This window comes from Nocardia sp. Root136 (assembly GCF_001427185.1).
Classification (GTDB): domain Bacteria; phylum Actinomycetota; class Actinomycetes; order Mycobacteriales; family Mycobacteriaceae; genus Nocardia; species Nocardia salmonicida.
Genome location: NZ_LMFE01000007.1, coordinates 688183 through 800275 on the forward strand (window position 1 = coordinate 688183; position 112093 = coordinate 800275).

The window sequence follows — 112093 nt, forward strand, 5'->3', positions numbered from 1 at the left end:
CAGCGTGCTGAGTAAACCTCGCATCCTCGATCACGTGTGGCGCTACGACTTCGGTGGCGAGGTGGGCGTGGTGGAGACCTACGTGTCGTATCTGCGCAAGAAGGTCGACACCGGCGAGCAGCGGTTGATCCACACGCTGCGCGGTGTCGGCTATGTGATGCGTGAGCCCACGCGGTGAGCAGACTCCCCCTGCGGGTGACGCTGGTGCTGATGCTGGTCGCGCTGGCCGGATTCGGTTTGGTCGCTTCGAGTTTCGTGGTGACCAAGGCGATGGAGACCTCGCTGCAGAACCGCACCGACCAGCAGTTGCAGGACGCGGCGATGGAATGGGAGCGGCGGGTGGGGCTGCCCGTGCCCAATCTGCCCCCGCCCTCCTCAGAGGCCGGACAGCCGCCCGGGCGCTACTTCGTGACGGCCGAGAGCACCGACGGCACCCGAAACGTACGCCTCGACAATGTCTTCGGCACCGACGCCCAGCCCGACCTGCCCGATCCGCCTGCGCTGCAACCGGTTACGGTCGGCTCGTCGGACGACTCGGGCGATCAGTGGCGGGTGCTCACGGTCAACGGTCATCGCGCCACGGCGACGGTCGCGTGGCCGCTGACCGAGAACATCGAAACGGTGCGCAAGCTCGTTGTGCTGCAACTGATCGTCGGCGCGATCGTGCTGCTCGCGCTGGCCGTCGCGGCCTATTTCGTGGTGCGCGGCAGTCTGCGACCGCTGCACCGGGTCGAAGCGACAGCGGCGGCGATCGCGGGTGGTGAGCTGCATCATCGAATCCCGGTGCACGGCAATGTCACCGAGGTCGATCGACTGTCACAGTCGCTGAACAGCATGCTGACCCAGATCCAGCAGGCGTTCGCCGCCACCGAGGCCTCCGAGACCGCCGCGCGTGATTCCGAGGCGAAGATGCGCCGTTTCGTCGCCGACGCCAGCCACGAACTGCGCACCCCGCTCACCACGATTCGCGGCTTCGCCGAGCTGTACCGCCAGGGCGCGACCACCGACCCGGCGATGTTCATGAACCGCATCGAACACGAGGCACAGCGCATGGGCCTACTGGTCGAAGACCTGCTCATGCTGGCCCGGCTCGACGCCCAGCGCCCCGTGGAACTGAGTCCGGTGGACCTGCTGGCGATGGCGGGCGACGCCGTCCACAGCGCCCGCGCGGTCGAAGCCGCCGCGGGACAACACCGTCCGATCACCCTCGACATCGCCGCGGGCACCGGCACCCTGGAAGTCCTCGGCGACGAACACCGCCTCCGCCAGGTCCTCACCAACCTCCTCGACAACGCCCGCAGCCACACCCCTGACGGCACCTCGATCGCCGTCCGCCTGACCCCCGCGGCCGACGAGGTCCAGCTCGAGGTCGTCGACACCGGCCCCGGGCTCACCGCCGAGGAAGCAGACCACGTTTTCGAACGTTTCTACCGCGCGGACATCTCCCGCACCCGCCGTGGCGACAACCGCAGCGGCAGCGGGCTCGGCCTTTCCATCGTGGCCGCGCTCGTCGCGGCGCACGGCGGCACAGTGCGCGTCGAATCCACGCCGGGCGGCGGAGCGACTTTCCTCGTGCGCCTACCGCGCGGCGCGTAGGTCAGACCGGCGTGACCTGGGAGACCAGCCAGCGGTTGTCTGCCTTGTCCAGCGATACCCGCACGCGACTGCCCGAGGTGGCGCCCTCCGGTGAGTCCTTGCTGGTGGTCAGCTGGTTCAGGTAGAGCAGGACGACGGCCTTCTCGGGGTCGGCGGAGACAACGCCCTCGGCCTGGGTGGTGGCCTTGACGGTGAGCTGCTTCTCCTTGGCGCCCGGCGCGATAGCCTGCTCGATCAGTTTCAGGTATTCGGCCCGGAACGATTCGGTGAGATTGTCGGCGGCCCTCGGCAGTTCGGTGTCGACGGTCGCGGGCTCATAGGTGAACATCGCGCTCACCGTCCGGCTCGCGGTGCTCATCGCGTCGGTACGCGCCTGCTCGGTCTTGTCCTGCTGCCACAACTGATACCCACTGACACCGAGGACAATGGCCGCGATCAAACCAGCCGCCGCGAGGGCTCCGAAGACGATCTTGATTCGCTTGCTCATCCCACGAACTCCACTTTCGACACGGTCATCCCGGAATCGCCCTTCGACACCGTGATCCGGAATCGGTACTGCCGCGACTGCGGTTCGGCCGAACCGGTATTACTCACCATCTGCTTGGCGGCGACCAGGACCTTCGCCGAATTCTCGTCGACGGACTCGATGCCCGACTCGACGACCTCGCCGGTGGAGACCACCTTGGCCTGCTTCACCACATCCATGAACGGATCGACGCGACCGTCGAACTCGTTCTTGAACTCCCCCGAGGCCACCGACAGGATCCGGTCGATGTCCTCCTTGGCGGAGTCGGCGCGAATGGTGGTCAGGTTGATGACCGCCTGCCGCGCGGTCTGGGTGTACTGCGCGCGCAGATCCTCATCCTGGCTCCCCGACCGGGCGGCGAACGCGGCGAACCCGGCACCGACGACCAGCGCCAACACCAGCACCGCCGCGGCGGCGAGCCCGATGATCTGCCCGAGCCGCGTCAGCTTCGCGTCTTCTTCGTCGAGCTCGGCCGAATCATCGCCGGCCACCTCGTCCACCACCGCGGCCTTCGTCAACTCGACGGGAGCCGCGACTACTGTGGCTTCCTCGGCCGCGGCCACCTTCGCATCGGCCACCTCGGCCGATTCAACCGCCCCCGCGTCGACTGTCACGTCGACGACCTGCACATCCTCCACCGGCGGACCCGCCGACCTGGCTGCCCGCCGACGCGGGCGGCCGTTGTTGCTCTCACTCATCTCTGCTGCTCCTCCAACATCGCCTGCCAGCTGGCCGGGACAGTGCCCGAGCCATCGGAGGCGATATCACCTTGGCGGTACATGCGTCCGTCCGGGCCAAGATAGCTGCCCGTGGACGGATCATAGGGGCGCGCGGCGGCGGGGGTGACTTCGCCGGTGGACGCGCCGGTGGGGGCCGAGGCCGGGGCTACCGGCTGCGGCGCGCCGAACGGCGGGTTCGTGCCCAGCGGCACGTACCCCGTCCGGCACAGTTCGGGAGTGGGCGCCCGGACGCCGGGATACTCCATGCACGGACTGTTGCGAATACCGCGCACTTCGATCGGAGAATCCTGAGCTACCTTGCAGTACAGCCCTTCCGGAGTGTCGATCGGGCTGAAGTCACTAGGCTCACGCCACTGATCGGGGGGCAGGAAGCCGGTGGTGCAGGCGGGCGGGTCGTGGACCACGGTCATGAAGTCGACCATCGCGCCGTACTTGGTGGGTCCGCGCAGGACCGTCCGCAATGCCGCGATCAACGGCGGAAAAACGACCAGAAGTTGTTCGAGGCCGGCGTGATACGTCACCCCGACCTGGCCGAGACTCACCAGATTGCTCGCCAGCAGCGGCAGCGTCGGACGCAGACTCTGGAACTGCTCGGTCACCTTTTGCATCGCGGAAGGGCTGTTGTTCAACAGGTTTCGCAAGGTCGGGTCGGACTCACGGAGCTGATCGGTGAGAGTCGCGAGATCTGTTGTCCAGGAACGAATATTGGCATCGGACTGGATCTGGGTGTCCAGCAGCGGGCCGATCTGATCGAGCAGTTTCTTCGTCGGTTCCACATCGGTTTCGGCCTGCTGCACCAGCAGCGCCGCCGAGTCGATGAACCGCTGCAGGTCAGGACCTGCGCCGTTGAACGCCAGGAACGCCTCGTCGATCACCTGGCGCAGCCGGGTATCGGCGACGGTCGAGAGCAGCTTGTCGGTCTGATCGAGCAGCGAGCCGACGTCCTGAGGCAGCTTGGTGCGCTGCACCGGGATCACCGAACCGTCGCGCAGATCGCCCGAGGTGGAATTCGGTTCCGGCACCAGGTCGACGTACTGCTCGCCGATCGCCGAAACACTGCGCACCCAGGCGGTCGAGTCCGACGGCACCTTGTAATCGCTGTCGATCGACAGGTCCGCCTCGACCCCCGCCGTGGTGAGCCGCACCGCCTCGACCTTGCCGATATTGGTGCCGCGGTAGGAGACATTGGCGGTCGGATACAGCCCGCCGGTGGCGGCGAGCTGGACCGTCACGCCGTAGCGGCCGATCCCGAACATCGCGGGAAGCTGGATGTATGTCCCGCCCATCACGACGAGACCGATCACGGTGAGTACCGCGAAGATCGCGAGCTGAACGTGGACGAACCTGGTGAGTTTCATCGTCCCGCCCCTTCCTGGCCGGGCAGCGGCACGGTGATTCCGGGGATGGCGGGCAGGCCGGGAATGGACGGCAATCCGGGCAGGGTGGGCGTCGGTGCCGCACTGGGGGCGGGCGCCTGCGGGAGCTTGGTCGGATCGCCCGCGTCGGTGGCCGTCGTCGGCGCGAAAGTACCGAGCACACCCTCGACACCACCGAAGCGTCCGCCGAGCGGAGTACCGGTGAGCCAGTTGCTGTCCAAGCGCTTACCGGTCAGATCGAAGGTGATGTAGAGGTTGAGGTAGTCGCCCTTGATCGCGTTGCCGATGTTCTTGATCGGGAACGGGAAGGAGGGAATGATGCCCATCGCGTCGACGAGGTTGGTGCCGGTGTTCGCCAGCGTCTCCAGCACCGGGCCGAGGCTGGCCAGGTTGGCCTTCAGATCGTCACCACTGGTCTGGATGATCCGCTCGGTGACATCGCTGAGCTCACCCAGCGCGGTGACCGCCCTGGTGATGTTGGCGGTGCGATCGGCGAGCGCGGTCAGTGCCGGGTGGATCTCGTCGATCGCGCGGGCCAGCACGTCCTTCTGGTCGGCGAATTTGCCCGCCAACCGGTCGAGGCCCTCCATCGCGGCGATGATGTTGCCGGTCTGCCTGTCCAGGCCGGTGGTCAGCTCGTTGAGCTGCGGCAGCAGGTCGGCGATCTCGGCCTCGCGACCGTTGAGCGCCGCGTTCATCTCCCTGGTGATGGTCTCGAGCTGGGCGATGCCGCCGCCGTTGAGCACGACCGACAGCGAAGACAGCACCTGCTCGGTGGTCGGGTAGGCCCCGGCCCGCTCCAGCGGGATCACGTCGTTGTTTCGCAGCTGACCTTGAGCGGGTGTATTGGTAGGCGCGGACAGCTCGACGTGATTACTGCCGAGGAGGCTGGTCTGCCCGATCTTGGCGATCGCGTTGGCGGGCAGTTTCACCTCGGGATTCAGCGACACCGTGACCAGCGCGTGCCAGCCCTCGACGTCGATCCCGGTGACATTGCCGACCTCGACGTCGTCCACGCGCACCGGCGAATTCCGGGTCAGCGTGGTGACATTGGGCATCTGGATCCGCACCGTGTACGAACCGGGGCCTCTGCCCTCGGAGCCGGGCATGGGTAGCGAGTTCAGTCCGTCCCATTGACAGCCGGTAGCGCCGAGCGTCACAGCGACGCCCACCGCCAGCCCGGCGAGCATGCGTTGGGGCGTCATCGTTGTCCTCCTGGAACCGCGAGTCCGGCAAGACCGTTCGGCACGGTGATCGGAGCCGTCGCCGGGGCCCCCGGCGCGGACGGCACCTCCGCGGCCAAACTCGGCGGGCTGTACGTCAACTGGCCGGGCAGCGCCTGTGTGCCGCCGACCGGGTTGAGCATGAGCGGCACATAGTTCATCGACAGCGAACTGATCACCGGAGCGATGAATTCCGCGCACAGATCCGCCGAGCGGTCCGAGTCGTTGTGCTCGAGCGCGCGGATGGAACCGCAGAGGAAGGTCAGCGGGCTGGACGTATTGTTCAGCGACACAGAGCCGCTGAGCGAGCCCTGGGCCGGCTTGTAGATCTGGTAGAAGTTCACCAGCGCGGTCGGCGCGGAATGCAGCAGCCGTTCGATCTCCGGCCGCTTGTCGACCAGCGTCTGGGTGACATCAGCGAGCCGCTCGACACTGTCGGTGAGCTCGGCGCCACTGCCTTCGAGGAAGCGCTTCACATCGGCGAGCGCCACATCCAGACTGTCCAGTCCTGCACCCAGCTCCTCCGACGCACCGGCGAGTACCGAGGCCACCGAGGCAAGGCGGCCACCGAACTGCACGATCTGCTCGTTGCTCGCCGAGATCACCTCGACGAACTTCTGCAGGTTACGGATGGTGCCGAAGAGGTCGGTTCGCCCGTCGGACAGCGTATTCAGCGTCGCCGACAGTTCGCGCAGGGTGTCACGGAACTTCTGGCCGTTGCCGTCGAGGTTGTTCGCGGCAGTGTCGACGAAACGCCCGAACGAGCCCTGCTCGTCATCGCCGACCGGCCCGAGAGCGGTTGCGAGATTGGACAGTTCGGCTTTGATGTCGTCCCACTCCACCGGGACCGCGGTGCGCTCGATCGGGATCTGCGCGCCGTCGACCATCTTCGGGCCACCGTCGTAGGCGGGTGCGAGCTGGATGAACCTGGCCGACACCAGCGAGGGTGCGATCAGCACGGCGCGGGCGTCGGCGGGCAGGTCGATGCCGCGGTCGACGGACATCCGCACCTGTACCCGGCCCTCGCCGGGCTCGATCGAGTCGATCTTGCCGATCTTGACTCCGAGCATCCGCACCTCGTCGCCCGCGTACAGGCCGGTGGTGGAGGTGAAGGCGGCGGTGATCTTGGTCTTGCCGATGCCGAGGGTGGTGTAGACCCCGACCGCGACCAACGCGACGATCACCACCACGGCGACCGCGAGCGTCCAACGCGGCACGCCACGGACTTTCGATGCGATGGTCATCGCGGCGGATCCTCCTCGGTCGGCTGGATGCTCGGCGTCCTCGGATGCGTGAAGATGTCGATCAGGTCCTGCGGCAGGTGCTCGGGCCAGACCAGCGCGTCCACCAGGGGACGCAACTCGGTACTCGTCGCGTTCACCACGTAGGCGTTGAACCACGGACCGTTGCCGACCTGCTCGCCAAGCGCCGAGGCGTAGGGGCCGATGCCCTCGAGCGCTTCGGTCAGGTTCTGCTTGTTGCGCTGCAACAGGCCGAGCACCGAATTGAGCCGGTCCAGTGTCGGTTTCATCTGCGCCTCGTTGTCGGCGACCAGCCCGGAGAGCTGTTTGGCGACCGAGTCGACGTAGACGATGAGCTGGTTGATGGCGGCACGGCGGTTGTCGAGTTCGCCGAGCAGGTTGTTGCCGTCGAGCAGGAGCGCGTTGAGCTGCGAACTACGGTCGGCCAGCACCTTGGTGACGTTCTGGGCCCGGCCGAGCAGATCGGTGAGCGCCTGGTCGCGCGTATTGATGCTGCGCGAGAGCGCGGTGACGCCGTCGAGGGCGTTGCGCAGTGGGCCCGGTGTATCGGCGAAGGCGGCCGAGAGCACATCCAGGGTCTGGTCGACCTGATCCATGTCGAGATCGCGGACGGTCGCGCCGAGGTCGCTGAGCGCCTCGTTGAGCGAGTACGGCGAGGTGGTCCGGTCGAGCGGGATGGTGTCGGAGGTACGCAGCGCGCCCTGTCCGGTCGGCACCACATCCAGGGACTTGCGACCGAGGACTGTGTTGGTCTTGATCGCGGCGGATGTCTTCTGGCCCAGCACGATCGACTCGTCGAGGGTGAACTTCACCAGCACCTTGGGACCGTCGAGCGACACCTGGTCGACTTCGCCGGACCGCACGCCTGCCACATGCACCGGGTCGCCCGGCACCAGCCCGCCCGCGTCGACGAAGAACGCGGTGAAGGTCGCGCCGGAGCGGATGAACGGCAGCTTGTTGTACTGCAGAGTGGCGAGCGAGATCGTCACCACCAGCACGATGCCGACGATGCCGACGATGACCGCCGACGACTTCTTCTCACTCATTGGGCGTACACCTTCCGGTCGCCTGCAGGCCCGGCATGTGCACTTCCATCGGCTGGCCGTTCGGGCCGTCGACGACGAGGTTGGTGCCGCAGATGTAGAGCTGCAGGAACGAACCGTAGGCGCCGACGCGAACGAGTTGCTTGTAGGTCTGCGGCAGCTTCTCGAGCACCCATTCGAGGTGGTCGGAGCCGTTGTCGAGGTTGGTAGCCAGCCTGCCGGTCTGCTCGATCGTGTTGCGCAGGTCGGGGCGGGCGGTGGTGAGCAAGTCGTTGAGTTCCTTTGTCGCACCGGCGATCCGCGGCAGCGCGGCACCGATCGGATCGCGCTCGGCGGCCAATCCGCTGACCAGGCGCTGTAATTCGTCGATCGTGGTGGCGAACTGCTCGTCGCGATCGTCGATGGTGGCCAGCACCGTGTTCAGGTTGTCGATCACGCTGCCGATCAGCGCATCACGGTCGGCGAGGGTCTTGGCGAAGCTGCCACCGCTGTTGAGCAGCGAGACCAGCGTGCCGCCCTGACCCTGGAAGATCTGCAGCAGCGCCGAGGTCAGGTCGTTGACCTGGCCCGGATCGAGGCCACGCAGCAGCGGCTTGAAACCGCCGAGCAGCAGGTCCAGATCCAGTGCGGGCGTGGTCTGCTCCTTACCGATGGTGGCGCCGTCCGGCAGTCGACGCGCCGAGCCCGGCCCCTCCATCAGTTCCAGATACCGGTCACCGACCAGGTTCTCGTACTTGATCGCCAGTCGGGTGCTGGAGAGCAGCGAGTACTTGGTGTCCACGTCGAACTCGACGTGCGCGAGATCATCGGAGCCGACCTTCACCGAGGTCACCGAGCCCACCGGCACACCGGCGATCCGCACCTTCGACCCGGGCAACATGCCCGAAGAGTTGGTGAACACCGCCTTGTAGCCGTTCTCGCTGGAGAACCGTGCCTGACTCAGCACGATCGCCAAGCCGGCGAACACCAGCGTCATCACCACGGTGAAGATCGCGAGCTTGACTGTCGTCGCCGTGTTTTTCACCGTGTCACTCCCGGCAGCCCTTCCAGCAAGAGCTGGAAAATCTTTGGCGCCTTGTCGTTCAATGCGAGCGGCGCGGTTGTTGGTGTGTACGGCCCGCCCTCACTGGTATCGGTCACCACATAGTTCGAGTGACTGTCCGGCGCGCGGGTGACAACGCCCTCACAATGCGGTCCGCCGGTGGCGTTCACCTTGGGCAGGTCCTTGGGGTAGGTGTAGGGCTTGGAGCCGGGCATGAGCGAGGCGTTCATGCCGACGCCGGGCAGGATACCGCCGAATACTTCCTCGGCCAACGGCATCAGCGGGCCGAGGCCATCGATGATGCAGCTCAGCGCAGGCGCGTATTCGAACAGCAGGCTGGTCGTCGGCCGCAGCAGGTCGAGCGCGGTGACAAGGTTGGCTTCGTTCTCCCGCAGCACCGAACCGGTGGTATCCGACAGTCCGATCACGTTCACCAGCACATTGTCGAGCTCGGCTTGCAACTCCGACAGCGTCTTCGCGGTGACCGTGGCGTTGTCCACGGTGCGCAGCAGCGCGCCGGAGGCATCGGCGTAGATATCGGTCACCTGGGCTGTCTTGTCCAGATCCTGTTGCAGCGTGGGCAGATAGGGGTTGAGCTCGCGCAGGTAGCGATCCGATCGGACGAGCAGGTCGCCGAACTTGTCGCCACGACCCTGCAGTGCGGTGCCGAGCGCGGTCAGCGTGGCGTTGAGCTTCTCCGGTTCCACCTGGGCGAGCACATCGGACAGGTGCTGGAACAGCGTGTTGAACTCCACCGTCACCGATGTCGCCGCGACCGTACTGCCGGGCTTCAGCGAACTCGACGACGGCTGTTCGGGGACAACGAAGTTCACGTACTTGGCGCCGAACACCGTGGTCGAGCGAATGTCGACGCCCGCGTTCGACGGCACCAGCTTCAGCTGTTCGGGGTCGACCTCGAGCAGGATCTGCGCGCCGTCGTCGCGCAGGTTGATCTCGGCGACCCGGCCGATCTCGACGCCGCGCACCTTCACCTTGGCGTCGGGGTCGAGCACAAGGCCCGAGCGTGGAGCGTCGACCAGCACCTTGGCGGTGGTGGTGAACGCGCCTTGGAAGAGGGCGAACGCGAAGACCGCGAGCCCGACGAGCAAGCCGACCATCGTGAGCGCGGCGAGCTTTCGCCCGAGCCCGCCCTGCAATGCGGCAGCGAACCGTGAAGTGTCCATCACGCTATCCCGAGAGGTGGAAGTTGCCGGAGGTGCCGTAGATCGCCAGCGAGATCAGCAGCGTCACTGTGACGACGGCGATCAGCGACGACCGCACCGCGTTACCGACCGCGATGCCGACGCCGACCGGACCACCCGCGGCGTGGAAACCGTAGTAGGTGTGGATGAGCATTACGGCCAGTGCCATCACGATCGCCTGCGCGAACGACCACAGGATGTCGCTCGGGATGAGGAAGGTCGAGAAGTAGTGGTCGTAGACGCCTGCCGACTGCCCGTAGATCACGACGGTGGCGAACCGGCTGGCGATGAACGAGGCGATCACCGCGAGTGCGTAGAGCGGCACGATCGCGATCATGCCCGCCAGCACCCTGGTTCCGACCAGGAACGGAATCGGCCGAATAGCCATCGATTCCAGCGCGTCGATCTCCTCGGCCACACGCATCGCGCCCAGCTGCGCGGTCGCGCCGGCGCCGATCGTGGCGGCCAGGCCGATGCCGGAGATCACCGGTGCCGCGATGCGCACATTGATGAGGGCGGCGAAGAAGCCGGTCAGGGCCTCGACACCGATATTGCCGAGCGAGCTGTAGCCCTGCACCGCGATGGTGCCGCCCGCCATGAGGGTCAGGAAGCCGACGATCACCACGGTGCCGCCGATCACGGCCAAAGCGCCACTGCCCATGCTGATCTCGGCGATGAGGCGGATGGTCTCGGTGCGGTAGTGCACCAGCGCGCGCGGCACCGAGCCGAGCGCCTTGATGTAGAAGATGGCCTGATCGCCCAGGGAATCCACCGATTTCGACATTCGGTCGAAACGGCGGACCGTGCGCGGGAACTTGCTGCGAACTATGAATGCCATCGTGGTCACCGCACCGTGAATTTCAGGCCGATCGCGGTGACAACGACATTCACCACGAACAGCGCCATGAACGCGAATACCACTGTTTGGTTCACCGCGTCACCGACGCTCTTGGGTCCGCCTTTGACCTGGAGCCCGAGATAACAGGCGACCATTCCGGCGATCAGGCCGAACAGGCCCGCCTTGATTTCGGAGATGATCAGCTCGGACAGATTCGTCAGCAGCGGAATCCCGTTGACGAACGCGCCGGGGTTCACGCCCTGGAGGAAGACCGAGAACACGAAGCCGCCGGCGATGCCGATGGTGCACACCAGGCTGTTGAGCATCAGCGCCACGAACATCGAGGCGAACACGCGCGGCACGACCAGCCGGCTGACCGGGTCGATGCCGAGCACCTTCATCGCGTCGATCTCTTCGCGAATCGTGCGTGCGCCGAGGTCGGCGCAGATCGCGGTGGCGCCCGCGCCCGCCACGATCAGCACCGTGACGATCGGCCCTACCTGGGTGACGGCGCCGAACGCGGCGGCCGCGCCACTGAGGTCGGCGGCGCCGATCTCGCGCAACAGGATGTTGAGCGTGAAGACCACCAGCACCGTGAACGGGATGGCGACCAACAGCGTCGGCACGATCGAGACGCGAGCCACGAACCAGGCCTGGTCGACGAATTCACGCCATTGGAATGGCTTGCGGACGGTGGCACGTGCCACTTCCGCGCCGAGTTCGAAGAATCCGCCGACCGCCCGCAACGGGACAGCAAGGAGGTTTGTCATACCGAATCCTCCTCTTTCGACGGGCGGACCGATTTGTCCGCGTACCCGTACTTCACCGCCACCCCGATCTGAAGACTGCCCAAAGACTAGAACATGTTCCTGCTAATGTCTGCCATTTTCGTAGACTCAGAACAGGACTTTTTGCCGTAAATCGCCGTTAAAACTGAAACGGATACTTATTAAAATCCGCGAACCTCCTGTGAGCCGTCACACACTCCGACGCTCATGTCTACCAACACCTGGACCGGTGATCAACACGACAGGCGTGACAAAACGGACGGAGTGCGTGGCGGGCCAACATCGGGCAAACCGCCAACCGGGCGTCTCAGCCCAGATCGCGGAGGTCGCGCGCCGAAAACGTGTGATCCGCGGGGCGCTCTGCGAAATAGCCACCGAGGGTGGCGGCGAGGTCGGCCTCGGACCATTCGGCGCCCTCGGCATCGAAGCGCTGCTCGACCGTCGGCGCCGCCATCAGCGCCACCATCGGTCCGTAGACGACGAACACCTGGCCGTTCACCGCGTCGGCGGCGGGCGAGGAAAGGTAGGCCACGAGCTTGGCTACGTGCTCGGGCGCCAGCGGGTCGACCGAGCCTTCGGGCGCGTCGGCGAAGACCGCCTCGGTCATCGCGGTCCTGGCCCGGGGGCAGATCGCGTTGGCACGCACGCCGTACCTGGACAGCACGCGCGACGCGGTCAGCGTGAGGGCGGTGATGCCCGCCTTGGCCGCACCGTAGTTCGCCTGGCCTTCCGGTCCGAGCAGGCCCGCCTCCGAGGAGGTGTTGACCAGCCGGCCGTAGACCGGCGCGCCCGCCGCCTTGGACGCCGCGCGCCAGTAGGCGGCCGCGTTGCGGGTGAGCAGGAAGTGTCCGCGCAGGTGCACCGCGATCACCGCGTCCCAGTCCTCGTCGGACATGTTGAACAGCATGCGGTCACGGGTGATGCCCGCGTTGTTGACGACGATGTCGAGCCCGCCCAGCGATTCCTGCGCGGTCGAGACGAGCGCGTCGGCCGTCGAGCGCTCGGCGATGGAGCCACCGACGAATTCCGCCTTGCCACCGAGCTCGCGGATGGCGGCGATGGTCTCGGCCGCCGCGTCCTCGGTCAGGTCATTGACGACCACCGCCGCACCGGCCGACGCCAGCGCGAGAGCTTCGGCCCTGCCGAGCCCCGCGCCCGCACCGGTCACGATGGCGACCCGGCCCTCCAATGAAATCTGCGTCACACTCATTCGGCCGACTCTAGAACGTGTTCCACCATCCGACAAGAGGCGATCACGCCAACCTCAGCGCAGCCTTGGGGCACTGCGCCACGGCCTCCTCCGCGTCGGCGAGACGATCGGGCGCGACATCGCCCTCGGCGACGGTCAACATGTCGTCGTCATCAAGTTCGAACATGTCAGGGGCGATTCCTACACAGACGCCGTTCGCTTCACACCGGTCGAAATCGACGATGATCTTCATGAGAACTTCCTTCCACACGGTCTTCGCGACACTAACCCAGACAGCCCGGTCCCCGAAGCGGAACAGGCGCCGAATCACCATCAATACTGGAACATGTTCCAGTTCATATGCAATGATCGGTTTCGGCGGGGCTCATACCCTGCGCCCCGCCACCCGCCCTTTCAGCTCGACACCGAGGTAGGAAGCATGCGCGTCGCGTATACGCCGCAGCAGGAAGAATTGCGCGCCGAGCTGCGCGAATATTTCGCGAAGCTGATGACACCGGAACGTCGCGCGGCGCTGAGCATGACCACCGGCGAATACGGCTCCGGCAACGTCTACCGCGAGGTCGTGCGCGAGATGGGCCGCGACGGCTGGCTCACGCTGAGCTGGCCCAAGGAGTACGGCGGCCAGGACCGCACCACGATGGATCAGCTGATCTTCGTCGAGGAGGCGGCCATCGCGGGTGCGCCCGTCCCGTTCCTCACGCTCAACTCGGTCGCGCCGACCATCATGCAGTACGGCACCGAGGAGCAGAAGAAGTTCTTCCTGCCCAAGATCGCCTCGGGTGAGCTGCACTTCGCCATCGGCTACTCCGAACCGGGCGCAGGCACCGACCTGGCCTCGCTGCGGACCGCCGCGGTGCGCGACGGCGACGACTTCGTGATCAACGGCCAGAAGATGTGGACCAGCCTCATCGCCTACGCCGACTACATCTGGCTCGCCGTGCGCACCGATCCGACGGCCAAGAAGCACAAGGGCATCACGATGCTCATCGTGCCGACCGACGTCGACGGGTTCTCCTGGACGCCGGTGCACACGATGGCGGGCCCCGACACCAGCGCCACCTACTACCAGGACGTACGGGTGCCCGTCTCATCGGTGGTCGGTCCGGAGAACGGCGGCTGGTCGCTGATCACCAACCAGCTCAATCACGAGCGCGTCGCCCTCACCTCGGCGGGTCCGCTGAGCCTCGCGGTCGCGCAGACCGTCGAGTGGGCCAAGGAAACCACCCTGTCCAACGGCAGGCGCGTGATCGACCAGGAATGGGCCCGGCTCAACCTGGCCAGGGTGCACGCCAAGGTCGAATACCTCAAGCTGCTGAACTGGGAGATCGCCAGCCGCGCCGACCTGGGCGGCGAGGCGGCGCCGAAGCCGTGGGACGCGTCCGCGTGCAAGGTCTACGGCACCGAGCTGGCCACCGAGGCCTACCGACTGCTGATGGAAGTCGTCGGCCCCCACGCCTACCTGCGCCAGGACTCCCCCGGCGCCGCCCTGCTCGGCCGGCTCGAGCGGATGCACCGCGCCGCACTGATTCTCACCTTCGGCGGCGGCACCAACGAGGTGCAGCGCGACATCATCGCCATGACCGCCCTGCGCCAGCCCGCATCCGCCCGCTGATCCCGAAAGCCGGTATCTCCCATGGATTTCACTCCTACCGAAGCCCAGACCGATCTCGCCAGGCTGACCGGCGAGGTCTGCGCCAAGCTCGTCACCGCCGATCGGCTGCGTGAACTCGACACCGCCGCCCGCTTCGACGAGCAGCTCTGGAAGTCGCTCGCCGAGACCGGCGTGCTGGCCGCCGCGCTACCGGAAGCACTGGGCGGCAGCGATTTCGGCATGCTCGAGCAGACCGCGATCCTGCGGGAACTCGGCCGCGTCGTCGCCGCGGTGCCCTACCTGTGGTCAATCGTCCTCGGCGCCGGCGCGCTGGCGAAGTTCGGCGATGCCGACCAGCAGCAGCTGGCCGCGCGGGCAGGCGCGGGCGAGATCGTGCTGACCGCGGCGCTCGCCGAGGAACTGCGTGCCACCACCGACGCACCGGGAATCGTCGCCGAGGCCGCCGGTGCCGGGTGGACGCTGACCGGCACCGCCACCACCGTCGCCTACGCCGACCGCGCCGAACGAATCCTGGTGCCCGCCATCACCTCCACTGGTGTCGGCGTCTTCGTGGTCGATCCGGAGCACGCGTCGGTCACCCGCACCGCCCAGCAGGTCGTCGACCTGAGCCCCGAGTTCGCCGTGGAGCTCGCTGTCACGCCGGCCGAACTGCTCGGCACCATCGAGGCCGGTGCCGACATCCTCACCTGGCTGCGCGAATCCGCCTGGCTCGGGCTGTCGGCCCTGCAACTCGGCATCCTGGAGCGCGCGCTCGAGCTGACCGCCGAGCACACCCGCACCCGCGAACAGTTCGGCAAGCCGATCGGCTCGTTCCAGTCGGTCGCCCAGCGCCTGTCCGACGCCTATATCGACATCGGCGGCCTGCGCCTCACGGTCACCCAGGCCGCCTGGCGCCTCTCGGAGGACCTCCCCGCCGCCGAGGCCATCCACATCGCCAAGTTCTGGGCGGCCGAGGCCGGACACAAGGTCGCCCACACCGTCGTCCACATCCACGGCGGCCTCGGCATCGACCGCGACCACATCACCCACAACTACTTCACCGCCGCCAAGCACAACGAATTCGCGCTCGGCGGAGCGACTCCCCACCTCCTCGCCCTCGGCGCGGAACTGGCGAACTAACCCTTTGCCGACAGTTCGTACGAACTGTCGGCAAAGACGTACAATTCAGGGCATGACTGCAGCTCCCTCGCCCGAGAACTGGGAGCTCCCGGTAAGTGAAGCCAGGGAGCGCCTAGCCGAAGTGATTGCGGCTGCCGAAGGCGGCACCGTCGTGCACCTGACCCGTCATGGCCGCCGCGTAGCGGCCGTGGTGCCGGATTCGATGGCCGAGACCGCAAACAGTCAAGTCCGCGCACTATCGCGACAATTCGCCGAGCGTCATAGGAGCCTGCTCGACAGGCTCGCCGAGTGAGCGAAGCGGAGATCTACTACCTCACGGTCGCCGACCTGCGAGCAATCGCCGAGGATGTGGCAGGGCCGTACGTCGTACGCGACGCGGGACTGCTCGCCTCGGCGGCCGCGCGCCCGGCAACCACAGTGTTCGGCACCGACGCCTACCCAGGCATCTGGGAGAAGTCCGCAGCGCTCCTGCATTCGATCGCAGCCAACGATCCACTCGTCGACGGCAACAAGCGCCTTGCGATCGCCGGCGCGATCGTCTTCCTGGCCTACAACGGCATCGATACGAGCTCTCTCGACGAAGACCTCACCTACAACCTCATGATCGACGTCGCCAGTGGCGCAGTGGTCGATGTTCCCGAGATCGCATCCCGTCTCGCTACCGCATTGAAGCACTGACCACCGGCTCTCACTGACTCTTGCGCTGCAGGCCGGCCGTGCCTCACATGGCGTCGCAAAGGTACCGATGCATTGCTGCCTACCGATGGAGATCCAACTCCGAAGTCAGGTAGCGCTGCAGGGTGGGTGCGAGGTCGGTGACCATCTGCTGTGACGTGAGCGCGACTACCGGCGGCAGCCGCAGGACGTACCGACACAGGGCCAGGCCCAAGAGTTGAGTGACGATAAGCGCTGCGCGGCGGGGGGCGTCGGTGGGGGTGCCGAAGCGGAGGACGGCGGGCAGGACCTGGTCGGCGAAGATCTCGCGGAATCGGGCCGCTACCGCATCGTCGGTGATCGAGGAGCGGAGCAGGATCAACAGGACCGTGTTGTCGTTGCCCTCCCAGATCTCGAGGAAGCGGCGGATCATCAACTCGCCCATGGTGTTCGGATCGGCGGCGCTCAGGTCGGGGAGGTCCAGGTCGATCTGGGCGGCGGCGGCGAAGAGGCCGTCTTTGCTGCCGAAATAGCGCATCACCATCGAGGGGTCGATCTCGGCGTCGGCGGCGATCGCGCGGATCGTGGCCTTGGCGTAGCCGTCGGCGGCGAAGCGGGCACGGGCGGCCTCGAGGATGGCGGCCTTCGTCGCGTCGGAACGACGGGTGGGAATCTCCTGGTCAGGCATGTCAACGATTGTATGCCAACAACTGTTGACTTTCATTCGCGAGCAGGTCTACCGTTATGCCTACAAGCGTTGGCAAACAAGCGTTGACCAGGAGTCGAAATGCCCGCCACCTCACTGCCCGAAGCCACCTCCGTCGTCATCGTCGGCGCGGGCCCCGCCGGGCTCACCGCCGCGATCGTGCTCGCCGAAGCCGGCGTCGACCATGTGCTCATCGATCGACTCGGCCAGGGCGCCAACACTTCTCGGGCCGCGGTGGTGCATGCCAGGACGCTCGAGGTGCTCGACGGGCTCGGCATCGCGAGCGCACTCGCCGAACGCGGAATCGAGGTGCCGACCTTCAAGCTGCACGACGGCGCGAAGACGTTGGCCACCATCGAATTCGGCGATCTCCCCACCGAGTTCCCGTACACGCTGATGGTGCCGCAGGACGTCACCGAGCAGGTGCTCCTCGACCGGCTGCACGAACTGGGCGGCGTGGTGCACCGACCACTCACCGTCACCAAGGTCACCGAGGAGAACGGCAGCGTCACTGTCGAATACGTCGACGAGGACGACCAGCGCGGCGAGATCGAGGCCGACTATGTCATCGGCGCCGACGGCATGCACAGTGTCGTGCGCGAGCAGGTGGGCATCGGCTTCACCGGAGACACCTACCCGGCCTCCTTCATCCTGGCCGACGTCCACATGAGCTGGCCTGCTCCACGTTCGGAAGTGTCGCTGCACCTCTCCCCCGAAGGCGTCACCGTGGTCGCACCACTCCCCGACGAGGCGAAGAACCGCTACCGCGTCGTCGCCACCGTCGACCAGGCACCGGAACACCCCACCCTCGACGACATCCAGTCACTACTCGACACCCGGGGCCCCGCAGGCGAGATCCGTGTGGACGAGGTCCTGTGGAGCTCCCGCTTCCGCGTCCACCACCGCGTAGCCGACCACTACCGCGCGGGCCGCGTCCTCCTCGCGGGCGACGCCGCCCACGTCCACAGCCCGGCAGGCGGCCAGGGCATGAACACCGGCATCCAGGACGCGGCCCTGCTCGGCACCCTCCTGGCGAAAGTCATCACAGGCGAACCGGATTCGATTCTCGACACCTACGAAACCATCCGCAGACCGATCGCCCTCGAAGTCGTAGCATTCACCGACCGTATGACCACAATGGCGACCCTGCGGTCGACCCCCGCTCGCACCGCGCGCAACACCGCCTTCCGCCTCCTCACCCGCATCCCCGCGGTTCGCGGCAAGCTGGCCTACCAACTGTCCGAACTCGGCAACCGCTGACGGCGCGCACACGTCGCCCCGCCCGGCGGACTGCCGAACGGGGCGACGAACCGAGTAAGCGATAACCGACCGCGCACAAGGGTGCAGGCCGATCAGGAACCCAGGCGGATCAGGAGGCGGAATCGGAGTTCGCGCGTTTCAACGCCGATTTCGATTCGTCGATCGGCGTGTTCTGCGCTGCAGACAGCCACCATTTCCCCTCGCGTTCCACCAGCACATACAGTGCGACCTCGGAGAATCCACCGGGATCGACGGCTTGCCTGCGGATCTGGGTGACGATCAACCCCGGAGCCGGACTGGTGGCGACCACGACCTCGAAACGGGAGGCCGGTGCGGGTGAATTCGCCGGCTGCATCATGCCGCGATGGATGGCATTGATCTGGCTGTGACCGATGACCAGGGCACCGAAAGGGGTGCCCCACAACACATCCGCGGCGAACGAGTTGTCGTAGAGATCGGCGTCGCCGGTCTCGAGAGCCCGCTGCAATTCGCCGGCGAGTTCGGCGGCCACGGCCTGCGTGGTCGGGTCGGCGGTCGGGTCGTTCAGGTTCGGTCGCATGGCTTCCTCCGCGTCTCGTTGGTGACCACAGCCTGCGCCCTCAACCACCATTGAGGTCTAGGCCATTGTGACCGAGGCGACGTTCCGCGCGACAGCGACAGCATTCGCGAACCTGGCCGCCGGTGCGCGATTCCGCGCCGACGGCCAGGCTTTACAACTGGTACAGCGATCTACCGGCCGCTTTAGACCGAGCCCGCCTCAGCGTGCTCGTCGGCAGGGCGCTCATCCGTCTGCGACTTGGCCCAGCGGTAGTCCGGCTTGCCCGCGGGCGAGCGCTTGATCTCGTCGACGAACCACAGGCTGCGTGGCTGCTTGTACGACGCGATCTCCTGCGCCAGTACCGGTTTCAGGTCGGCCAGGGTGGGGCGGTTCTCACCGCGACACTGGACGACGGCGACGACTCGTTGGCCCCAGCGGGCGTCCTCGACACCGACCACCAGCGCGTCGAAGATGTCGGGGTGCGCCTTGAGGGCGCCCTCCACCTCTTCGGGGTAGATCTTCTCGCCACCGCTGTTGATGCTCACCGAACCGCGGCCGAGCATGGTGACCGAGCCGTCCTCCTCGACGCGCGCGTAGTCACCGGGGATCGCGAAGCGGACCCCGTTGAACTCCTTGAACGTCGCGGCCGACTTGACCTCGTCCTTGTAGTAGCCGAGCGGGATGTGCCCGCTGCGCGCCAGCAGGCCGACGACACCGGAACCCGGCTCCACCGGATTGCCTTCCTCGTCGAGTACCTGGGTGGCCGCGTCGATCTTCACCCGAGGGCCACCGGTGTGGGTGGCGCCCTTGGCGACCAGGGAGAGCCCGCCGAAGCCGGTCTCCGAGGAGCCGATGGAGTCGGAGATCATCCGGTTGGGCAGCACCTCGAGGAACTTGTCCTTGAGCGAGGGCGAGAACAGCGCCGCGCTGCTGGCCAGCACATACAGGGTCGAAAGATCGTAGGGCTCACCGGTTTCCGGGTTGCCTTCGGCGAGCGCGTCGAGCATCGGGCGGGCCATCGCGTCACCGGTGATGAAGATCAGGTTGATGCCGTGTTTGTCGACGGCCTGCCAGACACCGTGCCCGCTGAACTCCGGGATCATCACGGCCTTGCCGCCGCCGAACAGGCTGTGGAAGGTGGCCCACTGCGAGCCGCCATGGATCATCGGCGGGATCGGGAAGCGCACCATCTGCGGGTTCTCCGCGCCGATCTTGGCCAGCTCCCATTCGTCCTTGGTGTACTCGCCGGTGACGAAGTTGATGCCCGCGCCGAGCACCCGCCAGACGTCCTCGTGCCGCCACATCACGCCCTTGGGCAGCCCTGTGGTGCCGCCGGTGTAGAGCATGTAGATGTCGTCGGGCGAGCGCTCCTCGAAGTCACGTTCACCCGACGAACCGGCCAACGCCGCTTCGTACTCCACGGTGTCCGCGCCGGTGGGGCCCTCGGTGCCGTCGTCGACGACGATCACCGTCTTCAGGGCGGGCACCTTGTCCCGCACCGCCGCCACCTTGTCGGTGTAGCGGCGCTCGTGGATCAGCGCCACCATGTCGGAGTTGTCGAAGATGTGCAGTAACTCGTTCTCGACATAGCGGAAGTTGACATTGATCATCACCGCCCGCGCCTTGAAGACGGCCACCATCGCTTCGACGGCCTCGACGGTGTTCCTGGAATAGATTCCGACTTTGTCGCCGGGACGCACACCCTGTTCCAGCAGGTAGTGGGCCAGCTTGTTGGCCCGCTCCTCTAGTTCGGCGTAGGTCGACTCTCGATGTTCGCCGACCAGCACGATCCGGTCGGGCATCAAGTCGACGGCATGTTCGACGAGATCGGCTATGTTGTAGCTCACAAGGACAAAAATAGAACGTGTTACTGTTTCTGACAAGACTCAACTTGTCAGGAGTACGAAAATGGCCCACTGCCTGGTCGAGAAACGCGACCATGTCCTCATCGTCACCATGAACCGCCCCGAGGCGCGCAACGCCCTCTCCGGCGAGATGATGGCGATCATGCGCGACGCCTGGGACCAGGTGGACAGCGATCCCGACATCCGCGTCGCGATCCTCACCGGTGCAGGCGGGGCCTTCTGCGCTGGGATGGATCTGAAGGCGATGAGCTCGCAGCATCCTGGGGACACCGCCTCCAGCGGCAGCTGGGACCCGGCCTACCTCCCCGCACTGCTGAAGGGGCGGCGACTGGCCAAGCCGCTGATCGCGGCGGTCGAGGGCCCTGCCATTGCCGGTGGCACCGAGATCCTGCAGGGCACCGATCTGCGCGTGGCTGGGGAAAGCGCCAAGTTCGGCGTCTCCGAGGCCCGTTGGGGCCTGTTCCCGCTGGGTGGTTCCGCGGTGCGGCTGGCCCGGCAGATCCCGTACACGGTGGCCGCTGATCTGCTGCTGACCGGTCGGCACATCACCGCTGCCGAGGCCAAGGACATCGGCCTGATCGGCCATGTGGTCCCCGACGGAACCGCCCTCGACAAGGCCTTGGCGCTGGCAGGCCAGATCGCCGACAACGGCCCGCTCGCCGTCCAGGCGATGCTGCGCACCCTGCGCGAAACCGAGGCCATGCCGGAGAACGAGGCGTTCCCCATCGAGGCGAAGATCGGCATCGAGGTGTTCCGATCAGCCGACGCCAAGGAAGGCCCGCGAGCCTTCGCCGAGAAGCGCAAGCCGAACTTCACCGGTTCCTGATCCGCCATGACCGCACTCCCAGCTCCGCACGACCCGACCCCGAGGAGGGTCCGCCGCGCAGCGGCGTAGCGGCCCGGCCGCGAGTCAGCCGCCGTTGCGTCCGCGGCGCAGCCGCCAGCAACGGTGGCTGACTCGCGGCCCTCAGGGGCCGCGCTCGAGCGCGCCAGCGCTCCGAAAACCCTGCTTACGCGCCCGGGTAGTCCATGTAGAACGGCTCCCACTGGTGGCCGTCGGGGTCGATGAAGGTGCGACCGTGCATGCCGACCTGGGCCTCCTGGGCCCTCTTGTCGTCATTGGTCTCCTCGGTGCCGCCCGCCGCGACGGCCGCGTCGGTGAGCACGTCGACCTCGGCGGCGCTCCCCAGCGACAGGGCGTACGCGGCGCCGATCTGGCCGGTGGTGTTCGCGATCGGGCGCTTGCTGAACGTGGTGAAGAAGTCCTTGGTCAGCAGCATCAGGCAGATGTTGTCGTCGACGACGATGCAGGCCGCGTTCTGATCGGTGAAGTCCTCGTTCACCTTCCAGCCGAGCGCCTCGTAGAACCCCTTGGAACGGTCGAGGTCGGCGACGGGGAGGTTGATGAAGATCATCTTGTTGCTCATGGGATCAGCCTTTCGGGGCGTCGTTGCGGTCTCGAACATGTAGACGTGGCGGTCGACGCGGATTCATCGCATCCGGGTGAAGTTCGCGAAATCGCGATAGTCCGTTTTCGGCCCTGTCGACTGTCGGACCCCTGTGGCATCGTGAAACCATGAGCGACGCCACAACCGCCACCACCGGGCCTGATCCCGCTGTACTCGCCGAATTCGAGACGCATCGGCGCGAGTTGTGCGCCTACGCCTATCGCATGCTCGGCTCCTCGTTCGAGGCCGAGGACGCGGTGCAGGAAACCTTCACCCGAGCCTGGCGCTCCTACGATTCCTTCGAGGGTCGCGCGAGTCTGCGCTCATGGCTGTACAAGATCGCCACCAATATCTGTCTGGACATGCTCGACCGTCCACAGAGCCGCGCCAGACCGATGGACCTCAACGGGCCGGGCCGCCCGGATTCGCCGCTGCCCATGCCACAGCCCGATTACGTATGGATCGAGCCGATTCCGAACGCGCTCGCCTTCGGCGCCGACCCGGCCGACCACGCCTCCACCAGAGACACCCTGCGCCTCGCCTTCGTCGCGGCCTGCCAGCACCTGCCCGCCACTCAGCGCGCGATCCTGATCATGCGCGAGGTGCTGCGTTTCTCGGCGGGTGAGACCGCCGAAGCGCTGATGATGTCGCCCGCGTCGGTGAACAGCGCGCTACAGCGGGCCAGGGCCACCATGTCGAAGGTGCAGCCCACCGTGACCGACAGTTTCGACGAGACCGATCCCGATCAGCGCAAACTGATCGACGATTTCGTCACCGCGTTCGAGGCCTACGACATGGACGCGCTCACCACGCTACTCAAAGCCGATGTGGCGCTGTCGATGCCGCCGTTCGATCTCTGGATCTCGGGCCCGGAGAACGTGGCCGCGTTCATGCTCAGTACGGGCAGCGCGTGCCGCGATTCGCGGATGGTGCCGCTGGTCGGCGCCAACGGCTCGCCCGCCTTCGGCCATTACAAGCCGAGCGAGGAGCCCGGCGTCTGGGTGCCGTGGTCGATCACGGTGCTCGAGCTGGAGGGCAACACCATCGCCGGCCTCAACTTCTTCCTCGACACCCAGCGCCTGTTCCCACTCTTCGGGCTCGAGCCGGAGTGGCGCGAGCCCGTCTGAGCGAGAACGGTTTTCACAGCAGGCGGCGCTTGTACAGCTTTCCGTTGGGATCGCGGGGCAGCTCCGCACGGTATTCCACCGTGCGGGGCAGCTTGTACTTCGCGAGCTGACCGGCGGCGAATTCCAGGATGTCGGCGCTGAGTTCGTCGCTGCCCTCGGTTCCGGGCACCGGCTGCACGAACGCCTTCACCTGCTGACCCCAATCCGGGTCGGGCACACCGAGTACCGCCACATCGGCGATCTTCGGGTGGCTCATCAGCACGCCCTCGATCTCGGCCGGGTAGATGTTCACCCCGCCCGAGAGAATCAGGTCCGAACGCCGATCACAGAGGAACAGGTAGCCGTCCTCATCGAAGTAGCCGATGTCGCCGACGGTGAACATCTCACCGACGCGCGACTCCTCGGTCTTCTCCTTGGCCTTGTGGTATTCGAAGCTGGACGCGCCCATCTTCATGTAGATCAGGCCCTCTTTGCCCGCGGGCAGTTCGGTGCCGTCCTGCTCGTCGAGCACCTTCACCACCGACCACGGCCACGCCTTGCCCACCGAGCCCGGCTTTTCCAGCCACTCGGCGCCGGTGATCACCGTGCCGCCGCCCTCGGTCGCGGCGTAGTACTCGGTGACGACCGGTCCCCACCACTCGAGCATGCGCCGCTTGGTGTCGGGCGGGCACGGCGCCGCACCGTGGATCATGCTGCGCAGCGAGGACATGTCGTAGCGGGCCCGCACCTCGTCGGGCAGTGCCAGCAGCCGGTTGAACTGCGTGGGGACCATGTGACTGTGGGTGACCTTGTACTTCTCGATCAGCGCGAGCATGCCCTCGGCATCCCAGCGATCCATCAGTACGAGCTTGTGCCCCATCTGGATCGAGATCGTCGAATTGTTCAGCACAGCCGTGTGATAGAGCGGCGAGCCACAGATGTGCACGTGATCGTCGTAGGGACCGAGGCCGAACAGGCTGAAGTAGGCCTGGTTCGCCGCGGGAACGACATCGGGATCCGCGCCGGTCAGCGGGCGGCGAACGCCCTTGGGCCGACCGGTGGTGCCCGAGGTGTAGAGCATCGGCGCGCCGATGGACCGCTCGTCCGGACGACCGGTGTCGGCGGCACCGAGCCACGACACCGGCCGGAACCCGGCGATCGTGCCCGCCGAGAAGCGGGCTTCGGTGGAGAGTTCCGCGAGGTCGGCCGCTTCGGCCGCGGTGTCGGCGAACCTTTCGCTGGCCAGGAACGCCGATGCCTCGCTGTCGCCGAGGATGTAGGCGATCTCCGGCGCGGTGAGGTGCCAGTTCACCGCGACGATGTAGAAACCGGCCTGGTAGGCGGCGAAGTACGCGGCGATCGCCTCGACCCCGTTGTGCAGCATGCTGACCACGACGTCGCCGGTGCGCAATCCGATGCCGCGTAGTCCGTTGGCGTAGCGGTTGGCGAGGGTGGCCAATTCTCGATAGCTGATCTCCCTACCGTCCGGGTCGACGAGGGCGATCCGTTCAGGATCGGCCTCGGCGATATTCCACAGTCCGAGGACTTCCGTTGTCTGCTGGCTGCTCACCCTTCGAATTTAGAACGTGTTCTACATGGTGACAAGGGGTTGGAGCCGACGCATTTGTTCGGCATCCGACACCGAGACAAGCATCATCGTCACGCCCGCGTCCTCCCATTCCTTCAGCCGGGTGCGCACGTGGGCCTCGTCGCCGAAGATCGCGGTGTCGGTGATCAGCTCGTCGGGCACCGCCGCGGCGGCCTCGGCCTTGCGTCCCGCCTGGAACAGCGCGGAGATCTCGTCGACCTCGGCGCCGTAGCCCATCCGCTTGTACACCTGGGCGTGGAAGTTCAGCTCGGGAGCGCCCATGCCGCCGATGTAGAGCGCGCTCACCCAGCGCATCCGCTCGATCTCGGCCGCCGGATCGTCGGTGATCACCACCTGCGCGCTGGCCGCGATCTCGAAATCGGCCCGCGAACGGCGCGCGCCCGCACGCGCGAAGCCCTCGTCGAGCCACTCGTTGTACATGCCCGCCAGGCGCGGGGCGTAGTAGATCGCCAACCAGCCATCGGCGATCTCGGCGGTCTGGGCGACGTTCTTCGGACCCTCCGCGCCCAGCCAGATGGGCAGATCAGCGCGCAGCGGGTGCACGATCGGCTTGAGCGGTTTGCCGAGCCCGGTGGCGCCTGGACCCCCGTACGGGAGGCCGTAGTGCTTGCCCTCCGAGGTCACCGGCGCCTCGCGGGCCAGCACCTTGCGCACAATGTCGACGTACTCACGCGTGCGCTTCAGCGGCTGGGCGAACGGCTGCCCGTACCAGCCCTCCACCACCTGAGGGCCGGAGACGCCGAGGCCGAGGATGGCCCGGCCGCCGCTGAGGTGGTCCAGCGTGAGCGCGTGCATCGCGGCCGCCGCGGGAGTGCGGGCCGACATCTGCGCCACCGATGTACCGAGGCGCACCCGCTCGGTGGACGACCCCCACCAGGCCAGCGGAGTGAAGGCGTCCGAGCCCCAGGACTCAGCCGCGAACACCGCGTCGAACCCCGATTCCTCGGCCGCGATCACCAGTTCGCCGGCGTTGACAGGCGGCTGCGCGCCCCAGTATCCGAGTTGAAGTCCGAATTTCATGATCGGCGCCCTTTCGGCGAATCCTTGCGAGCAGAATAAGAACCTGTTCTACTCGATATCGTGACCCAGGGGAATACCGCAGTGGAAGTATTGAGTGCACCCCTTCGGGTGCGATTCGACTACACCAGGTCCGTCGGACCCATCATCGGCGCATTTCTGACCGGACTGCGCGAACGCCGGATACTCGGCGCTCGCGGCAGCGACGGCCGGATACTCGTGCCACCGCCCGAATACGATCCACTCACCAGCGCGCCGGTAGGCGAGCTGGTCGAGGTCGCGGCAACGGGCACCGTCACGTCCTGGACGTGGGTGTCGGAGCCATTGCCCGGCCAGCCGTTCGACCGCCCGTTCGCCTGGGCGCTGATCCAGCTCGACGGCGCCGACACAGCTCTGCTGCATGCCCTCGACGTTACCGACCCCGGCCAGCTCAGCACGGGAATGCGGGTCAGTGCCCGCTGGGCCGACGAGCGCACCGGCCGCATCCAGGACATCGCCTGCTTCGCGCCGGGCGAGACCACCCAGACCGCGATCTCCGCCGAAGACACCGAAGCTCTGGTCACCATGCTGACCACTCCCGTAGACCTGAACTACAAGCACACCGCCTCCCCGCAGGAGAGCATCTACCTGCGCGGCCTCGCCGAGGGCAAGCTCATCGGCGGCCGGTCCGAGGCGGGCGGGCGGGTCTATTTCCCGCCGCGCGGCGCCAATCCGACCGACGGCACCCCGACCAACGACCTGGTCGAGCTGCCGGACAAGGGCATCGTCACCACCTTCTGCATCGTCAACGTGCCGTTCCTCGGCCAGCGGATCAAGCCGCCGTATGTGGCCGCCTACATCCTGCTCGACGGCGCCGACATTCCGTTCCTGCACCTGGTGCTCGGCTGCGAGGCCAGCGAGGTGCGGATGGGAATGCGGGTCGAGGCGGTGTGGAAACCCCGTGAGGAGTGGGGTCACACGATGGCCAATATCGACCACTTCCAGCCCAGCGGTGAGCCCGATGCACCGTACGAGTCCTTCCAGAACCACCTCTAGAGAGGCGACGGTGACCATTCCCGAAATCGCGGTGGTGGGGTTCGCCCACGCACCGCATGTGCCGGAGACCTTCGGCACGACCAATGGCGTCGAGATGCTCGTGCCGTGCTTCCAGCAGCTCTACGCGACCCTCGGCATCACCAAGACCGACATCGACTTCTGGTGCTCCGGCTCCTCGGATTACATGGCGGGTCGTGCCTTTTCGTTCATCTCCGCGGTCGACGCGATCGGCGCGGTGCCGCCGATCAACGAATCGCACGTGGAGATGGACGCGGCATGGGCCCTCTACGAGGCGTGGGTGAAACTGCGTTCCGGCCAGGCCGAGACGGCGCTCGTGTACGGCTTCGGCAAGGCCTCGGCGGGTAATCTGCATCAGGTTCTGACCATGCAGCTCGACCCGTATCTGGTCGCGCCGCTGTGGCCGGACGCCGTGTCGGTCGCCGGGTTGCAGGCGCGAGCCGGGCTCGATTCCGGCCGGTGGACCGAGCAGGAGATGGCCGCTGTCGCCGGCGGTGACATCGAATCCTTGCTTTCCGCGCCGTATGTGGCCGATCCGCTGCGCGCCCACGACATCGCGCCGATCACCGACGGCGCCGCCGCGATCGTGCTCGCGGTCGGCGACCGGGCCAGGGAACTGTGCGAGCGCCCGGCGTGGATCACCGGAATCGCGCACAACATCGACGCCCAGGCGCTCGGTGGCCGCGACCTGACCCGCTCCCCCTCCACCACCAGGGCCGCCGCGGTGGCGACCGGCGGCAACACCACCTTCGACCTCGCCGAACTGCACGCGCCGTTCAGCCACCAGCAGCTGATCCTGGCCGAGGCGATCGGTCTGCCCGCGGGCACGCCGGTGAATACCTCCGGTGGCGCGCTCGCCGCCAACCCGATGTTCTCGGCCGGACTGGAACGGATCGGGTGTGCCGCCGAGGCCATCATCTCCGGCACTGCCAACCGGACCCTCGCTCATGCGACCAGCGGCCCTGCGCTGCAGCAGAACCTGGTCGCCGTTCTCGAATCGGAGGCACGATGAGCTTCCCCGCGGCGGTGCTCGGCACCGGCCAAACTCATCACGTGACAAAACGTACGGACGTGTCCATGGCGGGCATGTGCCGTGAGGCCATCGATCGCGCACTCGATGACGCGGGCCTGACCATTGCCGATATCGACGCCGTCGTCGTCGGCAAGGCGCCCGATATGTTCGAGGGCGTCATGATGCCCGAGCTGTATCTCGCCGAGGCACTCGGCGCGGCGGGCAAACCGCTGCTGCGCGTGCACACCGCCGGTTCGGTCGGCGGCTCCACCGGCGTCGTCGCAGCGAACCTCGTACAGGCCGGCGTGCACAAACGCGTGCTCGCCATCGCCTGGGAGAAGCAGTCCGAGTCGAATGCCATGTGGGCGTTGTCGATTCCGGTGCCGTTCACCATGCCGGTCGGCGCGGGCGCGGGCGGCTACTTCGCTCCGCACGTGCGCTCCTACATCCGTCGCTCGAACGCGCCACTGCACATCGGCGCGATGGTGGCGGTGAAGGATCGGCGCAACGGCGCGAAGAACCCGCTCGCGCACCTGCATCAGCCCGACATCACCCTCGATTCGGTCCTGGCATCCCAAATGCTCTGGGACCCGATCCGTTTCGATGAGACCTGCCCGTCCTCCGACGGCGCGTGCGCGCTGGTGATCGGCGATGCCGAGGCCGCGGCGGTGGTCGAAGCCGAAGGCAAGAAAGTGGCCTGGGTCCACGCGACCGCGATGCGCACCGAGCCGACCACCTTCTCCGGTCGCGACCAGGTGAACCCACAGGCGGGCCGGGACGCGGCCGCCGCCCTGTGGAAGTCGGCCGGGATCACCGATCCCCTGGAAGAGATCGATGTCGCCGAGATCTATGTGCCGTTCTCCTGGTTCGAGCCGATGTGGCTCGAGAACCTCGGCTTCGCCGCCGAGGGCGACGGCTGGAAACTCACCGACAAGGGCGAGACGGAAATCGGCGGACGCCTGCCGGTGAATCCCTCGGGCGGCGTTCTCTCGTCCAACCCGATCGGCGCCTCGGGCCTGATCCGATTCGCCGAAGCCGCCAAGCAGGTGATGGGACGCGCAGGCGATTACCAGGTGTCGAACGCGCGCAAGGCACTCGGCCACGCGTACGGCGGTGGCTCCCAGTACTTCTCGATGTGGGTCGTGGGAAGCGAGCCGCCGGCATGAAGTTCACCGTCGGTATCGCACTGAGTCCGCTGGAACAGCTCGCGGAGCTGGCCAAGACGGCCGAGGAATGCGGGTTCACCTCCATCGGCCTGCCCGACTCGCTGTTCTATATGAAGTCGCAGGCCGCCGACTACCCGTACACCCCGGACGGCAGCCGCTTCTGGGGCCCGGAGACTCCCTGGGTCGACCCGCTGATCGCCGCGGCGACGATGGCCGCGGTGACCACGAAGCTGCGGTTCTACACCAACGTCCTCAAGCTCGGCTCGCGCAATCCGCTCCTGCTGGCTCGCCAGGTCGGCTCGATCGCCAATCTGTCGGGCAACCGCTTCGGCTTCGGCGTAGGAATCGGCTGGGCGCCTGAGGAATTCGAGTGGTGCGGCGTTCCGTACGCCCGCCGCGGCGCGAGGGTCGACGAGATGATCGAGGTCATCCGGCTCGTCCTCGACGGCGGCATGGTCGAATTCCACGGCGAGTTCTTCGATTTCGACGAGCTGCAGATGAGTCCGGCGCCGAGCGAGCGGGTGCCGTTCTACATCGGCGGGCACACCGGTCCGGCGCTGCGCCGGGCCGCCCGCATCGGTGACGGCTGGACCTCGGCGATGATGAAGTTCGACGACCTCGTCACCACCATCGGCACGCTGGGCGACCTGCGTGCCGAATACGGCAGGTCCGAGGAGCCGTTCGAGATCCAGGCCGTCTGCATCGACAAGTTCGGTCGCGACGGCTATCAGGATCTGGCCGACGCGGGCGTCACCGACAACATCGTGGTGCCCTGGCTGGCCGACGGTATCGGGTTCGACGGCGAGCTGGCAGCCAAGCAGGACTCGATGCGCAAGTTCGCCGAGAAGTACATCGCCGACCCCATCATCGCGAAGGTAGCGCCATGACCGAGACCGTAGTCGAGAATTCCGCCCGCGCCGCGGGCCTGGCATCCCAGGCCGCTGTCCGGGCCAAGGATCGGGCCGCCTGGGTCGCGCTGTTCGCCGAGGACGGCATCGTCGAAGACCCCGTCGGCCCTTCGGGTTTCGACCCCGAAGGCGTGGGCCACCGCGGCCACGAGGCCATCGGCGCATTCTGGGACAAAGCCATCGCCCTCACCGAATCCATCGAATTTCGCTTCGAGGACTCCTTCGCGTGCGGCAATGAAATCGCCTTCACCGGCCTGATCCGCACCACCATGGCGGGCCATGTCATCGATGCCGAAGGTGTGTTCACCTACAAGGTTCGCGCCGACGGAAAGATCACCGCTTTGCGCGCCTTCTGGGAAGTGGACCGCGCGGTCGCGACCACGCGCCCCGTATAGCAGCAAACACGAGAACAGCCCGGGACCTTTCGGTCCCGGGCTGTTCTCGCTGTGACGACTCAGTGCGCGACGGGGCAACCGGCGGGCTTGTAATCGACCGGCAGCTCCTTGATCCCATTGAGCCAACCCGAACGCAGACGTTTCGGATCACCGATTTGCGTGATATCGGGCAGATGATCAGCAATCGCGTTGAAGATCAGGTCCACCTCGAGCCGAGCCAGGTTCGCCCCGACGCAGAAGTGGGCGCCGGTGCCACCGAAGGACAGGTGCTGGTTGTCGGCGCGGGTGATGTCGAACGTCTCCGGATTCTCGAAGACGTCCTCGTCGAAGTTGGCCGAGCGGTACAGCATCACCAGCCGCTGCCCCTTCTTGATCTGCACGCCGCCGAGTTCGGTGTCCTCGAGCGCGGTGCGCTGGAAGGAGGTCACCGGGGTCGCCCAGCGGATGATCTCGTCCGCCGCGGTGGCCGGGCGCTCCTTCTTGAACAACTCCCACTGGTCGGGGTTCTCCATGAAGGCGATCATGCCGTGGGTGATGGCGTTGCGGGTCGTCTCGTTGCCCGCGACGGCCAGGACGATCACGAAGAAGCCGAACTCCTCCGGCGTGAGGTGCTCGCCGTCGACGTCGGCCTCGATCAGCGTGGTCACCAGATCGTCGGCCGGACAGGCCTTCCTGGCCTCGGCCATCTGGTAGGCGTAGCCGAGGATCTCCATCGACGCGGCGACCGGATCGGCGGTGCTGTCTGGATCGTCGTAGCTGGTCATGTCGTTGGACCAGTCGAAGACCTTCATCCGGTCCTCCTGCGGCACACCGATCAGTTCGGCGATCGCCTGCAGCGGCAGCTCACATGCCACCTGCGTGACGAAGTCACCGCTGCCGGACTCGAGCGCTCGCTTCACGATGCCTTCGGCACGGGCCGAGAGTTCGGCGCGCAGACCGTTGATCGCGCGCGGGGTGAAGCCCTTGGCGATCAGCTTGCGCAGCTTGGTGTGCTCGGGGGCGTCCTTGTTCAACAGGACGAAGCGCTGCAGTTCGATCTGTTCGCGCTGGATGTCGTCGTTGAAGCGCGGGATCGCGGTGTTCTCGAAGGTCGAGAACACATCGCTGCGGCGCGACACCTCTTTGACATCGGCGTGCTTACTCACCACCCAGAAGCCGTCGTCATGGAACCCGCCCACCTCGGGCGACTGTTCGTTCCACCAGACCGGGGCCGTACGACGCAGCTCGGCAAACTCCTCGGCCGGAATCCGCTCGGCGTAGATGGCCGGGTCGGTAACGTCGAACCCGTCCGGCAGGTTCGGCCGGGCACCCGTCACAGGGCCGGCGTGTTCGGTGCTCGGATCTACCACCAGATGTCTCCTTCGACAAACTGAAACACGTTCTACAATCATTCAAGCACAGGGGTTGCCGCGACGGAAGAACCTCGCGGTTTTACCCTGGACTCAAGATCAGAACCTGTTGCAGTTATGAGGGAGATTCAGATGGGCACACCCGTGATCGTCGAAGCCGTGCGCACTCCGATCGGCAAACGGCGAGGGCAGCTTTCCGGACTGCACGCGGCCGAACTACTCGGCCTGGCCCAGCGCGGACTACTCGACCGGGCGGGCCTGGACCCCGCCGAGGTCGAGCAGGTGATCGGCGGCTGCGTCACCCAGGCGGGCGAGCAGTCCAACAACGTCACCCGCGTCGCCTGGCTGCACGCGGGCCTGCCGTGGCAGACCGGCGCGACCACGATCGACGCCCAGTGCGGTTCGGCCCAGCAGGCCAACCACCTCATCGCGGGCCTCATCGCCACCGGCGCTATCGACGTGGGCGTCGCGTGCGGCGTCGAGGCGATGAGCCGGGTGCCGCTGGGCGCCAATGTGGGCACCGAGGCAGGTACCCGACGGCCCGCGTCGTGGTCGATCGATCTGCCCGACCAGTTCGGCGCCGCCGAGCGCATCGCCCGCAGGCGCGGGATCACCCGCTCCGATATCGACCGATTCGGCTTGCGCTCACAGCAATTGGCAGCCAAGGCGTGGGCCGAGGGCCGCTACGACCGCGAAGTGCTGCCGATCTCGGCACCGGTACTCGACGGCGAAGGCGTGGCCACCGGGGAGAAGGTGGAGGTTGTCCGCGACCAGGGTCTGCGCGCCACCACCATCGAGGGGCTGTCCGCGCTGAAACCGGTCGTGGCCGACGGCATCCACACCGCGGGCACCTCGTCACAGATCTCCGACGGCGCCGCCGCGGTGCTGCTGATGGACGAAACCGTCGCGCGCCGAAAGGGTTTGCGCCCGCGCGCCCGGATCCATACCCAGGTTCTCGTCGGCGCCGAACCGGAGTTCCATCTCGACGGTCCGGTTCAGGCGTGCACCCGCCTACTCGAGCGTTCGGGAATGACGATTGGCGATATCGATCTATTCGAGATCAACGAAGCATTCGCGTCGGTCGTACTTTCGTGGGCTGCCGTACATCAACCTGACATGGACCGTGTAAATGTCAACGGCGGCGCGATCGCAATCGGGCATCCTGTCGGCTCTACCGGCTCCCGCTTGATCACAACCGCGTTACACGAACTCGAACGCACAGGTCAGGGCACCGCCATGGTGCTCATGTGCGCCGGCGGCGCACTGGCGACCGGGACCATCATCGAACGCCTGTAGACTGACCGATACCGAAACCGGGCGCCCAGGTTGAACATTCATCCCAGGGCGCCCGGAACGTGTCGTACGCCACAAAGTCACGGGGGCAGGGGGATGATGAGATGTCAGCTATCTTTGGGTTATTGCGCGGTGAGGGCTGAAGAGCCCCGCGACGGGCACGAACCCGGGCCCCCCTGCGCTCCGTAAGAGTCGTTGGCCTGACCCGCAAACGCGTCCGCCGCCGCCCCTGCACGCAGGTGAGCGTCGGAAATCGTCGAGAAATCCTGAATCAGGCGTAGGTTTTCAGTTACTGAGCCGCTAATATCAATGATACGTATCCGAGATAACGACTGTTAGTACAGTGAAGGGAATTGGGCGGCTCACAATGGCTGATTTCGCGGCGCGGCTGAACAAGCTGTTCGAAACCGTGCATCCCCCGGGGCGCAAGCCGCATACCAACGCAGAGGTTGCGGCTGCGCTGACTGCCTCCGGGCATCCGATCTCGAAGCCGTATCTCTCGCAGTTGCGGTCGGGACAACGAACGAATCCGTCCGACGAGACGGTGGCCGCCCTGGCGAAGTTCTTCAAGGTCAAGCCTGACTACTTCTTCAACGATATCTACGCGGCCAAGATCGATCACGACCTGGAGCTGCTCGCGCAGCTGCAGGGTTACGGACTTCGTCGACTGTCGAGTAGGGCATTCGATCTGTCCGAAGAATCACAAAATCTGCTCACATCGATGGCGGAGAAGTTGCGGGCCAGCGAAGGCTTGCCCGAAATTCCTCCGGACGGAACAGAATAGGATCTACGCAACCGGTCGGCCTGACGCACCTGATGGTGTCCTGGGTACGGCCGTAAAAACGTCGGATACGCAGACAACGGGCCTGAGACGGTGGGAAATCACCAGCTCAGGCCCGTTTTCTGCGTTGCGCGGTCAGCTCGACGCAGCGGCGTTCTGCGGTGCCGACTTCGCGGCCGACACCGCGCTCTCGTACTGATTCGCGAGCGCGAGCACCCAGCCACGGGGGCTGATGCCGGGCGGCGGTGCGATCCAGCGAGCGTCGACGAACAAGTCCCCCAACGGATTTCGCGCCCACTCGGCCACCACCGCGGCCCGCTTCGGCACCGAGTTCGGCGGCTCGCCGGCCGCCGGGATGACGATGCCGCTGCCCGAGAGCAGATACAGCGCGTCCATCACCTGAGCCACGTGATCGGAAGCCTTCAGCTGTGCCGAGGTGGCGTTCTGCTCGGGCGCGACCACCTCGGGGAACCGACCCACCATCAGCTGGTGCAGCGGCCGGATCCGGCGCAGCAGGACCTTGGCCCGCCACCAGAGCTCGATCACGATCGACACGGCACCGAGCGCGATCAGCAGCGCGGCGATCTCCCACGCGACCCAGCCCCACAGCGGTTCGTCGGGCGGCGTCGGCGCGGCATCCTGCAGCGCGCGGCCCACATTGGCCACGGCGAGCACCGCGACCAGCGCGGTGCCCGTGATGTAGACGGCGATGCCGCGACCGAGGATGGTCCAGTCCAGGTTGCGCAGACCGGTGGTCACGATGAACACCGCGCCGAGCGCGACCGCGACCCAGCCGAAGGTGAACGACCACGCCAGGGTGATCGCGATCGCCACCGCGCCGATGCCGTACACGATCATCGCGACCTGGCGCAGGTTGCGCCGCGAGACCACCGGCCACGCGGCCGAGGCCACCACCGAGGTGGCCGTGGTGAACAGGATCCAGGCCGAGATGACGATGCCGGTGGACAGCCAGCCGCTGTGCACCCCACCCTTCATCAGGTTGTCGATGGCGACGGCCATCTCCGGAATGGCGGCGGTGACCGCGAGCGCCACGGCGGCGACCGCGACGACGATGGCCACGCGGGCGGTCGTCGCGGGCTTCACCAGCACGCGACCCACTCGCGCACCCGCGGCAACCCAGACCAGCAGGGCTGTCAACCAGAGTGTCATCCGAGCGCCTCATCGAATCGAAGGACCGAGACGCCTGCGCCCCGGTTGCTGAATACGCGAAGTCGCGTCATGAGCATCGCCGCGAAGGTCTCGGCTTCCCATTCGGCGAGGTCGTCGGCGCCGTCGTCGACGATCTGCGCGTGGGCGCGCTGGCTGAGCATGTAGGCGATCAGGTCGTCGCTGACTTCGAGGGTCGTCTCCACCGCGGGCGCGCCCTCGTGGTCGAAGACGATGTGGCCGAGTTCGTGCGCGAGGGTGTGATCGCGACTAGGGAGGGCGTCGGCGAGCACGATGATGTCGCGTTCGGGATAGAACCGGCGCTGACCGCACACGCCAGGGCCCAGGTTCGCGCTGGTGATCTCGATTTCGCGTTGCCGCTCCAGCGAGATGGCGTGGACCACCTCGTCGAGGGTGGTGGCGTCGAAGTCGGCGGCGACCGCGCACACCGCGTCGACGGCGGCGGCGACGCGGCGATAGGACCGGGAGGTGCTCTGGGTCTTGCTCTTACTCATCGAAGATCCCCTCACGACCTCGGTCCGAAGAACTCGGCACGCGCCGCGTTCACCCGCGCTTGGGCTGCCGCGGCACCTTGGAAACTCACTGCGCCCGAACCGGTCGCGGCCAGGGTCAGCGCGATCAGGCCGCCGATCACCGACAGCAGCTCGGGTTCGGGCAGGGCGCTGTTGTCACTGGTCGGCTTGAACTCGTGGTTCGGCTTGGCCGCCGGCGCCGGTGCGGCCGCGGCGGGCGGAGCTGCGGGGGCCTGCGCCGCAGGTGGCACGGCTGCAGGAACAGGCACTGCCACAGCGATATTCGGAGCACCGGGGACGGCCGGTGCGGCGGGGATCGTGATCGATGGCAGAGCCGGTGCGGCCGGGACCGAGGGGATCGGGATCAGGAGCAGCAGCAGTGGCGAGGCCGAACCGACTGCCGCCGAACCGACCGCGGCCGAACCGACTGCGGCAGAACCCGCGCCGGCGGAACCTACCCCCGCAGAACCTACTGCGGCGGAACCGACTGCGGCAGAACCTGTTCCGAGAACGGCCGAGCCCGCGCCGAGTGCGGCCGAACCGGTGCCCGCGGCGGCCGAGCCGACCGCGGCCGAACCCGTACCGAGAACCGCTGCCGCACCTGCCGAGCCGGTGCCGAGAACCGCTGCCGCGCCGGCCGAGCCGGTGCCGAGGATGGCGGCCGCGCCTGCGGAGCCCGTGCCGAGTACTACGCCCAAGCCCGCCGACCCGGTACCGAGCAGCACGCCGAGCCCGGCCGAACCGGTGCCGAGGACAACGCCCGCGGCCGCCGAGCCCGTGCCTGCCGCAGCGGAGCCGACGGCGGCCGAGCCGGAAAGTGGGCCCGCGACTTCCTTCCTGGGGAGATCATCGCTCGATTGGCCGGGGATGGTGAGGGGGGCCCATTCGCCGTCGTCCGCGACCGAGGCGCCTGACTGCGGGTTGCCGTTCCCCTGCCCACTGCTTCCGGTGTCGGGCGCCTGCGGCGCAGGTGTGGGCGGTTTTTCCGGGGCGGCCATCGCGACAGCGGGCCCTAAGAGCGCACAGCCGGCCAGGACACTCGCAGCGGCAAACACGCGCAACATGCGACCAATGGCCATGCGCTAGATCATCCCCTTAGTTATTCAGCGCAGCATTAACCCCCGGTCGCGACACATTCCGGGATCGACGAACAGTAGCCCATAGTAAACCCAGGGCCTCAGCCCCGCAGAAGAGAGCAAGAGTCGTCCAGCCCCCTGGACGTGTGTGACATGCCATAGCCGCAGGCCGGGGACTTTTCCCCGGCCTGACGCCTCAAAGTTAGCTATGCGCCGTAAACCGGCTCCGGCGGAGTGCTCTTCTCGATCAGTTCCTTGACGACCGGACCCAGCTCGGCGGGGTTCCAGCGAGCGCCGCGATCGACCGGAGTGCCATGGAGCCAGCCCTGCGCCAGCGCGACCTTTCCGCCCTCTACCTCGAACATCCGGCCGGTCACCCCGGCGGATTCGGCGCTGCCGAGCCACACCACCAGCGGCGAGACGTTCTCCGGAGCCATCGCGTCGAAGCCTGCGTCGGGAGCGGACATGGTGTCGGCGAAGACCGTCTCGGTCATCCGGGTGCGGGCGGCGGGGGCGATGGCGTTCACGGTCACGCCGTACCGGCCGAATTCGGCCGACGCGGTCAGTGTGAGACCCGCGATGCCCGCCTTGGCCGCGCCGTAGTTGCCCTGGCCGACACTGCCCTGCAGACCGGCGCCGGAGCTGGTGTTGATCACGCGGGCGTCCACCGGACGGCCCGCCTTCGACTCGGCCCGCCAGTACTCGGCCGCGTGCCGCATGGTGGCGAAGTGGCCCTTGAGGTGCACGCGAACCACCGCGTCCCACTCGTCCTCGCCGAGGTTCACCAGCATGCGGTCGCGCACGAAGCCGGCGTTGTTGACCAGCACGTCGAGCCCGCCGAACGTGTCGACGGCCTGGCGAATCAGGCGGCGAGCGCCTTCCCAGTCGGCGACGTCGTCGTAGTTGGCGACGGCCTCGCCACCGGCGGCGACGATCTCGTCGACAACCTGCTGAGCGGGGGTTTCCGTGGTCGCGGCGCCGTCCAGCGCGGTGCCGACATCGTTGACCACCACGCGGGCGCCTGCTGCTGCGAAAGCCAGGGCGTGGGCGCGGCCGATTCCTCTTCCGGCGCCGGTCACGATTACCGTGCGGCCGGCGCACATTGACTGGTCGTCCATATTGCACTCCTGTGTTTATCGGCGGCTGGCGCCGCGGGATTTTCGGCCCTGTGGGCCTCACATCCGAAGGGCGATACTGCGCCTTCGGCGTTCCGTCTCGCCCTTCGGATGCGAGGCGGCCGAAAATCGTGGTGGTTGGGTTGGGCGGGTGGCGTTGGTTGCGGCAGGTGGGGGACGTTCAGTCGCTAGACGAGGTGACTGCTGAGGGTTCGCATCGGCGGCTAGTTGTTCGCGTTGGCGGCGTCGAGGAAGGCGGGGCGTTCGCCGCCGCCGTGGACGAGCAGGGCGGCGCCGGTGATGTGGGCGGCCAGCGGTGAGGCCAGGAAGAGGGCGGCGTTGCCGACGTCGGCGGGGCTGGCGAGGCGGCCGAGGGGGACAGTTTTCGCGACGGCGGCCACGCCGTCGGCGTCGCCGTAGTGCAGGTGGCTGAGTTCGGTCTCCACCGGGCCGACGACGACGGAGTTGAGCCGGACCTTCGGAGCCCACTCGACTGCCAGCGAGGTGACCAGATTGTCCAGGCCCGCCTTGGCCGCACCGTAGGCGGCGGTGCCCGGCGAGGGCCGGTGCCCGCTGACGCTGGTGATCATCACGATCGAGCCGCCCGCGTCCTGCTTCTGCATCAGCGCGTTGGCCTGTTGGGAGATCAGCAGGGGCGCGAGCAGATTCAGCTCCACGATCTTGGCGTGGAATTTGGGGCTCGCGGCCTCGGCCATCGCGAACGGGGCGCCACCGGCGTTGTTCACCACATGGTCGACCCTGCCGTACCTCGCGAGGATCTCGGCGAACATGGCGGCGACCGCGTCGGCGTCACGCACATCGCAGGTGAGGTGTTCGGCGCTGCGGCCGCCTGCCGTAATCGGTTCGTCGGCCGGTCTGCGCGCGCAGGTCAGCACCGTCGCGCCCGCGGCGAGGAAGGCCCGGCTGATTCCGGCGCCGACGCCGCGTACGCCGCCCGTCACCAGAACGATCTGCTCGGAAAGGTCGATTTCTACAGCCACCGTGTTAACCTACCAAGCAATTGCTTGCTTTGTCTCGGGTTCGCCGGGGCGCGCACGAGGAGACATCGCGATGGGGATTAACCGTCACACCGAAGCCGACGGGGTAGAGGTCGTCACAGTCGACTATCCGCCGGTCAACGCCCTGCCCTCGGATGGCTGGTTCGCACTGGCCGACGCCGTGAGGGCAGCGGGCCGCAATCAGGAGACCCGGGTGGTCGTCCTGCGCGCGGAAGGCCGCGGGTTCAACGCGGGCGTCGACATCAAGGAGATGAACGCCGACGTCGGCCATACCGCGCTGATCCGCGCCAACCACGGCTGCTTCGACGCCTTCGCCGCGGTCTACGACTGCGAGGTGCCCGTGGTCACCGCGGTGAACGGCTTCTGCCTCGGCGGCGGCATCGGCCTGGTCGGCAACTCCGATGTCATCGTCGCCTCCGACGATGCCACCTTCGGGCTGCCCGAAGTGGACCGTGGCGCGCTCGGCGCCGCCACGCATCTGTCTCGGCTGGTCCCCCAGCACCTGATGCGCACCATGTTCTACACCGCGGGCAAACTCACCGCCCAGCAGCTGCACCACTTCGGCTCCGTGTACAAGGTGGTGCCGCGCGCCGAACTCGACGCCGCCGCGATGGACGTCGCCAAGAACATCGCGAACAAGGACGGCCGGGTGATCCGGGCCGCCAAACGCGCACTCAACGGCATCGACGTGCAGGACGTACACCGTTCCTACCGCTACGAACAGGGCTTCACGATGGAGCTCAACCTCGCCGGGGTCGCCGACGAGATCAGGGCGCGCTTCGACGACGATCTCGCCGCGCAGAAGAAGGAGAGCTGAAAGCCATGCGCGACAAGAGAATGACCCTCGACGAGGTGGTCGGTGAGCTGCGCAGCGGCATGACCATCGGGATCGGCGGCTGGGGTTCGCGGCGCAAGCCGATGGCGCTGGTGCGCGCGCTGCTGCGCTCCGATGTCACCGACCTGACCGTGGTCACCTATGGCGGCCCCGACCTCGGCCTGCTCTGTTCGGCGGGCAAGGTCCGCAAGGCGTACTACGGGTTCGTATCGCTGGATTCGGCGCCGTTCTACGACCCGTGGTTCGCGAAGGCGCGCACCGAGGGCGCGATCACCGTGCGCGAGATGGACGAGGGGATGGTGAAGTGCGGGCTGCAAGCGGCCGCGGCACGACTGCCGTTCCTGCCGATCCGGGCCGGGCTCGGATCCGCCGTGCTCGACTTCTGGGAGGGCGAGCTGAAGACCGTCGCATCGCCGTATCCCGCCGCCGACGGTCGCGTCGAGACCCTGGTCGCGATGCCCGCGTTGAATCTCGACGCGTCGTTCGTGCACCTGGATCTGGCCGACAAGCACGGCAACGCCGCCTACACGGGCGTCGACCCGTACTTCGACGATCTGTACTGCCTGGCGGCGGAGCGTCGCTATGTCTCGGTGGATCGCATCGTCGAGACCGAGGAACTGGTGAAAGCCGTTCCGCAGCAGTCGATCATCCTCAACCGCATGCTGGTCGACGGTGTAGTCGAGTCGCCCGGTGGCGCGCACTTCACCTTCTCCGGCAGCTACGGGCGTGACGAGAAGTTTCAGAAGCACTATGTCGCCGCCGCGAAGACGCCGGAGTCGTGGGCCGAGTTCAAGGCTCGCTACCTGGATGTCTCCGAAGAGGAATACCAGTCCGCCGTGGCCGCGTTCGCCGAGGAGCAGAAATGATGACAGCATCGCAGAGCGATTCCGTGAGGGGCGGCGGTCGGGTGACGGGCGGGCCAATTACTCGTGCTGAGGTCTGCGTCGTCGCCGCCGCGGAGATCTTCCGCGGGGCCGGTGAGATCATGGCCAGTCCGATGTCGACGGTCACCACCATCGGCGCCCGGCTGGCCCGGCTCACCTTCGAACCCGACCTGCTGCTCTCCGACGGCGAGGCGCTGTTCTTCGCCGAGGTACCGGCGATCGGCGCCAAAGCCCCTGTCGAGGGCTGGATTCCGTTCTCGCGGGTGTTCGACGTTGTCGCCTCGGGCCGTCGCCATGTGGTGATGGGCGCCAACCAGATCGACCGGTTCGGCAACCAGAACCTGTCCGCCTTCGGACCGCTCCAGCAGCCGTCCCGGCAGATGTTCGGCGTTCGTGGCGCACCGGGCAACACCATCAACCACGCGACCAGCTACTTCGTGCCGAGGCACAACAATCGGGTGTTCGTCGACAAGGTCGACATCATCTCCGGAATCGGTTACGACCGCATCGATCCCGAGAATCCGGCCTACCGCTTCCATCACCTGCACCGCGTGGTGACCAACCTGGGCGTGTTCGACTTCAACGGCCCCGACCACACCTTGCGCGCGCTGTCGCTGCATCCGGGCGTGAGCGCGGCCGAGGTCGCCGAGAACACCTCCTTCGAGGTAGCCGAGCTGGGCGAAGCGGGCGAGACCAGGCTGCCGACCGAGGAAGAGCTGCGGATCATCCGAACCGTGCTCGATCCCAAGGGTTTCCGGGAGAAGGAAGTAGCGGCATGAGCGCGCGCTTGCGGACTCCGCTGACCGAGCTGGTCGGCATCGAGCACCCGATCGTGCAGACCGGCATGGGCTGGGTCGCCGGTCCACGGCTGGTCGCGGCCACCGCCAACGCGGGCGGACTCGGCATTCTCGCCTCGGCGACGATGACTTTCGAGGAGCTCGAGGCAGCGGTCGCCAAGACCAAGTCGCTCACCGACAAGCCCTTCGGCGTGAACATCCGCGCCGACGCCACCGACGCTCCCGAACGCATCGAACTGCTCATCCGTGAGCAGGTGCGGGTCGCGTCGTTCGCGCTGGCGCCGAAGAAGGAACTCATCGCTCGGCTCAAAGATGCCGGTGTCGTGGTCGTTCCGTCGATCGGCGCGGCCAAGCACGCGGTGAAGGTGGCCTCATGGGGCGCCGACGCCGTAATCGTGCAGGGCGGCGAAGGTGGCGGGCACACCGGCCCGGTCGCCACCACCCTGCTGCTGCCGTCGGTGCTCGACGCCGTCGACATCCCGGTGATCGCGGCGGGCGGCTTCTTCGACGGTCGCGGTCTGGCTGCCGCGCTGTCCTACGGCGCGGCGGGCGTCGCGATGGGCACCCGCTTCCTGCTCACCCAGGAGAGCACCGTCCCCGAGGCGGTGAAGCAGGAGTACCTGGCCCGCGGTCTGCAGGACACGGTCGTGTCGGTGAAGGTCGACGGAATGCCGCACCGGATGCTCAACACCGAGCTGGTCGAGAAGCTGGAACACTCCGGCGGCTGGCGCGGGCTGTCAGCCGCGGTGAGCAACGCCGCCAAGTTCAAGAGCATGACCGGGATGAAGTGGTCGACGCTGATGCGCGACGGTCTGGCCATGCGAAAGACCAAGGACCTCAGCTGGTCTCAGGTCGTGATGGCGGCGAACTCGGCGATGTTGACCAAGGCCGGTCTCGTCGAGGGTCGCACCGACGCGGGGGTGCTGCCCGCGGGCCAGGTCACCGGCATCATCGACAGCTTGCCGACCGTGGCGGAACTGGTCGAACAGATCGTCGCCGACGCGGTGGCCCGGATCGCCGCGGTGAGCGCGTTGACCAGCGAGCCCGCCGCCGAAGCGCGCTGACCGATCGAAGCTCGCCCCCGACTCGACGGCCTGGAGCGTCCGTCGAGTTCGCCGGGTGATCAGAGCGCCGGACCAGGTGCGACGCCCACAAGGCGCGCCCGGGTCCGGCGCTTTTCGCTGTTGTCCGCGACGCCCCCGGTGAAAACTATCGCAGTGCGACCTCGACGCGGTTGTCGTGGAAGACCGCGCCGCCGTAGTCCGAATCACGTTCGGCGATGGTGGCATTCACGGTCGCGCCGCCGGTGAACTTGGCCCAGCGGCCTTTGGTCGTGCCCGCGACACCCGGCCGGACCCGGTCCGAGACCTCGGCGACCGCCTCGAAGGAACCGCGGGAGTTGGACACGATCACCGCGGCGCCATCGGCGATACCGCGTGCGGCGGCGTCGTCGGGGTGCAGCGTGATGCTGGATTCACCGGCGCGACGTCGCAATTCGGGGTTGGAGCCGAAGGTGGTGTTCAGGAAGTAGTGCGAGGCGGCGGAGATCAGCACCAGGCCGGCGCCGGGGTCGGTGGGCGGGGTGTAGGCCGGTAGCGCGTCGTGACCGTCCAGTTCGGCTCTGGCGGAGACGAACTGGAGCTTTCCCGCGGGAACCGGGCCTGCCTGTACCTTCAGGAATCCGTCGGCCCTGAGACGTTCGAGGTCGTGGCCTTTCAGCAGTTGTCCGGCGAGTTCTTCGTCGGAGTCGTAGAGCGCGGGCTCGGTGAGACCGAAGCGCCGCGCTAGTCGACGGAAAGTCTCTGTGGTGGAGAGGCATTCGCCGGGCGGCTCCACGGCCGGTTCGTTCCAGATCAGATAGAGGTGCCCGTAACCGGCGAGCACGTCGAGATGTTCGGGCTGCATCGTGGCGGGCAGGACGATGTCGGCATAGTCGACGGTGTCGGTTCCGAAGTGCTCGAGGACCACGGTGAACAGGTCTTCGCGGGACAGGCCCTCGATCACGCGCCGCTGATCGGGATTCGAGCCGACCGGATTCGCCCCGATCACGAACAGCGCCTTGACCGGCGGACCATCGGTCTCGAGCAGGGCTTCGCCGAGCCGGGTCATCGACAGGGTGCGGACCGGTCGCGGCAGCAGGTCATCGCGGCGCAGTGCGGCCTCGTCGAGGCGGAAGTGCCCACTCGTCGAATAGTGCAGTCCCCCACCGGGGATCGCCCAGTCGCCGGTGACGCCGGGCAGGCAGCCGAGCACCCGCAGCGCCATACCGCCGCCCGCGTGTCGCTGCATACCTTGCGAGGCGCGGATGGCGGTCGGCCTGGTGCGGGCGATCCGCGCACCGAGCGCGACGATCTGTTCTGCCCGCAGGCCGGTGATCGCGGCGACGCGTTCGGGCGTGTATTCCTCGATACGGTCGCGGAATTCGGGCCAGCCCTCGGTGTGCTCGGCGATGAACTCGGTGTCCTGCGCGCCCAGCGACACCACCACGTGCAGCAGCCCGAGGGCCAGCGCCGCGTCGGTGCCGGGCAACGGGGCGAGGTGTTCGTCGCAGCGCTCGGAGGTCTTGGTGCGGACGGGGTCGATGGAGACCAGATAGGCGCCGCTGTCCTGGATGAACTTCCACAGGTGGTGCCCGGAACTGAGCGGATTGGTGCCCCACAGCAGGATCAGCTTCGACTTCGCGAAGTCCTCGGGGTCCATGCCGCCCGAGGTGCCGAGGGTGTAGCGAAGGCCCGCGCCGCCCGCGACCGAGCAGATGGTCGGCGCGTGGTGCGACGCGCCGAGCAGGTTGAACATCCTGCGCCCCGGAAAGCCTTCCAGCCCTTGGATATAGCCCAGGCTGCCGGTGCCGTGGAACGGCCAGACCGCCTCACCACCGAATTCGTCGATGATCCCGGTGACCCGCGTGGCGATCTCGTCGAGCGCGGTGTCCCAGCTGATCCGCTCGAACCGCCCCGACCCCTTCGGCCCGACCCGGCGCATCGGATACCTGAGCCGATCCGGCGCGCCGACCTGCTCGAGATAGCGGTTCACCTTCACGCACAGCGCACCGCGCGTGACCGGGTGTTCCTTGTTCCCACGTAGCCCCGTGGCGACCCCGTCCTCGACGGTCACCACCCACGAGCACGCGTCGGGGCAGTCGAGCGGGCATGCACCGAGCACCTTCACCAGGCCATCATAGGTGGGATGAATCACCCCCGCCGAGACCGGACGTGCCCGCCACGCTGCGGCGCTGGGATGTGGCGACCCACTGGTGGTGAACGAAGAGTGGCCCCCGGCGAAATATGCCGAGGACCACCACTTTTCGTAGTGCGGAGCTACTTCTTGTCGGCGTCCAGACGCTCGATGATCGTCACGTTGGCCGTGCCGCCACCTTCACAGATGGTGAGCAGGCCGTAGCGGCCGTTCACGCGCTCGAGCTCGTTGAGCAGTGTGGCGAACAGCTTGGCGCCGGTCGCGCCGAGCGGGTGGCCGAGCGCGATGGCGCCACCGTTGACGTTCACCTTCGCCGGATCGGCGCCGATCTCCTTGATCCAGGCCAGCACCACCGGGGCGAAGGCCTCGTTGATCTCGATGACGTCGATGTCGTCGATGGTCAGGCCGGTCTTCTCCAGCGCCCACTGGGTGGCCGGGATCGGTGCGCTGAGCATGAAGATCGGGTCGGCGCCGCGCGCGCTGACGTGGTGGATGCGGGCACGCGGGGTCAGTCCGTATTCCTTGACCGCCCATTCGGAGGCGAGCAGGGTGGCGCTGGCGCCGTCGGAGATCTGACTGGCGACCGCCGCGGTGAGCGGGCTGCCCTCCGACAGCGGCTGCAGCGTCGCCATCTTCTCCAGGCTGGTCTCGCGCGGACCCTGATCGACGGTGAAGTCGCCGACCGGCACGATCTCGTTGTCGAAGCGGCCCTCGGTGATGGCGGCCTTGGCGCGCTGATGACTCTGCAGCGCCCAGCGCTCCATGTCCTCGCGGCTGATGCCCCACTTCTCGGCGATCATCTCCGCACCCTTGAACTGGGAGACCTCACCGGTGCCGTAGCGCGAGTCCCAGCCCTTCGCGCCGATGAACGAGGATTCGAAGCCGTACGGCTTGCCCGCGATCATGGCGGCGCCGATCGGGATGGCGCTCATGTTCTGCACGCCGCCTGCCACGATGACCTCGGCGGTGCCGCTCATGATGGCCTGCGCGCCGAAGTTGATCGCCTGCTGGCTGGAACCGCACTGCCGGTCGACGGTGACGCCGGGCACCTCTTCGGGGTAGCCGGCGACCAGCCACATGGTGCGGCCGATATTGCCCGCCTGCGGACCGAGATTGTCGACACAGCCCACGATCACGTCGTCGACGACGGCCGGGTCGATGCCGGTGCGTTCGACCAGGCCACGCAGCGCGGCGGCGCCGAGATCGGCGGAGTGCACCTCGGCCAGCGCGCCACCGCGCTTGCCGACAGCGGTACGTACCGCATCGATCACATAGGCCTCCCGTAGCGGGGTGTAGGGGCGGCGCTCGGCGGATGCGGTCATATTGGAACTCCTATTTCGCGGTGCCCTCGGGCACGGTCAGCCCGTCGAGCACGATGGTGAGATATTGCTGAGCAAGGGTTTGCACGGTGATCGGGCCGCCGGGGGTGTACCAGCGCACCGCGACCCACACGGTGTCGCGCAGGAAGCGGAAGGCCAGTTCCACATCGAGTTCGGCACGGAAGCTGCCGTCGGCGACGCCGGCGGCGAGCACGCGGTGCCACAGCTCGCGGAACTCGGTGTTGAAGTCGCGGATGTAACCGAAGCGCTCGACATCGCGCAGGTTCTTGGCCTCCGCCTGGTAGATCGCGACGGCGGCGTGATGCCGGTCGAACGACTCGTAGGAGGCGATCACCAAGGACTCCAACGTGTCTCGCGAGCTCAGGCCGGCGGCCGCGATCTCGCGGTAGCGGCCGAACAGGTCGTCGAGGAAGCCGCGCAGGATCTCGTCGACCATCGATTCCTTGGAATCGAAGTGGTGGTAGAGACTGCCGGAGAGGATGCCCGCCGAGTCTGCGATGTCGCGCACCGTGGTGGCACGCAGTCCACGTTCGGCGAACAGGTCGGCGGCGAGACCGAGCAGTTCAGCGCGGCGGGTGCGTTTCACGGTGTCGGGTGCGGTCACACCCGTCATCGTACAACCAAGCACTTGCTTGGTTCAGGGTTACCCGCCACGGCGATCATGCGCGCTGACTGCTCACCGAGACAACCTCGCCGGTCAGATACGAGGTGTAGTCACTGGCCAGCATGGCGATCGTCGCCGCTACTTCCCACGGTTCGGCGGCGCGACCGAAGGCCTCGCGCTCGCTGAGCGAGTCGAGCAACTCGGCCGAGCTCACCTTGTCCAGGAACGGATGACGGGCGATGCTCGGCGCGACGGCATTGATCCGCACGCCGAATTCGGCGCCTTCGACCGCGCTGCACCTGGTCAGCGCCATCACGCCCGCTTTCGCGGCCGCGTAGTGCGCCTGGCCGTGCTGGGCACGCCAGCCCAGCACCGAGGCATTGTTGACGATCACGCCGCCGTGGCCCGCGCCACGGAAGTAGCCGAGAGCGGCCCGGGTGCAACGGAACGTGCCGGTGAGGGTGATGTCGAGAACCTGGTCCCACTGCTCGTCGGTCATGTCGACCACCGGGGTCTCACCGCCGAGGCCGGCGTTGTTGACCATGATGTCGATCCGGCCGAGTTCCGCTGCGGCCGCGCTGATCAGCTGGTTGACCTGCCCGGTGGCGCGGACGTCGCACACCACGGCGCCGACCGTGCGCTCCGGGAAATCCTTCGAGAGCAGCTCGGCGGTTTCGGTCAACCGCCGTTCGTGCCAATCGGAGACGACGACATCGGCGCCTTCCTGGAGAAGCCTGCGCGCGGTGGACGAACCGATACCGGTGCCCGCCGCCGCGGTGATCACGGCCTTGCGGCCGGTCAGCAGGCCGTGCCCGGGGATCGGCGCCGGAGCGACCGACAGCGGGGAATTCTGCTCGGTCACGGGCGCGCCTCTCGCGGCAGACCGAGCACCCGCTCGGCGATGATGTTGCGCTGCACTTCGTTCGAACCTCCATAGATCGTGTCGGCGCGGCTGAACAGGTACAGCCGCTGCCATGCGGTCATGTCGTCGGGGCCGGTGAGCAGGCCCACCGCGCCTTGCACGGCCATCGCCAGTTCACCGAGGTCGCGATGCCAGTTGGCCCACAACAACTTCGATACGGAGGCTCCGCCCGCGTCGTCGTGGTCCTCGCTCATGGTGCGCAGCGCGTGCGCGCGCAGCACCCGCAGTCCCACCCAGGCGCGATCGAGGCGATCGGCGATCAGCGGGTCGTCGGCGGCGCCGGTGCGCCGGGCCAGGTCTTCGATGTCGGAGAGTTCACGCGCGAAGCGGATCTGCTGGCCGAGGGTGGAGATGCCGCGCTCGAACGTGAGCGTGCCCATCGCGATTCGCCAGCCGTCGCCCGGCGCGCCGACCACCAGGTCCGCGTCGGTGACGGCATCGTCGAAGAAGACCTCGTTGAATTCGGAGGTGCCGGTGAGCTGTTCGATCGGCCGCACTTCGATGCCCGGCTGGTTCATCGGGACCAGCAGATAGGACAGGCCCTTGTGACGGCTCGAGCCGCGCTCGGTGCGGGCGATGACGAAGCACCAGTCGGCGACGTGCGCGAGCGAGGTCCAGATCTTCTGGCCGTTGATCACCCACTTGTCGCCGTCGAGGCGCGCGGTCGTCGCGACGGCGGCCAGGTCGGAACCGGCGCCGGGCTCGGAATAGCCCTGGCACCACAGTTCGCCGACCGAGCGCACGCCCGGCAGGAAGCGCTTCTTCTGTTCATCGGTGCCGAAGGCGAGCACGGTGGGGCCGAGCAGTTCCTCGCCCACATGCGAGACCCGAGCGGGCGCGTCGGCCTTGGCGTATTCCTCGTGGAAGATCACCTGCTGACGCACGCTCGCGCCGCGACCGCCGTATTCGACCGGCCAGCCGAGACAGGTCCAGCCCGCCGCGGCGAGGTGTCGGTCCCACGCCAATCGCTCTTCGAAGAATTCGTGCTCGCGGCCGGGTCCACCGGTGCCGCGCAGGTCAGCGAACTCGCCCGAAAGATTCTCGGCGAGCCAATCGCGTATTTCCGCGCGAAACTCCGCGTCGGAAGTCGCGGTATCGGAATCTGAGGTCTGGATCACGCCCACCTCGGTAGGATAACCTACCAAGCACTTGCTTTGTTAGCTGCTTCGGAAGAACAGCGAACCGCACAACGGTGAGGACCCCGTGACACCCCCTGCACAAACCACTCCGCAGGCGCTGCGACACATCGCAGCGGCGCATCCGCACGAGCCTGCCCTGATCGACGGCGCGATCCGCCTGGACTGGACCGAGCTGCTCGACCAGGTCCGGGTGGCCGCCCGCGCCCTGATCGCCCGTGGCATCTCCCCTGGCGACCGGGTCGCGATGTGGGCGCCGAACACCTATCACTGGGTGATCGCCGCCCTGGCCGCGCATTCCGTCGGGGCCGCGCTGGTGCCGCTGAACACCCGGTACGTGGCGGCCGAGGCCGTCGATGTGCTGGCCCGCGTCGATGCGAAGGCCCTGTTCGTCGCCGGTCCTTTCCTCGGTCGCGATCGAGCGACGGAACTGGCGGCGGCGGCACCGGAACTGGGCATCGGGACCGTCGTCGTGATCCCGATCGGCGACGAACCGGCCCGCGCCGCGGGAGCGCCCATACCCACGACCGTGACGTGGGACGAGTTGCTCGAACAGGCCGCGACCGTGTCCGAAGCGGTCGGCGAGGAGCGGGCCGACCAGGTCTCCCCCGACGACATCTCCGACATCCTGTTCACCTCCGGCACCACCGGCCGCAGCAAGGGCACGCTCGTCGCCCACCGGCAGGCCCTGGATGTGGTGCGCGGGTGGGTCGAGTGCTCGACTCTGCGCGTGGGCGACCGCTACCTGGTGATCCCGCCGTTCTTCCACAACTTCGGTTACAAGGCGGGCATTCTCGCGTGCCTGGTCACCGGGGCCACGATCGTGCCGCAGGCCACCTTCGACGTGCCCGCCGCACTGGCGCTCATCGAGTCCGAGCAGATCACCGTGCTCACCGGTCCGCCGACGATCTACCAGACCATCCTCGAGCATCCACAGCGCGCCGACCGTGCGCTGACCTCGCTGCGGGTAGCGGTGACCGGCGCGGCGACCGTGCCGGTGGTCCTGATCGAGCGGATGCGCGACGACCTCGCCTTCGAGGTGGTCATTACCGCCTACGGCCTGTCCGAGACGGCCGGTTTCGGCACCATGTGCCGCCCCGAGGACGACGCCGCCACCATCGCCAACACCTGCGGACGCCCGATCGCGGGCTTCGAGCTGCGCCTGTCCGACGCCGGTGAGGTGCTGCTGCGCGGACCGAACGTGATGCTCGGCTACCTCGACGACCCCGAGGCCACCGCCGAGGCCATCGACGCCGAGGGCTGGCTGCACACCGGTGACATCGGCATCGTCGACGAGCGCGGCTACCTGAAGATCACCGATCGGCTCAAGGACATGTACATCACCGGCGGATTCAACGTCTATCCCGCCGAGATCGAACAGACCCTGGCCAGGCTCGACGGTGTCGCCGAGTCCGCGGTGATCGGCGTGCCCGACGAGCGGATGGGCGAGGTCGGCAAGGCCGTCGTGGTCCGCAGGGCCGGATCCACGCTGACCGCCGACGAGGTGATCGCCTTCGCCGCGGGTCAGTTGGCGAATTTCAAAGTGCCAAGGCTCGTCGAGTTCCGCGACCAGCTGCCCTACAGCGCCGCGGGCAAGGTGCTCAAGCGTGAGCTACGTGAGGAGAAGTCGTGAGTCCCGAAACCGAGGCCGAGGTCGTCACCTATGAGGTGCGTGGACCGGTCGCCGTCGTCACCATGAACCGGCCCGACTTCCGCAACGCGCAGAACTCGAAAATGACCTACGCCCTCGATGCCGCCTTCGTGCGGGCCGTCGAGGATCCCGAGGTCAAGGTGATCGTGTTGGCGGGCAACGGGAAACACTTCAGCGCCGGGCACGACATCGGCACGCCGGGTCGCGACCACGATGTCCACTACGAGAACAAGGCCGCGCTGTGGTGGGACCACCTCGACCGCCCCGGCGGCGATCAGCGGTTCGCGCGCGAGTCCGAGGTGTATCTCGGCATGTGCAGGCGCTGGCGGGAAATCCCCAAGCCGATGGTGGCGATGGTGCAGGGCGCGTGCATCGCGGGCGGGCTCATGCTGGCCTGGGTGTGCGATCTGATCGTCTGCTCCGACGACGCGTTCTTCTCCGATCCGGTGGTCCGGATGGGCATTCCGGGCGTGGAGTACTTCGCGCATCCGTGGGTGATGGGTCCGCGCGCGGCCAAGGAGTTCCTGTTCACCGGTGACCGGTTCGGGGCGGCGCAGGCCAAGGAGTGGGGCATGGTCAACCGGGTCGTGCCGCGCGACGAGCTCGAGGCCGAGGTGATGGGCCTGGCCGAGAAGATCTCCGCCATGCCGCAATTCGGGCTCGCGCTCACCAAGAAAGCTGTCAACCAGGCCGAGGATCTGATGGGCATGCGCTCCGGCATGGACTCTGTCTTCGGCCTGCACCATTTCGCACACGCGCACAATGCCGAGGTCGGCGCCGATTCGCTCGGCGGGATGAACGCCCGCTCGATGAAGGGCGCCGCCACCTCCGCCGAACAGAACGGGACGAAGTAAGTGGATCTCGAGATCGACCCGGCTGCCCGGGAATTCCAGCTGGAGGTGCGCGAGTTCCTCGCCGCCAATGTTCCCGCCGAACCATTGCCGTCGATGGACACGGCGGAAGGCTTTACCGCGCACCGGGAATGGGAGGCGAAGCTGGCGCAGGCGCGGCTGTCCGCCGTCTCGTGGCCGCGCGAGTTCGGCGGGCGTGACGCGTCGATCCTGGAATGGGTGCTGTTCGAGCAGGAGTACTACGCCGCCGGCGCACCGGGGCGAGTCGCGCAGAACGGCATCTTCCTGCTCGCGCCGACCCTGTTCGAGCACGGCACCCCCGAACAGCTCGCGCGGATCCTGCGGCGCATGGCCCGTGGTGACGACATCTGGGCGCAGGCCTGGTCGGAGCCGGAGTCGGGCAGCGACCTCGCGAGCCTGCGCTCGACCGCTCGACGCACCGAAGGCGGCTGGCTGCTCAACGGCCAGAAGACCTGGAGTTCGCGTGCGTCCTTCGCCGATTGGGCGTTCGGCCTGTTCCGCAGCGATCCCGAGGCCCAGCGCCACCACGGACTCACCTACGTGATGTTCCCGCTCACCGCCGAAGGCGTGAGCGTGCGCCCGATCCCCCAGCTCGACGGCGAACCCGGCTTCGCCGAGATCTTCCTCGACGATGTCTTCGTGCCCGACCACGATGTGATCGGCGGGGTGAACGAGGGCTGGCGCGTTGCGATGGCGACCTCGTCGAACGAACGCGGCCTCTCGCTGCGCAGCCCGGGGCGGTTCAGCGCCACCGCGCAGCGGCTCATCGAGCTGTGGCGCGAGACTGCCGACCCGAGCGATACCGCGGCCAGGAACTCGGTGGTCGACGCCTGGCTCGGCGCCGAGTCCTACCGGCTGCACACTTTCGGCACCGTCACTCGCCTCACCGACGGCGGCCAACTCGGCGCGGAATCGTCGATCACCAAGGTGTACTGGTCCGAACTCGACATCGCCATGCACGAGACGGCGCTCGACCTGCTCGGCACGGCCGCCGAGCAACGCAGCAGCTGGACCGATGGCTATCTGTTCTCGCTCTCGGGCCCGATCTACGCGGGCACCAACGAGATCCAGCGCAACATCATCGCCGAGCGCATCCTCGGCCTGCCCCGCGAGAGCAAGCGATGAACGTGCATTTCTACTCAGGAGGCCTGCGATGAGATTCGCGCTCAGTACCGAACAGCTCGACTTCGCCGCCGAGCTGCGCAAGATCCTCGAGGCAGGCCAGGCGCCCGCCGCGGTGCGTGCCTGGGCGGACGGTGACCCCGCCAAGGGCCGCGCGCTGCTGCGGCAGATCGCCGAGATGGGCGTCTTCGGCTTGATCGTCGACGAGAAGTACGACGGGGCGGACGCGACCACAGTCGATCTCGTCGTCGCGCTGATCGAACTGGGTCGTGGCGCTGTCCCCGGCCCGGTGATCGAGTCGGCTGCCGTTATTCCGGCTCTGCTGCAACGCCTTCCGGACGACGCTTCGGCGCAGCGGTGGTTGCCCGCGCTCGCGAGCGGCGACGCGCTCGGCACCGTCACCTTCGAGCCGCAGCGCGGCATCGCTCTCGACGCCGATATCGCCGAGCCGGTGCTCGTCGCCACCGACGGTCGACTGACGCTCGGCCTCCCGTCCAGCTCCGGCGGGGATGCGGCAACGGAGCCGGTGACCTCGATCGACCCCGCCCGCAAGCTGTTTCGCGTCACGGTCGACGAACTGATCGCCGAGGGTCCCGAGGCAGAAGCCGCCATCGACTACGCCTTCGACATCGGCGTTCTCGCCTGTGCCGCGCAGCTCCTCGGCGCGGGCCGCTCGATTCTCGAGCAGACCACCTCGTACGCGAAGCAGCGCAAGCAGTTCGGTCGCGCTATCGGTGAATTCCAGGCAGTGAAGCAGCAACTCGCCGATGTGTTGATCGCCTTGGATCTGGCCGAGCCGCTGGTGTACCGCGCGGCGCTCACCCTGGATTCCGCCGACCGCGCTCGCGATGTCTCGGCAGCCCTGGTGACCTGCGGCGACGCTGCTCATCGCGCAGCGCGCGCCGGGCTCCAAGTGCACGGTGCCATCGGCTACACCGCGGAGTTCGACCTGTCGTTGTGGCTCACCAAGGTCGCCGCCCTGCGCACTGCCTGGGGCACAGCCGATTTCCATCGGGGCAGGATCGCCGACGCCCTACGCGCCGCCGAACCCGCTGCCGCCACGAGCTGAGACCGCGATGCCACCGCCGACCCAGGCCGCACACCGCGCCATCACCGAGCCTTACGAGGAACTCCATGTCATCGAATGAACTACTCGAATTCCGGACCTCCGTGCGGGCCCTGCTCGGCAAGCACGCGACGTCGGCCGCGCTGCGTACCGCGATGGACACCGACCTCGGGTACGACCCGAAGTTGTGGCGAATGCTGTGCGAGCAGGTCGGTGTGGCCGCGCTCGCGGTGCCGGAGGAGTGGGGTGGCGCGGGGGCAGGCCTCGTCGAATCACTCATGGTGGTCGGCGAGTTGGGACGGACGCTGAGTGGGGTGCCGATGCTCGGTTCGGCGGTGCTCGGGGTGCAGGCGATCTTGCTGGCCGACGACGAACCATCCTGCGCCCGACTCTTGCCCGATCTGGCCGACGGGTCGCGCACGGCGGCCCTGTGCTGGGCCGATGCCAACGGCTGGGATTCGCTCGGCGTCGTCGTGACCGAGGGGAAGCTCAGCGGCGCGGCCCATTACGTGCTGCACGGGGCGCAGGCCGACCTGCTGTTGGTACTGACCGACGACGGGCTGTTCGAGACGACAGCCGACGCTCCCGGCGTTGTCATCACCGCGACCCCCGCGCTCGACCCCACGCGCAAGCTCGCCACCATCACCTTCACCGATGCCCCCGCCACCCGGATCGGCACCGGCGACCCCGCGACGCTGCGCCGCCGGTTGCGCGAAATCGCCTGGGCGGCGCTGGCTGCCGAGCAGGTCGGGGCGGCAAGGCACTGCCTCGAGATGACGGTCGAGTACACGGCATCGCGCGTGCAGTTCGGACGCCCGATCGGCAGCTTCCAGGCGCTCAAGCACCGGATGGCCGATATGTACGTGCTGGTCGAGTCGGCCGAATCGGCGGCGCTGGCCGCTGCCCAGGCAGTCGCCGAGAACAGCTCGTCGGCCGCTGAGGATGCCTGGGTCGCACGCAAACACTGCACCGAGACCTTCTCCACGGTGGCGGCCGAGACCATCCAGCTGCACGGCGGCATCGCCATCACCTGGGAGCACGACGCCCACCTCTACTTCAAGCGGGCCCATGCCACCGCCGAGCTGTTCGGCACCGGCAAGCGCCCGGTCGCGGCCTAACCGACATTCCCCGAAAGCCCTGGCCGCAGTCCCGCGGCCAGGGCTTTCGGCATGCTGTGCGCCATTTCACCGGCCCGGGGGTCGAATCCGCACTGGATTTAGATAGTTAGCTTATGTAATATTAAATCCCGTGAAGCAGACACCGCAGCCATCCGCGGACGACATCGTGGTCGACCTGTTGGTCACTGCTGGTCGGCTCACCCGACTGGCCGGGGCGATCAGCAACGACGATCTGCCCCGCGCGGCCCTGCGGGCCCTGGCCGTGCTCGACGAGCACGGCGGTCTGCGGGTGAGCGATTTCGCTCGGATCGACAGATGCTCCCAACCGGCGGCAACGGCGCTGATCGGTCGACTCGTCACCGACGGATTCGCCACCCGCACCAAGGACCCGCGCGATTCCCGGGCAGCGCTCGTCGAGCTCACCCCGGCCGGCCGGTCCCGACTCACCGAGGCCAGACGCGCGTTCGCCGCCGCCATGGCGCCCGGACTCGCCGATTTCGACCTCGACCGGCTGATCCGTCTCGATACCGATATGAACGACCTGCTGACAGCCCTCCGCTCGGTTGCCCGCGGTCATCAGTGAAGCAACAGGAGCGCCAGTGAGCATCCCCCAGTTGACTCGCGACAACACTGCCGCAGCCACTTCCCCATCCGGCCAGCCCAAGGCTGTCTGGGCCGTCGCCTTCGCGAGCGTGATCGCGTTCATGGGTATCGGCCTCGTGGATCCCATTCTCAAGCCGATCGGCGAACAGCTGAACGCGACGCCGTCCCAGGTGTCGCTGCTGTTCACCAGCTACATGGCCGTGACCGGTGTCGCCATGTTGGTCACCGGCGTGATCTCGAGCCGCTTCGGCGCGAAGAAGACGTTGCTGTCCGGGCTGGCGATCATCATCGTGTTCGCCGCGCTGGCCGGCCTGTCCGGCAGCATCGGCGAGATCATCGGTTTCCGCGCGGGCTGGGGCCTCGGCAACGCCCTGTTCATCGCGACGGCGCTGGCCACCATTGTCGGCGCGGCCACCGGCGGCGTCGCCAAGGCGATCATCCTCTACGAGGCCGCGCTCGGCATCGGCATCGCGACCGGCCCGCTGCTGGGCGGCGTGCTCGGTGGCATCAGCTGGCGTGGACCGTTCTTCGGAGTGTCGGTGCTGATGGCCGTCGCCTTCATCGCGATCATCGTGCTGCTGCCCGAGATGCCGAAACCGGCGCATCCGACCTCGATCACCGCGCCGTTCAAGGCATTGCGGCACAAGGGATTGCTGACCGTCAGCATCACCGCGCTGCTCTACAACTTCGGCTTCTTCACCCTGCTCGCGTTCACCCCGTTCCCGCTGGACATGGGCACCTACGCGATCGGCTTCATCTTCTGCGGCTGGGGCATCCTGCTCGCCCTGTCCTCGGTGTTCCTCGCCCCGAAACTGCAGGCGCGCTTCGGTTCGCTGCCGATGATGGCCCTGTCGCTGGCCCTGTTCGCGATCGATCTGGCCGTGATGGGGATGTTCACCGAGCACAAGATCGTGCTGATCGTCGGCGTCGTGATCGCCGGCGCTTTCCTCGGCGTGAACAACACGCTGATCACCGAGGCCGTGATGATCTCGGCGCCGGTCGAGCGCTCGACCGCGTCGGCGGCCTACAGCTTCGTGCGATTCGGTGGCGGCGCGGCGGCGCCGTGGGTGGCGGGCAAGCTCGGTGAGCACAATATGTCGCTGCCGTTCTGGCTCGGCGCGGCATTCACCGCCGCCGCGGTCGCGGTGCTGTTCCTCGGGCGCGGCGCGCTGGCCCACATCGACGATCACGACCCGGCCCCGCACTCCGTCGAGGAGGCACAGGCCATCACCGTCGGCGATTGACGGTGTTTGCTGGAGCGCTTGCGCGCTCGAGTTCGCGGCCCCTCCGGTCCCGTCGATCAGGCACCGTTGCTTGCTCCTTCGTCGCCTACGCAACGGCACCTGATCGACGGGACGGCCGCCCCTCCCTAGGGGTCGGGGTTCGGGTTCGAATTCAGGTAGCGTCGGTGCATGACCGAGGACCGGCGTGGACTTGTCAAGGTTGAGACCGGACAGAAGCGAGTACGGGTCTATCTGCGCGGGAAGCTGGTGGCCGACACTTTGCGGCCGCTGCTGGTCTGGGAAGTCCCGTATTACCCGACCTACTACGTGCCGCTCACCGACGTGCGCGCCGACCTGGACCCGAACGGGATCACCGAGCACTCCCCCAGCCGCGGCGACGCGACCGGATACGACGTGGCGGTCGAGGGCATGCGGGCCGAGGGTGCGGCGCTGCGCTACCTCGACTCACCGCTCACGGAACTGAAAGACGCTGTGCGACTGGATATCGCCGCGTTCGATTGGTTCGAGGAAGACGAGCAGGTGTTCGTCCATCCCCGCGATCCGTATTCGCGCGTGGACATCCTCGGCAGCTCGCGACACGTGCGGGTGGAGATCGACGGGGTCACCGTGGCGGACTCGCACTCGCCGCGCATTCTGTTCGAAACCGGTTTGCCCGCACGGTATTACCTGCCGCTGACCGATGTCCGGATGGATCTGCTGACCGCGTCCGACACCCACACCAGCTGCCCGTACAAGGGCACCGCGGACTACTGGAATGTCCGGGTCGGCGACACCGAGCACCCGGACGTCGTCTGGATCTATCGCACGCCGCTGCCGGAGAGCCAGAAGGTGGCCGGGTTGGCGTGCTTCTACAACGAGAAAGTCGACATCTACCTGGACGGTGTGCGACAGGATCGCCCGCGCACACCGTTCAGCTGACTATTCGCCGACCTCGAGGACGCCCTCATCGACCGCCCACTTGATCGACTTCTCCAGTGACGGGCACGATTCCGGCCGACCCGGCCGCGCACCGTGCGCGGTCAACTGCGCGAAGATCGGGCAGTGCGCGTCGGGCCGGTCGGTCCACTGCACCGAGGTCTGGTGCGCGCTCGCCTTGCGCACCAGCACCTGCGCCGAACACGTCTGGCACCGCAGTGGCGTCATGCCCGAGTCGAGGTAGTGCTGTTTGTCGACCACGGTTTGCGCCTGCACTGCGGCCCGTCGCACGGGCTGATCAGCGAAATCGGGTGCCTTGGCCCAGGTCGGAGCGGGCCGCGACGGATCGCCGGACCTTTGCGGCTCGCCCGACCTGGAACTCATCACACGCCCGCTTCCTCGGACTCGGCCTTGCGGCGCAGGTTCTCCGCCACCTCGGCCTCCCACGCCTGATTCGCCTTGGTCGTATCGACCTCGAATTCGAAGCGCTGGGTCATCTTCTCGGTGACGTCGGCGACGTCGACGTAGAACTGGTCGTACCAACGGCGCAGCTGGTAGACCGGGCCGTCCTCCTCGCAGAGCAGCGGGTTCTCGACCTTGGACTTGTGCTTCCAGATCTCCACGTCCTGCAGGAAGCCGTCGCCGAAGAACTTGGCCATCGTGTCGGCCAGCTTCTTCGCGGCCTCGTCGGGCAGACCCTTGGGCTTCTCGACGCTCAGGCCCCACTGCAGCACGAACGAATCCTGGCTGACCGGGTAGTGGCAGTTGATCAGCTGGACCTTGATCTCGTACCCGCTGTAGATGTTCACCAGCGGATTGATCATGTAGGACGGTCCGAAGTAGGACGCCTCCGACTTCAGCAGCGTGTCACCGCCGTGCTTGGCGGCCATGCCGACGTCGGGACGACCCTTGGTCTCCAGGAACTGCGTCGCCACATGCCCTTCGAAGACGTTCTTGAAGAACGTCGGGAAGGCGTAGTGGATGTAGAAGAAGTGCGCCATGTCCACGACGTTGTCGATGATCTCGCGGCAGTTGGCGCCCTCGATCAGCAACGAGTCCCACGTCCAGTCGGTCCAGCCGCTGTTGTGGGTCTCGGTCGAATTGCCCTGTTCGTCGGTGTACGGACCCTCGATATACGGGATCGTAACCTCCGAGGGCGGTTCGTTGCCCTCGTGATCGTGCCAGATGTAGAGCTGACCGTTGCGCTCGAGCGTGGTCCACTTCCTGGTGCGGGCCAGCGGCGGAACGCGGCGCGCGTACGGAATCGCGGTGCACTTTCCGCTCGCGCCCCAGCGCCAGTCGTGGAACGGGCAGGCGATGTCGTCGCCCTTCACCGTGCCCATGCTCAGATCGCCGCCCATATGCCTGCAGTAGGCATCGAGCACGCGGATCTGGTCGTCGGTATCGGTCCACACGACGAGCTTGGTACCGAAGATCTCGACCGCGTGCGGTTTGCCGTCGCGGAACGTCGCCGCGAGACCGACACAATGCCAGCCGCGTGCGAACCTCGTCGGCGGTGCACCGACGTCGAGTTCCCTCACCTTGGGGTTGATCGCCATCCCGAACCCTCCTCGTTCACTAGAACACGTTACAAAACTGAGCCACTTCACGCTAGTTATCCAGCGAACTTCTCTGTTGACTCCTGTTATATCCGAGGTAGGGCGATCTTCTCGACAGAAACGAGAACCTGTTCTAATCTCAGAGACGAATAGAACCGGTTGTCGATCCGACACAGGCAGGAGCGGGCTCCGAAATGACGCAAGAAGTGACCGAACGGGTCGAGGCACTGCTGCCGACGCTGCGTGAGCGCGCGCAGGAGGCCGAGGACCTGCGCCGCATCCCCGAAGAATCCATGAAGGCGCTGCAGGAGACCGGTTTCTTCCGGCTGCTCCAGCCCAAGCAGTGGGGCGGCCACGCCGCCGATCCGGTGGTCTTCTACGACACCGTGCGCAAGATCGCCAGCGCGTGCGGCTCCACCGGCTGGGTCGCGGGCATCATCGGCGTGCACAACTGGCACCTCGCGCTGTTCGATCAGCAGGCCCAGCAGGACGTCTGGGGCGAGGACACCGATGTGCGCATCTCGTCGTCGTACGCGCCGATGGGTGCGGGACAGGCCGTCGACGGTGGCTACATCGTGCGCGGCTCGTGGGCCTGGTCCTCGGGTTCCGATCACGCCACCTGGGCGGTCCTCGGCGGTCCGGTGATCAAGAACGGCAAGCCGGTCGACTTCGGCAGCTTCCTGATCCCCCGCTCGGACTACCGCATCGATGACGTCTGGAACGTCGTCGGTCTGCGTGGCACCGGCTCCAACACCGTGGTCGTCGAGGATGTCTTCGTCCCGTCGCACCGCTTCCTGAGCTTCCGCGCCATGAGCGAGGGCCGCGCGCCCGGCCTCGAACAGAACACCGACCCCGTCTTCAAGATGCCGTGGGGCACCATCCACCCCACCACCATCTCCACGCCGATCGTCGGCATGGGCTACGGCGCCTACGAGGCGCACGTCGAGCACCAGGGCAAGCGCGTGCGCGCGGCCTACGCCGGCGAGAACGCCAAGGACGATCCGTTCGCCAAGGTGCGCGTCGCCGAGGCGGCCAGCGACATCGACGCCGCGTGGCGTCAGCTCTCGGGCAATGTCGCCGAGGAGTACGCACTGCTGCTGGCGGGCGAGGAAGTGCCGTTCGATCTGCGCGTGCGCGCCCGGCGCGACCAGGTGCGTTCCACCGGCCGCGTGATCGCCTCGATCGACAAGCTCTTCGAGTCCTCCGGCGCGACCGCGCTCGCCAACGGCACCCCGCTGCAGCGCTTCTGGCGTGACGCGCACGCCGGACGGGTGCACGCGGCCAACGATCCCGAGCGCGCCTACGTCATGTACGGCACGCACGAGTTCGGGCTGCCCGTCACCGACGCCATGGTGTAGCCGATGACCCAGACCGCTGAACTGACCTACGAATCGACCTCACGCTTCGCGCAGGTCACCCCCGATCTGAAGCTGCACTACCACGAAGCCGGGGTGGGCAACGGGCCGACGATCGTGCTGCTGCACGGTGGTGGACCCGGCGCCTCGGCGTGGTCGAACTTCGCCCGCAACATCCCGGTACTGGCCGAGCACTATCACGTGATCGCGCCCGATCAGCCGGGTTACGGCAAGTCCGACAAGCCGATCGACCACCCGCAGTACTTCGTGCACAGCTCCAACGCACTGCTCGCGCTGCTCGATCACCTGGAGATCACCGACCGGGTGCACCTGCTCGGCAACTCCCTCGGCGGCGGCGCCTCGGTGCGGTTCGCGCTCGACCACCCCACCCGCGCGGGCAAGCTCGTGCTGATGGGTCCGGGCGGATTGAGCACCAACCTGTTCGCGCCCGACCCCACCGAGGGCGTGAAGCTGCTCTCGCGGTTCACCTACGAACCGACCAGGGACAACCTGGAGAAGTTCCTGCGGATCATGGTCTTCGACCAGTCCCTGGTGACCGAGGAGCTCATCGACGAGCGGTTCGCGCTCGCCAACACCCCCGAATCGCTGGCCGCGATGAAGGCGATGGGCAAGTCCTTCGCCGGCGCCGACTTCGAGAAGGGCATGCTGTGGCGTGACGCGTACAAGCTGCGTCAGCCGGTGCTGTTGATCTGGGGTCGCGAAGATCGGGTGAACCCCCTCGACGGCGCGCTCGTAGCCACCAAGGTGATCCCGCGCGTCCAGCTGCACGTGTTCGGTGGCTGCGGGCACTGGGCACAGCTGGAGAAGTTCGACGAGTTCAACCGGCTCACGGTCGATTTCCTCGGGGAGAAGTAATGAGCATTCGCGCCCTGGGCTACATGCGCATCGAGGCCACCGACATGGCGGCCTGGCGCGAGTACGGCCTCAAGGTTCTCGGCATGATGGAGGGCACCGGGCTGAATCCCGACGCGCTCTATCTGCGCATGGACGATTTCGCCGCGCGACTGGTGATCGTTCCCGGCGAGCAGGACCGGCTGCTGGTCTCGGGCTGGGAGGTCACCGACGCGCCCGGTCTGCAGCAGCTGCGCGAGACCCTGAGCAAGGCCGGGGTCGCCTTCACCGAGGGCACCAAGGAAGAGCTGGGTGAGCGCCGCGTCGAGGGCATGATCCGGTTCCAGGATCCGTCCGGGAACACCCTCGAGGCGTTCTACGGCGCGCAGTACCTGGGCCGCCGCTTCGTGAGCCCCTACGGCCACAAGTTCGTCACCGCCGAGCAGGGTCTGGGCCACGTGGTGCTGACCTGCACCGACGATGCCGCGGCGCAGGCGTTCTACCAGGACATCCTCGGCTTCCGGCTGCGCGACTCCATGCGCCTGCCGCCGCAGATGGTGGGCCGTCCCGCCGACGGCGACCCGGCCTGGCTGCGGTTCTACGGCTGCAACCCGCGCCACCACGCGCTGGCGTTCCTGCCGCTGCCGAATCCGACCGGCATCGTGCACCTCATGGTCGAGGTGGAGAACTCCGACGACGTCGGCCTCTGCCTGGACCGCGCCATCCGCAAGAAGGTGAAGATGTCGGCCACGCTCGGTCGGCACATCAACGACAAGATGCTGTCCTTCTACATGAAGACTCCCGGCGGATTCGACATCGAATTCGGTTGTGAAGGACTGGAAGTCGACGACCATGAATGGATTGCCCGCGAATCGACCGCGGTCAGCCTGTGGGGTCACGATTTCACTGTCGGATTTCGGCAGCAATAGGAAACGGCGGCGAAGGACATGACTGAACAGAGACCGGCTATCGACGGCCGGCAGTTCCGCACTGTGCTGGGACAGTTCTGCACCGGCATCACCGTCATCACCGCGCTCGATCCGGACGGTGCGCCCATCGGGTTCGCCTGCCAGTCCTTCGCCGCGCTCTCCCTCGACCCGCCCCTTGTACTGTTCTGCCCCACCAAGGGGTCGCGGTCGTGGGCGGCGATCGAGGCGGCGGGCAGGTTCTGCGTGAACGTGCTCTCCGAGGAACAGCAGCCCACGTGCGCGCGTTTCGGCTCGCGGGAGACCGACAAGTTCGCCGGCGTCGCCTGGCACACCTCCGAACTCGGCGTTCCGGTGATCGATGATTCGCTGGCCACCATCGAATGCACGGTCGACTCCGTCGTCGACGGCGGCGACCACTACATCGTGATCGGCCGGGTCCACGCGCTCGCGGAATCGGCCACCACCGGCGGTCGTCCGCTGCTGTTCTACCGCGGCCAGTACACCGGCATCGAGCCGGACAAGACCACTCCCGCCCCTTGGCGTGCGGACCTGGACCACTTCCTCACCACCACCAGTCTCGACACCTGGTTGTGAGCTCAACGGGCGCTGCCGCACACAAAGTGCGGCAGCGCCCGTTTTTCTGTTTTTAAGTGCTCATTCATTGAGCACTTTGCCTCGGATGATGGTTCTATGACCATCGAATACCTCATCTGCACGGACGCGAACGCTTGGGAAGCGTGGCTGTCGGCCCACCACTCGTCCGCAGGTGAGGTCTGGGTGCGAATCGCGAAGAAGGGCGCACCCGAGCCCTCGGTGACGATCAGCGAAACCCTGGACGGCGCGCTCTGCTACGGCTGGATCGACAGCCATCGCCGCAGCCTCGACGCCCATCACTACCTGCAGCGATACTCGCCGCGTCGAGCACGGAGCCCTTGGTCGCAGGTCAACGTCGCCAAGGCCGAAGCCCTCATCGCCGCGGGGCGGATGCGGTCGGCCGGGTTCGCGGCCATCGAATCGGCTTGCGCCGACGGCCGCATCGCCCAAGCGATCACCGCGCTCGAAAAATGATCACCAGGCCACCGGAGTTCTCACGCTCCGGCGACCTGGTGATCAGTGGTCCAGATCAGGCGATACGCAAGACGACGTCGCTGAGGACGGGAGCGTCGTCTCGTTCGACCACGGTGACGACCGCGATCAACTGGTCGCCCTCGCGCCACACCTTGGTGCGCAGGGTCTCGCCCGGGTAGAGCACGCCGGCGAACTTGGCCCGGAAACCGCCGACCCGACCCGCGTCACTGTCGAGCAGGGCGTCGGTGAGGGCTTTGCAGACGGTGCCGTAGGTGGACAGGCCGTGCAGGATCGGGGCGGGAAAGCCTGCGCCACGAGCGAATTCGGGATCCGAGTGCAGCGGGTTGCGGTCGCCGGAGAGGCGGTACAGCAGGGCCTGCTGCGGCAAGGTCGGGGTGAGCAGTTCCGCGTCGGGGGCCCGATCCGGCAGTTCGGTGCGGGTGCTCGGGCCGCGCTCGCCGCCGAAGCCGCCCTCGCCCTTGGCGAAGATGGAGGACCGCACGGTCCACAGCGGTTCACCGTCGGACCCGGTGACGGTGTGCTCCTGCACGATCACCGCGTTGGCGCCCTTGTCCCAGATCTCGGCGATCCGGCCGACCGAAACCGCCTTGCCGGTGGCGGGAATCGGCTTGTGCACCTCCACTTCCTGGTGACCGTGCACGACCTTGGCCAGGTCGATCTCGATCCCGGGGAAGCTCACTCGCGGCGGCTCGGTTTCACCGAGGGTCGGCGCCACCGTCGCGAACGTCGGCAGCACCTGGGGTGCGCGATCGTCGAGGTAGGCCAGCTCGGCCGGGTCGGTCGGACGCGCCCCGGCGCCGAGGCCCAGGTGATAGAGCTGCACGTCGGTGGGCGTCCAACTGAACTCGCGCGCAGGCAGTGTCGCGCCGAGCGCGGTCGCTAGATCAATGGGCATCGGTTACTCCTGCATGTCTGCTGAACAGTGTGAATGGCTCGTTCGGGGCACTGCGGAGGTGGCATGAGCGCGCACTCGATCGCACGAACACGCCACCTCCGATCATGCGTCGGCCTCGTCCGCCGGCTCGGTCGCCGACACGTCGAGGACCGCCAGATAGCCGATCGTGATCGTCGGGCTGACGCTCATGCGTTCGTCTTCGCGGATTCGGCCGTCTTCCTGGCGACGATGTCGAGCACCGCCAGGTAGGCGAAGGTGATCGCGGGGCCGATGGTGGCGCCGGGGCCCGCGTAGGTGTGGCCCATCACCGGCGAACTGGTGTTGCCCGCGGCGTAGAGGCCGTCGATGACGGAATCGTCTTCGCGCAGTACACGTGCGGCGGTATCGGTGACGAGTCCGCCCTTGGTGCCGAGGTCGCCGGGCACCATCTTCGCCGCGTAGAACGGGCCCTGCGACAGTTCGGCCAGGCACGGGTTCGGCTTCACGGTCGGGTCGCCGTAGTAGCGGTCGTAGTGGCTGTTGCCGCGACCGAAGTCCTCGTCCTTGCCCGCGGCGGCGAAGCCGTTGAACCGCTCGATCGTCGAGGTCAGGTTGTCGACGGGCACGCCGATGCGCTCGGCCAGCTCCTGGATCGTGTCGGCCTTGACGATGTAGTCGTTCTCCATCCAGCGCGACGGAAAGCGCTGGCCCGGTTGCAGGCCCGCGAAGATGTAGCGGTTGCGGTAGCGCTGGTCGAACACCAGCCAGGACGGCACGTTCTCGCCGGGACCCGCGCCCTGGCCGTACTCACCGCCGTACATGGTGTGCACCGCCTCGACGTAGGGCGCCGACTCGTTGCCGAACCGCTCCCCCCGGTCGTTGACCATGATGGTGCCGGGCAGATTGCGCTCGGCCAGCGCGAACCAGGGCTTGCCGCCCTTGAAGATCGTCGGACCCCACCAGGCGTCCTCCATGAAACCGACCGTCGCACCCGCTGCCATACCCGCGACGATGCCATCGCCGGTGTTGGCCGCGGCACCGGTTGTCCACTCAGTGGTTATCGGCTGACGCTGGTACTTGGCCCGCATGTCGGCATTGTGTTCGAACCCGCCTGCGCCGAGCACCACGCCGTAGCGCGCGGTGAAGGTGACCGGTTCGCCGTCGACGGTGGCCTTGACCCCGGTGACCTTGCCGTCGGTGACCACCAGATCGGTGAGCGGGGTGTTGAGCAGCACCGGCACGCCCGCGTCGAGCAGGCCCTTGCGCATGGCGGCGATGATGGCCTGCCCCATGCCGAGCAGATGCTTGCCGGTCCACTTGGCCAGGTAGGTGCGCGCGCCGACGCGCAGCGCCCGCATCGCGCCCTTGGGATGACGGCGGATCAGGTTGAGCCGCACGAAGTCGGCCTGCATGACGACCACGTTCAGCGGCGCCTTGGCGTAGGGCGGTTCCAGGTTGACCAGTTCCGCGCCGAGCACCTTGCCGTTGAACGGCGTCGGTTCGCACGAACGCCCCTGACCGAGGCCGCCTGGGGCCTCGGGGTAGTAGTCGGAGTAGCCGGGAACCCACTTCATCTTCAGCGGGGTGTGGTCGAGGACGAAGTCGAACGCCTCGGCGCCGCGATCGAGGTAGGTATCGATCTTCTCGGCGGGCACCACGTCGCCGATGATGCTGTGCAGGTAGGTGCGCGCGTCCTCGCGGTCGTCGGGGCGGCCCGCGGCGAGCAACGCCTTGTTGCCCGGAATCCAGACGCCACCACCGGATCGGGCCGTCGACCCACCGTAGTGCGCGGCCTTCTCCAGCAGCACAACGCTCAGTCCCTTGTGCGCCGCCGCGAGGGCGGCGGTCATCCCGGCGGCGCCGCTACCGACGACCACGACATCGTATTCCCGATCACTCATGTAGAACACGTTATAGAAGGGTCCGGTCGTTGGACAGATAAAAATAGAACTCAGTAGAACATGTTGCAGAAATCACCAGATGTAGCGTTGTATTGTCAGGTGAACGGCTGATGCTGGACTGGAAAACCGGTTACAGTTTTGACGTCTAGATCCTTCCGACCGTGCTGCCAAGGAGGTCCGCGTGCTGCCTGACGCGGTACGAACCCATCTCGCCGACGAACTGGCCCGCGCCGAAGACGAGCGTGTCGCCGTGTTGCCGCTCGTCGACCGGTTCCCCGATATCGATGTGGTCGACGCCTACGAGATCCAGCTGCTCAACATCCAGCGGCGGCTCCGGTCCGGCGCGAAGGTCGTCGGGCACAAGGTGGGGCTGTCGTCGAAGGCGATGCAGGAGATGATGGGCGTCGACGAGCCCGATTACGGTCACCTGCTCGCCGACATGGAGGTCTACGAGGACGTCCCCGTCGACACCTCGAAGTTCCTGCTGCCGCGCGTGGAGGTCGAGGTCGGATTCGTGCTCGGCGCCGACCTGCCCGGCGAGGACTGCACCGAGGCCGACGTGCTGGCCGCGACCGTCGCGTACGCGCCCTCGATCGAACTCATCGACTCGCGCATCAACGACTGGAAGATCGGCCTGACCGACACCATCGCCGACAACGCCTCCTCGGCCGGATGGGTGCTCGGCAAAGAACGCGTCGCACCCGGCGACATCGACATCAAGGCAATCGACGCCGTGCTCACCCGCAACGGCGAGGTCATCGCCGAGGGCCGCAGCGACGCGGTGCTGGGCGATCCGGTGATCGCCGTCGCGTGGCTGGCGCGCAAGGTCGCGACCTTCGGGGTGCGGTTGAAGAAGGGCGACATCGTGCTACCCGGTTCCTGCACCCGCGCCATCGACGCCCGCCCCGGTGACGACTTCCTCGCCGAGTTCACCGGACTCGGTTCCGTCCGTTTGCGTTTCAGCTGAACCAGACTTCCTAGGAGAACACCGTGACCAGCAAAGTCACCGCCGCGATCGTGGGGTCCGGCAACATCAGCACCGATCTGCTCTACAAGCTGCTGCGCTCGGACAAGATCGAGCCGCGCTGGATGATCGGCATCGACCCGGATTCGGAGGGGCTGAAGCGGGCACGCGGGCTGGGTCTGGAAACCTCCGCCGAGGGCGCGGACTGGCTGCTCGCCCTCGACGAGAAGCCGGATCTGCTGTTCGAGGCCACCTCCGCCTACGTGCACCGCGCGTACGCGCCGAAATACGAGGCCGCGGGTATCCGCGCCGTAGACCTCACCCCGGCCGCCGTCGGCCCGGCCGTGATCCCCCCGGTGAATCTGGATTCGCTGCGGGACGCGGCGAACGTCAACATGATCACCTGCGGTGGCCAGGCCACGATTCCGATGGTCAACGCGGTCTCGCGGGTTGTCCCGGTGTCCTACGCCGAGATCGTGGCCTCGGTGTCCTCGGTGTCGGCCGGTCCGGGTACGCGCGCGAACATCGACGAGTTCACCAAGACCACCTCCAAGGGTGTGGAGACCATCGGCGGCGCCGAACGCGGTAAGGCCATCATCATCCTGAACCCGGCCGAGCCGCCGATGATCATGCGCGACACCATCTTCTGCGCCATCCCCGAGGATGCCGATCGCGACGCGATCTCGGAGTCGATCTTCCGGATGGAGAAGTCCATTCAGGAGTACGTGCCCGGCTACCGGCTGCTCAACGACCCGCAGTTCGACGAACCGTCGCTGGTGTCCGGCGGCTTGGCGAAGGTGTCGATCTTCGTCGAGGTCGAGGGTGCGGGCGACTTCCTGCCGCCGTACGCGGGCAACCTCGACATCATGACCGCCGCCGCCACCCGCGTGGGTGACGTGCTGGCCGACCAGATCATCTCGGCTCGGGTGTAAGGAGTTTCGACCATGAGCAATATCCTCAAGCCCTTCTCGGGCGAACTCGATGTGCGTGTCACCGACACCTCGCTGCGTGACGGCTCGCACCACAAGCGTCACCAGTTCACCGTGGCCGAGGTGCGCGATATCGTTGCTGCCCTTGATGGTTCGGGTGTCCCGGTCATCGAGGTGACGCACGGTGACGGCCTGGCCGGTTCCTCGTTCAACTACGGTTTCTCGAAAACCCCGGAGCAGGAACTGATCAAGGCTGCCGCGGAAACCGCCAAGCAGGCCAAGATCGCCTTCCTCATGCTGCCCGGCGTCGGCGTCAAGGAAGACATCAAGATCTCCCAGGACAACGGCGCGTCCATCTGCCGGATCGCCACCCACTGCACCGAAGCCGACGTCTCCATCCAGCACTTCGGCTACGCCCGCGACCTCGGCCTCGAAACCGTCGGCTTCCTCATGATGGCCCACTCCACCACGCCGGAGAACCTGGCCGCGCAGGCCCGCATCATGGCCGACGCGGGCTGCCAGTGCGTCTACGTCGTCGATTCCGCGGGCGCGCTCGTCCTCGAGCAGGTCTCCGACCGCGTCTCGGCCCTGGTCGCCGAACTCGGCGACGACGCCCAGGTCGGCTTCCACGGCCACGAGAACCTCGGCCTCGCCGTGGCGAACTCGGTCTACGCCGTGCGCGCGGGCGCCACCCAGATCGACGGCTCGGCTCGCCGCTTCGGCGCGGGCGCGGGCAATCTGCCGGTCGAAGCCTTCATCGGCGTCTGCGACAAGCTCGGTATCAAGACCGGCGTCGACTTCTTCGCCGTCACCGACGCCGCCGAGGACGTGGTTCGCCCGGCGATGCCGTCGGAATGCCTGCTCGACCGTCAGGCGCTGATGATGGGCTACGCGGGTGTCTATTCCAGCTTCCTGCGCCATGCCGAACGCCAGGCCGAACGCTACGGTGTCTCCGCCGCCGAAATGCTCGTCCGCGCAGGCAAGCGCAAGCTCGTCGGCGGCCAGGAAGACCAGCTCATCGATATCGCCCTGGAACTCCAGCGCGAAGCTTCGGTTACCGCCTCGGCCTGATGCGGACCCTCCTGACGGCGTGACCCCCGGGTCACGCCGTTCGGCGTTGCAGGCCCACAACGTTTTTCACCGCGTGAGCGCACCGGCGGCAAGATAGTCGTCGCCGCCGACGAAGTACGTGTGGCCGTCGGCGACCGCTTCGGTGCCTGCCCGAACGATCACGCGCGCGAAGTCCTCGACGGTGGGCAACGGGCCTGCCGCGCGGCGGGACTCGACACTGCCCGGATCGCGCCGTTCCAGCAGGCGGACGATGATCGTCCCGTCGATCATGTCGCCGGACACCACCGTGAAACCGACTCCGCGCTCCCGGAATTCGGGGATCAGCGCTCGTAGCGCATCCTCGCCTGCCCGCTTGCTGCGCGCTATCGGCGTGTAACCCGGTGGCACATCGTCGTTCTCGTGGATGAAGTGCGCCTGATGGCTGGTGACGAACACGATCCGGCCACCCTCCGGCATCAGCGGCAGCATCGCCGTGGCCAGGTTCACCTGCGCGTCCCGGTTGAGCCGGAGGGCGTACCCGGGATCGGCATCCCGTTCGAGCCCGCCGGATGCGTTGAGCACCAGGGTGTCCAGCCGCCCGAAGGTCCGGCCGACCTCCGCGACCATCGTCTCGACAGCCGCCGGATCGGAGACATCGGCGCCGAGCACCGAAGCGCTCCCACCCGTGGCCACGATCGCGTCCACGACGTCCTGGGCCCGCTTGCGCTTCTCCCGAAAGTTCACGACGACATGCGCCCCCGCCGCGCCGAACTGCGCCGCCGCCTCCGCCCCGATCCCCCGCGAAGCCCCGGTGACCAGCACGATCCGCTGATCCCGCCGCACTGTCGAATCCATCGTCGATCTCCTCGTCCATCCCCGACCGGCCATCATGCTTCTGATTCAGAAGCAACTATCGTGCTTCTGAATGAGAAGCGCAACCGGCGACGAGCCCTCGCAAGCGATCCTGGCCGCGATCGACCTACTCGGCCAGCGCTGGATGCTGCGCGTGATCTGGGAACTGGAGCCCGGCCCCCTCGGCTTCCTCGACATCCGCCGACGCATGGGCAATTGCTCGTCGAGCATGCTCTCGGACCGACTCCAGCAGCTCCAGTCCGCGGCACTGATCCGCAAGAACGGCCAACGCGGCGCCTACGAACTCACCACCGAGGGCGCCCTCCTCGCCGAATCCCTGCAACCCCTATGGGACTGGTCCGAGAACCGGACGTCCTCCGGCGACGGCAACGGCCGAATCCCGTGGCGTCCCGACCGTTAGTCCACTGATCGCAAAAACCGCTGGACAGCGGCGATATAACTGGCTGATGAGCGAGGATACGGCGACATTGTTCTGCGATACCGGCATGGCTGCCCGGATCGAGCGGATGGAGACCGATGCCATCTCCGGCGGGGTGAGCACGGGGCTTCGTCGGGGGAAGGCGGAGTTCACCGGGTTCGCTCACGAGATCGCCGGTGGCGCGGCATGTTTCGCGGGGCCCGGATCCCCGCTGAACAAGGTGGTCGGAGTCGGCTTCGCCGGGGTGCCGACGGTGGCGCAGTGGGAGGCGGTCGAACAGGCTTATACCGAGGTGGGGGCACCGGTCCAGGTGGAACTGGCGCATCTCGCCGACCCACGGATCGGGGCCGACCTGACCGCTCGTGGGTATCGGTTGGCCTCGTTCGAGAACGTGCTCGGTCTGCGTCCGCGGGGACGCGCCTGGCCGACATCGCGGTCGGTCGAGGTGCGTCGCGATGACGAGAACGGGTTCGATACCTGGCTCGATACCGTCGTCGGCGGCTTCGCCCACCCCGACGACGGTCTACCCACCCACGAAGAGTTCCCCCGCGACATCCTCGCCGCTGTCATCCGAGACCTCGCCGCCACCGGCGACACTCACCGCTACCTCGCCTACCGAGACGGCATTCCGGCCGGCGGCGCCAGCCTCCGCATGTCCGACGGCATCGCCGCGCTCGCCGGGGCGGCGACCCTGCCCGAGCACCGTCGACAAGGCGTCCAGACAGCGTTGCTCTCGACCCGCCTCGGCGCCGCGGCCGCGGCCGACTGCGACCTCGCGGTCGTCACCACCGAGCCGGGATCGAAATCCCAGAAGAACTCCCAGGCCCAAGGCTTCGCGCTGCTCTACACCCGAGCGGTGCTTGTCAAAGACCCCGCTTGAGGCCCGAGTCCTCCTCGACGCGGATCTCTTCGACGGTCGGCCCCTTGGCCGACAGGCCGCTCACCAGCAGGGCGTAGATCGCGACGATGAGGATGGGCGCGGCCAAGGGGGCCCAGATCAGTTGGACGGGGACCCAGGCCGCGGTAGCCGCGGCGATCGTGAACAGAACCGCGCCGCCGACCGAGGGGATGGTGGTGGGGACCACTCCTTCGGGGGCGTGCAGGACGGCGGCGTTCAGCAAGTAGGTGGTCGCGACCAAACCTGTTGCCGCCGAGGCTATGACGCCGACATCGGAGACGGCCAGCGCGGCGATGGTGATCAGCACCGCGCCGACCGAGGCCGGGCGCCACCACCAGCTCGCGATGATCAGCGCCAGCGCGGGCACGCCGGCGACGGGGTTGATCAGCGCGACCGCGGCGACCAGCAGCAGGCCGGCCAGGAGGGCAAGGAATCTCGTCATCGGCGTACCCGTACTGCTCGGCGGTGTTCGGGGAGCAGGCGCATGGCTTGATCGAGGCGGGTGTCTTCGGGCCAGGGGATGATGTCGACGCCGACGGTGCCCATATCCCGGTACATCGAGGCGCGCTCGAGCTGCCACATCTTGGCCATGGTGGGGTCGAGGCCGTCCGCGAAGGGAGTGCCGCGCAAGACGTCGACCGCGACGACCACGTGGCCGCGTTTACGCAGGTCGATCAGGGCCAGCGCGAACTGCGTGTCGAGCAGGGTGGAGAAGGCGACCACGATCGCGCCGATCGGAACGGCGGCGTGGGGCGCGAGGGTGCCGGTGGTCTCGACGTGTTCGTCACCGACGCCGAGGACGGTGTCGACGATGCGATAGAACTGCCTGCGTCCGATATCGGGGCGCAGCCAGCGAGGCGCTTCGCCGAGGCACACCACGGCGGTGCGGTCGCCGGATTGCAGCGTCGACTGCACCACTTGCGCCGCGCCGCGCACCGAGAGTTCCAGCGAGGCGCTGGCCGGACCCGGCGCCTGGAGCGAGGTGTCGACCATGACGACCACGTCGGCGGAGCGGTTGGTGAACCGCTGGGTGACGTAGAGCCTGCCGCGCCGCGCGCTCACCGGCCAGTTCACAGCGCGCAGCTGATCGCCCGGCGTGTAGGCGCGGATGTCGGCGTATTCGACACCAGGACCGTGTCTGCGGGTCAGGTGGGTGCCGATGCGGTCGGGAAGTTCGGTGCGCGGCAAGCGCATTCGCTGCGGATCAGCGATGGGGTAGACGTAGAGTTTGGCCGCGGGCAGCTCGGTCGTCGCGACCGCCAGCCCGGCCGGGCTCAGCGCGGACACCTTCACCTGCACCGGATACCGTCCCCAACGGGTGGCGGAGAGCCCGAGTCGCATGCCCGCGGGCGCACCGCCGGAATCGTGGGCTTCCTCGACCTCGAGTTCCAGGCCGGGCAGCGGCAGGGCTGTCATCCGTAGCAGTGCGTGCCCGCTTTCGACGAAAGCGACAGCACTGCAACCGATCACCTCGTTCTCGAAACAGCGCACGGTGCCGCTGCCGTCGACCTGGACCCTGGTCGGCGCCTGCTGCCACGGCGCGGTGGCGAGCACACCGAGCATCGGCGCGGCGAAGACGACCAGCTGCCACTGCCCGAGCAGCACCGCGACGACCAGTGCCGCTGCCGCGCAACCGGCCAGGATGAACACCAGCGGCGCGGGCCGCCACCGGAGGTCGACCTCGACCGTTCTGGATTCGTCGCGATGCTTCATGTGCTCGTGGCGCGGGGCACCGGTAGCCGGCGGAGTAGTTCGGTGATGACGTCCTCACCGCGAATGCGGCGGACCCACATCTCGGGGCGCAGGGTGATGCGGTGCGACATCGCCGCCACCGCCAGCGCTTTCACGTCTTCGGGGATCACGTAGTCGCGCCCGAGCAGCAGGGCCCTCGCCCGTGACATCTGCACCAGATCGAGTTCGGCACGCGGGCTGGCGCCGACCTCCACCTGGGGATGGCTGCGGGTAGCCGAGGCCAGCGCCACGACGTAGCTCACCACGTCGGGGTGCACGGTGACGAACTCGACCGACTGACGCATCTCCATCAGACCCTGCGCGTCGACGACCTGGCCCACCTGCGGCGCGGTGGAACCACGTTCGAGCCTGCGCCGGATCATCTGCGTCTCGTCGGCCTCGGAGAGGTAGCCGAGGCGCAGCTGGATGGCGAAGCGGTCGAGTTGGGCCTCGGGCAGCGGGTAGGTGCCCTCGTACTCGATCGGGTTGTCGGTGGCCAGCACCACGAACGGCTGTGGGAGCAGGAAGGTCTCGCCGTCGATGCTCACCTGCCCCTCGGCCATGGCCTCGAGCAGGGCGGCCTGGGTCTTGGGCGGAGTGCGGTTGATCTCGTCGGCGAGCAGCACATTGGTGAAGACCGGACCGCGACGGAAGTTGAACCGGCCCGACGCCATGTCGTAGATCGTCGAACCCAGCAGGTCGGCGGGCAGTAAATCCGGCGTGAACTGCACGCGGGTGAAGTCGAGTCCGAGCGCGGCCGCGAAAGACCGCGCGATCAAGGTCTTTCCGAGGCCTGGCAGGTCCTCGATGAGTACGTGCCCTCCGGCCAGCACGGCAATCATGATGAGCTGCATCTCATCTCGCTTGCCGACCACGACACGGCCCAGCTCACGCAGTACGGCATCGGAGCGCTGGACGGTCACGTTCAACGGCATTGTCATCGGTGGCCTCTAACCCCTCACATCGTCTGCAAACGGCGCAGGATCTCATCCAGCGCCTCTTTACCCGGTGCGCGTCCGGTTTGATCGCGCAGCGCGGAGTTCGCCGGATCCACCCAGCGCCACAGTTCAGGTCCGAACTGCAGCTGACCGGCGGCCTCGGTGGCCCGGCGATTCTTGGAAACCCTCAGCCCAGTCGACAGCTCGAATTCCTTGGCGAGCAGGGGCCGCAGGTGTCGGTCCCAGTCGGCACGGGTGCCGTCGGCACGAGCGGTGAGCATCTCGGCGCGCGCGTGCCAGCGAACGAGCATCTCGGCGGGACCGTTGTCGATGTATTCGGTGAGCGGTTCCTCGCGGATCACGCGGTGGCGCAGCGACCAGACCAGCATCGCGAGCGCCGCGGCCACCGGTATGGCGACCGCGAGCAGCACCGAGTCACGATCCAGACGCACCAACGCCACTTCGATCACAGCGACCGCGAGTACGGCCGTGACGATCACCGAGGTCCGATTCACGCCGTCACCAGCCGGCGTTGCAGGTCGGTGAGCACGATGCGCAGCAGTTGTTCGGCGCGCATGCGCTGCCATTCGAGCATCGAGTGCGGGCTGAACCGCGCCTCCTCGAACAGCGCGACCAGCTCACGGGCCGAAGCATCGTGCAGCACACCGCTTTCGAAGGCCCTGGCCAGCACTTCCATCGGGGTGTCGGAGGCCAGCGGGCGGGCGGCGAGGTCGCTGGACAGGCCGCGCTCCATCGCCACATAACAGGCGATGATGGCGGTACGCGGGTCCTGACCCGGGGCGTTCATCGCGGCCAGGCCCATTTCGGCGGCGCGCGTGAGCGAATCGACTTCACTGGCGGTCGGTTCGTTCTCGACGGGCGCGGCAGGGGCCGGTTCGCGGCGCGCGGCCACGGCGACGACGACCAGACCGACCAGCGCGACCACGATCAGCACGATGGCCAGGATCGCCGCGATCACCAGGGCGGTGCCGGTGAGTTCCGTGGGTCCGGTCGTGGGGTCCGCGGCATGGGTGTCGGTGGTGGGGACTGGGCCGGAGCCCTCGGCCAGCGTTTCGGCGGCCGGGCGCATCGGGCGGGCGCCGGGCAGCAGGAACAGCGCGGTGACGCCACCGGCGAAGATCAGCGCGACTGTGGCCACGGCGATCGGGACCAGCAGCGCCATCCTGCGCCACTGGATGCGCGGCATGGCGTCGCGTTCGGCTTCCGGCATCGCCAGCGGCAGTCGATGCTGGCTGGCGATCACGCCAGCCACCAGGATGACGATCGAGACCAGCAGCAAGACCGGCATCACGGCGACGAGCAGCGGCGAAGGAGCGCCGGTCGAGTTCGACCCGGCGCCGGGCAGACTGCCCTGCAACGCGATCGTCGCGGCGACGACCAGTGCGATCACGACAATCGCCCGCGTAATGGGCTGATTCACCCCGATCACAGCTGTACCACCAAACCCCGAGAGACTGCACAAAACAGCCACATAGTTACATGCGGAGTGGTCCGCTCGAGAGAAAATCGATGCTTTTGGACCCTCTCCTAATATTGTCCCCCTGGGATCAAGGGCATGCTACGCAGTGCGAACGTTTAACTCGCCAGTTAATGGCAACTCACCGAGACGGCTGGCGGTGCGCGCCAGATCGGGAATCGCGGGGACGCCAGCGGTCAGCTCGTGTGGGGGTTCGGGGGCGTGGACGGTGAACGGGAGATCGGCGTCGTAGAGGACGTCGACGAGGTTCACCAAGCGCATGGCCCAGTCGGGCGAGACTTCGCGTAGCGGCGGGACCTCACGCAGAGTCCAGTGGCGGTAGCGGTCGGCGAGACACAGATAGTCGGCCGCGCTGGTGGGGGCGGCACAGATGTCGTGGAAGCCGACGGTGATGGCGTCGGCGGTGGCGTGGGCGCGGAGGGTTCGGCCGTTGCCGATGGGCACGTCGACGCGAGGGAATGCTGATCCGATATCCGCTGTGACCACGTAACGACCCGCGAGGAAGCCGGTATCGCGGTGTGCGGTCCTGGTGCGGTAGTCGAGCGGTCCGTCGAGGGTGACGGTGTCGAGATTCGCGAGGATCCGCCCGATGGTGGGCAGGAAGTGGTCATGGAACAGGGGGTTGGGCAGCAGGTCCTCGGGCCGGTAGTTGGAGGTGACCACGAGGGTGCGGCGCTCGGCGAAGAGGGTGTCGAGCATGCGGGCGACGAGCATGGCGTCGCCGATATCGGTGACGTGGAATTCGTCGAAGCAGACCAGGTCGGCGTCGCCGAGGAGTTCGCCGATCGCGCGTTCGATCGAGCCGAGGGCGTGGGTGGCCGCGTGCAGGGACGCGAAGAAGGCATGGAAGTGGAAGCGGCGCTTGCGCTCTGTGTCGACCGAGGCGAAGAAGCGGTCCATCACCATGGTCTTGCCCCGACCCGGGCGGCCGTGCAGGTAGACGCCGGACCGATCCGTGCGCAGGTCGGCGGGCTGCTCGGGTCGACCAGCATTGCCGCGTCCGACGGGACGCGTGAGCGGAATGCCGAACCAGCCCGTGCGCCGATCGCCGCGTTCAGCGGGGCGTCGGGCACCGAGGGGGCGGCCCGGATCCAACAGTGATTCGAGCGCGCGCAGGGCCGCCTGTTGCGCGGGGTCGAGCACCACGGTGTCGGGTTTCATGCGAACTCCTTCGTCCTCTACAGTTGTAGAGGACGGGCGTCGCGGACGGCCAGGAGAGGTGACGATGTCCACAGACCGACGGGTGCGGATCGTGGCGGGGGCCATCGAACTCATCGCGACACAGGGAATCCGCGCACTCACCCATCGCGCGGTGGATACCCGGCTGGCATTGCCACCGGGTTCGACCTCCTATTACTTCCGCACCCGACAAGCGTTGATCGAGGCGGTGGCGGACGGGATCACCGCTCGATCGCGCTCGGATTTCCTGGCCGCACAGCGGGAATTCGCGAACCGACAATCACTGGACCCAGCCCAGGTCGCGCGCGATATCGCGACGTGGCTCGAGCAGCTGCTCACGCATCGCCGCAACGAGCTGATCGCCCGGCACGCCTTGATCATCGAAGTCCTGTCCGACCCCGAGCTACACGCCAGCCTGGCAGGCAGCCTGTTCTCGCTGGACCGCGCCACCGCGCTGTTCGACGCGCTCGGCGCCGTCGATCCCCGCGCGTCAGCCCACGACTTCCTCGCGCTACTGGAAGGACTCGTCTTCGATCGGTTCGCGGGACTGCGCGCGGGATCGGCGGCCGACGTCGATCAGCTCGCCCGACCACTGGCTGATTTCCTCACAAGTGGTCGTAACTATCAGCCCTGCCAACCGAATTCGGAATAAGGCTCGGCCGAATTCAACGCCGCCAATCCGAGCGCGGAATATTCGATCAGATCGTCGGGTAGTTCGCCGAGCAAAAACCATTGCAGCGCATAGCATTTATCGGGCTCGCGATTGAAAGGTTCACCGCGCCAATCCTCGACGCGAAAGAACAGGCCGAGACGGGAGTCGCGGCCCGGTGCGGTGACATGGGCGACGTGCACCAGGCGCAGGGCAGCGGGATCGATCTCGACCCCGACCTCCTCCGCGGCTTCGCGAACCGCGGCCGCCGCCGCCGATTCGTCGGCCTCGAGTTTTCCCGCGGGCAGGTGCCAGCGGTGATCGAACCCGTCGCCGCTGCGGCGCAGGCTCAGCAGGACCTCGTCGCCGCGGATCAGCAGGATGTGCACGTCGACCAGGTGGCGGGGAGTCACCTGGTCGAGCGTAGAAGGACCGAGGCTATGACGTCAGCACCAGCCCGGAGGTGGGGACGCCGGTGCCCGCGGTGACGAGGATGCGTTCCAGGGCGTCCACCTGGTTCACCGAGGTACCGCGGATCTGACGGACCGCCTCGGCGATGCCGTTCATGCCGTGGATATAGGCCTCGCCCAGCTGGCCGCCGTGGGTATTGAGCGGAAGGCGCCCGCCGATCTCGATGGCGCCGTCGGCGATGAAGTTCTTGGCTTCGCCGCGGGGGCAGAAGCCGAGTTCCTCGAGCTGCATGAGGACGAACGGGGTGAAGTGGTCGTAGAGGATCGCGGCCTGCATATCGGCGGCGGTCAGGCCGCTCTGCGCCCACAGCTGGTCGCCGACGAGCCCCATTTCCGGCAGGCCGGTCATGGCGTCGCGGTAGTAGCTGGTCATCACGTATTGATCGGCGCCGCTGCCCTGTGCGGCGGCCGCGATGATCGCGGGGCGCTGCGGGAGGTCGCGGGCACGTTCGGCGCTGGTGACCACGATGGCGACACCGCCGTCGGATTCCTGGCAGCAGTCGAGCAGGTGCAGCGGTTCGGCGATCCAGCGCGAATCCTGGTGCTGTTCCAGGGTGATCGGCTTGCCGTAGAAGAAGGCATTGGGGTTCACCGCGGCGTGCTTGCGGTCGGCGACCGCCACCGCGCCGAAATCAGCACTGGTCGCGCCGGTGACGTGCATGTACCGGCGGGCGACCATCGCGACCTGCGCGGCGGGCGTACCGAGACCTTGCGGGTAGGCCCAGCCCGCGTCGATCCCCGATGACGTGGGCGCGGCGGCCAGCGCGGGCGAGAACTGACCGAACCGAGCACCGGACCGTTCGTTGAACGCCCGGTAGGCGACCACCACATCGGCGACCCCGGTGGCCACCGCCATGGCAGCCTGCTGCACGGTCGCGCACGCGGCACCGCCGCCGTAACCGATGTGGCTGAAGAACTTCAGACTCGGGATGCCGACTGCCCTGGCGACGGCGGCCTGGGTGTTGGTGTCCATGGTGAAAGTGGTGAGGCCGTCGACGTCGGCAGGTGTGAGACCCGCGTCGGCCAGCGCCGCGCTGACAGCCTCCGCGGCCAACCGCAATTCGCTGCGACCGGAGTCCTTGGAGAAGTCGGTGGCACCGATGCCGACGATGGCGGCGCGACCGGAAAGACCGGCGCGGTCGGCGGATTCGGCTGAGGTGGTGCTCATTTCGGCTCCAGATCGGGAAGGGCGATGACGGCCGTAGCGGTGATGTGCTCGCCGAGGCTGTCTTTGCCGTGCACGTCGATGGTGACCTGGGTGCCGTCGATCTCGGTGACCGTGCCGGAAAGGGTCAGGGTGTCACCGGCGTACAGCGGCACGCCGAGACGAAGAGCGATGCGCTTGACCAGCGCACGCGGACCGGCCCAGTCGGTGACGAAGCGCTGCACCAGACCGGTGTCGGTGAGGATGTTGACGAAGATGTCGCTCGACCCGCGCTCGACCGCCTTGTCGCGGTCGTGGTGCACATCCTGGAAGTCCCTGGTGGCCAGCGCGGTGCTGATCACGAAGGTGGGATCGGCGTGAATCGCCAACTCCGGCAGCACAGTTCCCACCGCGAGGGTGGCGAGTTCGACCGTGGGGGTCATCGAGGCGTCCTTTGCGGTCATCACACGGCCTGCCAGTACGGCAGCACGGTTCCGTCGGCGAGCTTTTCGAAGGCGACGCGGACGGGCACATCGATGGCGACCTCGGCCGGGTCGATGCCCCGCAGTTCGCCGAGCACGCGCACGCCTTCGTCGAGTTCCACCAGGGCCACAACGAAGGGCAGGTCGCGACCGGGCACCTTCGGCGCGTGGTGGACCACGAAGCTGAACACGGTGCCGGTGCCCGCCGCCACGATGTAGTCGGTGGGCTCCGCCTTGTCCTGCCACAGGGCGGGAATCGGCGGGTGCCGCAACGAGCCGTCGGGCAGCCGCTGGATCCGCAGCTCGCCGATTTCGGTACCGGCCCAGAAGAATTCGGTGTCACGCGAGATCACCGGACCGACCCGGCCCTCGGGCGCGGTCTCGACCCCGTCCGTGGCGGGTGCGGCCGCGGCGGTGCCGGGGGCGAACTTCAGCAGCCGGAACAGCATTTCGGTGACGACCTCGTCACCGACCGACCAGGTGGTGGCGTAGGTGAGGAACCAGCCGTCGCCCAATCCGGTTCGCTTGGGGCCCTTGACTTCCGCGAGCTTGCTGGTGACCTGCACCTGTTCACCGGGCCGCACGTAGCGGTGGTAGGTCTGCTCGCAGTTGGTGGCGACGACCGAGGTGTAGCCCGCCGCGTCGAACAGCTCGTTGGCGAGGTTCATCGGGTCGTCGGCGGCCCGGACTCCGTGCAGTCCCTGCATGGTCCATACCTGGGCCATCGCGGGCGGCGCGACGATGCCGGGATGCCCCGCCGCCCTGGCGGCTTCGTCGTCGACGTAGATCGGGTTGGCGTCGCCGAGGGCCTCGACCCAGTTGTGGATCATCGGCTGGTTCACCGGATCACGACCGACGCGCGGCGCCGACTCCCCCGCCGCGACGATCTTCGCCGCGCCCTCTGCGAGTTCTTCTGCGGTGACCGATTCCGGCACGCGGCGCTCCTTGTTCATCGGGGTACGCGCGGGAGGTCGAGGCCGGCCGTGGCGACCAGTTCGCGCATGATCTCGTTCACGCCGCCACCGAAGGTGACGACGAGGTTCTGCTTGGTGCGCCGGTCCAGCCAGCCGAGCAGCTCGGCGGTGCCGGGCTCGGCCGAGTCGCCGTAGCGGCCGATGATCTCCTCCACGATGCGACCCGCGTCCTGTAGCGATTCGGTGGAGAAGATCTTGGTCGCCGAGGCGTCGGCGATCACCGCGTTCTGCGCCGCGGACGCATCGGCCGCCGCGACCTGCCAGTTCAGCAATTCGTTGAGCCGAACCATGGTGCGCACCCGACCGAGCGCGCGCCGAACCTCGGGCTCGCCGAGCAGGCTGTGCTGCGCCGACCAGTCACGCAGGCGGTCGTAGAGCTGTTCGATCTTGCCGGAGGGGCCGAGGCTGACGCGCTCGTGGTTGAGCTGGGTGGTGATCAGCCGCCAGCCGCGGTTCTCCTCGCCGACGAGCATCTCCGCGGGCACCCGCACATCGTCGAAGTACGTGGCGTTGGTGTGGTGGGCGCCGTCGCAGGTGATGATCGGGGTCCAGGAGTAGCCGGGGTCCTTGGTGTCCACGATGAGGATCGTGATGCCGCGGTGGCGGGACTCGACCGAGCCGGTGCGGCACGCCATCCACACGTAGTCGGCTTCGTGGGCGCCGGTGGTGAAGATCTTCTGCCCGTTGACGATCCAGTCACCGTCACCGTCGCGCACCGCCGTGGTCCGCAGTGCGGCGAGGTCGGTGCCCGCCGACGGCTCGGAGTAGCCGATGGCGAAATGGATGTCGCCGGAAAGGATTCCGGGCAGGAACTTCTTCTTCTGCGCGTCGGTGCCGTACTTCTGCAGGGTCGGCCCCACGGTCAGCAGGGTGACCAAGGGCAGCGGAACATCGGCGCGGACAGCCTCGTTGAAGAAGATCTGCTGTTCCATCGGGCCGAAACCCTGGCCGCCGAACTCCTTGGGCCAGCCGACACCGAGCCAGCCGTCGCGGCCCATCCGGCGCACCACCTCGCGGTAGGTGTCGCCGTGCCGGTCCACCGCCATCGCCGCGGCCTCGGCCGGGCTGATGAGATCGGCGAAATAGGAACGCAATTCTTCGCGCAACCGCCGCTGTTCAGCGGTCAGATCGATGAACATCTTGCTCCCAGAAGGTCGAGCCGCAGACCCGCTCCGCCGAGAAGCCGGGCGAGGTCTTTGGCCTGCGAGTAGTAGCGGTGCATCGGGTGGGTGATATCCACACCCAGTCCACCGTGCAGGTGGTGACATTTCTGCATGGCGCGCGGAACTTCGGCCGCGGCCCAGTAGGCGAGCACATCGAGGTCCTCGTCGATGCGGTCCTGGAGCTCCGGCGACGGATCGGGCTGCGCCAGCGCCCAGCACGCCGACTCCGCGGCGACGTGCAAGGTGCGCGACACCACGTAGAGATCGGCGATCTGCTGCGCCACGGCCTGGAATTCGGCCAGCGGCCTACCGAACTGTTCCCTGGTGCGCACATGCTCGGCGGTGAGCGTGAGCGCGCCCTTCAACAGGCCGTCGGCGACCGCGCCGATACAGGCAAGGGCGTGGCGGTGCAGCACGGGCAGCACGTCGGGCAGCAGTTGGTCGGCCGGGATCTCGACGTCGTCGAGCACCAGCGTCGCCTCCGGAATGCCCGCCGAACCGGCCACCGGGATGATCTCGAGGCCCGGCGCGACCGAATCGACCAGTGCCACACCGCTATCGGTGGGCACCAGAATCCACCGGGCCTCCGACGCGTAGATCACGCCGGACTTGCGGCCGGTGATCCGCACCGTATCGCCGTCGCGCACCGCCTTGGTGGTAGGCGCGGTGGTGAACGGCGCCCCCGGTTCGGTGAGCGCGGCGGTGAGCACGATGCCCTTGCCGACCTCGGCGAGCACGCGCTCGGCCAGTTCGTCCGACAGCACGTCGAGCAGCGGCAGCACACCGAACCCGAAGGTCGGCAGTGCCGCCACGGCGGCGGCATCGGTGGCCAGCTCCATGAGCAGCGCCGATACTTCGAGCAATCCCATGCCGTCGCCGCCGAATCGCTCCGGTACCGGCACGGCGAGCAGGCCGGAGTCGATCAGGCTCGGCCACAGGGCCATATCCCTGGCCGACTCACGTTCGAGCAGGCTTACCACTACCTCGGCTACGGCGTCGGCGCTTTCGTCGCGGGTGAAATCCACGGCGTCCTCCCTCATCGAGCTAACTGTCCGCATCGCGCGGCAGGCCGAGAATCCGTTCGGCGGCCACGGTCAACAGGATCTGCTCGGTACCGCCCGCAATCGAGAGACACCGTGTAAGCAGGAATTCTTTCAGAGCATCGCTGTCCAGAGAACCTTCTGGGCCGACTAGTTCGAGCGCGTATTCCGCCAGCTCCTGCCGATGCCGGACGCCGACCAGTTTGCGGACGCCCGCCTGGGCCCCCGCGTCGACGCCTGCCACCGTCGCCACCGCGATTCGCTGTTCCAGCAATGATCCAGCAATCGACGACGTGATCAGTGCGCCGAAACGGTCCTCACGCAGTTCTGTTCCCCATCCGCCGACCGGGAAGCGATCGAGCAGGGCTTCGAGCGCGCCGCCGATGCCGCCGCCGCCCATGGCGACCCGTTCGGCCGAGAGCGTGGTGCGCGCGATCTTCCAGCCGTTGTTCAGCGCGCCGACCAGGCAATCGTCGGCAACGAACACGTCATCGAGGAAGACCTCGCTGAACTTCTCCTCGCCGGTGATCTGCACCAGCGGCCGCACCTGCACGCCCGCGGCGCGCATATCGACGAGGAAGTAGCTGATGCCGCGATGCTTGGCCGCCGACGGATCGGTACGGGCCAGGCAGATGCCCCAGTTCGCGGTGGAGCCGAGCGAGGTCCACACCTTCTGGCCGCGCAGCACCCAGCCGCCGTCGACCTTCTCGGCGGTGGTCCGCAGGGCGGCGAGATCGGAGCCGGCGCCGGGCTCGCTGAACAGCTGGCACCAGATGACCTCGCCGTGCAGGGTCGGCCAGACGAAGCGTTCGATCTGCTCCTCGGTGCCGAACCGCAACAGCGTCGGCACAGCCCAGCCCGCGACGGCGAGGTCGGGGGTCGCCAGGTCGACGCGGCGCAGTTGTTCGGCGATCTGCAGGCAGGTCATCGGATCGGCGGCGCGGCCGTAGGGTCGCGGCCAATGCGGCATCACCAGGCCCGCCTCCACCATCGCACGCGGCCGCTGCGCCGGGTCGAGGGCGGCGACGGCGGTGATCTCGGCGGCCAACTCGGTGTCGACGGTGGCGTCGCCGAGTACCCGTTCGGCGCCGGTGGTGCGGCGCTGACCGGCCCTGGTGAGCTCGGCGACGCGGGCACGCCAGCGGGCCGAACCACCGAGGAGCTGGCGCAGCGAGCTCGCCCGGCGCAGGTAGAAGTGCGCGTCGTGTTCCCAGGTGAAGCCGATGCCGCCGAGGACCTGGATGGCGTCCTTGGCGTTGTCGACGGCGGCGTCCAGCGCCACCGACGCGGCGACAGCGGCGGCGATCGGTAGCTCGTCACCGCCTTCGTCGATCGCGGCGGCGGCGTCGGCGGCGACCGCGCGGATCAGCTCGGTGCGGCACAGCATCCAGGCGCACAGGTGTTTGATCGCCTGAAAGGTGCCGATGGGTTTGCCGAATTGTTCACGGACGCGGGCATATTCGACAGCGGTGCGCAGGCACCACCCGGCCACACCGGCCAGTTCGGAGACCGCGAGCGCCACGAAGAGATCGGTGACATCGGCCGTCGACGTGAAGCCGTGTTCGGCGGGGACAGCTACCTCGGCGGCGCTCACCCGCGCCAGCGGCACGGTGTGGTCACCGTGCGCCAGCGGCGTAATCGTCACTGCCGCAGCCGGAATCAGCAACCAGCGGGTGCCGTCAACGGTGTCGGCAGGCACCAGGACCTGCGTGTCGGCATCGGCGCCGTAGACGAAATCCCAAGTGCCGGTGACACTCCAGCCCGTATCGGTGGCCGTCGCCTTCGCGGCCTGCTCGTCGCCGGGCACCGCGACCGCACACGGGGCGCCCTCAGCGAGCGCGCCCTCGGTGATCAGCCCGGCCAGCGCGGTGGCCAGCACCGGACCGCCGACCAGATCGTCGCCGGTCTGCTCGAGCATCACCGCGAGGTCGGCGACCGTGCCGCCGAGCCCGCCATTGTCCTCCGATAGCGCGACCTCGAACAGCCCGAACTCACCGAGCGCGGGCCAGTAGTCGCGCCAGGCACCCGCACCGCCTGCCCGCATTGTTTCAATCGGCGCGACCGTTTTCGCCCAGCTCCGCAGCGACGCCGCGACGGCTTTGTGCTCGTCAGTGGTGGCGATGGTCACAAGAAGATCCGCCCTTCCGGCGTGGTTACCACTCCTAGAACATGTTCTAATATCTGTGCCGGGCATAAGTCAAGAGCGCTACACTCGCTCCACACTTCTCACGCGGCTCAGCCGTTGAATTTGCACTGAAGCGAAAGGGTTTCCACGATGGACAGTCCCGCACCAACGCCCACCGTGACCACGCTGTCCGAGGAAGAACTCAGCTCCAGCGCGCAGCGCGACCGGCGCAAGCGCATCCTCGACGCAACCCTCGCGCTCGCTTCCAAGGGCGGCTACGACGCCGTGCAGATGCGTGCGGTCGCCGAACGCGCCGACGTCGCCGTCGGCACCCTCTACCGCTACTTCCCGTCCAAGGTGCACCTGCTCGTTTCCGCTCTGGCCAGGGAATTCGAGATGTTCGAGGGCAAGCGAAAGCCGCTACCCGGCGACGGCCCCTCCGAACGAATGCACACCCTGCTCACCCAGATCACCCGGATGATGCAGCGCGACCCACTGCTCACCGAGGCGATGACGCGCGCGTTCATGTTCGCCGACGCCTCGGCCGCCGCGGAGGTCGATCGGGTCGGCAAGGTGATGGACCGGGTCTTCGCCCGCGCGATGAGCGACGGCGAACCCGACGACCGCCAGCTCGCGATCGCCCGCGTCATCTCCGATGTGTGGCTGTCGAACCTGGTGGCCTGGCTCACCCGGCGAGCGTCCGCGACCGATGTCACGGAACGACTCGAGCTCACCGTCGACCTGTTGCTGGGCGATCGCGGATAACCCAGCAACCCGGCAAACCTCACTGCCGCATCATCACAAATCGCCCATCGCTGTTGACACCCGTCGGCTGTGCGTCTTCCAGTAGGAAGATGCATAGCCGACGTCGCATATGCGAAACAGCGCATCTACCGGCCTCGCGCGCCTCGCCGGGGCCTACGCATGCCCGGTGAGCTCGACGGATCCGGCGTACGACGGTATCCGACCGGTCGGTAATTTGCCGTAAAGTCGCGAGCAAACGACCGGGGTTCGTGCGCACAACCTGCCGCGCCGCTCGCGCGGCAAAATTGACGCAGTATTGTTTTTCGCGCCCCCTGATCAACTCCTCCCATCACTAGGTTGGATGCGTGAGCGCACAGGAACTGCCCTTGGATGTCCGCCGTGCACTGGCGTCGGTTGCGCGCGTGCCACGGCTCTTGGTTGCCTCGGACTACGACGGGACTATCGCCCCGATCGTGTCCGACCCGTCGAAAGCGTTTCCCCAACGGGAATCGGTGAGCGCGTTACGCGCGCTGGCGGGGTTGGCGAACACTACTGCGGCGGTGATTTCCGGTAGAGCGCTACGCGATCTGGCCGCGCTGTCGCGCCTGCCGGTCGAGGTGCAGCTGATCGGTAGTCACGGCTCCGAGTTCGACGTCGGCTTCGTGCACGCGATCGACAGCGACGCCAAACAGCTACTGACAGAGATCAATTCGTCGTTCTCGAAGATCGCCGCCGAGAACCCTGGCGTGACCGTCGAGATGAAGCCGGCCAGCGCCGCGCTGCACGTTCGTAACGCCGACCCCGAAATCGCTGGGCGCGCACTGGCTTCCGCGCGTCAAGGTCCCGCTCGCTGGGTGGGCGTACAGGTGACCGAGGGCAAGGCGGTGATCGAGCTCGCGGTGATCCCGACCGACAAGGGCACCGCGCTCGACACCATCCGCCATCAGGAAAGTGCCTCTGCCGCAGTGTTCTTCGGCGACGACGTGACCGACGAGAAGGCGTTCCGCGTGCTGTCGGGGCCCGACGTCGGCATCAAGGTCGGCGAAGGCGAGAGCATCGCCAAGCTGCACGTGAACTCCACCGAGGACGTGGCGCGCGCGCTGGCGTTCCTGGTCGAGGAGCGGCGCACCTGGCTGGCCGGGGCGAGCGCCCCTCGGATCGAGCGGCTGAGCATGCTGGCCAGCCCGCGTTCGGTCGCGCTGCTCACCCCTGACGCGACGGTCACCTGGTTGTGCCATCCCGAGCCGGACTCGGCGGCGGTATTCGCCCACCTGCTCGGCGGCGCGGCGGCCGGGCACTTCACGGTGGCGCCGGAGCGGCCGAGCCTGCCGCTGTCGCAGCGGTACGTGGACGGCACGATGACAGTCGAGACACGGTGGGCCAGTTTGCAAGTGGCCGACTATCTGCCGCACGACGTCACCGCCGACCGCACCGACCTGACCAGGGTGATCACCGGCGCCGCGAAGGCCGTCGTCGTCTTCGCGCCGCAGCCCGAGTTCGGCCAGGTGCCGGTGCGCATGGAGGTTGTGCGCAACGGAATCCAGGTCAGCGGCACCAACGATCCGATGGTGCTGCGCTCCCCCGGCGTGGAGTGGGAGATCCTGTCCGACGGCACCAACGACCAGGCCCGTGCGGTGGTCGATCCGTCTATCGGGCCGGTCGTGCTCGAATTGCGCTGCGGCACCGCCGATCTCACGCCCTCGATGACGCCGGAGCCGCAGCGCCGCCAGCTCGCCGAGCAGTACTGGTCGCAGTGGGCGGCGGGATTGCAGCTGCCGCCGCTCAAGCCGGATCTGATGAAGCGCTCGGCGCTGACACTGCGCGGACTGGTGCATCGCCCGTCGGGATCGATCCTGGCCGCGGCGACCACCTCGCTGCCGGAGGACATCGGCGGCGTGCGCAACTGGGACTACCGCTACTGCTGGCTGCGTGACGCGTCGCTGACCGCACAGGCCCTGGTGACGCTCGGCTCGCTGACCGAGGCCGAGGAATTCCTCGGCTGGGTACACAAGGTGCTCGACACCCTGCCGGGGCCGGAGCGCCTGCACCCGCTGTACACGATCTACGGCGAGACCCTGCCGCCCGAGGCCGTGATCGACCTGCTGCCCGGTTACGCCGGTTCGCGGCCGGTGCGGGTGGGCAACGCGGCCAATATGCAGGTGCAGCTCGACGTGTTCGGGCCGATCGTCGACCTGATCACCTCGATGGCGCACGAACGCGAGCGTCAGGGCATCATCGCCCCGGCCAAGGCGCTGCCGGATGCCGACTGGGAACTGGTGCACGCGATGGTGTCGGCGGTGCAGCGTCGCTGGACCGAACCCGACCACGGCATCTGGGAGATCCGCGGCAATCCCCGCCACCACGTGTACTCCAAGGTGATGGGCTGGCTCACCATCGATCGGGCCCTCACCCTGGCGGAGCGCTTCGATCGTGGGGCCGATCCCGACTGGGCGACGCTGCGCGACACGATCGCCGACGAGGTGCGGGCGAAGGGCTGGAACGACGAGGTCCAGTCCTACACCGCGGCCTACGACGGCACCGATCTGGACGCGGCCACCCTGCACATCGGCCTGAGCGGCCTGATCGACCCGGCCGACCCGCGCTTCGCCGCGACGGTGGTGGCCACCGAGGCCGAGCTGCGCAGTGGCGCCACGGTGTACCGCTACCACCACGACGACGGACTGCCCGGCGGCGAGGGCGGCTTCCACCTGTGCGCCGCCTGGCTGGTGGAGGCCTACCTGCTGATCGGCAGGCGCTCCGACGCCGAGGCGCTCTTCGCACAGCTGGTCGCGGCGGCAGGCCCCACCGGCCTGCTCAGCGAGGAATACGACCCAGTCGCCGAGCGTTCCCTCGGTAATCACCCCCAGGCTTACAGCCACCTGGGCCTACTGCGCTGCGCCCAACTCCTGAGCCAGCCGGTCAACGCCCTGGTCTGACAGCACTCGACAAGCCGGGTTCGAATTCTCGAGCCCGGCTTTTCGATGCGGTTCGTACCGGGTTTTGGTAGCTGCTAATCTAAAACGGTAACGATTTCCATTATGATCTAGTGCTTGTACGCCAGGAGTGCCGCGTGAACCCTCGATTCGCCCGCTTGTTTGCCGGTCTCACGGCGGGAGTGGCCGCCGTGGTCGTCCTCAGCGCCTGCGGCACCAGCTCCACCGATTCCGATACCCCCCAGATCGTCGCCTCCACCAATGTGTGGGGTTCCGTCGCGACCGCCGTCGCGGGGCCGGATGCGCAGGTGACCTCGATCATCAGCGATCCCGCCGCCGACCCGCACTCGTTCGAGACCTCGGCCACCGATACCGCCAAGATCAGCGACGCGGATCTGGTGGTGTTCAACGGCGGGCACTACGACGAGTTCATCGAGAAGGCCATCTCGGGCAAGGACAAGCGGACCGTCGAGGCCTTCGAACAGCGCCCGAACAAGGGCGACGACAACGAGCACGTCTGGTACGACGTGAGCACCGTGGCCGCGGTCGCCGACCGGATCGCCGCCGAACTCGGCGAGGTCGACGCCGCGCACGCGAGCGCCTACGCCGAGCGCGCGGTGGCCTTCAAGAACCAGCTGATCGGCGTCAGCACCATCACCGGCACCATCGCCACCCAGACGCCGAACGCGCCGGTCGCCCAGTCCGAGCCCCTCGCGCACTACCTCTTGCAGGCCGCGACCGCGCAGGACAAGACCCCGCGCGACTTCCAGGAAGCGATCGAGCAGGAGACCGACCCGGCCCCGGCCGCCGTCGCCGCCACTCGCGACCTGATCACCGCCAAGCAGGTCAAGGCGCTGATCTACAACACCCAGACCGAGGACAAGATCACCCAGGACCTGCGGGCCACCGCGCAGTCCGCGGGCATCGCCGTTGTCGAGGTCACCGAAACCCTGCCCGCCGGAATGGATTACATCCAGTGGCAGACCGCCAACGCCAAGGCGCTCGCCGCGGCCCTGCGCTGAGGACGCCCATGACCGAGGCCACCGCACTGTCGGAAACCACCACCGCGCCCGATGTCGACGCCGACGCGGCGATCCGTCTGCGCGCGGCGACCATGGCCTTCGGCGACCGCACGCTCTGGCACGGCCTCGACCTCGACGTGCGCCCGGGTGAGTTCATCGCCGTCCTCGGACCCAACGGCTCCGGCAAGACCTCGCTGCTGCGGGTGCTGCTCGGCACCCTCGCCTTGAGCTCGGGCAACGCGCAGATCGCGGGACGCCGCGCCGGGGTCGGCAATCCGGGCATCGGCTACATCCCGCAGCAGAAGACCATCGATGCCGGGGTGCAGCTGCGCGGGATCGATCTGGTCGGCCTCGGCGTGGACGGGCACCGGTGGGGGCTCGGCTGGCGTGGTCGACGCAGCAGGGCCGAGAAGGTCGACAGCGCCATTGCCGCGGTGGGTGCCGGGTCGTTCGCGCACGCGCCGCTGGAGACGCTGTCCGGTGGTGAGCAGCAGCGGTTGCGGGTCGCGCAGGCGCTGATCGGCGATCCGTCGGTGCTGCTGTGTGACGAACCGCTGCTGAGCCTCGATATGGCGAACCAGCGGCTGGTGGCCGAATTGGTCGACAAGCGTCGCCGCGAACACGACACGGCGGTGCTGTTCGTGACTCACGAGATCAATCCGATCCTGCCGCTGGTGGACCGGGTGCTGTATCTGGTCGACGGCGGCTTCCGAATCGGTACGCCCGATGAGGTGATGACGTCGGAAACGCTGTCGGAGTTGTACGGCACCGAGGTCGAGGTGTTGCGGGTACGCGGACGCCTGGTCGTGGTCGGAACCGGTGACGACATGGACGCGCTGGGCGGGACGGCCTGATGGACAAGCTCACCAAGGTGTTCGAGCAGATGTTCAATTTCGGCACCACCGCGAATCTGCTCGGCTACGACTTCGTGCAGCAGGCGCTGTTGGCCAGCGCCCTGCTGGGATTGCTGGCGGGGTTGATCGGGCCGCTGATCGTCGCCAGGCAGATGTCGTTCGCGGTACACGGGACCAGCGAGCTGTCGCTGACCGGCGCGTCGGCGGCGCTGCTCGTCGGGGTCGGGGTCGGATTCGGGGCGATCGCCGGTTCGGTGGTCGCGGCCGTGCTGTTCGGATGGCTGGGTTCTCGTGCGCGCGAACGTGATTCGGTGATCGCGGTGGTGCTGTCGTTCGGGCTCGGGCTTTCGGTGTTGTTCCTGTGGCTCGCGCCGGAGCGGGCCGGGTCGAAGTTCTCGCTGCTCACCGGGCAGGTGGCCGGGGTCGGCTATGACGGCCTCGCGCTGCTGGTCACGTGTACCGCCGGCGTGCTCGCCGTGCTGGCTGTGGTGTATCGGCCGTTGCTGTTCGCCAGTTCCGATCCCGAGGTCGCGATCGCGCGTGGCGTGCCGGTGCGGGCGCTGTCGGTGGTGTTCGCGGTGCTGCTCGGGATCACCGCCGCGTTCGGCGTGCAGATCGTCGGCGCGCTGCTGGTGCTCGCGTTGCTGATCACCCCGGCCGCGGCCGCCGCGCAGGTGACCTCGAGCCCGATGCGGGCGACCGTGCTTTCGGTGATCTTCGCCGAGGTCGCCGCCGTGGGCGGGCTGTTGCTGTCGCTGGCCCCCGGAGTTCCGGTGTCGACCTTCGTCACCGCGATCTCGTTCAGCATCTACCTGGTGTGCCGGTTCGTCGGACATCGCAATCGGCAACTCGTACCCGCGCGCTGAACCGATAGAACACAATCGATTCATGATCGAGAACACAATCGATTCATGATCGATTTCTCAGTACCGGACGATCTCGCCGCCCTTCGTGACCGAGCCCGGAACTTCGTCGTCGAGCAGATCGTGCCGTTCGAGCGCGATCCCCGCCTCACCGCGCACGGCCCGACCGACGCATTGCGGGCCGAACTCGTGGAGCTGGCTCGCGCCGAGAAGCTGCTGACCGTGCAGGCGCCGGTGGAATACGGCGGCCTTGGACTCAGCCACATCGAGCAGGCGCTGGTGTACGAGGCGGCGGGGTGGTCCACGCTCGGGCCGGTCGCCATGAACTGCGCCGCGCCCGACGAGGGAAACATGTTTCTGCTCGGCAAGATCGCCGATCCGGAGCAGATCGACCAGTATCTGATGCCGGTGATCCGGGGCGAACAGCGTTCGGTCTTCGCGATGACCGAGCCAGGTGGGGCGGGTTCGGATCCCGGACAGCTCAGCACCGAGGCGGTGTTCGACGGCGAGAATTTCGTGATCAACGGTCGCAAATGGTTGATCACCGGGGCCGACGGCGCCAAGACCTGGATCATCATGGCGCTGCTCGCCGAGAACCCGCACCTGCCCGCGGGGCCGACACTGTTCATCACCGACGGTGACGCGCCGGGCATCGTGATCGAGCGGATCATGAACACGATGGACCGCAACTACGTCGGCGGGCACGCGGTGGTGCGGTTCGACAATCTCACGCTGCCGCCGACGGCCGTGCTCGGTCGCACCGGACAGGCCCTGCGGTACGCGCAATTACGGCTCGCTCCCGCCCGGCTCACGCACTGTATGCGCTGGCTCGGCGCGGCCGCTCGCGCCCAGTCCATCGCACTGGACTACGCGCGCACCCGCACCGCCTTCGGTAAGCCGATCGGCGAACACGAGGGCGTGTCGTTCATGCTCGCCGACAACGAGGTGGCGCTGCACCAGTGCAGGCTGACCATCTGGCACGCCTGTTGGCTGATGGATCAGGGGCAGCAGGCAAGGCACGAATCGTCGATGGCCAAGTCGTATGTGTCCGAGGAATTGTTCAAAGTCACCGATCGCTGCGTGCAGGTGCTCGGCGGGATCGGGATCAGCGACGAGACGGTCGTGGAGATGTTGTTCCGGGATATGCGCGCGTTCCGTCTCTACGACGGGCCGACGGAAGTGCACAAGTATGCGATCGGCAGACACTTGCTGTCCGGTCGCTAGTACGATTCGGTCCCATGAGTTCGGAATTGCTCGTCGATGTCGAAGGCGGCGTCGCCTTGTTGACGCTCAACCGACCTGCCAAGCAGAACGCCGTCACCCCCACGATGGCGGCCGAGCTGAGCGCCGCGCTCCGTCGCTGCGATATCGAGGACGCGATCCGCGCCGTCGTCATCACCGGAACCCCACCGGCCTTCTGCGCGGGCGCGGATCTGGCGGCGCGCGGCGGCGACGTGAGCGCGACCCTCGATCCGCCGCCCTGGCAGGTGCGTAAGCCGGTGATCGCCGCGGTGAACGGGCACGCGGTCGGCATCGGCCTGGCCCTGGCGCTGCAGTGCGATCTGCGGTACTTCGCTCGCGATGCCGTCTACGGGCTGAACCAGGTGCGGCGCGGGGTGCTCGCCGACGGGTTCGCGCACTGGACGGTGCCGCGACTGGCCGGGCTGGCCAACGCCGCCGACATCATGCTCACCGGGCGCACGTTCGACGGTGACGAAGCCAAGTCGCTCGGTTTGGGCAATGCCTCGCTGCCCGCCGACGAAGTACTGACAACGGCGATGGCCGTGGCCCACGACATCGCCACCGGGACCGCTCCCCTACCGGTCGCGCTCACCAAGCGGCTGATCTGGGAGAGCCTCGGCATGACCCCCGCCGTGGTCGGGCAGCTCGAATCCGAGCTCAACGCGCAGGTTGCCAAGAGTGTCGACGGTGGCGAGGCGATGGTGGCGTTCAAGGAGCGTCGCCCGCCGAACTGGACCGGCAGTGTCAACGACGAATGGCCGGCCTGGGACGCTCCCGGCGAGCGCCCGAGCCTGGACTGAACTCAGAAGTTCCCGTTGCAGGAACCGGCCAGATACAGCAGGGCGAACATCAGCATGAGGATCGTGCCGATGATGCCCGCGATGTAGCCGATCACCACCTGTGACCGGCCGCTGAGCCCACCGTAGGACGCGTCGATCTCGTTGAGTGCCCGCTTGCCGAGCACCCACGCGAACGGCCCGAAGATCCCACAGCAGAACGGGCTGAGCAGCCCGAGCACAAGGATCATATTGGCCTGCGGGTGCTCGACCGTTTCGCCGATCGGCTGATTAGGGATCGCCACAGCACGAATTGTACGGTGACAGAGCGGTTTTGCCCGTCAACCGCGCGGACTCAGCCCAGACGGCGCTGACGGGCGATGTCGGCGAGGACGACGCCCGCGGCTACCGAGGCGTTGAGCGACTCGACCGGGCCCGCCATCGGGATGCTCAGGATCGAGTCACAGTTCTCCCGCACCAGACGCGACAGGCCCTTGCCCTCCGAGCCAACGACCACGACCGTCGGGACGCTGCCGTCGAAGTTGTCGAGGGTGGTGTCGCCGTCGGCGTCGAGGCCGATCACCTGGATGCCCTGCGCGGCCCAATCCTTCAGCGTGCGAGTCAGATTGGTGGCCCTGGCGACAGGGAGGCGGGCAGCCGCACCCGCGCTGGTACGCCACGCCACGGCGGTGACGCTGGCACTGCGACGCTGCGGGATCACCACGCCTTGACCGCCGAACGCGGCCACCGAGCGGATGACGGCGCCGAGGTTGCGCGGGTCGGTGATGTTGTCGAGCGCGACCAGCAGGGCGGGCTCGGCGGTGGACTTCACCCGGTCCATCAGATCGTCGGGGTGGGCGTAGCGGTACGGCGGCACCTGCAGGGCCACGCCCTGGTGCATTCCGTTGGCACTGAGCCGATCCAGATCGGTGCGCGGCACCTCGAGGATGGAGATGCCCATATCGGCGGCGCGCTGCACGCTCTCCGAGAGCCGGTCGTCGTTCTCGGTGCCGACCGCCACGAACAGGGCGGTCGCGGGCACCTCGGCGCGCAGACACTCGAGCACGGGGTTACGGCCGAGCACCAACTCGGGACCCTCGTCGGACTTGCGGCCGACGCGCGGCACACCGGACTTACCGGTCGGACGGCCCTGTGCCGCATTGGCTTTGGCCTTCTCGGCCGCTCTGGCCCGCTTGGCGGCGGGGTGCTTGGTGCGCGCGACGGCGGGCGGGGTAGCACCCCTGCCCTCCAGCCCGCGGCGATGCTTGCCACCGGAACCGGCGACCTGCCCCTTCTTGGTGCCGCCCTTGCGTACCGCTCCGCGTCGCTGTGAATTGCCTGCCATCAGTTCGCCTTTCCGCTCGATGCGCCCAGCGACCATTCCGGCCCCTGCGGGGTATCGGTTACCTCGATACCCGCGGCGATGAGCCGATCCCGTGCGGCATCGGCTTCTGCCCAGTTCTTGTCGGCCCGCGCGTTCGCCCGGCGATCCAGCTCCGTGCGGACGAGCACGTCGAGCGCGTCGATCGCCGCCGAATTGTCGGCGGGGGTGTACCACTGTTCGTCGAGCGGGTCGACGCCGAGAATTCCCAGCATCGCCCGCACCTGACCGGCCAGTTCGACCGCGGTCTCGACCGCACCCGCTTCCAGCGCGCGATTGCCCTCGTGCACCACGTGGTGAATTTCGGCGAGCGCCTTCGGGACTGCCAGATCGTCATCGATCGCGGCGGCGAATCCGTCGGTCCATTTTCCGATCGGCACCTCGCCCGCTCGGTCCAGCACTCGCTGCACGAAGGCTTCGATGCGCTGATACGAGGCGACCGCGTCGTCGAGTGCCTTGTCGGAGTATTCGAGCATCGAGCGGTAATGCGCGCTGCCCAAGTAGAAACGCAATTCTACCGGGCGCACCCGGGTGAGAACATTCGGCACCGAGAGCACGTTGCCGAGTGACTTCGACATTTTCTCTCCGCCCATCGTCACCCAGCCGTTGTGCAGCCAGTAACGCGCGAAACCGTCGCCTGCCGCTTTGGACTGGGCGATCTCGTTCTCGTGGTGCGGGAAAATCAGATCCATTCCACCGCAGTGGATATCGAATTCCGGGCCGAGATAGAACTCGGCCATCGCCGAGCATTCCAGATGCCAGCCGGGGCGACCGGGGCCCCAGGGCGAGGGCCAGCTCGGCTCGCCCGGCTTGGCGGCCTTCCACAGCGTGAAGTCGCGAGGATCACGTTTGCAGCGGGTCGGAGTTTCGCCCTGGTGCACGTCGTCGAGGCGGTGGCCGGACAGCTCGCCGTAATTCGGCCAGCTCATCACGTCGAAATACACATCGCCCTCGGCGGCGTAGGCATGGCCGCGCTCGATCAGGCGCTGCATCAGGTCGACCATCTGGGTGATGTGACCGGTGGCGCGCGGTTCGGCCGAAGGCGGCAGGACCCCGAGGGTTTCGTAGGCGGAGTCGAAAGCGCGCTCGTGCGTCGCGGCCCATTCCCACCACGGCCGGCCCGCTTCGGCGGCCTTGTTCAGGATCTTGTCGTCGATATCGGTGACATTGCGGATGAACCGCACGTCGTAGTCGTGCGCGAGCAGCCAGCGACGCAGCACGTCGAAGGCGACGCCACTGCGCACATGACCGATATGGGGTTGCCCCTGGACGGTGGCCCCACACAGATACACCGAGGCACGGCCGGGGACCAGCGGGGTGAATTCCCGCGTGGTTCGCGTGTCGGTGTCAAAAAGGCGCAAGGTCACGGCATTCGATCCTAGTCGGTGGGATTGTGGTGGGGTTGACCGGCCGGTTCGTGGCGCCGTGGTGAACTGAACGGCTGATCGAATCGGCGAAAAGCGATGCGCGGAAAGAAAGGTTCAGTGGCCCGTGGGGGGCTACGAACATGCCGCGATCAGACAGGTGGCGATGGCGGCGATACCTTCGCCGCGACCGGTGAGACCGAGACCGTCGGTCGTGGTGCCGGACACCGAAACGGGAGCGTCGAGAAGTTCGCCGAGTACTTTTTGCGCCTCGGCGCGGCGTGGGCCGATCTTCGGGTGATTACCGATCACCTGCACCGCGGCGTTCACGACCTCGAAGCCTTCTTCGGTCAGCAGCCTGCGGACTTCGGTGAGCATGGCGGCGCCGGTGACGCCTGCCCATTCGGGGCGGCCGACGCCGAAGACAGCGCCCACGTCACCCAGGCCGGCGGCGGAGAGCAGGGCATCGCAGAGGGCGTGAGCGGCGACGTCGCCGTCGGAGTGGCCGGCGCACCCGTCGGCGTCGGAGAACAGCAGACCTGCCATCCAGCAGGGGCGTCCCGGCTCGATGGGGTGCACGTCGCTGCCGATTCCGACTCTCATCGGGCAACCGCCTGCTCGACAAAGGGCGCGTCGACGCCGGGGCGCCGGGCGGCCGTGGACCGGCTGCCGTCGGCGAGAAGCGCCTCGGCGAGGTGTAGGTCGAGGGGGGTGGTGATCTTGAAGGCCAGCGGGTCGCCGGGGACGGTGTGCACGGCGATACCGAGGCGTTCGACCAGGCCCGCGTCGTCGGTGGCGCCCACATCGGTGGCGTAGGCGCGGCGAAGCAGGTCGGCGGCGAAGCCCTGGGGAGTTTGGATGGCGCGCAGGTGGGCGCGATCGGGGGTTCCGGTGACGATGCCCGCGTCGTCGACCGATTTCACGGTGTCGACAACGGGCAAGGCGGGGACCACCGCCTGACTGCCTGCCTGTAGCTCGGCGGCCACCCGCGCGATCAGCTCCGGCGGTGTGAGCGCGCGTGCGGCATCGTGCACGAGGTAGAACGCGGCGTCGGGTGCGGCCGCGATGCCCGCGCGCACCGAATCGGTGCGCTCGGCGCCGCCCACGACCACCTGCACCGGCACAGGGGGCATCGAACCGCCGGTCAGCGAGGTGGTGGTGGACAGCAGCGTGGATGCGGCCTCGACCAGTTCGGCGGGTACGACCACGACAACCCGGTGCACCGCACCGGACGCGATCAGGCCGTCGACGGCCAACCGGACCATAGGTGTGCCGCCGACCGGAACGAACGCCTTCGGGGTGGGTTCACCCAGGCGCACGCCACGACCGGCGGCAGGGACCAGTGCTACGACAGGTCGCACTTGTTTATTTCTAGGAAGCCGCGGCGAGGACCTCGTCGAGCAGCGATTCAGCCTTGCCGTCGTCGGTGCCCTCGGCGAGCGCGAGCTCACCGACGAGAATCTGACGAGCCTTGGCAAGCATTCGCTTCTCACCGGCGGACAAGCCGCGGTCCTGCTCACGACGCCACAGGTCACGAACCACTTCGGCCACCTTGTTCACATCGCCGGAGGCGAGTTTCTCGAGGTTGGCCTTGTAACGGCGGGACCAGTTGGTCGGCTCCTCCGTGTGTGGCGCGCGCAGCACCTGGAAGACGCGGTCGAGACCTTCTTGGCCGACGACGTCACGGACGCCGACGTATTCAGCGTTCTCTGCGGGAACCCGAACGGTCAGGTCGCCTTGCGCAACCTTCAGGACCAGATACTCTTTCTGCACACCCTTGATGGTGCGGGTCTCGATTGCTTCGATCAGCGCCGCTCCGTGGTGGGGGTAAACGACGGTGTCTCCGACCTTAAAAATCATGTGTCCCGTGCCCCTTTCGATGTTCACAGTTTAACATGCGACTCGATAACGGCGCGATCAACTGTGCAGGTCAGGGCCACAACGAGGCCATCGCAGGGGTTGACATTGCAGAATTGATGTGCATTGTGTTGCGCCAGAACGGGTTAACTACCAGCATAGCGACCGGTTATCGCGCCTCGACAACCCGGCATCGATCCGGCAAACCCGCTCGAGACACCGAACTGTTACTTCCACACCCGCGCGTCGCGAGCCCGAACGTCACCCGCGCGGAGTGAACTACTACGCTGCCTAGTTACTACCCTCCGGTCCCCGCGTGGACCGGAGTAGCCCGGTCGACATGGAGGACAAACCGTGACTGCCCTGAAAGCTGTGACCGCCCAGTCGGCGCGACGTCGCATGGTGACGGTTGCCGCGCTCGCCGCTGCCGCGGGCATCGCCCTGACCGGCTGCAGTGCCGGCCAGATCACCCAGACTTCGTCGCAGGAAGCCGCCATCAACGGCAACCACGCCAATGTCGGCGAGATCGCCCTGCGCAATGTGCACATCGTGTACCCGGAGGCCACCGCCGAGCACGACAAGGGCGGCAAGGCAATGATCTCGCTGTCGATCATCAACAACAGCGAGATCATCACCGATGAGCTGACCAGCGTGAGTACCGACCTGGGCCAGGTCAAGATCACCGGTCCCAATGCCGACCCCAAGTTCGTGCTGAAGCCGCAGCAGACCGTGTTCGTGGGGACGGGCGAGACCAAGCCCGCCGCGGCCGACGATCACCACGGCACCACCTCGGCGGCGCCGACCACCACCTCGGCCACCCCGACCGGTGCCGCCGCGGGCGTCGACCTCCCCTCGAACGATCCGGTGAAGACCCCGGCCACGATCGAGATCACCGGCCTGACCAAGGACATCGTCCCCGGCCTGACCTACAACGTCACCTTCAACTTCAAGGACGCGGGCACCGTGCAGGTGTCGGTCCCGGTCGACGCCGCCGCGGTCGCGCGCATCGAGAACGAGAAGTCCGGTCCCGCGCCCGAGGGTGCGGGCGGTCACTGAGACCCGCAGTACGAAAGAGCCGTCGCGAACTTCGCGGCGGCTCTTCTCTTTGTGTCGGTCTCGGTCCGTAGGGTGCGCGTGTGGCCAAGACCAAAGCAGTCTTCCGGTGCTCCGCGTGCACGCACGAGGTGTCCAAATGGGTGGGTAAGTGCCCTGATTGCGGCGCCTGGGGAACGGTGAACGAGGTGGCCGTCTCGGCGTCCGCCGCGGCGCCGGGCCGCCGGGCGATGCTGCCGAGTACGGCGGCGGCGCCGTTGTCGCAGATCGACTCCAAGGTCACGCAGGCGCGGTCGACGGGGGTGAGCGAGCTCGATCGGGTACTCGGAGGCGGAGTGGTGCCGGGCTCGGTGGTGCTGCTGTCGGGCGAGCCGGGGGTCGGCAAATCGACGCTGCTGCTCGAGGTCGCGTTCCGGTGGGCGGCGGCGCGCGAGGAGACCGCGCTGTATGTGACCGCCGAGGAGTCGGCCGGGCAGGTGCGGCTGCGGGCCGATCGGACCGGCGCGGTGCACGACCGGGTGTATCTGGCGGCCGAATCGGATCTGTCGATCGTGCTCGGGCATGTGGAGCAGGTACGGCCGACGCTGCTGGTGGTGGACTCGGTGCAGACCATGCTGGCGCCCGAGGTGGACGGTGTGATCGGCGGTGTCACCCAGGTACGCGCGGTCACCGCGGCACTCACCTCGCTGGCCAAGGCGACCGGGATCGCGGTCCTGCTGGTCGGCCACGTCACCAAAGACGGGAACGTGGCGGGCCCGCGCACCCTCGAGCACCTGGTGGACGTGGTGCTGCAGTTCGAGGGCGACAAGAATTCGTCGCTGCGGATGGTTCGCGGCATCAAGAACCGCTTCGGTAGCGCCGATGAGGTCGGCTGCTTCGAACTGCACGACGACGGCATCGCCTGCGTCGACGATCCCTCCGGGCTGTTCCTGCACCATCGCACCGACACCGTCCCCGGCACCGCGGTGACCGTCGCGATGGACGGCAAACGACCGCTGGTGGCCGAGGTGCAAGGGCTCACCGTGAAGACCGAGATCCCGCAGCCTCGCCGGGCCGTGAGCGGGCTGGACTACAACCGCGTCGCCATGGTGCTCGCGGTGCTGCAGAGCCGAGGGCGGGTCTTCCTCGGCAAGCACGATGTGTACGCGGCGACCGTCGGTGGCATGCGCCTGCTCGAGCCGACCGCCGATCTGGCCATCGCCTTGGCCATCGCGTCCGCCGAGGCCGATATCGCCCTGCCCGCGGGCTGGGTGATCCTCGGCGAGGTCGGCTTGGCGGGTGAGGTCCGCAAGGTCACCGGGCTCGGCAGGCGCTTGGCCGAAGCCGAGCGTTTGGGGTTCACCACCGCTCTCGTCCCGCCCGGTTCGGAGAAAACGAAGACCGGCACGATGCGTATCCACGAGGTCGGGGACCTACGGTCGGCGCTGCGATTGGCCGAGCTCCGCAAATCCCGCGCACCCCGCGAGGTCGTGGCAGTGGAATAACTCCGGCAACCGCCCGAATCAGCACCGATCATCCATTTCCACGCCAATGTCCATTGACGGGCTGACCGATCCTGCGAACACTGCAAATCGACCCAACTCGAACATGTGACCAATGGCGCACCCGCACAATGCCCCCGGCAGCGGGAACGCGGCGTCAGGAGGCGAGGTTGAAGGGCTCCGCGGCACTGCGAACGGCGCCAAGCTGGGCGACGACCATGTACGCGCCCGCGGGCACCTGCAGCCGGTCGCCCGCGCACTGCGGCTGCGAGGTGGTGCCGAACCAGGTGCCCTTGTACGAGAGTTGTTCACCGGCCTTGAGCGTCTTCATTTCCGCCGGGTCGTCCTGGTTGCAGTCGTTGCTCGCCCAGAGCCTGCGCTGCCCGTCGAGGGTGTAGACGAGGAACTGCGGGCCCGCACCGAGGTCGCGCGCGCAGGCCGCGGACGAGATGTTGGTGATGACGGTGCCGAACGCCGGCTGGTCGCCCACCCGGTAGGTCGGCTGCCCGACCGTCACCTTCAGCGCCAGCGACTGATCCGAGCACGGCTGTGCCGCGGGCTGGTCGGCGGCGGAGGTCGTCGCGCTCGGCGTGGCCGACGCACTGCTCGGCGGGCTCGACGAGCTACTCGGCGTCGAACTAGTCGCGGACGCGCTCGCGCTCGACTCCGCCGACGTGGTGGTACTCGCTGCCGCACTGCCGGCTCCGGACGAGTCCCCACCGCGCGCGACCATGGTGACGAGCCAGATCACGATCGCGAGCGCGACGACGATGACGCCGATCGCGAGTGCACGGCGGCGCCAGTAGATCTCCGGTGAGAGCGGTCCATTCGGTTCCAGCACACCTCAAAGGTAAGCGCAGCGCGCGGGGGCGCGCTCGATGACCTCGGCGTGTCGGGAGCCGAACCGGGCGTGAGTCCCCGGCTCAGACCACCTCGCCGATATTGCCGACGGTGCGCCGCAGGTGCACACGCCCGTCTTCGAGCTTGTAGGTGACGCTGGCGATAGCGCACTGACCAGTGGCAACGCGCTGGGAGATGATCATCGACCGCTGCATGAGCAGCTTGCTGGTCTCCACCACGTGACGCGCTTCGAGGTCGTCGAGCGATGTGAGCCCTTCGCGTCGTCCGACCAGGATCGACGGCGTCACCCGCTCGACCACGCTACGGATGAACCCGCCGGGTACCTCGCCGCCGTCGAGTGCGTCGATGGTGGCCTTCACCGCGCCACAGCTGTCGTGGCCGAGGACCACGATCAGCGGCACATTGAGCACCTCGACGCCGTATTCGATCGAGCCGAGCACCGAACTGTCCACGACGTGGCCCGCTGTGCGCACCACGAACATGTCGCCGAGACCCTGATCGAAGATCAGTTCGGCGGCGACGCGGGAATCACCGCAGCCGAACAGAATCGCGTGAGGGTTTTGGCCCTTGACGAGTTTGGCTCGGTCTGCGGCGCCCTGGCTAGGATGCTGCAGGGTGTCGTTGACGAAACGCTCATTGCCTTCGCGCAACGACTTCCAGGCGCTTATCGGATTGGAACCAGGCATACCGACCATTGTGCACAGGCCCTTGGTTACCAGCGAGTCCGCCACGTTAAGCGTCGGCAAAGAGACACTGGCTCAGAGGAAACGGGAACGGTGAGCATCGACGCGGAAGCCCTGCTCGATTGGTTCGGCGAGACGGCGCGCGCGCTGCCGTGGCGCGAGCCGGACGCGACCGCATGGCACATCCTGATGAGCGAGATCATGCTGCAGCAGACGCCGGTGGTGCGCGTGGAGCCGATCTGGCGCGAGTGGGTGGCGCGCTGGCCGGTGCCGTCGGCGATGGCGTCGTCGACGCAAGCCGAGGTGCTGCGGGCGTGGGGCAAGTTGGGGTATCCGCGACGGGCACTGCGGTTGCACGAGTGCGCGCGGGTGCTGGCGACCGAACACGGCGACGTGGTTCCCGCCGACGTCGACGTGCTGCTGAGCCTGCCCGGAATCGGCGCGTACACCGCCCGCGCCGTGGCCTGCTTCGCCTACGGACAGCGAGTTCCCGTGGTGGATACCAATGTTCGACGCGTGGTCGCGCGCGCGGTGCACGGCCGCGAGCCGGGGAACCCGTCCTCGCGCGATCTCGCGGAGACCGAAGCCCTGCTGCCCGTCCCGGTGCCGCGCGCCGCGACCTTCTCGGCGGCCCTGATGGAGCTGGGCGCTCTGGTCTGCACGGCCCGCAATCCCGACTGCGCCCGCTGCCCGCTGCCCAGTTGTGCGTGGGTCGAGGCGGGCAAACCCGCCGCCGCGGTTGCCCGCAAGGTGCAGAAGTTCGAGGGCACCGACCGTCAGGCTCGTGGCCGGCTGCTCGATGTCCTGCGCGACGCCTCGGGCCCGGTCGAGCGGATCCGCCTCGACCTGGCCTGGACCCGAGATCCGGGTCAGCGCGCGCGGGCGCTGGATTCGTTGCTGGTCGACGGGCTGATCGAGCAGACCGATGACGGACTGTTCGCCCTGGCGGGCGAGGGAAGCTCCGCCGGGTGACACTTCGCGCGTAGCGAGGCCGACCGGCTCACCCCGTGACGCGTTGCAGGAACCGGCCGACGTGTTCGCGGTAGACCTCGGGTTGTTCGTCGTGCACCAGGTGCCCCGCCGCCGCGACGCGCACATACTCCGCATCGGGATGCACCTCGGTCATCGTGCGCATCTGCCCCGGCGGGGTGATGGTGTGCTCGCCTTCGATGAGCAGCGCGGGTACCCGCAGCGACTTCCATTCCGTCCAGAAGTCGCGCGTACCCCACTCTTCGGAGATCGCGCGGAAGGTGTCCACCTCGCCGTGCAGGCGGTAGCCGTCGGGCGCCGCGGTGAACGCGCGAAGGAAATAGGCGCCCGCGACCGGGCCGAAGTAGTCGAGCACCGCCTGTTCGTCGGCGAACGGTTGCGGCCATGAGTGGATCAGCTCGGCCCAGTGGGCGGCGGTACGGCCGGTGAAATCGGGGGCGATGTCCTCGACGACGATCGCGCGCACCCGCTCGGGATAGGTCGCCGCGAAGACCCACCCGTGGATCGCGCCCATCGAATGCCCGACGATCACCATCGGTTCGGTGATCTCGGCGGTGAGCTCGGCCAGGTCGGCCACGAACGCCTCCGTGGTGAGCTCGGCGGGCGTCGGCCGTCCATGCCCGGCGGCGTCGACGGCATAGACGTGCCCGTAACCGCGCAACCACGGCACCTGATCGGCCCAGGTCCGCGCACTCCCCATCAGCCCGTGCAGCAGCAGGATCGGGGTGCCGGACCCACCTTCGTCGTTCAACACACCCCGATACTGCCCCAGCCCCGCCACGTGGCGGCACCAGCCGCAATAATCACCACCATGGCTGTTGTGAAGATCAATGCGATCGAGGTTCCCGAGGGCGCAGGCCCCGAGTTGGAGAAGCGGTTCGCCGCGCGTGCGGGTGCGGTGGAGAACTCCCCCGGCTTCCTCGGCTTCCAGTTGCTGCGCCCGGTCGCCGGTGACAACCGGTATTTTGTTGTGACGCAATGGGATTCGGAGGAATCGTTCGCCACGTGGCGTGACGGTCCGGCCCGCGCGGCGCACGCCGGAAACGGTGGCGAGGGCGAGCGTCCCAAGCCGGTGTCGACGGGCGCCTCGCTGCTCGAGTTCGAGGTCGTCCTCGACGTGCCCGCGAAGGGCTGACAGCGGCGTTTCCGCTGGACATGCGGTTGCCTGTATTGACGTAGACGGCTCGCGGCTGTCACAGTTCGAGGGAACATACGCGAGGGTGCGCGGTAATTCCGGTGTGAATCCGGAGCGGTCGCGCCACTGTATCCAAGTACCGGGTCCCCGGTGCCGGAGAGCCAGACACCGGCACCTTCGCACCACACTTCAACCGTGGGACGCGTATCCCTGAAGGAGGACCCGAATGGCAATCGTTCATTCACCCAGCCGATCTACCGGCCTCGACACCCTCGCAACCGTGCTCGTCACGGTCGGCGTCGTCCTGCTTGCACTGCTCGCCCTGTACCTGGTCGGTTTCGACCAGGGGGCCGTCTCGCGTAGCGGGATGTTCCTGCACGAGCTGATGCACGACGGACGTCACCTGCTGGGCGTTCCGTGCCACTGATCGGATCCCTCAAGACCCTGCTGTTGCGCGGCCTGCTGGCCGGCCTGATCGCCGGCCTGCTGGCCGCGACAGTGGGCTACTTCGTCGGCGAGCCCCAGGTGGACGCCGCGATCGCCATCGAAGAAGCCGCGGCCGCTCCGGCCGAACACGGCCACGAAGCCGCGGAACCGCAGGGCCATTCCCACGGCGACGAGGACGAACCGCTGGTCAGCCGATCGGGACAGAAGGCGGGACAGTTCCTCGCGCTCGGTTTGGCGGGCATGGCGTTCGGCGCGTTGTTCGCGTCGGCGGTGAACGCGGCACGCCGGTTCACCACCCTATCTGGACCCCAATTGTCGCTGACCACAGCGGTTCTCGCGTGGGCGGCGATCGTCGCGGTGCCGTTCTTCAAGTATCCGGCCAACCCGCCCGCGGTGGGTGATCCGGACACCATCAACGACCGCACCTGGCTGTGGGTCGCGGCCGTCGTACTCGGCCTGCTTGCCGTCTCGGCAGCCGTCGCGGCCTACCGCGCGGTCGCCGCGTCGGACACGCTCCGGCTCATCGCCGGGGTCGGCGCGTTCGTCGTGGTCGCCACGGTCGGCTATGTGCTGCTGCCCGGCGTGAACGAGGTGGCCGACGACTTCCCCGCCACTCTGCTGTGGAATTTCCGGGTGGCCTCGCTGGCCGAAACCACCACGCTGTGGGTGAGTTTGGGGCTGGCGTTCGCCGCGCTGACGGAATTCGCTTCGCGGCGTAGCACTCCGGTAGTGGACAAGGTTCCTACCGGAGGGTGATCCTCGCGAGCAGCTGAGAACGGCAGTGTCGGTGTCATGACCGGCACTGCCTTTCTTGTCTCCACCGCTCGCCCCCGCGCCGTGAATGTCGCGTTCGGCGGACTCGTCACCGCTCTCGCCGCGGGTGTCGCCGAAGGACTGTTGCGCGCCGCGCGTGGTGGCGACGAGTTCGGCGCGACCGCCGCGGGTCTACTACCCCGGCTCGCCATCTACCTGGCGGTCGCGGGGGTCGCGCTGTACATGCTCAACGGCAGTCGGGTGGCCCGCGCTCTGCTGACCGTCGGCATCGGCGTGGTGGGCCTGGTCTCGCTGATCATCGAGCCGCTGGCGGTCGTGTTGTCCACCGACGACTACACGACACTGTTCGACGGCATGTCCCCCAGTTCGACCGTGCTTGCGGGCTGCCGGACCGTTCACATCCTGGCCGTCGTCATCGCGATTCCGGCCATGTACACCCCCGCCGCGCACCGCTGGTTCACCCGGCACTGACGACCGGCGTGATCGTGCGATCGGTCGCGGCCGATCGCACGATCACAGCGGAGCTGATCAGCCCAGTGCGGCGTCGAGCTCGATCTCGGCCACACCGGCGAGCGCCTTGCTGACCGGGCACCCGTTCTTGGCCGCGAGGGCCGCCGCGGCGAACCCGTCGGCGTCGAGGCCCGACGCACGTCCGCGCACGGTGAGCTTGATCTTGCTGATCCGGAAACCACCGGCCGGGTCGGGCGCGAGGGTCACGTCCGCGTTGACGTCGAGGCTTTCCGGCGTCCCGCCCGCATTGGCGATCTCCGCCGACAGCGCCATCGAGTAGCACGACGAGTGCGCCGCCCCGATCAGCTCCTCCGGGCTGGTGCCCTCGGCCGTGTCGGCCGTGCGGCGCGGGAAGCTCACATCGAACTTGCCCACACCCGAGCTGACCAGTTCGACCTGCCCGGACCCGTCCTGGAGTCCGCCTGACCAGAGTGTGCGTGCGCTACGAGTCGGCATTGCGATCCCTTCGATTCGGAGGTGTTGCGTTCGGTGTCGAACCTACGCGAGCTGACCAGCGCTCGGCCGACGATCGGCCCGGTACGCCGGTCAGACGGTGGCGCTGGTGATTTCGTCGAGCCGCTCGAGTTTGTCCGGCCAGACCTGCTTGTGCAGATCCCGGATCGCCGCGGTGGGGAATCCGGAGTGGCGCAGGCGCAGGCGGATGCCGCGTGGTTGTTTAAGAAATTCGGCGGCGACCACTGTTTCGACGCCGTCGGTGGCGGCGGTGACCCAGGTGAACTCGATGCGCCGGTTCGGCTCGAGCAGCAGGATGCGGCCGTAATGGGGGTTGCGTTTCTCGGGCGAGCCGGTGTCGAAGTAGAGGGGCTCGTTGACGGCGGGGCGCATCAGCACCGATCCGGGAACGGCCAGCCACAGGTCCATGCCTTGGGTCCAGGCCGCGTAGAGCAGGCTGGGCGAGGCTTTCATCACGCGCTCGACCGTGAGCTCGTGTGGCCGCGTGGACAGGTCCGGGGGGCGAACTGGCTGGTCCATCAGCCGACCTTACCGGTCATGACCGGCCGATCCTCTCATCGGGTGTGCGACAGCGTTACTCAGGATTCGTCACGCGCGCGAGCACGATGCCGCCGAGGATCAGCGACAAGGCCAGCGCGCGGCCCGCGCTGAGCGGATCCTTGTGCACGAGCACACCGAGACCGATCGCGCCGAGCGCCCCGATACCGGTGAATACCGCGTAGGCGGTGCCCACCGGGAGGGTCTGCATGGCGCGCGAGAGCAGATACACGGCCAGCGAGCCGAGCGCGACACAGAGCAGGGTCGGGCCGAGTTTGGTGAAGTTCTCGGTCGGTTTGATGGTCTGCGACCAGAGAATTTCCACGAGCCCGGCCAGGCCGAGCACCAGCCAGCTCATCGCGCGTAGTCCTTTGCCAGAGAGCGCACTTCGGCCCGCGCGGTGGCGAGCGATGCCTCGTGGGCGTCGCGCAGGTGAGCCAGGTTCGGATCCTGAACGGCATTGGCCAGCTCCGCGTTGACGAAAACCGTGTCGGTGACGGCGAAGTGGCCTGCGAAGAAGTCACGCAGGAAGCGTTCCTGATAATCGAACGCGGCTTTCGGCGCACCGGGCGAGTACGCGCCGCCACGGGCGGTGACCACCACGAACCTGCGCTGCCCCAACGACATTCGAGGAAACGTGACCTGGTCGAGCCACGCCTTGAGCGAGGCGGGGACGGAGTAGTTGTACATCGGGGTGCCGATCAGGATCACGTCGGCGGCCAGTACCTGCGCCAGTAGCGGTTCGACCACGCGCCACGCGGCCCGAGCCGCGGGCGTCACGGCGAGTTCCGCGAGCCGGTCGAGGTCGGTGACCCCGGCGGCGAGCACAGCGTCACACAGTTCGGTCCAGCCTTCGTCGATGAACGGCGTCGGCCCGGCGGCGAGGTCGCGGTAGGTGTAAGTACCGCCGGGTTCCGCGTCGCGCCAGGCCTGGACGAATTCCCTGCCGAGCTCACGACTGAGGGAGTTCGCACGAGCGCTGGCATCCAGGTGCAGCAGGTGTGTCATCACAGGGTTCCTAACTGGACATGATGTCCGCTTGTTGATTTCTCGACGATAGAACACAAGTGGACATGCTGTCCATATATTCTTTTCTGGGCTACAGTCGACCCATGGAGTCCCGATCCGACCTGCTCACCGGCGCGGCGCTGGATGCGCCGCCGCCCTCTGAGCGCACCGACGCGGCGCGCAATCGCGCGAAGGTGCTGGCGGCGGCCGCCGAACTCTTCGCCACCCGCGACCCGCGCACGGTCACCATGGACGACATCGCCAAGGCCGCGGGCGTCGGCCGCGGCACCCTCTACCGCCGCTATCCCGACCGCAATGCGATCGCCGTCGCCCTCCTGGACGAGCACGAACGCGCCCTCCAGGAAGAGCTACTGCGCGGCGCGCCCCCGCTGGGCCCCGGCGCGCCCCCGGCCGATCGACTCGCCGCCTTCTACGCGGCGATGGTCGAATTGCTCACCGCCCATGCCCATCTGGTGCTCGGCGCGGAGACCGGCGGCGCCCGTTTCAGCACCGGGGCCTATGGCTTCTGGTCGGTGCACGTGCGCTCGCTGCTGATCGAAGCCGACGTGCCACAACCGGATTCGCTGGTCGATACGGTCCTCGCGCCACTCGCCGCCGAGGTCTACCTCCAGCAACGCGAACGCGGGTTGTCACCCGAGCAGATCACCGCCGGTCTGACCGCACTCGCCCAGCGCCTGCTGGGTGTCTGACCGAGAACCGCTGACAGCAGCTACGTGTCGGACCCGAGCAGTACCGTCCGACGGGTGACGAGCACCCCCGAAGACAACGCCAGATTCTGGAATCTGATCGCATCGGCCTGGGCGGCCACCGGTACCGAACCGGCCGCCGTTCTGCGATCGACGGAAAGCAGCCTCCAGAACCGCCTCGACGCGTTCCTCGCCCAGTTGAGCGCCCTGTCGACAGATTTCACCAGCGAGGAACTGACCGCCCTCGACCGTGTCGCCGAACGCGCGCTCTACGACATCGACCGTGCCGAGATCCAGGCGATCACCGACGGCTCCGACGACGGCTTCCTCTACGCCCGCGGATTCATCGTGGCCATGGGCCGCGACTACTACGACGCCGTGAACTCCGACCCCGAGGCCGCGATCACCGACGCCGAATGCGAGAGAATGTGCTACTTCTTCGCCCATCTACACAATGAGCGCTTCGGCGGATTTCCGAAGACCGGCTCGGGCATCTCCCGCGAAACGGCCTCGAATCCGGCAGGCTGGTCCTGACCCGAGGTGAGGCGCATGCGTAGGTAGCGGCAGCCCGTTTCGGACTGCCGCTACCGGTTGCCGTGTCGGTTGATCGCAGGTCAGGTGAGATCGCGGCGAGTCATCAACCAGATCGTGCCGCCCGCGAAGGCTGTCACATACGCGGCCAGGAGAGCGAGAGATTCGCCGCGGGTGAGGATGTCGAGAACGCCGGGGTTGGCTGGACCCTCCACGGTGCGCATCGCGCCGGCCAGCGAGCCCGCGGCGGTGCCAGGGAGCAGGTTGGTGACGGCTTCGATCGGGCCGAAGATGCCCGCCACGCCGCGCAGGAGGTTCTCCACCACCAGGACCCAGACCAGGCCGAGGCCGACAGCCAGGGCGGGGCCGCGGGCGATGGCGCCGATGAGGGCGCCCGCGAGGGTCCACATGCCGAGAATGGCGGTACCGGTGAGGATTCCGATCAGAGCGTCGTCGAGCGACGGCATGGTGATCGGCTGGGACTCGCCCGCCGCGATCACGGTGGCGATGCCGATGTCGACGACGAAGGCGACCAGCACGAGCGCGAGGACCACCACAAGCAGGGACAACAGCAGTCCCGCTACCGCCGCGGCCCTACTCGGCCCCTGGGTGAACACGGTTTTCCAGGTGCCCCAGCCGTATCCGCTGCCGACGGCCAGGGCGCCGAGGATCAGCACGAGCGCGCCGCCGAACATCGACATGCCCTGCGTGAACACTTCGGGGACGGCGGCGGGCATGAGTTGGCCGAGGAGAACGTCGCGTGGGAGACCGTCCGACATCGCGCTGCTTTCGCCGGAGGTGTAGGCGAGGTAGTTGAACAGGTAGGCGAAGGTCAGGTTGAGCAGAATCCAGGTGCCGAGGACGATCCAGAAGGCGGGCCAGCGCCCGAGACGTACCGCCTCCGCGCGCACGCTGGCAATGAGATCCCTTGTCATGGTGTTCATTTCGCTACCTCCACAGCTGTCATCTCGAAGAACACTTCTTCCAGGGATTTCTCGTCCACCCGCAGCTCGAGCAGGTCCGCGCCCGCCGAGACGACAGCGCGCGCCACCTCCGGCGCCATCGCGGCGCTCGTTTCGACCCTGATTCCGTCCGCGCCCGCTCGTGCGGGGGCATCGGTGACCGCGCGCACCGCGTCGAGCGCCACGTCCACTGGCTCGGCGCGGAGCAGAAGTGTCGCGGTGCCGCGCAATTCCGACACCGTGGATTCCGCGAGCAAGCGACCACCGGAGATCACGCCGACACGGTGGCAGATCTCCTGCACCTCGGTGAGCTGGTGGCTCGACAGCAGCACGGTGTGTCCGTCGGCCGCGAGATCGGTGATGAGCGTGCGCATTTCGGCCAGGCCCGCTGGGTCGAGGCCGTTGGTCGGTTCGTCGAGAATCAGCAGATCCGGGTCGCCGAGCATGGCCGCGCCGACCCCGAGTCGCTGCTTCATGCCGAGCGAATAGGTGCGGAAACGGTCGCCTGCCCGGTCGGCCAGGCCCACCCGTTCCAGCGCCGTCTCGACCTCGGCATCGCCGTGGCCGCGATAGCGGGCCAGTACCCGCAGGTTGTCACGGCCGGAGAGGTAGGGGTAGAAGCCGGGGCCCTCGATGAGGACGCCGATTCCGCGCAGTACCTCCGGGTCGCCCGGCGTGCGGCCCTGGACGGTCGCGGTGCCCGCACTGGGTCGGATGAGGCCGGCCAGCATGCGCAACGTGGTGGTTTTGCCCGCGCCGTTGGGGCCGAGGAATCCGTAGATCTCCCCGGCCGCGACCCGCATGCTCACCGCGTCCACCGCGAGGTGCTCGCCATAGCGTTTGGTCAACTCGGTGGTGACCACGATCGATTCGTTCATGGGAATCAGAATCCGCGCTCGAGGGGTGCCGGGGCATCCGTCCCGCGGCGTGCTCGGCGCTACGCCGCGCGGACTACGCGGCCTCGCACAGGAAATACGTGCGCAGGCCGACGCGGTGGGTGGGCGCACACAATAGGGTTGAGCACGTGGGAGCGTCTGCGAAGTGGGAGCGTGGCTCGGTCGTTCAGGACTGGGGCCTGGCAGTGGTGGTCGCGGTGATCCAGCTGGCCGGTAGTTCCGGTGCGAATTCGCATCAAACCGGAGTGCGGTCGCTGGACGCGTTCGCGTATCTGCTGCTGCTCGCGGGACCGATCGCGCTCGGTTTCCGGCGGGTGCTACCCGAACCGGCGCTGCTGGTGACGTTGGTCGCCACAGTGATCTACGTGCTGCGTGATTACGGGTACGGGCCGATTTTCCTCTCGCTGGTGATCGCCTTCCTGTCGGCGGCCGTCACTGGATCTCGTTGGCGCACATACCCGGTGGTCGCGATCGGCTACCTGACGATGGTGTGGCCGTTGCCCGCCCTGCTCGGGCGGCACTCCGACGCGTGGCAGATATTCGGACTGCTGGCGTGGATGGGCGTGCTGGTCGCGATCGCGGAGGGGATGCGACAGCGACGCGCGGTGGTGCTCGCGCGCGAGCAGCGGGCCGAGGCCGCCCAGCGCGACGAACAGGCCCAGCAGGCCAGGGCGGCGTCCGAGGAGCGGTTGGCCATCGCCCGAGAACTGCACGACGTTCTCGCGCACAGTCTTTCGCTGATCAATGTGCAGTCGTCGGTGGCGCTGGAGTTGTTCGACCGCAAGCCGCAGCAGGCGGCCGCGGCGCTGGCGACCATCAAGACGACATCGAAAGAGGCGCTCACCGAGGTGCATACGCTGCTGCACGCGATCCGCAGCGGGACCGCGGTGGTGCCGGAGTACCCCGAACACGTCGGCGTCCCCGATGACGTGCCCGTTCCGCCCCGCCCCGCGCCGCGCGCTCCCGCACCGACCCTCGACGACCTCGACACCCTGCTCGAGCGCACCCGGGCGACCGGGCTCGACGTCGACACCAAGATCATCGGTACGCCCAAGAAGCTGCCGAGCGTGATCGATGTGGCGGCGGCCAGGATCATTCAGGAATCGCTGACCAATGTGGTGCGCCACGCGCCCGGCGCGACCGCGCTGATCACCCTGCGATACACACCGGAATCGGTGGACATCACCGTCGACAACACCCGCCCGACCGAGACCGCTGTTCGAACCGGGATCGGCGGCAACGGGATCATCGGGATGCGGGAGCGGGCACATGCGCTCGGCGGGGCGCTCACCGCGGGTCCGCGACCGTCGGGCGGGTTCCGGGTCGCGGCTCGATTGCCCGCTCGCCCCGTGGCTTCGAACACGTCGGCGCGGTCCTCCGGCAAGGAGGCCGGCGCGTGAGCGACCCTGCCGAACTGCCGCCGATCGGAGCGGGCCGAGCGAAGATCCGTCTCCTCGTCGCCGATGATCAGGCGCTGGTGCGTGGTGGTTTCGTCGCCCTGCTGGACGCGCAGGACGACATCGAAGTCATCGGTGAGGCCGAAAACGGTGAGCAGGCGGTCCGGATGACCCGCGCGCTCGTCCCGGATGTGGTGCTGATGGACATCCGCATGCCGATCCTCGACGGCCTGGCCGCCACCCGCATGATCGCCGACGACCCCCAACTGGCGCCGGTGCGCGTCGTCGTCCTCACCACCTTCGAACTCGACGAATACGTCTTCGAAGCGATCCGCGCGGGCGCCGCGGGCTTCCTGGTCAAACACACCGAACCCGCCGACCTGCTGCGCGCCGTCCGCGTCGTGGCGGCAGGCGACGCCCTCCTGTCCCCCGGCGTCACCCGCCGCCTGCTCGCCGAGTTCTCCACCCACGCCAAACAACCACCCCCCGCCGCCTTCGCCGAACTCACCGACCGCGAACGCGAAGTGATGATCCTGGTAGCCGAGGGCCTCACCAACGCCGAAATCGGCGCCCGCC

119 protein-coding genes (2 of these 119 running past the window's edge) are annotated in these 112093 nt (G+C 67.5%); 57 read left to right on the top strand and 62 right to left on the bottom strand.

From position 1 onward, the window contains the following. Together ASD42_RS20160 and ASD42_RS20165 are read left to right on the top strand one after the other, a co-directional pair. On the top strand, positions 1–178 hold the 3' portion of the coding sequence (locus ASD42_RS20160) for a response regulator transcription factor (RefSeq protein ID WP_056818825.1). The gene continues 536 nt to the left of window position 1, outside the view; 178 of the gene's 714 nt are visible here — the last part of the coding sequence; its start codon lies beyond the left edge, outside the window; its stop codon occupies positions 176–178. Continuing rightward, positions 175–1596 carry a sensor histidine kinase gene (locus tag ASD42_RS20165; protein ID WP_442938655.1) on the top strand — a complete coding sequence of 474 codons (1422 nt, stop codon included), beginning with the start codon at positions 175–177 and terminating at the stop codon, positions 1594–1596. Before ASD42_RS20160 ends, ASD42_RS20165 begins: the two co-directional genes overlap by 4 nt. A 1-nt stretch (position 1597) precedes the next feature. Here ASD42_RS20165 and ASD42_RS20170 read toward each other — a convergent pair whose 3' ends face one another. From ASD42_RS20170 to ASD42_RS20225, 12 genes are all read right to left on the bottom strand, one after another. Further along, positions 1598–2083, bottom strand: a complete 486-nt coding sequence (locus tag ASD42_RS20170) for a hypothetical protein (protein WP_056818827.1) — start codon at positions 2081–2083, stop codon at positions 1598–1600. Then, positions 2080–2820: a hypothetical protein gene (locus ASD42_RS20175; RefSeq protein WP_131816675.1), complete on the bottom strand. Its 741-nt coding sequence runs from the start codon at positions 2818–2820 to the stop codon at positions 2080–2082. The genes ASD42_RS20170 and ASD42_RS20175 overlap by 4 nt, the downstream gene beginning before the upstream one ends. Beyond that, positions 2817–4220, bottom strand: a complete 1404-nt coding sequence (locus ASD42_RS20180; RefSeq protein ID WP_056818829.1) for an MCE family protein — start codon at positions 4218–4220, stop codon at positions 2817–2819. The genes ASD42_RS20175 and ASD42_RS20180 overlap by 4 nt, the downstream gene beginning before the upstream one ends. Beyond that, positions 4217–5443 (bottom strand): MCE family protein, encoded by a 1227-nt coding sequence (locus ASD42_RS20185; RefSeq protein ID WP_056818830.1) that lies wholly within the window; start codon positions 5441–5443, stop codon positions 4217–4219. The genes ASD42_RS20180 and ASD42_RS20185 overlap by 4 nt, the downstream gene beginning before the upstream one ends. Continuing rightward, complete coding sequence (locus ASD42_RS20190) at positions 5440–6705, bottom strand: MCE family protein (RefSeq protein ID WP_056818831.1); 1266 nt, start codon at positions 6703–6705, stop codon at positions 5440–5442. The genes ASD42_RS20185 and ASD42_RS20190 overlap by 4 nt, the downstream gene beginning before the upstream one ends. Then, positions 6702–7769 carry an MCE family protein gene (locus tag ASD42_RS20195; RefSeq protein ID WP_056818832.1) on the bottom strand — a complete coding sequence of 356 codons (1068 nt, stop codon included), beginning with the start codon at positions 7767–7769 and terminating at the stop codon, positions 6702–6704. The genes ASD42_RS20190 and ASD42_RS20195 overlap by 4 nt, the downstream gene beginning before the upstream one ends. Then, the gene (locus tag ASD42_RS20200; protein ID WP_082843625.1) at positions 7762–8790 is read right to left on the bottom strand and encodes an MCE family protein; all 1029 of its coding nucleotides are present in this window, start codon (positions 8788–8790) and stop codon (positions 7762–7764) included. Before ASD42_RS20200 ends, ASD42_RS20195 begins: the two co-directional genes overlap by 8 nt. Beyond that, the gene (locus tag ASD42_RS20205; RefSeq protein WP_056819340.1) at positions 8787–9992 is read right to left on the bottom strand and encodes an MCE family protein; all 1206 of its coding nucleotides are present in this window, start codon (positions 9990–9992) and stop codon (positions 8787–8789) included. Before ASD42_RS20205 ends, ASD42_RS20200 begins: the two co-directional genes overlap by 4 nt. A 4-nt stretch (positions 9993–9996) precedes the next feature. Next, positions 9997–10848 (bottom strand): MlaE family ABC transporter permease, encoded by an 852-nt coding sequence (locus tag ASD42_RS20210; RefSeq protein ID WP_056819342.1) that lies wholly within the window; start codon positions 10846–10848, stop codon positions 9997–9999. A 5-nt stretch (positions 10849–10853) separates the two neighbouring features. Beyond that, positions 10854–11618 carry an MlaE family ABC transporter permease gene (locus ASD42_RS20215; protein WP_056818834.1) on the bottom strand — a complete coding sequence of 255 codons (765 nt, stop codon included), beginning with the start codon at positions 11616–11618 and terminating at the stop codon, positions 10854–10856. Between the two features lie 325 nt (positions 11619–11943). Continuing rightward, on the bottom strand, positions 11944–12846 hold the full coding sequence (locus tag ASD42_RS20220; RefSeq protein ID WP_056818835.1) for a 3-oxoacyl-ACP reductase: 903 nt from the start codon (positions 12844–12846) through the stop codon (positions 11944–11946). A gap of 43 nt (positions 12847–12889) precedes the next feature. Next, positions 12890–13078 (bottom strand): ferredoxin, encoded by a 189-nt coding sequence (locus tag ASD42_RS20225; RefSeq protein ID WP_056819344.1) that lies wholly within the window; start codon positions 13076–13078, stop codon positions 12890–12892. A gap of 186 nt (positions 13079–13264) precedes the next feature. Between ASD42_RS20225 and ASD42_RS20230 the strand changes: the two genes are divergently transcribed. From ASD42_RS20230 to ASD42_RS20245, 4 genes are read left to right on the top strand one after another with little or no spacing between them, the layout of a single operon-like run. Further along, positions 13265–14458, top strand: coding sequence for an acyl-CoA dehydrogenase family protein (locus tag ASD42_RS20230; RefSeq protein WP_056818837.1), 1194 nt, complete (start codon positions 13265–13267; stop codon positions 14456–14458). A gap of 21 nt (positions 14459–14479) precedes the next feature. Then, on the top strand, positions 14480–15577 hold the full coding sequence (locus tag ASD42_RS20235; protein WP_056818839.1) for an acyl-CoA dehydrogenase family protein: 1098 nt from the start codon (positions 14480–14482) through the stop codon (positions 15575–15577). A 52-nt stretch (positions 15578–15629) separates the two neighbouring features. Next, positions 15630–15869: a type II toxin-antitoxin system Phd/YefM family antitoxin gene (locus ASD42_RS20240; RefSeq protein WP_056818842.1), complete on the top strand. Its 240-nt coding sequence runs from the start codon at positions 15630–15632 to the stop codon at positions 15867–15869. Then, positions 15866–16255, top strand: a complete 390-nt coding sequence (locus ASD42_RS20245) for a type II toxin-antitoxin system death-on-curing family toxin (protein WP_200950478.1) — start codon at positions 15866–15868, stop codon at positions 16253–16255. Before ASD42_RS20240 ends, ASD42_RS20245 begins: the two co-directional genes overlap by 4 nt. 79 nt (positions 16256–16334) lie before the next feature. Here ASD42_RS20245 and ASD42_RS20250 read toward each other — a convergent pair whose 3' ends face one another. Beyond that, on the bottom strand, positions 16335–16919 hold the full coding sequence (locus ASD42_RS20250; protein ID WP_056818844.1) for a TetR/AcrR family transcriptional regulator: 585 nt from the start codon (positions 16917–16919) through the stop codon (positions 16335–16337). Between the two features lie 99 nt (positions 16920–17018). Here ASD42_RS20250 and ASD42_RS20255 point away from each other — a divergent pair, with 99 nt between their 5' ends. Then, positions 17019–18197 (top strand): FAD-dependent oxidoreductase, encoded by a 1179-nt coding sequence (locus ASD42_RS20255; RefSeq protein ID WP_056818847.1) that lies wholly within the window; start codon positions 17019–17021, stop codon positions 18195–18197. Positions 18198–18306: 109 nt separating this feature from the next. On the opposite strand, the gene ASD42_RS20260 is transcribed toward ASD42_RS20255, so the two are convergent. Together ASD42_RS20260 and ASD42_RS20265 are read right to left on the bottom strand one after the other, a co-directional pair. Then, positions 18307–18756 carry a DUF4440 domain-containing protein gene (locus tag ASD42_RS20260; protein ID WP_056818849.1) on the bottom strand — a complete coding sequence of 150 codons (450 nt, stop codon included), beginning with the start codon at positions 18754–18756 and terminating at the stop codon, positions 18307–18309. A 182-nt stretch (positions 18757–18938) separates the two neighbouring features. Beyond that, positions 18939–20582, bottom strand: a complete 1644-nt coding sequence (locus tag ASD42_RS20265) for an acyl-CoA synthetase (protein WP_056818851.1) — start codon at positions 20580–20582, stop codon at positions 18939–18941. 61 nt (positions 20583–20643) lie between these two features. On the opposite strand from ASD42_RS20265, the gene ASD42_RS20270 reads away from it, so the two are divergent. Next, on the top strand, positions 20644–21426 hold the full coding sequence (locus ASD42_RS20270; protein ID WP_056818853.1) for a crotonase/enoyl-CoA hydratase family protein: 783 nt from the start codon (positions 20644–20646) through the stop codon (positions 21424–21426). Between the two features lie 184 nt (positions 21427–21610). On the opposite strand, the gene ASD42_RS20275 is transcribed toward ASD42_RS20270, so the two are convergent. Further along, on the bottom strand, positions 21611–22027 hold the full coding sequence (locus ASD42_RS20275; RefSeq protein WP_056818855.1) for a VOC family protein: 417 nt from the start codon (positions 22025–22027) through the stop codon (positions 21611–21613). 149 nt (positions 22028–22176) lie between these two features. Between ASD42_RS20275 and ASD42_RS20280 the strand changes: the two genes are divergently transcribed. Then, entirely contained in the window at positions 22177–23175 is a 999-nt protein-coding gene (locus tag ASD42_RS20280; protein ID WP_056818858.1) for a sigma-70 family RNA polymerase sigma factor, read from the top strand. A 13-nt stretch (positions 23176–23188) separates the two neighbouring features. Here the strand turns inward: ASD42_RS20280 and ASD42_RS20285 are convergent, their stop codons facing one another. Then, on the bottom strand, positions 23189–24724 hold the full coding sequence (locus tag ASD42_RS20285) for an acyl-CoA synthetase (RefSeq protein ID WP_056818860.1): 1536 nt from the start codon (positions 24722–24724) through the stop codon (positions 23189–23191). A gap of 21 nt (positions 24725–24745) precedes the next feature. Then, entirely contained in the window at positions 24746–25783 is a 1038-nt protein-coding gene (locus ASD42_RS20290) for an LLM class F420-dependent oxidoreductase (RefSeq protein WP_056818861.1), read from the bottom strand. Between the two features lie 60 nt (positions 25784–25843). Here ASD42_RS20290 and ASD42_RS20295 point away from each other — a divergent pair, with 60 nt between their 5' ends. The 5 genes from ASD42_RS20295 to ASD42_RS20315 are packed head-to-tail and all read left to right on the top strand — an operon-like array spanning position 25844 to position 30314. Next, positions 25844–26815, top strand: coding sequence for a Zn-ribbon domain-containing OB-fold protein (locus ASD42_RS20295; protein WP_056818863.1), 972 nt, complete (start codon positions 25844–25846; stop codon positions 26813–26815). Positions 26816–26831: 16 nt separating this feature from the next. Next, a complete protein-coding gene (locus tag ASD42_RS20300) occupies positions 26832–27845 on the top strand; it encodes a thiolase domain-containing protein (RefSeq protein ID WP_056819347.1) in 1014 nt (337 codons plus the stop codon). Next, entirely contained in the window at positions 27842–29011 is a 1170-nt protein-coding gene (locus tag ASD42_RS20305) for a thiolase domain-containing protein (RefSeq protein ID WP_056818865.1), read from the top strand. Before ASD42_RS20300 ends, ASD42_RS20305 begins: the two co-directional genes overlap by 4 nt. After that, positions 29008–29898: a TIGR03619 family F420-dependent LLM class oxidoreductase gene (locus ASD42_RS20310; protein ID WP_056818867.1), complete on the top strand. Its 891-nt coding sequence runs from the start codon at positions 29008–29010 to the stop codon at positions 29896–29898. The genes ASD42_RS20305 and ASD42_RS20310 overlap by 4 nt, the downstream gene beginning before the upstream one ends. Beyond that, a complete protein-coding gene (locus ASD42_RS20315) occupies positions 29895–30314 on the top strand; it encodes a nuclear transport factor 2 family protein (RefSeq protein ID WP_056818869.1) in 420 nt (139 codons plus the stop codon). Before ASD42_RS20310 ends, ASD42_RS20315 begins: the two co-directional genes overlap by 4 nt. A 59-nt stretch (positions 30315–30373) precedes the next feature. On the opposite strand, the gene ASD42_RS20320 is transcribed toward ASD42_RS20315, so the two are convergent. Continuing rightward, complete coding sequence (locus ASD42_RS20320) at positions 30374–31663, bottom strand: cytochrome P450 (RefSeq protein ID WP_281220884.1); 1290 nt, start codon at positions 31661–31663, stop codon at positions 30374–30376. Positions 31664–31795: 132 nt separating this feature from the next. Between ASD42_RS20320 and ASD42_RS20325 the strand changes: the two genes are divergently transcribed. Then, a complete protein-coding gene (locus ASD42_RS20325; RefSeq protein ID WP_056818870.1) occupies positions 31796–32959 on the top strand; it encodes a steroid 3-ketoacyl-CoA thiolase in 1164 nt (387 codons plus the stop codon). A gap of 364 nt (positions 32960–33323) precedes the next feature. Further along, entirely contained in the window at positions 33324–33740 is a 417-nt protein-coding gene (locus ASD42_RS20330) for a helix-turn-helix domain-containing protein (RefSeq protein ID WP_019044759.1), read from the top strand. 132 nt (positions 33741–33872) lie between these two features. On the opposite strand, the gene ASD42_RS20335 is transcribed toward ASD42_RS20330, so the two are convergent. From ASD42_RS20335 to ASD42_RS20355, 5 genes are all read right to left on the bottom strand, one after another. Next, positions 33873–34907, bottom strand: coding sequence for a hypothetical protein (locus tag ASD42_RS20335; RefSeq protein WP_056818872.1), 1035 nt, complete (start codon positions 34905–34907; stop codon positions 33873–33875). Further along, a complete protein-coding gene (locus ASD42_RS20340) occupies positions 34904–35419 on the bottom strand; it encodes an ImmA/IrrE family metallo-endopeptidase (RefSeq protein ID WP_056818874.1) in 516 nt (171 codons plus the stop codon). Before ASD42_RS20340 ends, ASD42_RS20335 begins: the two co-directional genes overlap by 4 nt. An 11-nt stretch (positions 35420–35430) precedes the next feature. Further along, positions 35431–36516, bottom strand: coding sequence for a hypothetical protein (locus ASD42_RS20345; RefSeq protein WP_156677514.1), 1086 nt, complete (start codon positions 36514–36516; stop codon positions 35431–35433). A 203-nt stretch (positions 36517–36719) separates the two neighbouring features. Then, positions 36720–37631 (bottom strand): SDR family oxidoreductase, encoded by a 912-nt coding sequence (locus ASD42_RS20350; protein WP_056818878.1) that lies wholly within the window; start codon positions 37629–37631, stop codon positions 36720–36722. Positions 37632–37852: 221 nt separating this feature from the next. Then, the gene (locus tag ASD42_RS20355) at positions 37853–38629 is read right to left on the bottom strand and encodes an SDR family oxidoreductase (protein WP_056818880.1); all 777 of its coding nucleotides are present in this window, start codon (positions 38627–38629) and stop codon (positions 37853–37855) included. 70 nt (positions 38630–38699) lie between these two features. On the opposite strand from ASD42_RS20355, the gene ASD42_RS20360 reads away from it, so the two are divergent. The 4 genes from ASD42_RS20360 to ASD42_RS20375 are packed head-to-tail and all read left to right on the top strand — an operon-like array spanning position 38700 to position 42227. Next, positions 38700–39464, top strand: a complete 765-nt coding sequence (locus tag ASD42_RS20360; RefSeq protein ID WP_056818882.1) for an enoyl-CoA hydratase family protein — start codon at positions 38700–38702, stop codon at positions 39462–39464. Further along, on the top strand, positions 39461–40348 hold the full coding sequence (locus ASD42_RS20365) for a CoA transferase subunit A (protein ID WP_056818884.1): 888 nt from the start codon (positions 39461–39463) through the stop codon (positions 40346–40348). Before ASD42_RS20360 ends, ASD42_RS20365 begins: the two co-directional genes overlap by 4 nt. After that, a complete protein-coding gene (locus ASD42_RS20370) occupies positions 40348–41145 on the top strand; it encodes a CoA-transferase subunit beta (RefSeq protein ID WP_056818886.1) in 798 nt (265 codons plus the stop codon). The genes ASD42_RS20365 and ASD42_RS20370 overlap by 1 nt, the downstream gene beginning before the upstream one ends. Further along, positions 41142–42227, top strand: coding sequence for an NAD(P)H-dependent flavin oxidoreductase (locus ASD42_RS20375; protein ID WP_056818888.1), 1086 nt, complete (start codon positions 41142–41144; stop codon positions 42225–42227). Before ASD42_RS20370 ends, ASD42_RS20375 begins: the two co-directional genes overlap by 4 nt. Before the next feature lie 145 nt (positions 42228–42372). Here the strand turns inward: ASD42_RS20375 and ASD42_RS20380 are convergent, their stop codons facing one another. From ASD42_RS20380 to ASD42_RS20400, 5 genes are all read right to left on the bottom strand, one after another. Continuing rightward, entirely contained in the window at positions 42373–44331 is a 1959-nt protein-coding gene (locus ASD42_RS20380) for a molybdopterin-containing oxidoreductase family protein (protein WP_056819351.1), read from the bottom strand. A 149-nt stretch (positions 44332–44480) separates the two neighbouring features. Beyond that, complete coding sequence (locus ASD42_RS20385; RefSeq protein ID WP_056818891.1) at positions 44481–45680, bottom strand: acetyl-CoA C-acetyltransferase; 1200 nt, start codon at positions 45678–45680, stop codon at positions 44481–44483. A gap of 10 nt (positions 45681–45690) precedes the next feature. Next, positions 45691–46311: a TetR/AcrR family transcriptional regulator gene (locus ASD42_RS20390; RefSeq protein ID WP_062982761.1), complete on the bottom strand. Its 621-nt coding sequence runs from the start codon at positions 46309–46311 to the stop codon at positions 45691–45693. A 46-nt stretch (positions 46312–46357) separates the two neighbouring features. Next, positions 46358–47164 carry an SDR family oxidoreductase gene (locus tag ASD42_RS20395; protein ID WP_056818892.1) on the bottom strand — a complete coding sequence of 269 codons (807 nt, stop codon included), beginning with the start codon at positions 47162–47164 and terminating at the stop codon, positions 46358–46360. Next, on the bottom strand, positions 47161–48348 hold the full coding sequence (locus tag ASD42_RS20400) for an acyl-CoA dehydrogenase family protein (RefSeq protein WP_084465504.1): 1188 nt from the start codon (positions 48346–48348) through the stop codon (positions 47161–47163). The genes ASD42_RS20395 and ASD42_RS20400 overlap by 4 nt, the downstream gene beginning before the upstream one ends. 79 nt (positions 48349–48427) lie before the next feature. On the opposite strand from ASD42_RS20400, the gene ASD42_RS20405 reads away from it, so the two are divergent. From ASD42_RS20405 to ASD42_RS20440, 8 genes are all read left to right on the top strand, one after another. Then, positions 48428–49993: a FadD3 family acyl-CoA ligase gene (locus ASD42_RS20405; protein ID WP_056818895.1), complete on the top strand. Its 1566-nt coding sequence runs from the start codon at positions 48428–48430 to the stop codon at positions 49991–49993. Further along, the gene (locus ASD42_RS20410) at positions 49990–50865 is read left to right on the top strand and encodes an enoyl-CoA hydratase (protein ID WP_056818897.1); all 876 of its coding nucleotides are present in this window, start codon (positions 49990–49992) and stop codon (positions 50863–50865) included. The genes ASD42_RS20405 and ASD42_RS20410 overlap by 4 nt, the downstream gene beginning before the upstream one ends. Continuing rightward, complete coding sequence (locus ASD42_RS20415) at positions 50866–52008, top strand: acyl-CoA dehydrogenase family protein (protein ID WP_056818899.1); 1143 nt, start codon at positions 50866–50868, stop codon at positions 52006–52008. It abuts the gene before it with no gap. A gap of 28 nt (positions 52009–52036) precedes the next feature. After that, positions 52037–53074, top strand: a complete 1038-nt coding sequence (locus ASD42_RS20420; protein WP_056818901.1) for an acyl-CoA dehydrogenase family protein — start codon at positions 52037–52039, stop codon at positions 53072–53074. Positions 53075–53139: 65 nt separating this feature from the next. After that, the gene (locus ASD42_RS20425) at positions 53140–54189 is read left to right on the top strand and encodes an acyl-CoA dehydrogenase family protein (RefSeq protein ID WP_056818903.1); all 1050 of its coding nucleotides are present in this window, start codon (positions 53140–53142) and stop codon (positions 54187–54189) included. Positions 54190–54319: 130 nt separating this feature from the next. Beyond that, on the top strand, positions 54320–54772 hold the full coding sequence (locus tag ASD42_RS20430) for a MarR family winged helix-turn-helix transcriptional regulator (RefSeq protein ID WP_056818905.1): 453 nt from the start codon (positions 54320–54322) through the stop codon (positions 54770–54772). A gap of 16 nt (positions 54773–54788) precedes the next feature. Beyond that, positions 54789–56036: an MFS transporter gene (locus ASD42_RS20435; protein ID WP_082843632.1), complete on the top strand. Its 1248-nt coding sequence runs from the start codon at positions 54789–54791 to the stop codon at positions 56034–56036. Between the two features lie 168 nt (positions 56037–56204). After that, on the top strand, positions 56205–56954 hold the full coding sequence (locus ASD42_RS20440; protein ID WP_056818907.1) for a DUF427 domain-containing protein: 750 nt from the start codon (positions 56205–56207) through the stop codon (positions 56952–56954). On the opposite strand, the gene ASD42_RS20445 is transcribed toward ASD42_RS20440, so the two are convergent. Then, positions 56955–57335, bottom strand: coding sequence for a hypothetical protein (locus ASD42_RS20445; RefSeq protein ID WP_056818908.1), 381 nt, complete (start codon positions 57333–57335; stop codon positions 56955–56957). It lies immediately after the preceding gene. After that, positions 57335–58510, bottom strand: a complete 1176-nt coding sequence (locus tag ASD42_RS20450) for a Rieske 2Fe-2S domain-containing protein (protein ID WP_056818910.1) — start codon at positions 58508–58510, stop codon at positions 57335–57337. Before ASD42_RS20450 ends, ASD42_RS20445 begins: the two co-directional genes overlap by 1 nt. Positions 58511–58704: 194 nt before the next feature. On the opposite strand from ASD42_RS20450, the gene hsaA reads away from it, so the two are divergent. The 5 genes from hsaA to ASD42_RS20475 all read left to right on the top strand — a co-directional run bounded on the left by hsaA (position 58705) and on the right by ASD42_RS20475 (position 62714). Continuing rightward, positions 58705–59868: a 3-hydroxy-9,10-secoandrosta-1,3,5(10)-triene-9,17-dione monooxygenase oxygenase subunit gene (hsaA, locus tag ASD42_RS20455; protein WP_056818912.1), complete on the top strand. Its 1164-nt coding sequence runs from the start codon at positions 58705–58707 to the stop codon at positions 59866–59868. Positions 59869–59871: 3 nt separating this feature from the next. Then, positions 59872–60741: a 4,5:9,10-diseco-3-hydroxy-5,9,17-trioxoandrosta-1(10),2-diene-4-oate hydrolase gene (hsaD, locus tag ASD42_RS20460; RefSeq protein WP_056818913.1), complete on the top strand. Its 870-nt coding sequence runs from the start codon at positions 59872–59874 to the stop codon at positions 60739–60741. Beyond that, positions 60741–61646: an iron-dependent extradiol dioxygenase HsaC gene (hsaC, locus tag ASD42_RS20465; RefSeq protein WP_056818916.1), complete on the top strand. Its 906-nt coding sequence runs from the start codon at positions 60741–60743 to the stop codon at positions 61644–61646. Before hsaD ends, hsaC begins: the two co-directional genes overlap by 1 nt. 18 nt (positions 61647–61664) lie before the next feature. Next, positions 61665–62240, top strand: coding sequence for a 3-hydroxy-9,10-secoandrosta-1,3,5(10)-triene-9,17-dione monooxygenase reductase subunit (gene hsaB, locus ASD42_RS20470; RefSeq protein WP_056818918.1), 576 nt, complete (start codon positions 61665–61667; stop codon positions 62238–62240). A gap of 96 nt (positions 62241–62336) precedes the next feature. Continuing rightward, on the top strand, positions 62337–62714 hold the full coding sequence (locus ASD42_RS20475) for a YdeI/OmpD-associated family protein (RefSeq protein ID WP_056818920.1): 378 nt from the start codon (positions 62337–62339) through the stop codon (positions 62712–62714). 55 nt (positions 62715–62769) lie between these two features. On the opposite strand, the gene ASD42_RS20480 is transcribed toward ASD42_RS20475, so the two are convergent. Beyond that, on the bottom strand, positions 62770–63630 hold the full coding sequence (locus ASD42_RS20480; RefSeq protein WP_056818922.1) for a MaoC/PaaZ C-terminal domain-containing protein: 861 nt from the start codon (positions 63628–63630) through the stop codon (positions 62770–62772). 185 nt (positions 63631–63815) lie between these two features. Next, complete coding sequence (gene kstD / locus ASD42_RS20485) at positions 63816–65519, bottom strand: 3-oxosteroid 1-dehydrogenase (protein ID WP_056818924.1); 1704 nt, start codon at positions 65517–65519, stop codon at positions 63816–63818. A gap of 172 nt (positions 65520–65691) precedes the next feature. On the opposite strand from kstD, the gene ASD42_RS20490 reads away from it, so the two are divergent. The 3 genes from ASD42_RS20490 to dmpG are packed head-to-tail and all read left to right on the top strand — an operon-like array spanning position 65692 to position 68474. After that, positions 65692–66477, top strand: coding sequence for a 2-keto-4-pentenoate hydratase (locus tag ASD42_RS20490; RefSeq protein WP_056818926.1), 786 nt, complete (start codon positions 65692–65694; stop codon positions 66475–66477). A 23-nt stretch (positions 66478–66500) separates the two neighbouring features. Continuing rightward, the gene (locus tag ASD42_RS20495) at positions 66501–67406 is read left to right on the top strand and encodes an acetaldehyde dehydrogenase (acetylating) (protein WP_056818927.1); all 906 of its coding nucleotides are present in this window, start codon (positions 66501–66503) and stop codon (positions 67404–67406) included. A gap of 12 nt (positions 67407–67418) precedes the next feature. Further along, positions 67419–68474: a 4-hydroxy-2-oxovalerate aldolase gene (gene dmpG, locus ASD42_RS20500; protein WP_056818929.1), complete on the top strand. Its 1056-nt coding sequence runs from the start codon at positions 67419–67421 to the stop codon at positions 68472–68474. A 66-nt stretch (positions 68475–68540) separates the two neighbouring features. Here dmpG and ASD42_RS20505 read toward each other — a convergent pair whose 3' ends face one another. Then, entirely contained in the window at positions 68541–69308 is a 768-nt protein-coding gene (locus ASD42_RS20505) for an SDR family oxidoreductase (protein ID WP_056818931.1), read from the bottom strand. A gap of 70 nt (positions 69309–69378) precedes the next feature. Here ASD42_RS20505 and ASD42_RS20510 point away from each other — a divergent pair, with 70 nt between their 5' ends. Both ASD42_RS20510 and ASD42_RS20515 read left to right on the top strand, forming a co-directional pair. Then, positions 69379–69726: a winged helix-turn-helix transcriptional regulator gene (locus ASD42_RS20510; protein ID WP_056818933.1), complete on the top strand. Its 348-nt coding sequence runs from the start codon at positions 69379–69381 to the stop codon at positions 69724–69726. A 46-nt stretch (positions 69727–69772) separates the two neighbouring features. Continuing rightward, positions 69773–70624 carry a GNAT family N-acetyltransferase gene (locus ASD42_RS20515; protein ID WP_056818935.1) on the top strand — a complete coding sequence of 284 codons (852 nt, stop codon included), beginning with the start codon at positions 69773–69775 and terminating at the stop codon, positions 70622–70624. On the opposite strand, the gene ASD42_RS20520 is transcribed toward ASD42_RS20515, so the two are convergent. The 6 genes from ASD42_RS20520 to zapE form a co-directional block, all read right to left on the bottom strand. Beyond that, entirely contained in the window at positions 70608–71084 is a 477-nt protein-coding gene (locus tag ASD42_RS20520) for a hypothetical protein (protein ID WP_056818937.1), read from the bottom strand. The two genes, ASD42_RS20515 and ASD42_RS20520, sit on opposite strands and share 17 nt — an antisense overlap. Next, a complete protein-coding gene (locus ASD42_RS20525) occupies positions 71081–72355 on the bottom strand; it encodes a DUF58 domain-containing protein (protein ID WP_056818939.1) in 1275 nt (424 codons plus the stop codon). Before ASD42_RS20525 ends, ASD42_RS20520 begins: the two co-directional genes overlap by 4 nt. After that, complete coding sequence (locus ASD42_RS20530) at positions 72352–73314, bottom strand: AAA family ATPase (RefSeq protein ID WP_056818940.1); 963 nt, start codon at positions 73312–73314, stop codon at positions 72352–72354. Before ASD42_RS20530 ends, ASD42_RS20525 begins: the two co-directional genes overlap by 4 nt. Before the next feature lie 17 nt (positions 73315–73331). Next, the gene (locus ASD42_RS20535; protein ID WP_056818943.1) at positions 73332–73826 is read right to left on the bottom strand and encodes a hypothetical protein; all 495 of its coding nucleotides are present in this window, start codon (positions 73824–73826) and stop codon (positions 73332–73334) included. Further along, positions 73823–74752, bottom strand: a complete 930-nt coding sequence (locus ASD42_RS20540) for a DUF4129 domain-containing protein (protein WP_056819359.1) — start codon at positions 74750–74752, stop codon at positions 73823–73825. Before ASD42_RS20540 ends, ASD42_RS20535 begins: the two co-directional genes overlap by 4 nt. A gap of 138 nt (positions 74753–74890) precedes the next feature. Further along, positions 74891–75970 (bottom strand): cell division protein ZapE, encoded by a 1080-nt coding sequence (zapE, locus tag ASD42_RS20545; protein WP_056818945.1) that lies wholly within the window; start codon positions 75968–75970, stop codon positions 74891–74893. A gap of 64 nt (positions 75971–76034) precedes the next feature. Here zapE and ASD42_RS20550 point away from each other — a divergent pair, with 64 nt between their 5' ends. After that, entirely contained in the window at positions 76035–76640 is a 606-nt protein-coding gene (locus ASD42_RS20550; protein ID WP_056819360.1) for a TetR/AcrR family transcriptional regulator, read from the top strand. Here the strand turns inward: ASD42_RS20550 and ASD42_RS20555 are convergent. Genes ASD42_RS20555 through ASD42_RS20585 form a run of 7 tightly spaced genes read right to left on the bottom strand, consistent with a single transcriptional unit; the run spans position 76613 to position 84038 of the window. Next, a complete protein-coding gene (locus ASD42_RS20555) occupies positions 76613–77050 on the bottom strand; it encodes an NUDIX domain-containing protein (protein WP_056818947.1) in 438 nt (145 codons plus the stop codon). The two genes, ASD42_RS20550 and ASD42_RS20555, sit on opposite strands and share 28 nt — an antisense overlap. A gap of 25 nt (positions 77051–77075) precedes the next feature. Further along, the gene (locus ASD42_RS20560; protein ID WP_056818949.1) at positions 77076–78275 is read right to left on the bottom strand and encodes a lipid-transfer protein; all 1200 of its coding nucleotides are present in this window, start codon (positions 78273–78275) and stop codon (positions 77076–77078) included. Beyond that, the gene (locus tag ASD42_RS20565) at positions 78272–78694 is read right to left on the bottom strand and encodes a MaoC family dehydratase (RefSeq protein ID WP_056819362.1); all 423 of its coding nucleotides are present in this window, start codon (positions 78692–78694) and stop codon (positions 78272–78274) included. Before ASD42_RS20565 ends, ASD42_RS20560 begins: the two co-directional genes overlap by 4 nt. 20 nt (positions 78695–78714) lie before the next feature. Beyond that, positions 78715–79686, bottom strand: a complete 972-nt coding sequence (locus ASD42_RS20570) for a bifunctional MaoC family dehydratase N-terminal/OB-fold nucleic acid binding domain-containing protein (RefSeq protein ID WP_056818951.1) — start codon at positions 79684–79686, stop codon at positions 78715–78717. After that, complete coding sequence (locus ASD42_RS20575) at positions 79683–80846, bottom strand: acyl-CoA dehydrogenase family protein (protein ID WP_056818953.1); 1164 nt, start codon at positions 80844–80846, stop codon at positions 79683–79685. The genes ASD42_RS20570 and ASD42_RS20575 overlap by 4 nt, the downstream gene beginning before the upstream one ends. Further along, positions 80831–81910 carry an acyl-CoA dehydrogenase family protein gene (locus ASD42_RS20580; RefSeq protein ID WP_174551976.1) on the bottom strand — a complete coding sequence of 360 codons (1080 nt, stop codon included), beginning with the start codon at positions 81908–81910 and terminating at the stop codon, positions 80831–80833. Before ASD42_RS20580 ends, ASD42_RS20575 begins: the two co-directional genes overlap by 16 nt. A 4-nt stretch (positions 81911–81914) precedes the next feature. After that, positions 81915–84038 (bottom strand): acyl-CoA dehydrogenase, encoded by a 2124-nt coding sequence (locus ASD42_RS20585; RefSeq protein WP_056818957.1) that lies wholly within the window; start codon positions 84036–84038, stop codon positions 81915–81917. A 147-nt stretch (positions 84039–84185) separates the two neighbouring features. On the opposite strand from ASD42_RS20585, the gene kstR reads away from it, so the two are divergent. The 7 genes from kstR (at position 84186) to ASD42_RS20620 (ending at position 92493) form a co-directional block, all read left to right on the top strand. Next, positions 84186–84800, top strand: coding sequence for a cholesterol catabolism transcriptional regulator KstR (kstR, locus tag ASD42_RS20590; protein ID WP_056818959.1), 615 nt, complete (start codon positions 84186–84188; stop codon positions 84798–84800). A 344-nt stretch (positions 84801–85144) separates the two neighbouring features. Then, positions 85145–87715, top strand: a complete 2571-nt coding sequence (gene otsB / locus ASD42_RS20595; RefSeq protein WP_056818960.1) for a trehalose-phosphatase — start codon at positions 85145–85147, stop codon at positions 87713–87715. 134 nt (positions 87716–87849) lie between these two features. Beyond that, the gene (locus tag ASD42_RS20600; protein WP_056818961.1) at positions 87850–88734 is read left to right on the top strand and encodes a metal ABC transporter solute-binding protein, Zn/Mn family; all 885 of its coding nucleotides are present in this window, start codon (positions 87850–87852) and stop codon (positions 88732–88734) included. A gap of 8 nt (positions 88735–88742) precedes the next feature. Beyond that, positions 88743–89588 carry a metal ABC transporter ATP-binding protein gene (locus ASD42_RS20605; RefSeq protein ID WP_084787210.1) on the top strand — a complete coding sequence of 282 codons (846 nt, stop codon included), beginning with the start codon at positions 88743–88745 and terminating at the stop codon, positions 89586–89588. Next, positions 89588–90454 (top strand): metal ABC transporter permease, encoded by an 867-nt coding sequence (locus ASD42_RS20610; RefSeq protein ID WP_174551977.1) that lies wholly within the window; start codon positions 89588–89590, stop codon positions 90452–90454. Before ASD42_RS20605 ends, ASD42_RS20610 begins: the two co-directional genes overlap by 1 nt. A 45-nt stretch (positions 90455–90499) precedes the next feature. Beyond that, positions 90500–91675 (top strand): acyl-CoA dehydrogenase family protein, encoded by a 1176-nt coding sequence (locus ASD42_RS20615; RefSeq protein WP_056818966.1) that lies wholly within the window; start codon positions 90500–90502, stop codon positions 91673–91675. Positions 91676–91689: 14 nt separating this feature from the next. Beyond that, positions 91690–92493, top strand: a complete 804-nt coding sequence (locus ASD42_RS20620; protein WP_056818968.1) for an enoyl-CoA hydratase/isomerase family protein — start codon at positions 91690–91692, stop codon at positions 92491–92493. Between the two features lie 2 nt (positions 92494–92495). Here the strand turns inward: ASD42_RS20620 and ASD42_RS20625 are convergent, their stop codons facing one another. From ASD42_RS20625 to carD, 6 genes are all read right to left on the bottom strand, one after another. After that, complete coding sequence (locus ASD42_RS20625; protein ID WP_056818970.1) at positions 92496–92774, bottom strand: DUF4190 domain-containing protein; 279 nt, start codon at positions 92772–92774, stop codon at positions 92496–92498. A gap of 50 nt (positions 92775–92824) precedes the next feature. Beyond that, entirely contained in the window at positions 92825–93814 is a 990-nt protein-coding gene (gene rlmB, locus ASD42_RS20630; protein WP_056819366.1) for a 23S rRNA (guanosine(2251)-2'-O)-methyltransferase RlmB, read from the bottom strand. Continuing rightward, positions 93814–95217: a cysteine--tRNA ligase gene (gene cysS, locus ASD42_RS20635; protein ID WP_056818972.1), complete on the bottom strand. Its 1404-nt coding sequence runs from the start codon at positions 95215–95217 to the stop codon at positions 93814–93816. The genes rlmB and cysS overlap by 1 nt, the downstream gene beginning before the upstream one ends. A 132-nt stretch (positions 95218–95349) precedes the next feature. Next, on the bottom strand, positions 95350–95817 hold the full coding sequence (gene ispF / locus ASD42_RS20640; RefSeq protein ID WP_056818974.1) for a 2-C-methyl-D-erythritol 2,4-cyclodiphosphate synthase: 468 nt from the start codon (positions 95815–95817) through the stop codon (positions 95350–95352). Next, entirely contained in the window at positions 95814–96575 is a 762-nt protein-coding gene (gene ispD, locus ASD42_RS20645; RefSeq protein ID WP_082843636.1) for a 2-C-methyl-D-erythritol 4-phosphate cytidylyltransferase, read from the bottom strand. Before ispD ends, ispF begins: the two co-directional genes overlap by 4 nt. 10 nt (positions 96576–96585) lie before the next feature. Further along, positions 96586–97074 (bottom strand): RNA polymerase-binding transcription factor CarD, encoded by a 489-nt coding sequence (gene carD, locus ASD42_RS20650; protein ID WP_019044685.1) that lies wholly within the window; start codon positions 97072–97074, stop codon positions 96586–96588. 351 nt (positions 97075–97425) lie between these two features. Between carD and ASD42_RS20655 the strand changes: the two genes are divergently transcribed. Both ASD42_RS20655 and radA read left to right on the top strand, forming a co-directional pair. Then, positions 97426–98127 carry a hypothetical protein gene (locus tag ASD42_RS20655; RefSeq protein WP_235569723.1) on the top strand — a complete coding sequence of 234 codons (702 nt, stop codon included), beginning with the start codon at positions 97426–97428 and terminating at the stop codon, positions 98125–98127. 80 nt (positions 98128–98207) lie between these two features. Continuing rightward, positions 98208–99608: a DNA repair protein RadA gene (gene radA, locus ASD42_RS20660; protein WP_062982912.1), complete on the top strand. Its 1401-nt coding sequence runs from the start codon at positions 98208–98210 to the stop codon at positions 99606–99608. A gap of 154 nt (positions 99609–99762) precedes the next feature. On the opposite strand, the gene ASD42_RS20665 is transcribed toward radA, so the two are convergent. Both ASD42_RS20665 and ASD42_RS20670 read right to left on the bottom strand, forming a co-directional pair. Further along, a complete protein-coding gene (locus tag ASD42_RS20665; protein WP_056818979.1) occupies positions 99763–100446 on the bottom strand; it encodes a hypothetical protein in 684 nt (227 codons plus the stop codon). An 82-nt stretch (positions 100447–100528) separates the two neighbouring features. Next, positions 100529–101152, bottom strand: coding sequence for a carbonic anhydrase (locus ASD42_RS20670; protein ID WP_056819369.1), 624 nt, complete (start codon positions 101150–101152; stop codon positions 100529–100531). A 90-nt stretch (positions 101153–101242) separates the two neighbouring features. Between ASD42_RS20670 and ASD42_RS20675 the strand changes: the two genes are divergently transcribed. Continuing rightward, positions 101243–102121 carry an A/G-specific adenine glycosylase gene (locus tag ASD42_RS20675; protein ID WP_056818980.1) on the top strand — a complete coding sequence of 293 codons (879 nt, stop codon included), beginning with the start codon at positions 101243–101245 and terminating at the stop codon, positions 102119–102121. Positions 102122–102149: 28 nt separating this feature from the next. On the opposite strand, the gene ASD42_RS20680 is transcribed toward ASD42_RS20675, so the two are convergent. After that, complete coding sequence (locus ASD42_RS20680; protein ID WP_056818982.1) at positions 102150–102893, bottom strand: alpha/beta fold hydrolase; 744 nt, start codon at positions 102891–102893, stop codon at positions 102150–102152. 57 nt (positions 102894–102950) lie between these two features. On the opposite strand from ASD42_RS20680, the gene ASD42_RS20685 reads away from it, so the two are divergent. From ASD42_RS20685 to ASD42_RS20700, 4 genes are all read left to right on the top strand, one after another. Continuing rightward, a complete protein-coding gene (locus ASD42_RS20685; RefSeq protein WP_056818984.1) occupies positions 102951–103274 on the top strand; it encodes an antibiotic biosynthesis monooxygenase family protein in 324 nt (107 codons plus the stop codon). Between the two features lie 226 nt (positions 103275–103500). Further along, complete coding sequence (locus ASD42_RS20690) at positions 103501–103701, top strand: CbtB domain-containing protein (RefSeq protein WP_056818985.1); 201 nt, start codon at positions 103501–103503, stop codon at positions 103699–103701. After that, on the top strand, positions 103692–104477 hold the full coding sequence (locus tag ASD42_RS20695; protein WP_056818987.1) for a CbtA family protein: 786 nt from the start codon (positions 103692–103694) through the stop codon (positions 104475–104477). Before ASD42_RS20690 ends, ASD42_RS20695 begins: the two co-directional genes overlap by 10 nt. Before the next feature lie 36 nt (positions 104478–104513). Beyond that, positions 104514–104966 carry a hypothetical protein gene (locus ASD42_RS20700; protein ID WP_056818989.1) on the top strand — a complete coding sequence of 151 codons (453 nt, stop codon included), beginning with the start codon at positions 104514–104516 and terminating at the stop codon, positions 104964–104966. Positions 104967–105023: 57 nt separating this feature from the next. On the opposite strand, the gene ASD42_RS20705 is transcribed toward ASD42_RS20700, so the two are convergent. From ASD42_RS20705 to ASD42_RS20720, 4 genes are all read right to left on the bottom strand, one after another. Then, the gene (locus ASD42_RS20705) at positions 105024–105461 is read right to left on the bottom strand and encodes an OsmC family peroxiredoxin (RefSeq protein ID WP_056818991.1); all 438 of its coding nucleotides are present in this window, start codon (positions 105459–105461) and stop codon (positions 105024–105026) included. A 90-nt stretch (positions 105462–105551) separates the two neighbouring features. Next, on the bottom strand, positions 105552–105998 hold the full coding sequence (locus tag ASD42_RS20710) for an SRPBCC family protein (RefSeq protein ID WP_056818993.1): 447 nt from the start codon (positions 105996–105998) through the stop codon (positions 105552–105554). 55 nt (positions 105999–106053) lie between these two features. After that, complete coding sequence (locus tag ASD42_RS20715) at positions 106054–106374, bottom strand: DMT family transporter (protein ID WP_056818995.1); 321 nt, start codon at positions 106372–106374, stop codon at positions 106054–106056. After that, positions 106371–107024, bottom strand: a complete 654-nt coding sequence (locus ASD42_RS20720; protein ID WP_056818997.1) for an FMN-dependent NADH-azoreductase — start codon at positions 107022–107024, stop codon at positions 106371–106373. Before ASD42_RS20720 ends, ASD42_RS20715 begins: the two co-directional genes overlap by 4 nt. 104 nt (positions 107025–107128) lie before the next feature. On the opposite strand from ASD42_RS20720, the gene ASD42_RS20725 reads away from it, so the two are divergent. Continuing rightward, positions 107129–107734, top strand: coding sequence for a TetR/AcrR family transcriptional regulator (locus ASD42_RS20725; RefSeq protein ID WP_056818998.1), 606 nt, complete (start codon positions 107129–107131; stop codon positions 107732–107734). A gap of 54 nt (positions 107735–107788) precedes the next feature. Then, positions 107789–108265, top strand: coding sequence for a DUF4240 domain-containing protein (locus ASD42_RS20730; protein ID WP_082843637.1), 477 nt, complete (start codon positions 107789–107791; stop codon positions 108263–108265). An 80-nt stretch (positions 108266–108345) separates the two neighbouring features. Here the strand turns inward: ASD42_RS20730 and ASD42_RS20735 are convergent, their stop codons facing one another. Continuing rightward, complete coding sequence (locus tag ASD42_RS20735; RefSeq protein WP_327153111.1) at positions 108346–109206, bottom strand: ABC transporter permease; 861 nt, start codon at positions 109204–109206, stop codon at positions 108346–108348. After that, entirely contained in the window at positions 109203–110102 is a 900-nt protein-coding gene (locus ASD42_RS20740) for an ABC transporter ATP-binding protein (protein ID WP_056819002.1), read from the bottom strand. The genes ASD42_RS20735 and ASD42_RS20740 overlap by 4 nt, the downstream gene beginning before the upstream one ends. Positions 110103–110248: 146 nt before the next feature. Here ASD42_RS20740 and ASD42_RS20745 point away from each other — a divergent pair, with 146 nt between their 5' ends. Together ASD42_RS20745 and ASD42_RS20750 are read left to right on the top strand one after the other, a co-directional pair. Beyond that, positions 110249–111520, top strand: a complete 1272-nt coding sequence (locus ASD42_RS20745) for a sensor histidine kinase (protein WP_056819004.1) — start codon at positions 110249–110251, stop codon at positions 111518–111520. Beyond that, positions 111517–112093, top strand: the 5' portion of a protein-coding gene (locus tag ASD42_RS20750) for a response regulator transcription factor (RefSeq protein WP_235569726.1). The gene runs 128 nt beyond the window's last position; 577 of the gene's 705 nt are visible here — the first part of the coding sequence; its start codon is at positions 111517–111519; its stop codon lies beyond the right edge, outside the window. Before ASD42_RS20745 ends, ASD42_RS20750 begins: the two co-directional genes overlap by 4 nt.

Bases quoted from the DNA above. Each gene is read 5' to 3' on its own strand.
- ASD42_RS20715 (WP_056818995.1), bottom strand. From the start codon at position 106,374: ATGAGCTGGCTGGTGCTCGGCCTGGCCGGGCTCGTGGAAATTCTCTGG.
- ASD42_RS20330 (WP_019044759.1), top strand. From the start codon at position 33,324: ATGGCTGATTTCGCGGCGCGGCTGAACAAGCTGTTCGAAACCGTGCAT.
- ASD42_RS20735 (WP_327153111.1), bottom strand. From the start codon at position 109,206: ATGAACACCATGACAAGGGATCTCATTGCCAGCGTGCGCGCGGAGGCG.
- ASD42_RS20705 (WP_056818991.1), bottom strand. From the start codon at position 105,461: ATGCCGACTCGTAGCGCACGCACACTCTGGTCAGGCGGACTCCAGGAC.
- ASD42_RS20175 (WP_131816675.1), bottom strand. From the start codon at position 2,820: ATGAGTGAGAGCAACAACGGCCGCCCGCGTCGGCGGGCAGCCAGGTCG.
- ASD42_RS20720 (WP_056818997.1), bottom strand. From the start codon at position 107,024: ATGACACACCTGCTGCACCTGGATGCCAGCGCTCGTGCGAACTCCCTC.
- ASD42_RS20190 (WP_056818831.1), bottom strand. From the start codon at position 6,705: ATGACCATCGCATCGAAAGTCCGTGGCGTGCCGCGTTGGACGCTCGCG.
- ASD42_RS20350 (WP_056818878.1), bottom strand. From the start codon at position 37,631: ATGGACGACCAGTCAATGTGCGCCGGCCGCACGGTAATCGTGACCGGC.
- ASD42_RS20685 (WP_056818984.1), top strand. From the start codon at position 102,951: ATGGCTGTTGTGAAGATCAATGCGATCGAGGTTCCCGAGGGCGCAGGC.
- rlmB (WP_056819366.1), bottom strand. From the start codon at position 93,814: ATGGCAGGCAATTCACAGCGACGCGGAGCGGTACGCAAGGGCGGCACC.
- ASD42_RS20345 (WP_156677514.1), bottom strand. From the start codon at position 36,516: ATGGCCATTGGTCGCATGTTGCGCGTGTTTGCCGCTGCGAGTGTCCTG.
- ASD42_RS20325 (WP_056818870.1), top strand. From the start codon at position 31,796: ATGGGCACACCCGTGATCGTCGAAGCCGTGCGCACTCCGATCGGCAAA.
- ASD42_RS20550 (WP_056819360.1), top strand. From the start codon at position 76,035: ATGTCCACAGACCGACGGGTGCGGATCGTGGCGGGGGCCATCGAACTC.
- ASD42_RS20505 (WP_056818931.1), bottom strand. From the start codon at position 69,308: ATGGATTCGACAGTGCGGCGGGATCAGCGGATCGTGCTGGTCACCGGG.
- ASD42_RS20375 (WP_056818888.1), top strand. From the start codon at position 41,142: ATGAGCGCGCGCTTGCGGACTCCGCTGACCGAGCTGGTCGGCATCGAG.
- ASD42_RS20180 (WP_056818829.1), bottom strand. From the start codon at position 4,220: ATGAAACTCACCAGGTTCGTCCACGTTCAGCTCGCGATCTTCGCGGTA.
- ASD42_RS20580 (WP_174551976.1), bottom strand. From the start codon at position 81,910: ATGAGGGAGGACGCCGTGGATTTCACCCGCGACGAAAGCGCCGACGCC.
- ASD42_RS20420 (WP_056818901.1), top strand. From the start codon at position 52,037: ATGAGATTCGCGCTCAGTACCGAACAGCTCGACTTCGCCGCCGAGCTG.
- ASD42_RS20385 (WP_056818891.1), bottom strand. From the start codon at position 45,680: ATGACCGCATCCGCCGAGCGCCGCCCCTACACCCCGCTACGGGAGGCC.
- ASD42_RS20270 (WP_056818853.1), top strand. From the start codon at position 20,644: ATGGCCCACTGCCTGGTCGAGAAACGCGACCATGTCCTCATCGTCACC.
- ASD42_RS20290 (WP_056818861.1), bottom strand. From the start codon at position 25,783: ATGAAATTCGGACTTCAACTCGGATACTGGGGCGCGCAGCCGCCTGTC.
- ASD42_RS20565 (WP_056819362.1), bottom strand. From the start codon at position 78,694: ATGACCCCCACGGTCGAACTCGCCACCCTCGCGGTGGGAACTGTGCTG.
- ASD42_RS20335 (WP_056818872.1), bottom strand. From the start codon at position 34,907: ATGACACTCTGGTTGACAGCCCTGCTGGTCTGGGTTGCCGCGGGTGCG.
- ASD42_RS20360 (WP_056818882.1), top strand. From the start codon at position 38,700: ATGGGGATTAACCGTCACACCGAAGCCGACGGGGTAGAGGTCGTCACA.
- ASD42_RS20305 (WP_056818865.1), top strand. From the start codon at position 27,842: ATGAGCTTCCCCGCGGCGGTGCTCGGCACCGGCCAAACTCATCACGTG.
- ASD42_RS20615 (WP_056818966.1), top strand. From the start codon at position 90,500: ATGATCGATTTCTCAGTACCGGACGATCTCGCCGCCCTTCGTGACCGA.
- ASD42_RS20390 (WP_062982761.1), bottom strand. From the start codon at position 46,311: ATGACGGGTGTGACCGCACCCGACACCGTGAAACGCACCCGCCGCGCT.
- ispF (WP_056818974.1), bottom strand. From the start codon at position 95,817: ATGAGAGTCGGAATCGGCAGCGACGTGCACCCCATCGAGCCGGGACGC.
- ASD42_RS20260 (WP_056818849.1), bottom strand. From the start codon at position 18,756: ATGCGACCGAACCTGAACGACCCGACCGCCGACCCGACCACGCAGGCC.
- hsaB (WP_056818918.1), top strand. From the start codon at position 61,665: ATGACTGAACAGAGACCGGCTATCGACGGCCGGCAGTTCCGCACTGTG.
- ASD42_RS20670 (WP_056819369.1), bottom strand. From the start codon at position 101,152: ATGCCTGGTTCCAATCCGATAAGCGCCTGGAAGTCGTTGCGCGAAGGC.
- hsaA (WP_056818912.1), top strand. From the start codon at position 58,705: ATGACGCAAGAAGTGACCGAACGGGTCGAGGCACTGCTGCCGACGCTG.
- ASD42_RS20280 (WP_056818858.1), top strand. From the start codon at position 22,177: ATGAGCGACGCCACAACCGCCACCACCGGGCCTGATCCCGCTGTACTC.
- ASD42_RS20690 (WP_056818985.1), top strand. From the start codon at position 103,501: ATGGCAATCGTTCATTCACCCAGCCGATCTACCGGCCTCGACACCCTC.
- dmpG (WP_056818929.1), top strand. From the start codon at position 67,419: ATGAGCAATATCCTCAAGCCCTTCTCGGGCGAACTCGATGTGCGTGTC.
- ASD42_RS20255 (WP_056818847.1), top strand. From the start codon at position 17,019: ATGCCCGCCACCTCACTGCCCGAAGCCACCTCCGTCGTCATCGTCGGC.
- ASD42_RS20215 (WP_056818834.1), bottom strand. From the start codon at position 11,618: ATGACAAACCTCCTTGCTGTCCCGTTGCGGGCGGTCGGCGGATTCTTC.
- ASD42_RS20445 (WP_056818908.1), bottom strand. From the start codon at position 57,335: ATGAGTTCCAGGTCGGGCGAGCCGCAAAGGTCCGGCGATCCGTCGCGG.
- zapE (WP_056818945.1), bottom strand. From the start codon at position 75,970: ATGAAACCCGACACCGTGGTGCTCGACCCCGCGCAACAGGCGGCCCTG.
- ASD42_RS20220 (WP_056818835.1), bottom strand. From the start codon at position 12,846: ATGAGTGTGACGCAGATTTCATTGGAGGGCCGGGTCGCCATCGTGACC.
- hsaD (WP_056818913.1), top strand. From the start codon at position 59,872: ATGACCCAGACCGCTGAACTGACCTACGAATCGACCTCACGCTTCGCG.
- ASD42_RS20250 (WP_056818844.1), bottom strand. From the start codon at position 16,919: ATGCCTGACCAGGAGATTCCCACCCGTCGTTCCGACGCGACGAAGGCC.
- ASD42_RS20710 (WP_056818993.1), bottom strand. From the start codon at position 105,998: ATGGACCAGCCAGTTCGCCCCCCGGACCTGTCCACGCGGCCACACGAG.
- ASD42_RS20170 (WP_056818827.1), bottom strand. From the start codon at position 2,083: ATGAGCAAGCGAATCAAGATCGTCTTCGGAGCCCTCGCGGCGGCTGGT.
- ASD42_RS20725 (WP_056818998.1), top strand. From the start codon at position 107,129: ATGGAGTCCCGATCCGACCTGCTCACCGGCGCGGCGCTGGATGCGCCG.
- ASD42_RS20620 (WP_056818968.1), top strand. From the start codon at position 91,690: ATGAGTTCGGAATTGCTCGTCGATGTCGAAGGCGGCGTCGCCTTGTTG.
- ASD42_RS20480 (WP_056818922.1), bottom strand. From the start codon at position 63,630: ATGCCCATTGATCTAGCGACCGCGCTCGGCGCGACACTGCCTGCGCGC.
- kstR (WP_056818959.1), top strand. From the start codon at position 84,186: ATGGACAGTCCCGCACCAACGCCCACCGTGACCACGCTGTCCGAGGAA.
- ASD42_RS20185 (WP_056818830.1), bottom strand. From the start codon at position 5,443: ATGACGCCCCAACGCATGCTCGCCGGGCTGGCGGTGGGCGTCGCTGTG.
- ASD42_RS20275 (WP_056818855.1), bottom strand. From the start codon at position 22,027: ATGAGCAACAAGATGATCTTCATCAACCTCCCCGTCGCCGACCTCGAC.
- ASD42_RS20530 (WP_056818940.1), bottom strand. From the start codon at position 73,314: ATGACAATGCCGTTGAACGTGACCGTCCAGCGCTCCGATGCCGTACTG.
- ASD42_RS20700 (WP_056818989.1), top strand. From the start codon at position 104,514: ATGACCGGCACTGCCTTTCTTGTCTCCACCGCTCGCCCCCGCGCCGTG.
- ASD42_RS20560 (WP_056818949.1), bottom strand. From the start codon at position 78,275: ATGAGCACCACCTCAGCCGAATCCGCCGACCGCGCCGGTCTTTCCGGT.
- ASD42_RS20340 (WP_056818874.1), bottom strand. From the start codon at position 35,419: ATGAGTAAGAGCAAGACCCAGAGCACCTCCCGGTCCTATCGCCGCGTC.
- ASD42_RS20605 (WP_084787210.1), top strand. From the start codon at position 88,743: ATGACCGAGGCCACCGCACTGTCGGAAACCACCACCGCGCCCGATGTC.
- ASD42_RS20205 (WP_056819340.1), bottom strand. From the start codon at position 9,992: ATGGACACTTCACGGTTCGCTGCCGCATTGCAGGGCGGGCTCGGGCGA.
- ASD42_RS20315 (WP_056818869.1), top strand. From the start codon at position 29,895: ATGACCGAGACCGTAGTCGAGAATTCCGCCCGCGCCGCGGGCCTGGCA.
- ASD42_RS20610 (WP_174551977.1), top strand. From the start codon at position 89,588: ATGGACAAGCTCACCAAGGTGTTCGAGCAGATGTTCAATTTCGGCACC.
- ASD42_RS20240 (WP_056818842.1), top strand. From the start codon at position 15,630: ATGACTGCAGCTCCCTCGCCCGAGAACTGGGAGCTCCCGGTAAGTGAA.
- ASD42_RS20475 (WP_056818920.1), top strand. From the start codon at position 62,337: ATGACCATCGAATACCTCATCTGCACGGACGCGAACGCTTGGGAAGCG.
- ASD42_RS20235 (WP_056818839.1), top strand. From the start codon at position 14,480: ATGGATTTCACTCCTACCGAAGCCCAGACCGATCTCGCCAGGCTGACC.
- ASD42_RS20740 (WP_056819002.1), bottom strand. From the start codon at position 110,102: ATGAACGAATCGATCGTGGTCACCACCGAGTTGACCAAACGCTATGGC.
- ASD42_RS20370 (WP_056818886.1), top strand. From the start codon at position 40,348: ATGACAGCATCGCAGAGCGATTCCGTGAGGGGCGGCGGTCGGGTGACG.
- carD (WP_019044685.1), bottom strand. From the start codon at position 97,074: ATGATTTTTAAGGTCGGAGACACCGTCGTTTACCCCCACCACGGAGCG.
- ASD42_RS20225 (WP_056819344.1), bottom strand. From the start codon at position 13,078: ATGAAGATCATCGTCGATTTCGACCGGTGTGAAGCGAACGGCGTCTGT.
- ASD42_RS20230 (WP_056818837.1), top strand. From the start codon at position 13,265: ATGCGCGTCGCGTATACGCCGCAGCAGGAAGAATTGCGCGCCGAGCTG.
- ASD42_RS20575 (WP_056818953.1), bottom strand. From the start codon at position 80,846: ATGTTCATCGATCTGACCGCTGAACAGCGGCGGTTGCGCGAAGAATTG.
- ASD42_RS20210 (WP_056819342.1), bottom strand. From the start codon at position 10,848: ATGGCATTCATAGTTCGCAGCAAGTTCCCGCGCACGGTCCGCCGTTTC.
- ASD42_RS20425 (WP_056818903.1), top strand. From the start codon at position 53,140: ATGTCATCGAATGAACTACTCGAATTCCGGACCTCCGTGCGGGCCCTG.
- ASD42_RS20440 (WP_056818907.1), top strand. From the start codon at position 56,205: ATGACCGAGGACCGGCGTGGACTTGTCAAGGTTGAGACCGGACAGAAG.
- ASD42_RS20450 (WP_056818910.1), bottom strand. From the start codon at position 58,510: ATGGCGATCAACCCCAAGGTGAGGGAACTCGACGTCGGTGCACCGCCG.
- ASD42_RS20515 (WP_056818935.1), top strand. From the start codon at position 69,773: ATGAGCGAGGATACGGCGACATTGTTCTGCGATACCGGCATGGCTGCC.
- ASD42_RS20310 (WP_056818867.1), top strand. From the start codon at position 29,008: ATGAAGTTCACCGTCGGTATCGCACTGAGTCCGCTGGAACAGCTCGCG.
- ASD42_RS20525 (WP_056818939.1), bottom strand. From the start codon at position 72,355: ATGAAGCATCGCGACGAATCCAGAACGGTCGAGGTCGACCTCCGGTGG.
- ASD42_RS20510 (WP_056818933.1), top strand. From the start codon at position 69,379: ATGAGAAGCGCAACCGGCGACGAGCCCTCGCAAGCGATCCTGGCCGCG.
- ASD42_RS20570 (WP_056818951.1), bottom strand. From the start codon at position 79,686: ATGAACAAGGAGCGCCGCGTGCCGGAATCGGTCACCGCAGAAGAACTC.
- hsaC (WP_056818916.1), top strand. From the start codon at position 60,741: ATGAGCATTCGCGCCCTGGGCTACATGCGCATCGAGGCCACCGACATG.
- ASD42_RS20195 (WP_056818832.1), bottom strand. From the start codon at position 7,769: ATGAGTGAGAAGAAGTCGTCGGCGGTCATCGTCGGCATCGTCGGCATC.
- ASD42_RS20520 (WP_056818937.1), bottom strand. From the start codon at position 71,084: ATGACGAGATTCCTTGCCCTCCTGGCCGGCCTGCTGCTGGTCGCCGCG.